Raw genomic sequence first — 113562 nt, 5'->3', positions numbered from 1 at the left:
CGGGCGACCGAGGTGCAGAACCAGCTGTTCACGGTGGTCGCCGAAGGCCCCGCCGAGCTGAAGGACCCGGCCGGTCAGCTCGTCGACTACCTCGACGACCCCGAGGCCTACGTCGAGGCGGGCGACCTGGACCCACTGGTGACCGAAGCCGCCGTGGAGATCAAGAAGACCTGCGAGGGCTGACGGCCCACGCTGACACCACGGCGGCTATCGCTCCCAGTGCGCCGGCCGGACCAGTCGGTCGGGGATCACCGACCGGGCGTCACCGGTCGCGGCGTTGACCTGCACCTGGGTCAGGAACAGCGCCCCGGCGAGGTCGGCGCCGTGCAGCTTGGCGTCCCGCAGGTCTGCCCCGATGAGGTCGGCGGTGCGCAGGTCGGCCTCGCGCAGGTCGGCGGCGATCAGCAGCGCGCCGCGCAGGTTGGCGCCGCGCAGGTCGGCACGTCGCAGCCGCGCGCCCAGCAGGTCGGCACCACGACGCTCCGGCCCGGGGTGCGCTGCACGCACGTGACGGCTCACCTGCTGGAGCACCGGATCGACCCGAGCCCGGTGGGCAGTGAGGTCGATCGACGACAGGTCGTCGGCCGACGAACGGGTCAGGGCCTCGGTCTCGGCGAGGGCGTCGGCCACCTGGTCACGCACCACCTCAGCCTCGGGACGCTCGACGGCCTCCAGGAGATACCAGAGCATCTCGTGCAGCTGGCGCATGACCGGCAGCGCGGCGAACATCGACGCCGACGTCGCGGGGTCGTCACGCCAGCTCACACCGGCATAGGTCAGCTGCGACACCTTCTGGCCGGCGCCGAAGCAGTCGTAGACCGTGCAGCCCCGATAGCCCTCGTCACGCAGGTGCGCGTGGATGCCGCAGCCGAAGCCGTCGTCGAGGTTGACGCACGGATCGCCCGCCGCCTTGTCGACCGGGAAGTCGGCCGACCGCTCGAACGCCAGGGCGACGCAGCACAGGCCGAAGCAGCTGCCGCAGTCGGCGACCAGATCCAGTGACTCCACGCCTGAACCCTACGTCGACGCGTTGACGATCAGGCGTGTCCGGGGTCTCGTCTAGGCTGGTGGGGCGGGCTCTAAAATTCGACATTCTGACTGCGATTGCAGACAAATAGTTGTTGCCAGGCGTTGCGTCCGGCCGGCCACGAGAGGTATGATCGAACATATGTTCTAGCTCTTTCCGGAGTCCGCATGATCATCGAGCAGCTGTCGTCCCTGTCCGTGGACGCCGCTGCGCTCGAGCCCTGGTCCCTGACCGGAGCCGAGGTCCGCGAGATCGTCAAGGCCGCCCAGCAGGCCCGGACGTCGCTGGATGCGTTGCTGTCGCGCCTGGCCGGGTGCGCCGACGACATGGGCCTGCCCCACGACGACGCTGCGACGTCGACCACGGCGTGGATGGCCAACCTGACCGGCATGTCCAAGGGCGAGGCCGCGAAGCTGGTCGGACTGGCCACGGTGACCAACGGATGCACCGAGGCCGCCCGTGCCGCCTGGGCGGCAGGTGAGATCTCCACCGACCAGGCCGGGGTGATCATGAGGGCGATCGATGCCCTGCCCGACTGGGTCGACGACGCGCCCCGCGCCGACGCAGAGGCCCATCTGATCAAGCTGGCCGGTGAGCACAATCTCGATGACCTCAAGCGCCTCGCCAACCGCGTGCTCGAGGTCATCGACCCCGACGGTGCCGACGAAGAGCTGGGGAAGAAGGTCCTCGCCGAGGAGCAGAAGGCGTTCGAGGCGACCCGCCTGTCGATGCGACGCCGCGGCGACGGCACCACCCGGATCTCCGCCGTGGTCGCCGACGCTGACGGTGACACGTTGCGCGCTGCGGTCGAGGGGATCATCGCGCCGCGTCGCAACGCCAACGCGGCCGAGGCGTTCGGGTTCGACCTCGACGGGTGGAGGGCCTTGCCCCGGGACCAGAAGATGGGCCACGCCTTCGTTGAGCTCATCGCCCACCTGCCCACCGGCGCACTCCCCCAGCACGGCGGGCTCGCAGCCACCGTGGCCGTCACGGTCGACGTCGACAACCTCCGCACCGGCAACGGCACCGCCACCAACACCTCGGGTACCACGACCTCCGCCGCCAAGGCGCAGCGCATGGCGTGCAACGCTCAGCTCGTCGCCCTCTACCTCGACGCCGAGTCGAAGATCCTCGACCTCGGCACGACCCGACGCCTCTACGACAAGCACCAGAGGATCGCCCTCGCCCACCGTGACCGGGGGTGCATCTTCCCCGGCTGCGATCGGCCGCCCGCCTGGTGCGAGGCCCATCACATCACCTGGTGGACGGAGGGCGGCCCGACAGATTTGGCCAACGCAGCGTTGTTGTGCCACTTCCACCACTTCCTCGTCCACGAGGGCGAGTGGGGCATCGTCATGGCCAACGATGGCATCCCCGAGGTCATCCCACCCCCGCGCATCGACCCCGACCGAGTTCGGCGACGACACGCCAGATTCACCCGGCAAGAACCCCGCGCCGCGTGAGTCAGGGAGCGGGACGAGGGCCGGTCAGAAGCCGAGCTTGCGCAGCTGCTTGGGGTCGCGCTGCCAGTCCTTGGCGACCTTGACGTGCAGGTCGAGGAAGACCGGCGTGCCGAGCAGCTTCTCGATCTGCGAGCGCGAGTCGCTGCCGATCTGGCGAAGCCGCGTGCCCTGCTTGCCGATGATGATGCCCTTCTGGCTGTCGCGCTCGACGTAGACGTTGACCCGGACGTCGATCAGCGGCTTGTCCTCGGGGCGGTCGGCGCGCGGCACCATCTCCTCGACCACGACGGCCAGGGAGTGCGGCAACTCGTCGCGGACGCCCTCGAGCGCCGACTCGCGGATGATCTCCGCGATGAGGGTCTCCTCGGGCTCGTCGGTCAGCTGTCCCTCGGGATAGAGCGCGGGCCCGTCGGGCAGCGTGCCGATCAGGAGGTCGGCCAGCAGGTCGACCTGGTCGTCCGCGACGGCCGAGACCGGGATGATCTCCTGCCACTGCAGGCCCGCGTCGGCGCCGGCCTGCTGGATCGCGAGCAGGTGGTCGCGGAGCCGGTCGGGCTTGACCAGGTCGATCTTGGTCGCGATCGCGAAGATCGGCTTCTTCCGGATCTGGGCGAGCTCCTTGATCAGGAACTTGTCGCCCTCGCCGACGCTCTCGTTGGCCGGCAGGCACATGCCGATCGTGTCGACCTCGGACCACGTCGAGCGCACGAGGGCGTTGAGCCGCTCACCCAGCAGGGTGTGCGGCTTGTGCAGCCCGGGGGTGTCGATGAGGATCAGCTGCGCGTCGTCACGGTTGACCAGTCCGCGGATCGCGTGGCGCGTGGTCTGCGGCTTGGACGACGTGATCGCGATCTTGCCGCCGACCAGGGCATTGGTCAGCGTGGACTTGCCGGCGTTGGGACGACCGACGAAGCAGGCGAAGCCCGAACGGTGCTCGCTCATGTGGTCTTCACCCGCACGACCTCGCCGGCCGGATCGGCCAGGTAGACGTTGATGCCGTGACCGGACACGTCACGGACCGCGGTGCCGTTGACGATGGGCTCGGGGACCATCTCACCGACGAGCGCAGCCGCCTCGATGCCGGTAGCACCCGACGAGACGGCCATGGCGACCGCGAGGTCGAGGGCGTCGACCCGGATCGACGCCAGCACCACGGTCGAGGCGACATAGGTGCGACCATCCTGGTCGCGCACCGCCGCACCGTGCTCGGCGTTCGTCCGCGCGCGGGACGCCCGTGCGAGCGTCACCAGCTTGGCGTCCTCAGGACTGAGATCCATGGTCGGAACCTTTCGCTTCGTCCAGCACGGGGGTCAGACGACTCACGAGGACGTGGCCGATGCGGTTGCGTCGGCCCGACGGACCCTCGGCCTCGAAACGTAGTCCCTCGACCTCGACGACGCTCCCCCGGATCGGCACCTTGCCCAGGTGCTTGGCCATCAGGCCGCCGACGGAGTCGACGTCCTCGTCGTCGATCGGGATGTCGAAGAGATCTTCGAGGTCGTCGACCTCGAAGCGCGAGCTGACCCGCCAGGAGCCGTCGGCCAGCTGCTCGCTCTCCTCGGGCTCGGTGTCGTACTCGTCGGTGATCTCGCCGACGATCTCCTCGAGGATGTCCTCGATCGTGATCATGCCGGACGTGCCGCCGAACTCGTCGACCACGATCGCGACGTGCGTGCGCTGGGCCTGCATCTCCTTCAGCAGGTCGTCGGCCGGCTTGGTGTCCGGCACGAAGAGGCACGGCCGGGCGATCGACTCGATGCGCTCGGTGGTCTCGGCGACGTGGTTGTCGAAGACGCGCTTGGTGATGTCCTTGAGGTAGGCCATGCCGACGACGTCGTCGAGGTTCTCGTCGATGACCGGCATGCGCGAGTAGCCGCTGCGCAGGGCCAGCGACATCGCCTGGCGCAGCGTCTTGTGCTTCTCGACGAAGACCAGGTCGGTGCGGGGCACCATGACCTCGCGCACGATCGTGTCGCCGAGCTCGAAGACCGACTGGAGCATCTTGCCCTCGTCGGTCTCGATGACCGAGCTCGCGGCGGCGAGGTCGACGAGCTCACGCACCTCGACCTCGGAGGCGAACGGCCCCTCACGGAACCCCTTGCCGGGAGTCACGGCGTTGCCGAGCAGGATCAGCAGCTGCGGGATGGGCCCGAGCAGCCGGGTCATGCCGACGACGGGCAGGGCGGAGGCCAGCGCGATCGACTCCGCGTGCTGGCGGCCCAGCGTGCGGGGCCCGACGCCGATCAGCACGAAGCTGACGACGACCATGATCGCGACGGCGACGCCGAAGCGTGGCCACAGTCCGTCGAGCTCGTCGGCGACGACCAGCGCGACCAGCACGACGCTCGCGGTCTCGGCGAGCACCCGCAGGAGCAGCACCGAGTTGAGGTAGGCCGCGGGATCCTCGAGGATGCGCGCCAGACGAGCGGCGCCGGAGCGTCCCTCGTCCTCGAGCTCCTCGGCGCGTGCCTTGGAGAACGCAGAGATCGCGGCGTCGACGCTCGCGAGCATGCCTGCCACGACCGCGAGTCCGACCGACAGGACGACGGGGAGCCAGTTCATCGGGCGCGCCTCACTGCTGCTCGGGGTCGACGCCCTCGGCGGCCTGCTGCCACTCGAGGAGCAGACGACCCTGGATGCCGAACATCTCCTGGTGCTCCTGCGGCTCGGCGTGGTCGTAGCCGAGCAGGTGCAGGATGCCGTGCACCGTCAGGAGGTCGACCTCGTCGCGGGTGGAGTGGCCCGCCGCGGGCGCCTGCTGCTCGGCGACCTGCGGGCAGAGCGCGATGTCACCGAGATAGCCCTCGGGGCTCTCGGCGTCGTCGTGGCCGGGCGTCAGCTCGTCCATCGGGAACGACAGCACGTCGGTCGGGCCCTTCTTGCCCATCCACTGCTCGTTGAGCACCGCGATCGTGTCGGGGTCGACGAGGCGGACGGTCAGCTCGGTGGCCGGGTGGAGGCGCATGCGCCGCATCGTGAAGCGGCAGAGCCGGGTGAGGGCGACGACGTCGACCTCGGCCCCTGACTCATTGAGTACGTCGACGTTCACGGGCGTCCGTGCCCTCCTCGCTCCACTTGCTCGGGGCGCGTCGCGTGCTCCTCGTACTCGCCGTAGGCGGCGACGATCTGACCGACCAGCTTGTGGCGGACGACGTCGGAGGCGGTGAGGTTGGCGAAGTGGATGTCGCGGACGTCGTCGAGGATGTCCTGGACCACCCGCAGCCCGCTCTTGTTGCCGCTCGGCAGGTCGACCTGCGTGACGTCGCCGGTGACGACCATCTTGGAGCCGAAGCCCAGGCGCGTCAGGAACATCTTCATCTGCTCGGGCGTGGTGTTCTGTGCCTCGTCGAGGATGACGAACGCGTCGTTGAGGCTGCGCCCGCGCATGAACGCCAGCGGCGCGACCTCGACGACACCGCTCGCGAGGAGCTTGGGGATCGTGTCGGGGTCGACCATGTCGTGCAGCGCGTCGTAGAGCGGACGCAGGTAGGGGTCGATCTTCTCGCTGAGCGATCCGGGCAGGAAGCCCAGTCGCTCGCCCGCCTCGACGGCAGGACGGGTCAAGATGATGCGGTTGACCTCCTTGGCCTGCAGCGCCTGGACGGCCTTGGCCATCGCGAGATAGGTCTTGCCGGTGCCCGCCGGGCCGATGCCGAAGACGATCGTGTGCTTGTCGATCGCGTCGACGTAACGCTTCTGGTTGACCGTCTTGGGCCGGATCGTGCGGCCGCGGTTGGACAAGATGTTGAGGCTCAGCACCTCGGCCGGCTTCTCGCGGGTCTCGGTGCGCAGCATCGACACGCTGCGCTCGACGGTCTCGCGGGAGAGGTTCTGGCCTGTGCGCAGGATCGTCACGAGCTCGTCGAGGAGCCGCTCGACGAGGGCGGCCTCCGAGGGCGCTCCCGTCACCGTGATCGTGTTGCCGCGGGCGTGGATGCGCGCCTCGAAGGAGTCCTCGATCAGGCGGAGGAACTCGTCAGCGGGGCCGAGCAGGGCGACGGCCGCGACGCTCGACGGGATCGTGAACGTGTGGGTGGGCAGCGGTGCCGATGAGGTGTCGTCAGTCATGTGGGATCAATCGTACGCAACGCCTGCGGCAGCGCACTAATTTCCTCAGCCCGGCAGCGGCACGTGGATCTCGCCGCCCAGCACGTGGGCGTGCGCGTGGAACACCGTCTGACCCGCGGCTGACCCGGTGTTGAAGACGAGCCGGTACTGGCCACCGACCTCGACCTCGGCGATGCGACGGGCCTCGGCCAGCAGCGCGACCGTCACCTCGGGGTCGGCCGCGGCCAGGCTGCCGATGTCGGGCTCGTGGACGCGCGGAACGACCAGCACGTGCACGTCGGCCTGCGGGAAGATGTCGCGGAACGCGACGGTGTGCTCGGTCTCGGCCACGATCTCGGCCGGGATGTCACCTGCGACGATCCTGCAGAACAGGCAGTCGGGATCGGGCGTGCTGCTCACTTGCATCTCCTTCGCTTCACGTTCGCAAGCTCACTTGAAGGCATCCTTGATCTTGCCGAAGACGCCCTTGTGGTTGCTGCCCATGAGGGCCTCGGGCCGCTCCTCGTTGCGGAGCTGGGCGAGCTGCTCGAGCAGGGCCTTCTGCTGCTCGTCGAGGCGCGACGGCGTCTCGACGACGACCTGCACCTTGAGGTCGCCGCGACCCGACCCGCGCAGGCGGGGCACGCCCTGGCCCTTGATCGTCAGGGTGTCACCGGACTGCGTGCCCGCCACCACGTCGACCTCGACGGTGCGCGACGCCTCGTCGGAGTCGGGGACGTCGGCCTCGAGCGTCGGCAGGTCCAGGTGGGTGCCGAGCGCAGCAGCCGTCATCGGCACCGTGATCTGGCAGAAGAGCTGGTCGCCCTTGCGCTGGAACACGGGGTGCCGCGCGACGTTGACCTCGAGATAGAGGTCACCGGCAGGCCCGCCACCGGGGCCGACCTCGCCCTCGCCGCTGAGCTGGATGCGGGTGCCCTGGTCGACACCGGCCGGGATCGTCACCGAGATCGAGCGACGCGAACGCACCCGACCCTCACCGGCGCACTCGGGGCACGGGTCGGGGATGACGGTGCCGAAGCCGTGGCACGTGGGGCACGGGCGGGACGTGCGGATGTCGCCGAGCAGCGACCGCTGGACGTGCTGGACGTCGCCGTGCCCGTGGCACGTGCGGCAGGTCTCGGGCTGCGAGCCGTTGGCCGCGCCGCTGCCCTCGCACGTCGTGCAGGTGACGGCCGTGTCGACCTTGATCTCGTGCGTGACGCCGAACGCCGCCTCGGCGAGGTCGACGTTGAGCCGCAGCAGCGCGTCCTGGCCGCGCTGCTGGCGCGGACGCGGGCCGCGCTGGGCGTTCTGGCCGAAGAACGCGTCCATGATGTCGTCGAAGTTGAAGCCCTGGGCACCGCCGCCGAAGCCTCCGCCGCCGCTGCTCATGGGGTCGCCACCGCGGTCGAACGTGGCCCGCTTCTGCGGGTCGGACAGCACCTCGTAGGCGATCGTCACCTCCTTGAACTTGTCGGAGGCGTCGGGCGCGTCGTTGACGTCGGGGTGGAACTGACGGGCGAGCTTGCGGTACGCCTTCTTCAGCTCGTCGGCGGTCGCATCACGTCCGACGCCGAGTGTTGCGTAGTAGTCCTGTGCCATGAGTCCTCTGCGTTTCAGTTGTCCGCCAGCGTGCGGCCGACGTAGCGGGCGACGGCGCCGACAGCAGCCATCGTTGCGGGATAGTCCATGCGGGTGGGGCCGACCGTGCCCAGGGTCGCGAGCGCCAGGTCGTCGGCGCCGTAGGCCGACGAGATGACCGCGGTGCTCGAGAGGCTCTCGTGGCCTGTCTCGCTGCCGATGCGCACCGAGAGGCCGCTCGTCGCCTCGCCCAGCAGCTTGAGCAGGACGACCTGCTCCTCGATGGCCTCGAGCACCGGCTTGATCGAGGTGTCGAAGTCGCTGCCGAACCGGGCGAGGTTGGCCGTGCCGCCGACGGCGATGCGCTCGTCGCTGCGCTCGTTGGAGAACGTCTGCGTGAGCGTCGTGACGATAGAGGTGACGATCGGGCGGTCGTTGACCCCGAACGTCTCGATCATGTCGGCGAGCTTGAGCGACGCCTCGGGGAGGCGCTCGCCCACGGTGGCGCGGGTGATGCGCGACCGCAGGTCGGCGATGAGGTCGTCGGTGGGTGTCTCGACCAGCTCGACGATGCGCTGCTCGACCCGGCCGCTGCTCGTGATGACGACCAGCAGCACGCGGGAGCCCTCGAGCGCCACGAGCTCGATGTGACGGACCGTCGAGCGGGTCAGCGACGGGTACTGGACGATCGCGACCTGGTTGGTCAGCTGCGCCAGCACCTTGACGCTGCGCTGCACGACGTCGTCGACGTCGACCGCACCGGTCAGGAACGTCTCGATCGCCCGGCGCTCGGCCGGCGACAGCGCCTTGACCGTCGAGAGACGGTCGACGAACATCCGGTAGCCCTTGTCGGTCGGGATGCGACCGGCGCTGGTGTGGGGCTGGGTGATGTAGCCCTCGTCCTCGAGCGCGGCCATGTCGTTGCGGATCGTGGCCGGCGAGACGCCGAGCTGGTGGCGGTCGAGCAGCGAGCGCGAGCCGACCGGCTCCTGCGTCGCGACGTAGTCCTCGACGATGGCGCGGAGGACGTCGAGCCGGCGGTCGTCAGACATCACACGCTCCTCTCCGCGAGCCTGTTGGCACTCTCCGTGGTCAAGTGCCAGTCTAGCGAGGTGAGCAGCATCTCGGAGAACGGCGAGGGGCACCTGGTCGTCCAGGGCGACGAGAGATCCCTCACGATCACCCCCTACGAGGTCGTGCTCGACGACGGCACGACCGTCGCGCACGAGTCGCGCGGCGGCTCACTGTCGTCGGTGTGGGTCACCCAGCTCGACCGCATCACCGTCGAGGTCATGCACCTCGGCGACGGCCCCGCCGGCGGCGAGCTCGTCGCGAGCCTCTCGGTGGTCGAGGACGACGGCAGCATCGTCGCGTCCTACGTCACGGTGGGTGCGCTGTGGACCGCCGACGCGCCGGGCGACGTCCCGCCGAGCTGGCCCGTCGCGGTCGACCTGGCGCTCGGGCTCATCGGCCCCGAGACCCAGCTGCTCGGCCCCGACATCGAGAAGGACGATCTCGAGACTCTGCACCAGCGACTCCTGGGAGCCCTGCATGGTTGACCGCTACGGCACCGACGTCCTGTCCGGCGACTGGAAGAAGCCGCCCCGAGGTCGCTCCGAGGAGGTCGTGGTCGAGCGCGGCATGGTCATCGAGGATGCCTCGACGGGCTTCTGCGGCGAGGTCATGGCCGTCGAGAAGGACCTCGGGATGATGATCCTGGAGGACCGGCGGCTCGTCCGCCGATCGTTCCCGCTCGGCCCCGGCTACCTGCTCGAGGGCAAGCCGATCATCGCTCGTCCACCGTCGGCCGCGACCAAGGCGACTGCCACGCGTACGGCGTCGGGCTCCCGAGCCGTCCACGGCGCCAAGGCCCGCGTGGCCCTGCCGAGCCGCATCTACGTCGAGGGACGCCACGACGCCGAGCTCGTCGAACGCGTCTGGGGCGACGACCTGCGCATCGAGGGCGTGGCCGTGGAGTACCTCGGCGGCATCGACGACCTCGTCGGCATCGTCGACGACTTCGCCCCCTCCGCCGACCGCCGCCTCGGCGTGCTGGTCGACCACCTCGTGCCCGGGTCCAAGGAGACCCGTCTGGCCGAGCAGGTCTCCGGACGTCCGCACGTGCTGGTCGTCGGCCACCCCTACATCGACGTCTGGCAGTCGGTGAAGCCCGCCCGCCTCGGCATCGAGGCGTGGCCCGTGATCCCCCGCGGCGAGGACTGGAAGCACGGCATCTGCCGCGAGCTCGGCTGGTCCCACACCGACCAGGCCGACATCGCCCGGGCGTGGAAGCACATCCTTGGACGCGTCGACTCCTACGCCGACCTCGAGCCGGAGTTCCTGGGCCGGGTCGAGGAGCTCATCGACTTCGTCACCGCGCCGACCGACTGAGCGATCGTCCGACGCGTCTCACCGCACCCGCAGCACGACCGAGGTCGAGCTGCGCGCGTGGTACTTCGACCCGCGATAGACGACCGTCAGCCTCGCCCGGCCCTTGGGCTGGCGGGGCAGGGTGACCGTGCGGCGGCTCGGCGAGGAGATCGTGACCCGGCCGATCCGCTTCGACCCGCGGAGCACGTCGACCACTCCACGCGCCTCTCCGGGCCCCACCCGCACGCGGACCTGCGGACGACGAGCACGGCTGATCGACGAGTCGACGAGGCGGGCCGACACCGCAGTGGGCGTCTTGACCCGGAACGTCCGGACGCCGAGCAGGCGGTCCTCGCCGGCCGTGCCGGGTGCGTTGAGCGCGTACAGGTACATCGTGGACGGTGTCTTCGTGCGCAGCGTCTTGATCCAGTGGAACCGGAAGTAGCCGCTCGAGAACGTGAACGTCTCGACACCGGCCTGGTCGCGCGGCCCGCCGATCGACACGAGGTAGTCACGCTTGCCCGGCGCAGCGTCAGGATCGCTCGAGGCCCCCCAGAAGTCGATGACACCGGCACTCGGCGACTCGACCGAGATCAGCTTGCCTGACGGACGGCCGTCCGACTCGGGGAACCGGATGAAGCCCGACGGCCACGAGGACGATCCGCGGGGCATGATGCGCCAGGCGAACGAGTCGTCGAAGTTGTCCTCCGACACCACGATCCGACCGTCCTTGCGGACTGACTCGACGTACGCGACGTGACCCGCCGCCGAGGCGCCGTGATAGTTGGCCTTCCACCAGGCGATGTCGCCCGGACGTGGCGTCGACGTCACCGGGATGCCCTCCCTGCGTGCCGCTGGTCCCCAGGTCGCCGCGTCCACGGCTCCCGTCGGGCGGGCGACCACCCTGCCCTTCGACAGGCGGTAGGCGACGTAGTTGGTGCAGCTGTGCCCGGGCGCCATGTTCCAGTGCGAGTCACGGAACACCAAGCGGTATCCGGCGCTGCCGAGACCTTCGGTCAGGCAGCCCACGAACCCGCGGCACAGCAGTGACGAGGACGCCGCTTGAGCAGGCGTCATTCCCATGATCATGATGACCGCGACGAGTGCTCCCACCACTCGCGCAGGTCCGCGCAAAAAGCGCATCTCTCCCTCTGCGTTCTCCCCCGAAACCGTGTTGCTGGGTCCACTCCCATAGACCCACTCCCTGCTTCGAGGTTAAGCAGTAACTCGCAGTGACATGTGCGGTTCGCCAGAAAGAGCACGAAGCTTCTAGTCGACGAGCTCACGGACGACGGCATCGGCGAGCAGTCGACCCGGCCGGGTCAGCACCAGGCGATCGCCGTTGCGCGTCGCCAGACCGCGCTCGACGACCCCGTCGACGGCCGTGCGCGCCCCGTGGCTCAGCGCGTCCAGGTCGAGCCCGCTGCGCAACCGGGTCTCGAGCATGATGCGCTCGACCTGCGCCGTCGCGGCGTCGATCGCCTCACCGTCGTGGCGCGGTGACGCGTCGGCGGCCAGCCGCTGCGCATAGGCGGCGGGGTGCTTGACGTTCCACCAGCGCTCCGCGACGGCGTCGGCCTCCGTGTCGACGCCAGGTGCGCGCAGGTGCGAGTGGGCTCCCGGGCCGATGCCCCACCAGTCGTCGCTGCGCCAGTAGAGCACGTTGTGACGGCACTGCGCGGCCTCGTCGCGGGCCCAGTTGGACAGCTCGTACCAGCCGAGCCCTGCTGCGGTGAGCAGCTCGTCGGCGAGCACGTACTTGTCGGCCGTCTCGTCGTCGTCGGGCATGACGACCTCGCCGCGCCTCACCTTCCGGGCGAACGCCGTGCCCTGCTCGACGATCAGCGCGTACGCGCTCACGTGGTTCGGCTCCAGGGCGACGGCCTGCTCCACGCTGTCGCGCCAGTCGTCCATCGACTCCCCCGGGGTGCCATAGATGAGGTCGACGCTGACCTGCTCGAAGCCGGCCTCGCGGGCCCAGCGCACGGCCTGCGGGACGTTGGCGGGGTCGTGCGTGCGCTCGAGGGTCGCCAGCACGTGCGGGACCGCCGACTGCACGCCGAAGGAGATCCGGGTGAAGCCGCCCTCCCGGAGCGTCGCGAGCGACTGCGGGGTGACCGAGTCGGGATTGGCCTCGGTCGTGACCTCGACCCCCTCGGCCAGGCCGAGACGCTCGTCGATCGCCCGCAGCACCCGCACCAGGTCGGCGGACGGCAGCTGCGTCGGGGTACCCCCGCCGAAGAACACCGTCTCGACGGTTCGACGCCCCACCTCGGCCGCGGCGCGGTGGATCTCGCTGATCGCGGTGTCGGCGTAGGAGGCCCGCGTCGCACCCTCGCCGAGCTCGTCGGCCGTGTAGGTGTTGAAGTCGCAGTAGCCGCAGCGGACCGTGCAGAACGGGACGTGGACGTACATGCCGAACGGCCGCTCCCCCGGGTGGGAGAGCGGCCGTTCGATCGAGTTCACCGACTAAGCGTAGAAGCCGTCGAGGATCGCCTTGTTGTTGGCTTCGACGACATTACGCTTGACCTTCATGCTGGGCGTGATCTCGCCGTTCTCGATCGACAGGTCGTGATCGAGGATCGCGAACTTCTTGATGGTCTCCCAGCGGTTGATCTTGGCATTGAGCTCGTCGATCTGGCTCTGGATGTGGGCGTACATCTCGGGCGACGAGACGACCTCGGTGTAGGTCTTGCCGGCCATGCCGTGGCCGGCAGCCCACTCCGTGACGGCGTCGGGATCGAGCGTGATGAGCGCCGAGCAGAAGTTGCGCTCGTTGCCGTGCACGACGATCTGGCTCGTCAGGGCGCTGATGCCCTTGAAGATGCCCTCGATGTGCGGCGGCGCGACGTACTTGCCGCCCGATGTCTTGAAGAGCTCCTTCTTGCGACCCGTGATGAACAGGAAGCCGTCCTCGTCGATGCGGCCCTCGTCACCGGTGTGCAGCCAGCCGTCCTCGGTGAGCGACGACGCGCTCTCGGTGTCGAGGTTGTGGTAGCCGCGCATGATGTGCGGGCCCTTGATGAGCACCTCGCCGTCAGCCGCGATCTTGGCCTCGCTGCCGGGGAACGGCAGACCGACCGAGCCGAGCTTGAAGTTGTCGGGCTGGTTGACGAACGCGCCGGCCGACGTCTCGGTGAGGCCGTAGCCCTCGAGGATCAGGACGCCCGCGGCGTGGAACCACTCGGCGATGTCGGGCGAGAGCGCCGCGGCACCGGAGATGAAGAACCGCACGCGGCCGCCGAAGCGGGCCCGGACCTTGGAGAAGACCAGCTTGTCGGCGACGGCGAACTTGGCCTTGAGGACCGGCGAGACGCTCTTGCCCGACCGGATCGCCTTGGAGTACTCGCTGCCGACGCCCTCGGCCCACTGGAAGATCTTGAGCTTGGCGCCACCCTCGGCCTCGGTCATGCCGACGATGCGGCCATAGGCCTTCTCGAAGATGCGCGGTGCGGCACCCATGAAGGTCGGCTGGACGATCGCGAGGTTGTCGACGATGCGCGGCACGCGACCGTCGATCGCGGTCGGGAAGCCGATCGCGAGCTGCGTCGTGAGGAGCACCTTGCCGAACGAGTGGGCCATCGGCAGCCACAGGAACTGCAGGTCGTCGATGCTCAGGAAGCCACCGGCCACCATGACGGCGCCCTCGTAGGACCAGCCGTCGTGGCTGAGGCGGACGCCCTTGGGGCGCCCCGTGGTGCCCGAGGTGTAGATCAGCGTGGCGAGCGAGTCACCCGTGATGCCGGCGACGCGATCCTCGATGACGGTCGGGTGGTCGGCGAGGTAGCCCTCACCGAGCTTCTCGAGGTCGTCGAAGCTGATGACCCAGTCGCCGTCGGAGGTGCCGTCGATGACGACGACCTTGACGATCGACGGCAGCTCGGAGTGCTTCTCGCGCAGCTTGGCGACCTGCTCGTCGTCCTCGGCGAACACGACACGGCTGTCGGAGTCGGCCAGGATGTAGGCGACGTCGTCGGCCATCGTCGTCGGGTAGACGGTCGTCGTCGCGGCGCCCGCGGCGTTGATCGCCAGGTCGGACAGGATCCACTCGAGCCGGGTGCCGGACGCGATCGCGACCCGCTCCTCGGACTGGATGCCCAGCGCCACCAGGCCCGCTGCCAGCCGGGTGACCTTGTCACCGGTCTCGGCCCACGTCAGCGACTGCCACACTTCGTTGGCATCGGGATAACGGTAGGCCTCGCGGGAGCCGGACTCCTTGACGCGGGAGTAGAACATGCCCGCCACCGTGGCGGCCCTGTTCTTGACGATCTCGAGCTGGGCGGGGGTGGGCGTGACAACTGGCATGTGGGGGTCCCTCTGCGCGGCGTACGGTCAGTATGTGGTGCGTGTCACCCTAACCTACTGGGCGGTCACTTCTCGGGGATCGTTGCGCCTTTCACCCAGTCGCCGGGCCACGAAGGAATTGATGCGCGGCTCGGCCGTCAGACGAGGGATCAGACCCCGTTCGGTCGTCAGGGCGCGAAAGACGAAGTCGACCGTCACCTCGTGCTCGCGGCTCTCCACGACCTCGATCGTGTCGCCGGCCTCGATCGTCCCCTCCTCGAGCACCCGCAGGTAGGGCCCGGGCAGCCGGCCCTGGGTGAACTTCTTGACCCACTGCCGTTCGTCGAGGAATCCCTGGAAGACCGAGCACGGGATGCGGACGCCCGCGATCTCGAGCAGCGCTCCCCCGACGCGCCACCTGTCACCTGCGTGAGCACCGGTCAGGTCGATGCCCACCGTCGTCAGGTTCTCGCCGAACTGCCCGGCGTGGAACGTCCGCCCGAGCTGGCCGCCCCAGGCCTCGAGGTCCTCCCGGGCATAGGCGTAGACGGCCTGGTCGGGACCGCCGTGGTTGACCAGGTCGGCGATCTGGTCACCTTCCAGGCCGGCGCGGTTGACGTGCACCGGCCCGTCGACCGGCCGCTTGTCGATCGCGCTGCGACGCAGCTGTCCCCACGGGACGTCGACCGTCCGACCGACGTTGACGGACTCGAGCGCTCCAGCCATGCCGCAACCCTATCGACGCGGCGGGCTACTTCTTGTCGGCGTCGCCCGTGGAGAGCGCGGCGATGAACGCCTCCTGGGGGACCTCGACGCGGCCGACCATCTTCATCCGCTTCTTGCCCTCCTTCTGCTTCTCCAGCAGCTTGCGCTTGCGGCTGATGTCGCCGCCGTAGCACTTGGCGAGCACGTCCTTGCGGATCGCGCGGATGTTCTCGCGGGCGATGACGCGGGCGCCGATGGCGGCCTGGATCGGCACCTCGAACTGCTGGCGCGGGATGAGCTCCTTGAGCTTGCCGGCCAGCGAGACGCCGTAGGCGTAGGCGTTGTCGCGGTGGACGATCGCGCTGAACGCGTCGACGACCTCGCCCTGCAGGAGCACGTCGACCTTGACCAGGTCGGACGCCTCCTCGCCGGTCGGCTCGTAGTCGAGAGAGGCGTAGCCCTTGGTGCGGCTCTTGAGGGCGTCGAAGAAGTCGAACATGATCTCGCCCATGGGCAGCGTGTACTTGATCTCGACGCGGTCCTCGGAGAGGTAGTCCATGCCGATGAGCTGGCCACGGCGTGCCTGGCAGAGCTCCATGATGACGCCGATGTAGTCGGACGGGCTCAGCACCGTGGCGCGCACGACGGGCTCGTAGACCTTGTCGATCTTGCCGTCGGGATACTCCGACGGGTTGGTGACCGTGATCTCCTTGCCGTCCTCCATCTCGACCCGGTAGACGACGTTGGGCGCCGTCGAGATGAGCTCGAGGTTGAACTCGCGCTCGAGGCGCTCGCGGACGATCTCCAGGTGCAGCAGGCCGAGGAAGCCGATGCGGAAGCCGAAGCCCAGGGCGCCCGACGACTCCGGCTCGTAGACCAGCGCGGCGTCGTTGAGCTGCAGCTTCTCGAGGGCGTCGCGCAGCGTCGGGTAGTCGTCGCCGTCCATCGGGTAGAGACCGGCGAAGACCATGGGGTTGGGGTTCTTGTAGCCGCCGAGCGGCTCGGTCGCGCCGCGGATGTTGGAGGTGACGGTGTCACCCACGCGCGACTGGCGGACCTCCTTCACGCCGGTGATGAGGTAGCCCACCTCGCCGACGCCGAGGTCGCCGGCCTTGACCGGCTCCGGCGAGATGACGCCGACCTCGAGCATCTCGTGGACCGCACCGGTCGACATCATCTTGATCTTGTCGCGGTGCGAGAGCTTGCCGTCGACGACGCGGACGTAGGTCACGACCCCGCGATAGGTGTCGTAGACCGAGTCGAAGATCAGGGCGCGCGGCGGTGCGTCGGGGTCGCCCTGGGGCGGCGGGACCTCGTCGACGATGAGGTTGAGCAGCTCCTCGACGCCCTGGCCCGTCTTGGCCGAGACCCGCAGGACGTCGTCGGGGTTGCCGCCGATGATGCCGGCGATCTCCTCGGCGTACTTCTCCGGCTGGGCGCCGGGCAGGTCGATCTTGTTGAGCACGGGGATGATGTCGAGGTCGGCGTCGATCGCGAGGTAGAGGTTCGCGAGCGTCTGCGCCTCGATGCCCTGGGCCGCGTCGACCAGCAGGACGGCACCCTCGCACGCCTCGAGGCTGCGGCTGACCTCGTAGGTGAAGTCGACGTGACCGGGGGTGTCGATCATGTTGAGCACGTAGATCGTGCCGGCGTCGTCGCCGCTCGACTTGGTGAACGGCATGCGCACGGCCTGGCTCTTGATCGTGATGCCGCGCTCGCGCTCGATGTCCATGCGATCGAGGTACTGCGCCTTCATGTCACGGCCGTCGACGACGCCGGTGTGCTGCAGCATGCGGTCGGCCAGCGTCGACTTGCCGTGATCGATGTGCGCGATGATGCAGAAGTTGCGCAGGATCTGCGGGTCGGTGGCCCCGGGCTGGGGTACGGGGCGGTTGCTCATGATGAGCCATTCTCCCACCTCCTCGGGCATGCTCGCGCCCCGCGGTGCGCGCCGCCGGTCCGGGTGCTCTCCAGCCCGTCGCGGCAGACCGCGACATGGTCGCGCGTCGAACCTGAGCCGATCGAAGCGGCGGACCATCGATTTGAGACCACGGCCTGCTGGCTGATAGAGTTGGCGGTCGCGTGCCCCGGCACGTCCACTCACTTTTCATCATCGAGTTCCATCCGAGAGAAACAGGTTTGCCCCGTGGCGAATATCAAGTCGCAGATCAAGCGCAACCGGCAGAACGAGCTGGCCCGTGAGCGCAACAAGTCCGTGCGCTCCGCGCTGAAGACGGCTGTCCGCCGCTTCGAGGAGGCTATCGCGGCCGGCAACACCGACGAGGCCAAGTTGCTCGCCGGCGAGGCCAACAAGAAGCTCGACAAGGCTGCCTCGAAGAAGGTCATCCACAAGAACCAGGCGGCCAACCGCAAGTCGGCCATCGCCAAGAAGGCCGCGTCGCTCTGACGTCAGCCCACTGAATCAACGCCTCGGTCATCGACCGGGGCGTTTTTTCGTGACCTGCGGGCCGACCGCGGCACCGTCAGCAGGCGCACGACCGACTCGAGCGGACCCCGACCCACCCACCGCTGCCAGGCGGCCGCGAGCGCGCACAGCACGACCACCTGCAGCAGCCAGTCGCCGTAGCTGCCCAGACGCGGGCCGCCCGCCTCGTCGCTCCCCTCCACGATCCGCCAAAACCACAGGACGTGGACCGTGTAGAGGGTCAGGGTCATCGCGCCGGCCGAGCGCAGCGGCGTCAGCAGCAGTCGCGACCACGGCAGTCGGACGGCCAGGGCGCACAGGCCTATGACGAGCAGCGCCGAGCCGATCGCGCTGACGAGGTTGAGCGGCGTCGACGTGTGCTCCCCCACCTGCAGGAGGTCGTTCCACTCCGCCCGGCGGTAGCGACCGCCGAACAGCATGCGCCAGCCGAGCCCGTAGGGGTCGTCGACGACCTCGGTGCGGATCAGCGCCCAGCCGGCCGCCGTCGTCGTGCCGAGCAGGCCCGCGCCGACAGCGGCGAGCCGCCATGCGACGGCGAGGTTGCGCAGGTCGAGCCGCCCCACGACCAGACCGACCAGCACGTAGGAGAACCACGCGACGGCCGGATAGGCGCCGAACACGAGCAGCTCGCCGAGCAGCGCCACGGGGTGGGCCACCTCCGAGACCTCGGCCTGACCGGCGTCGACGGGCGGCTGCACCACCTGCAGGCCGACCACCACGACGCCGGACACCAGCGTCCAGAAGATCGTCATCGGCACCAGCACGGCCGTGGGCAGCTGTCTGAACGGGAGCGCCGCGACGATCAGCAGCCCGTAGAACGCCAGGATGATCAGCACCGGCATGCCGTCGATCGATCCGAGCGAGAGGCCCAGGGCGATCAGGAGCAGGGCCCGCGCCAGCGTGGCCCGCACCGAGCCCACGCCGCCGGGGTCGCGGCGGTGGACCAGCGTCAGGGCCACGCCCGCCAGCATCGCGAAGAGCGGGGCGGCACGGCCACCCACGACCATCTGGCCGATCGGCGGGTCGCCGTCGAGCCAGACCGGCCCCAGGTGCGCCAGCATCATGCCGATCAGCGCCACGCCCCGCGCGACGTCGACCGCATCGACCCGCGACGGCGCGACGCGCACCTCAGCGCCTGCGCTGGGCGGCGACCTGCAGAACCATGCGTTCGACGGCGAAGGCCGGGTCGGCCGCGCCGCCCTTGACGTCGAGGTCGGCCTGCGCGACGGCCGAGATCGCGGCCGCGAGGCCCGCCTGGTCCCAGCTGCGCAGCTGTGAGCGCATCACCCGGATCTTGAACGGCGGCGCGCCGATGTGACCGGCGAGGTCGTTGTCACGCATGCCGTCGGGAGCGCCCGCGAGCTTGGCCAGCGACCGCAGACCGGTGGCGAGCGCGCTGGTGATGAGGACCGGAGCGACCTTGGCCGCCTCGGCCCAGCGGGCCTGCTCCAGGGCGATGCTGATCTGTCCGTTGATCGTCGCGTCGGCGATCTCGTAGCCCCGGACGTCGGCCCGCCCGCCGAAGTACTGCCGCACGAGGGACGCGGAGATCTGGGCACCCTTCTCCAGGTTGGCGACCAGCTGGTCGGCCGCGCCCGCGAGGGCGCGCAGGTCCTGACCGATCGAGGCGACCAGCAGCGTGGCTGCCTCCTCGTCGATGCGGGCGCCGAGGTCGCGGACCTCGGTGAAGACCCACTGCGCGAAGTCGCGCTCGTACTTGGGCTGGGCGACCTTGACCTCGGAGACGATCGGCGCCTTGCGGAGCTTGTCGAGCAGGCCCTTGCCCTTCTGCCCGCCGCTGTGCACGAGGATCACCGCGATGTCGGGCGAGGGCTCGGCGACGTAGGCCAGCAGCTCGTTTTGCGCCGCGTCAGGCAGGTCCTGCAGCTCGGTCAGCACCAGGGCGCTCGCGTCGCTGAACAGCGACGGGCTGGTCAGCCCGGCGAGCTCGCCGGGCTGCAGGCCGGACGCGGTCGACGTCGCGACCTCGACCTCGGGCTGCTCGCCCGTGACGACCTTGACGGCCTTGGCGCGGGTGCGGTCGGCGAGGAACTCGGCATTGCCGGTGATGAGCAGGATCTTGCCGAATGCCGTGGCCACGGTGCTCAGACTAGTACGGACAGCGTGGAGGACCCGTCGTCGCGACGTCGGATCTCGATGCGGTCGGCAACCCGCTGCTTGAGGTCCTCGACGTGGCTGACGATGCCGACCACGCGCCCACCGCGGGCCAGCCCCGTGAGCTCGGCCATGACGTCGTCGAGCGTCGCCGGATCGAGGCTGCCGAAGCCCTCGTCGACGAACAGGGTGCCCAGCTCGACACCGCCTGCCTCGGCCATGACGACGTCGGCCAGCCCGAGCGCCAGGCACAGGGATGCATAGAACGTCTCGCCGCCCGACAGCGTGCGGGGCTCGCGCTCCTGGCCCGTCTCGGTGTCGATGACGGCCAGGGACAGCCCGGTCTTGGTGCTGCGGCCGCTGCGTTCGCGCTCGTCGGTGGCGCGCAGCTGGTAGCGCCCGCTCGACATCGGACCGAGACGGCTGTTGGCCGCCGCGACGACGTCCTCGAAGCGACGCATCAGCACGTAGGTGCCGAGCGTGAGCTTCTTGAGGTTGGCGGCCGCAGACCCCTCGGCGACGTCGGCCACCCGGATGACGGCCGCGGCGTCGGCGGCTGCCTCGGCCAGATCGCCGCTGGCCGTCTCGAGCGCCGCCCACCGGGTCGTCACCTCGTCGCGTCGGTGTGCCGCGGTGGCGGCAGCACCGGCGCACGCCTCGTGGTCGGCGGCAGCGGCTTCGTGCCGCTGGCGAGCCGCCGGGAGGTCGGGCTCCTCGCGACCGGTGAGGACGGCGATCTCGGGAGCCGCCAGCCCCTCGGCCACGACGCGCGTCTGCTGACCGTGCTCGGTGACCAACCGATCGAGCCGGTCGATCTCGTCCGCCGGGAGCACCGCGGCGAGCGCCGCGTCGCGATCGTCGAACTGCTGCTCGGCCAGCCGGCGGTCGACCGTCTCGGTGGTGTCGCTGACCTGCTGGTCGGCGAGGGTCAGCGACGCGGAGGTGCGTGCGTAGGCGCGCACGCGATCTCGGTGGGCACCGACGCGTGCGGTCAGGTCGACGAGCGTGCCATCGGCCCCGTCGAGGGCACGCTCGACGGCGGACCGGTCGTCGTCGAGCTCGCGCTGCAGCCCCGCGACCTCGGTCCGCAGGGCCACAGCGGTGTCGCCGCACTCCTGGCGATGACGGGCATCGTCGGCGGCGCCGGTGTCGAAGGTGTCGAGTGCTGCCTGCAGCTCGTCGCGGCGCGCGGCCGCCTCGGCTGCCGCGTCACGATCGGCGACGAGCGTCGTCAGCGCGGTGGTCGCGTCGTCGACCGAGAGGCCTGCAGCCTGCTCGAGCAGCGCGGCCCGCTCGGCGTCGAGCCTGACCACCTGGGCCCGGGCATCGTCGGCGACCCGCTCGGCTGACACCGCAGCCGACTCCGCAGCAGCGATCGCGTCCTCGTGCGGGTGGTCGTCGGCCTGGGTGGCGGGCCGGGGATGCTCGACCGCTCCGCAGACAGCGCAGGCATCGCCGGGCACGAGCGCCGCCGCGAGCTCGCCCGCCATGCCCTGGATGCGACGCAGACGCAGATCGGCGTGGCGACCGACGGCCGCCGCCGCGGCACCGGCCGCCGCCTCGAGGGCCTCGCGGGCGACGCCGAGCCGATCGTCGTGACCCTCGACCCCGCGCGCGGCGGTGAGCACTCGTTGGGCCTGGTCGACCGCAGCCTGGGCCGCGGGCAGCGCGTCAGCCGCCTCGCGGCTGGTGCTGAGGCCGGCGACGATCTCGGCCCGTCGGGCCGGACGCTCGGCGATGCGGCTCTCGGCCGCCACCACCTCGGCCTCGGCGGCCTCGAGATCGCGACGCAGGCCCGCCAGCTGCGTCTCGCGGGCGACGAAGCCGTGCTCCAGCTTTGTGACGGTCGACAGCTCGGCGAGCCGCTGGGAGAGCTCGTCGTCCAGCTCCGCGCACTCCTCGGCCGTCAGCGGCTGCCCGGGAGCGAGGTCGGTGGCCGCCCGCTCGTGCGCGGCCGCCGCAGCCTCACGCCGCTGCGCCGCTCCGGCCGCGTCGGCGATCGCCTGCTGGACCAGCGCGGCCCGTCGGCCGGAGCGCATCCGCTCGCCGGCAGCCGCCACCGCCTCGTCGTCGTCGCGCAGGCCCTGCTGGCGGGCGAGCAGGTCGGTGCGACGGGCCAGTGCTGCCGTCAGCGCCTCGGCTGCCGAGACGGCGGCGGTCGCCTCGACGAGCCGCGCGCGGGCCGCCTCCGCGGCCTCGGCTGCTGCGGCCGAGGCAGACGAGGCCGCCTCGACGAGGGCCTCGCACGCCGGCACCTCGAGGACCCCGTCGGCGTCGAGCAGGGTGACGGGCTCGACCCCGCCGGCCCGGGCCAGGACCTGGGTCGCGACGTCGACGGCCTGGCGCGCGTCGCGGGTGCGGGCATAGGCCTCCTTGCGCCGCTCGATGAGCGCTCGGGTGATCCGCTCATAGACGTCGGTGCGGAAGATCGTCTCGAGCAGCTTCTTGCGCTCCTCGCCGCTCGATCGCAGGAAGCGGGCGAACTCGCCCTGGGGCAGCACGACGGTCTGCAGGAACTGCTCGCGCTGCAGGCCGATCAGGCGGGTGATCTCGGGGCCGACCTCCTGGGCGCGCGTCGACACGACCTCGCCCGCGTCAGGCGCGTCGACGTCGTGCAGCCGGGTCAGGGTGACGGTCTCGTTCTGGGTCGTCGTGCCCTCGCCCCGTCGCTTGGCGCGCTGGTGGGCCGGCGACCGCCGCACACGGTAGATGCCCGACTCGACCTCGAACACGAGGTCGACGTAGGGCTCGAGCCCCTCCGGGGCGTGGTGCGAGTGCAGACGCTCGCGGCTGGCCGACTCGCCCGCGAGCTGGCCGTAGAGGGCGAACACGATCGCGTCGATGATCGTCGACTTGCCGGCCCCGGTCGGACCTTCGAGCAGGAACAGGCCCGAGCGTCCGAGCGCAGCGAAGTCGATCTCGTGGACGCCGGCGAACGGGCCGATCGCCTGCAGCCTGAGGTGGTAGAGGCGCATCAGGCGCTGTGCTCCTTGGCACGCACGACGTCGTAGGCCCGATCGACCACCGTGAGCTCGTCGTCGGTGGGCGCCTGCGCCGTGACGAACTCCAGGAAGTCGGCCGTGACCTCGGGCGGCGTGCGGGAGTCGTCGACCACCGGCGCGCGACGGGTGACGCCGCCGCCGACCGGCTCGTGGGTCAGGTGCAGCAGGTGGCCGAAGCGGGCGCGGACCCGCGCGGGCATGTCGGCCGGGTAGGCAGCGTCGGTGACGACGATCTTGACCCAGTCGTCGACGTGGGCATCGGTCGCCGACGACAGGACGTGCGCGAGGTCGCCCCGGATCTCGGTGAGTCGGCGTGGGACCGGCGCGTCGAGCAGGGAGACGGTCGGTGGCCCGTCGGCACCGATGTCGAGCAGGACGGTCGACTTGTGGTGCGAGCGCTCGGAGAACGAGTAGGCCAGCGGGGAGCCCGAGTAGCGCGCGAGCGTCGTCGCGCCCGGCACCGTCACCTGCTGCGGGCCGTGCAGGTGGCCGAGGGCGACGTAGTCGACCCCGGCGAAGACGGCGGACGGCACCGACTGGACCCCGCCGACCGAGAGGTCGCGCTCGCTGTCGGACGGCTCGCCCCCCACGACGAAGGCGTGCGCCATGACCACGGACCTGACGCCGGACCGGGTCGCCAGGTCGGCGTGGATGCGTCGCATGGCAGCGCCGATGACACCCTCGTGGCTGCGGGCGGGCGGCACGTCCGGATCGGTCGTGAGCGCGGCCCGTGCCGTCTCGGGATCGAGGTAGGGCAGGCCGTAGACCGCGACCTGCACGCTGCCGTCGTCGAGCAGGACGGGCTGGTGCAGATCGGCGACGGCGGCGAGGATGCGCACGCTGTCGCGCATCAGCGTCGCGCCGAAGCCCAGGCGGACCGCTGAGTCGTGGTTGCCGGGCGTGATGATCACCGTGGTCAGGGCGCTCAGCCGGGCGAGCGCGTCCTCGAGCACCCGGACGGTCTCGACGGCTGGAATGGCGCGGTCGTAGACATCGCCGCTGACGAGCACGGCAGCCACGTCGTGCTCGCCGACGAGCTCGACCAGGTGGTCGACGAACGCACGCTGGTGGTCGTGCAGGTCGACACCGTGCAGGGTGCGGCCGAGGTGCCAGTCGGAGGTGTGGAGGATCTTCACCTCGACCACCGTAGTGCCCGGCACCGACAGGGCCGGGCGGTTGCTCAGCGTGTCACGACGACCAGGCGTCCGTCGCGGACCACCACGGCGATGTCGCCGTCGACGTCGGTGCGCCACCACGCCACCCCCAGCCCCCTGAGCAGGGCGAGCGCGGCGGCAGCCGGGTGCCCGTAGTCGTTGTCCGCCCCGGCGCTGATGGTCGCGACCCGCGCCCCGACCGCCTCGAAGAAGGCGGCTGACTGCCGGCCGCTGCCGTGGTGCGGCATCTTCAGCACGTCGGCCGCGAGGTCGTCGCCACCCCGCAGGAGCCGCGCCTGCGCGTCGGGCTCGACGTCGCCCGTCAGCATGATCCTGACGCCGCGCACGGTCGCCACCAGCACGACGCTCGTGTCGTTGACCGCCGATCCGTCCGCCTCACCTCGGCTCGTCCTGCCACCGCCCGGTGGTCCGTCGTCGGGCGGCCAGAGCACGCGGGCGGTGACGGAGCCGGACACGAAGGACTCCCCCGGCACGACGACGTGCACCGGCACCCGTCCTGCTGCCGGCCCGCCGGACGTCCCGACCGCGACCTGGTCGACGGTCCGACCGGCCCGCACGCCCGGCCAGCCGTCGACGTGGTCGGCGTGCGCGTGGGTGAAGACCATCAGCCGGACCCGCCGGACGCCCAGGCGATCGAGGCACCGCTCGACGAGCGAGGCGTCGGGCCCGGCGTCGACGACCACGGCCGACCCGTCGCCCGCGTCGAGGACGGTGGCGTCGCCCTGGCCGACGTCGCACGCGACCATGACCCACCCCGGTGGCGGCCAGCCCGTCTGCGGCGGTCGCCAGATGCCGATGACCAGCCCCAGGGCGAGCCCGACGAAGACGGCCGGCCGTGACGACAGCCGCACGACGGCCCACGTCACGAGCGGCACCACGACGAGCAGCACCTGCCACGGGGCGTGCCACTCCAGCGACGCCGCGTCGAGGCCGGCCGCGCGATGGCCGACCGTGAGGATCCAGCTCGCGCACGCCCCGGCCACCGTGCCACAGACCTGACCGAGCGGGGTCCAGACGACCGCCAGCAGTCCTCCCGCCAGGCCCGCCACCGTCGCCGGAGCCACGGCTGGTCCCGCCAGCAGGTTGGCGAAGACCGCGACGAGCGACACCTCCCCCGACAGCGCCGCGATCGCCGGCGTGCACGCGAGCTGCGCGGCCAGGGGCACCGCCACCGCGAGCGCGCACCACCGCGGCATCCACCGCTCGAGCCGCCGCGCGATCACCGGCGCGAGCAGCAGGATGCCACCGGTCGCGACCGCAGACAGGACGAAGCCGGGAGTCCGGGCGAGCCACGGATCGACGAACAGCAGAACGACCACGGCCCAGCAGAGGGCACGGACTCCCCCGCGCGACCCGAAGCCGAGGGCAGCGACACCGACCGCGCCCATCGCGGCCGCCCTGACGACGCTGGGGTCGGGCCGCGCCAGCAGGACGAACGCGACGATCGACAGCGCCCCGGCGATCCACAGCCCTCGCCGTCGCAGCCCCATCGACCGGGCGATCACCATGACGACGGCCAGGACGATCGTCAGGTTGGTGCCCGACACCGCCATGAGGTGCGTGAGGCCGCTGCGACGGAAGTCCTCCGCGATCTCGTCGCTGACCCGGCTGTCGTCGCCGTCGACGAGCGCCGGCACGAGGGCCCGCGGCTCGTCGGCCAGGTGGGACACCGATCGCCGTACCCCTGCACGGACGTGCTCCGAGCCCTCCCACCACCACGCCGCCCGATCGGCCTCGCCGCGGCGGAGCACGTCGATGACCGCGGCCTGCTGCGAGGCGTCTGCCGGCGACAACCGGCCCACCAGCACGAGCCGCCGTCCCACCACGAGGTCGTCGCCCCGCCCGTCGACGAATGCGGTCGCGCGGTCGCGCAGGCGGACGTCGACGTCGCGGGTGACGACCCGCCGCACCCTGACCTCGACCACGACCGAGGGCTCACCGTGGTGCACGAAGACGCGGGCGTCGCGGACGACCTCGACGTCCAGCGTGGCGAGCCGGTGCTGGCCCGCCAGCTCGGTGAGCGGCGAGTGCTCGACCGCGGTCAGCCGCCACGAGCACGAGGCGGCCACCGCGGCGAGGCACACCGCTGCGAGCACGACGAAGCGCGCCACCCTCGCCCCGGCCAGGGCTGCCGCGAGCACCACCGCGACGACCGTCGTGACGAGTGCAGCCGTCGACCCGGCCGTGACGAGCCAGGCCGCAGCACCCCAGGCGACGACCGCCGCCGGGAGCATCCGCAGGTCGTGGTTCACACGACGACGAGGTCACGCAGCTCGGCGAGCGTCGCGTCACCGATGCCCTTGACGTCGAGCAGGTCGTCGACCGACGTGAACCGTCCGTTGTCGTCGCGCCACGCGAGGATGGCCTGCGCCGTCACCGGCCCGACCCCGGGCAGCGTGTCGAGCTGCTCGAGGGTCGCGGTGTTGAGGTTGACCTTGGCACCTGTCGTCCCGGTCGCCGAGCCCGACGACGGGGCAGTTTGCGCTCCGCCGGCGGCAGCTCCGCTCGCGTCGACCGGCTCGAGGCCCACCAGGATCTGCTCGCCGTCGGTCAGCTCGCGCGCCAGGTTGAGCGACGTCGTGTCGACCCGCCCCTTGACGCCGCCTGCCGCTGCGATGGCCTCGTAGACGCGCGAGCCGCGCGGCACCGTCACGATGCCGGGGCGCCGCACCTTGCCGACGACGTCGATGACGAGGTCTCCCGAGGGCGCGGCGGAGCTGCCCGCTGCCGGAGAGCCCTGCGCACCCGCCGGAGCGTCGGTCGAGGCGAAGGCCAACGGGGCCACCGGGTCGCTGCTCTCAGGTCGTCCCGAGAGCAGCCACCACACCAGCAGCACCGATGCAGCGACGCCCACGGTGGCGACCGCGCGGATGTGACGGACCTCGACCCGCGGCCGCGACCGCTCGTGCTCGACGTCGGCGGGCGGGAGCTCGGCGTCGAACGATGCGGCCAGCTGCGCGAGCCGGCGTCGCGCGATCTCGGCCCTGGTCTCGTCGGGCTCGTCCCGATGTGTCGCCTTCACGTCTCGACCGTAGGCACGGCGACGGCACGTCGTCAGGGGCCGGGACGAGCACCTGTGGACGAAGCCGACACGTCGGGGGACGGTGGACAACCGTCCCGCCGGGCCGGCATCAGCCCGGTGACGAGCCGGTCAGCGAGGCGTGATCGTCACGCCGACCATGCCCGGGCCGACGTGAGCACCGATCGCGGCGCCCACCTCGTCGACCGGGATGGAGTCGCGTCCCAGGGCGGTGGCCAGCCGTCCTGCGACGGCCGTGGCGGTCGTGACGCTGGCCAGGTGCTGCACGCCGATGTCGAAGCCGTCGTCGCAGGCCTGTGCGGCCTCGACGGCGAGGGCCTCGAGCCGCGCCAGGGCCTTGGCCTGGGTGCGGACGCGCTCGAGCGGCGAGACGAGGCCGTCGGCGATCGTGAGGATCGGCTTGACCGCGAGGGCCGAGCCGATCAGGGCCGCCGCCGAGCCGACGCGGCCGCCGCGCTTGAGGTACTCCAGCGTGTCGACGTAGAGCAGCGTCGTGGACGACTCGCCCGCCCGACGTGCGGCGTCGGCGACCCCGACGGCGTCCTCCCCCGCGTCTCGCGCCTGCGCGGCTCGTCCGGCCGCGAACCCCGTCGCGATGCCGACCTGCGTCGAGTCGACGACCGTGACCGGCACCGAGGCCTGCTTGGCCGCCAGCTGTGCCGAGTCGAGCGTGCCCGACATCCGGCTGCTCAGGTGCACCGAGACGATGGCATCGGCCCCGTCGGCCGCGAGGCGCTCGTAGACCGCCAGGAAGTCGTCGGGGGTGGGGCGCGAGGTGCTGACCGGGACGAACGACGCCAGCGCCGAGGCGATCATGTCGGACGTGACGTCCTGACCCTCGGTGAAGACCTCGGCGCCGATGATGACCTGCAGCGGCACGACCGTGATGTGCTCGCGCTCGGCATCGGCCGGCGACAGCGAGGACGTCGAGTCCGTGACGATGCCGATCATGCGACCAGCCTATCGGTGCGTGTCACACGTCACAGCGGGGCGCTCATACGACGATCGACACCAGCTTGGGCGCCTTGACGATGACCTTGCGGACCTCACGCCCGTCGATCGACCTGACCACGTTGGGCTCGGCCAGCGCCAGCGCCGTCAGCTCGTCGTCGCCGATCGAGGGGTCGACCTCGATCTTGCCGCGCACCTTGCCCAGCACCTGGATGACGCAGGTGACCGACGAGGCCGCCAGGTGGGCCGGGTCGGCCACGGGGAAGGCCGTCCGGATCAACGACTCCTCGTGACCCAGGCGCGACCACAGCTCCTCGCCGAGGTGGGGCGCCAGCGGCGCCAGCATCAGGACGAGCGGCTCGACGGCCGCACGGCTGCTGACGCCGACCTTGGTGAGGTGGTTGGTCAGCTCGATGAGCTTGGCGACGGCGGTGTTGAAGCGCATGTGCTCCATGTCGCCGCGCACGCCGTCGATCGTCGTGTGCAGGACGTGCAGGGTCGCGGCGTCGAGCTCGGCGTCGTCGACCTGCAGCTCTCCGGAGTCCTCGTCGACCAGCAGGCGCCACACGCGCTGCAGGAACCGCTGCGACCCCACAACGGCCCTGGTCTCCCAGGGACGGGACACGTCGAGCGGACCCATCGACATCTCGTAGACCCGGAACGTGTCGGCCCCGTAGGCGTCGTACATCTCGTCGGGCGTGACGACGTTCTTGAGGCTCTTGCCCATCTTGCCGTACTCACGGTTGACGACCTTGTTACCGAGGAAGAACTGCCCGTCGCGCTCCTCGACCTCGTCGGCCGGGACGTAGGTGCCACGCTCGTCGGTGTAGGCGTAGGCCTGGATGTAGCCCTGGTTGAACAACCGGTGGAACGGCTCCTCGCCAGAGACGTGCCCCAGGTCGAACAGCACCTTGTGCCAGAAGCGGGCGTAGAGCAGGTGCAGCACCGCGTGCTCGACACCGCCGACGTAGAGGTCGACGCCGCCGGTCTCGCCGGGGTTGCGGGGGCCGAGCCAGTAGCGCTCGTTCTCGGGGCCGGCCATCTGCTCGGCGTTGTGCGGGTCGGTGTAGCGCAGCTCGTACCACGACGAGCCGGCCCAGTTGGGCATCGTGTTGGTCTCACGACGGTACGACCGCGGCCCGTCGCCGAGGTCGAGCGTCACGTGGACCCAGTCGTCGGCGCGCGCCAGCGGCGGCTCCGGGGTGCTCTCGGCGTCCTCGGGCTCGTAGGTGCGCGGCGAGTAGTCGGGCACGTCGGGCAGGTCGACCGGCAGCATCGACTCCGGCACCGCGATCGGCTGGTCGGACTCGTCGTAGACGATCGGGAACGGCTCGCCCCAGTAGCGCTGCCGGCTGAACAACCAGTCGCGCAGCCGGTAGGTCGTGGTGCCCTCGCCGGCGCCGTGCTGCTGCAGCCAGGTGATGACCGCGGTCTTGGCGTCGTCGACGCCCAGCCCGTTGATGTCGAGGCCGGAGCCGTCGTCGGTCACGTGGGCGGAGTTCACCGCGGGGCCCTCGCCCGGGTAGGCGCCCTCGACGCCCTCGGGCGGCTCGACGGTGTGGATGATCGGCAGACCATAGGCCTCGGCGAACTCCCAGTCGCGCTGGTCGCCGCCGGGGACGGCCATGATCGCCCCGGTGCCGTAGCCGGTCAGGACGTAGTCGGCGATGAAGACCGGGATCTCCTCGCCGTTGACGGGGTTGACCGCGTAGGAGCCGGTGAAGACGCCGGTCTTGTCCTTGCCCCCCTCAGATGATCCAGCCTGACGCTCGACGTCGGTCTTGGCCGCTGCCACCGCGCGATAGGCCGCGACGGCCTCGGCAGGCGTCTCGAGACCCGTCGTCCAGGCGCGCGGGGTGCCCTCGGGCCAGGCCTCGGCGGTCAGCGTGTCGACGAGCTCGTGCTCGGGTGCCAGCACGGCGTAGGTCGCGCCGAACAGCGTGTCAGGACGCGTCGTGAAGACGTCGAACGACGTCTGCGCCGACTCGACCCGGAACGTCACCCGGGCGCCGTGCGAGCGACCGATCCAGTTGCGCTGCATGTTCTTGACCGACTCGGGCCAGTCGACGCGCTCGAGGTCGTCGATCAGCCGGTCGGAGTAGGCCGTGATGCGCATCTTCCACTGGCGCAGGTTGCGGGTGAACACCGGGAAGTTGCCGCGCTCGCTGCGCCCCTCCGCCGTGACCTCCTCGTTGGCCAGCACGGTGCCCAGGCCCGGGCACCAGTTGACCGGGGACTCGTCGACGTACGCCAGGCGGACCGAGTCGATGAGCATGCGGCGCTCGAGCGGAGCGAGGTCGGCCCACACCGCGCCGTCGGGAGCCGTGCGCAGGCCTGCCTCGTACTCGGCCCGCAGCTCGCTGATCGGACGGGCCCGGCCCTTCTCCTCGTCGTACCAGGACTCGAAGATCTGGATGAAGATCCACTGCGTCCACTTCACGAAGTCCGGGTCGATCGTGGCGAAGCTGCGGCGCGGGTCGTGCGCCAGCCCCAGGCGACGCAGCTGGCGCCGCATGTTGGCGATGTTGGCGACCGTGTTGGTGCGCGGGTGCTCGCCCGTCTGCACCGCGTGGATCTCGGCCGGCAGGCCGAACGCGTCGTAGCCGAGGGCGTGCAGCACGTTGTCGCCGCGCATCCGGCGGTAGCGCCCGACGACGTCGGTGGCGATGTAGCCCAGCGGGTGGCCGACGTGCAGGCCCGCACCCGAGGGGTACGGGAACATGTCCATGATGAAGTACTTGTCACCCGACACGTCGCCGGCGAGATCGCCCGTGGGGTTGGGCGCCTCGAACGTCCCCTCGGCGTCCCACCGGTCCTGCCAGCGGCGCTCGATGTCACCGGCCAGCGCACTGGTGTAGCGGTGGGAGGTGTTCGTGTCTTCAGGCGTGCTCACTGACGGCATGTTACCGGGCGGGCCCGGTCGCCCCTGCGTCAGTCGTCGTGGTCGGGCAGGTCCTTGACCGGCACGACGAGCGGGCGCCACCGGGCCCATGCGACGAAGGCCGCGGCGGCCACGATCATGCCGATGCCGCTCCAGAGGTTGACGTTGAACCCGTCACCCCGGGCGAGCTCCTCCTCGGAGGCGTTGAAGATGCCCAGGAGCGTCAGGATGACGCCGTAGACACCGATGAGGCCGCCGATGACGAACCGGATGTCGAAGCCGCCGACCTTCTTGACCGGCTCGTCGTCGTTCGGGTGCTGAGTGCTCATGCGGGTCTCCTAGCGGAACAGGACGTTCAGGACGATGACGATGGCCAGGCCGATGCCGGCGAGCTTCGTCGGGGACTGGAACCACGGGAGCGACTTCTCCTCGGGGTCGACGAGCGACTCCTTGGGCGTCAACGAGTAGACGAGGCCCGCGAGCTCCTTCTCGGCCCGTGGTCGGGTGAACATCGTGACGACGACGCTGACGACGATGTCGACCACGAACGCCGCACCGGCCGCGACGAAGCTCGCGCCCTGCCCGCTGAGCCCGATCACGCCGAGGCTCGCGCTGCCGAAGGCGTCCTCGCTGAGGAAGGCGACCGCCACGGCCGCGGCGGTGCCGGCCACGAGGCCGGTCCAGCCGGCGCTCGCGGACATCCGCTTCCAGAACATGCCGAGGATGAACGTGGCGAACAGCGGCGCGTTGAAGAAGCCGAACAGCGTCTGCAGGTAGTTCATGAGGTTGTCGTAGTTGGACGCGAAGAACGCTGTGCCGATCGCGATGACCGTGGCCGCGATCGTCGCGATGCGTCCGACGAGCGTGTAGTAGCCGTCGGGCTTGTCCTTCTTGACGTACTGCTGCCAGATGTCATAGCTGAAGACCGTGTTGAACGCCGAGATGTTGGCGGCCATGCCGGCCATGAACGACGCGAGCAGGCCAGCGATCGCGACGCCGAGCATGCCGTTGGGCAGCAGGTCGCGCATCAGCAGCAGGATCGCGTCGTTGTAGGTCGCTCCCCCGGTGTCGCCGCTGCCGGACTTGTAGTTGGCGATCTCCGGGACGATGATCGCCGCTGCCATGCCCGGGATGATGACGATGAACGGGATGAACATCTTGGGGAAGGCACCGATGATCGGGGCGCGGCGGGCCGACGAGAGCGAGTCGGACGCCATGGCGCGCTGCACCTCGACGAAGTTGGTCGTCCAGTAGCCGAACGACAGCACGAAGCCGAGGCCGAACACCAGGCCGATGACCGAGAGCACGGGGTTGTCGATGCCGGTCAGGTCGGTGCCGGGCCACGACGAGAGCTGCTCACTGTTGGGCGTGCCCCCGACACCGACGACCTTGTCCTTGATGCCCTGCCAGCCGCCGACCTTGTGCAGGGCGATGATCGTCAGCGGCAGCAGCGCCGCGACGATGACGAAGAACTGGAGCACCTCGTTGTAGATCGCCGCCGACAGGCCGCCGAGGGTGATGTAGCTCAGCACGACGATCGCCGCGGCGATGAGCGAGACCCACAGGGCCCATCCCAGCAGCCGGTTGACGATCGTGGCGAGCAGGTAGAGGTTGATGCCCGCGATGAGCAGCTGCGCGATGGCGAAGCTGATCGCGTTGACCAGGTGCGCACCGGTGCCGAAGCGGCGCCGCATGAACTCGGGCACGCTGCGGACGCCGGAGCCGTAGTAGAACGGCATCATCACGACGCCGAGGAACAGCATCGCGGGCACGGCGCCGATCCAGAAGTAGTGGAACGTCGCGACGCCGAACTGGGCGCCGTTGGCCGACATGCCCATGATCTCGACGGCGCCGAGGTTGGCCGAGATGAAGGCGAGGCCCGTGACCCACGCGGGCAGCGACCGCCCCGACAGGAAGAAGTCGATGCTGCTCGACACCTGTCTGCGAGCGAGGAGACCGATCCCGATCACCACGATGAAGTAGATCGCGACGATCGAGTAGTCGAAGAAGTCGGCATTCAGCCGGAATGTGTCGTCAGACGCCTGGAGCACGTCAGGGACCTCCTGTTTGACTCGGAGGCACGACCCCCCGGCCGGCTCCGTCGAGCGACGTTACTCCCCGACATTCACCGACGCATGTCGGGCGTGCCGGCGGCCTCCATCGAGGCCCCCGTCTTGCGCAGCAGCGCCCCCAGCTGCTCGCGCTCCTCGGCCGTGAGGCCGGCGAGCAGGCGCTCCTCGTTGCGCAGGTGCACCGGATAGAGCGCGTCCATCAGCTCCTTGCCCCGGGACGTCAGACGCACGTGCCGCCCCCGTCCGTCGGCGTCGCTGACCCGCCGCTCGACGAGGCCGGCTCCCACGAGCCGGTCGACCCGCTTGGTGACGGCGCCGGAGGTGACCATGGTCCGCTCCCCCAGCTCACCGGGCGTCAGCTCGTACGGGGCCCCGTTGCGCCGCAGCGTCGCCAGCACGTCGAAGTCGCCGTTGCCGAGCCCTTCGGAGGCGAAGACCGGGCGCAGCAGCTCGTCGATCAGGTCGGCCAGGCGCGAGATCCGTCCGATGACGTGCAGGGGCGAGCTGTCGAGATCGGGGCGCTCGGCGGCCCACTGGCTGACGATGACGTCGACATGGTCGTGGCTGGTCATCCTTGCACTCTACCTTCCGCGGAAGATATAGTCTCTTCCATGGAAACTATCTCCGCAGGATGGCGGACACCGCTGGTCACGGTCGTCGCACCGGTCGCCTGGGCGACCACCTACACCGTCACGGCCGAGCTGCTTCCGCCCGACCGCCCGCTGTTCTCGGCCGTCGTGCGAGCGCTGCCGGTCGGGCTGGTCATCCTCCTGGCCCGCAGGTCGCTCCCCCACGGCTCGTGGTGGTGGCGGTCGCTCGTGCTCGGCGTCTGCAACATGGGCCTGTTCTTCGTGCTGCTCTTCACCGCGGCCTACCGCCTGCCCGGCGGACTGGCGTCGACCGTCACGGCGTTGTCGCCACTGGCGGTGATGGCCCTCGCGGCCGTCCTGATCCGTGAGCGTCCGACCGTCGGCGGCGTCGTGGGCGGCGCGGTTGGCATCGTCGGCGTGGGCCTGCTGGTCCTGCGCGCCGGGGCCACGGTCGACGTGGTCGGCCTGCTCGCCGCGATGGGTGCCGTCGCATGCTCGGCCCTGGGCTTCGTGCTGCTGAAGAAGTGGGAGCGGCCCACCGACCTGCTCACCCTCACCGGCTGGCAGCTCACCGCAGCCGGGCTGGTGCTGCTGCCGGTCGCAGCCCTCGTCGAGGGCGCGCCGCCACAGATCAGCGCCCGCAACGTGGCGGGCTACCTGTGGCTGGGCGTCGTCGGGACCGGCCTGGCCTATGTCTGCTGGTTCCACGGGCTCAGCCGCATGGCGGCCGGGGCCACAGCCCTCATCGGCCTGGTCAACCCCGTCGTCGGGACCGTGCTCGGCGTCGTGGTGATGCACGAGGTGTTCGGTCCGGCGCAGGCGCTGGGCGTCGCGCTCGTGCTGGGCGGGGTGCTGGCAGGCCAACCGGCCGTGACGTCAGCAGTGCGCCGACTGGTGGCGTCGCCCCTGTCGCACCGGCGCCGGCCGCGTCACGACAACGCGCAGAACGCCTCGACCTTGGACGTGGGACCCGACACGATCAGCTCGTCCCCCTCGTGCACCGGCGTGGTGGCCTGCGCGTAGGTGAAGTCGGAGCCGCGCGACTTGATGGCGACGATCGTCACGCCGAAGTCGGCGCGCAGGGCGGCCTCCTGCAGCGTCTTGCCGGTCGCCCGCTCCGGTGACCGCGTGCGTGCGATCGCGAAGCCCTCGTCGAACTCGATGAAGTCGGTCATCGTGCCGGTGACCATGTGGGCGACCCGCTTGCCCATCTGCGACTCCGGACGGATGACGTGCGTCGCGCCGACGCGCTCGAGGATCGCCGCGTGCTTGCCGCTGATCGCCTTGGCCCACACCTCCTTGACGCCGAGGTCGAGCAGGCCGAGCACCGTCAGCACGCTGGCCTCGATGTCGGTGCCGATGCCGACGACGGCGACCTGGAACTGCTCGGCACCGATCTGACGCAGCGCCTCGGTGTCGGTCGTGTCGGCGGCGACGACGTGCGTGAAGTCGCTGGCGTACTTCTGCACGATGTCGGCACGCTCGTCGACGGCCAGCACCTCGTGGCCCAGCTGCACCAGCGATCGGGCGACGGCCGTGCCGAAGCGCCCGAGACCCAGGACGATGACGGGGGTGGTCGCGGAGTTGTTGCGGTCCTTAGCCAATGATCGGTTGCTCCTCGGGAAGGTGGTACCGCGGCATCCTACGCCGCAGCACGAGTGCTCCGGCCGCGGCGATCGTGCCGACGCGTCCCAGGAACATCAGGACGATGATGACGCCCTGTGCGTCGTGCGGCAGGTCGGGGGTGATCCCCGTGCTCAGACCGACGGTCGCAAAGGCCGACGTGCACTCGAACAGCACCTGGTCGAACGTGAAGTCGGTCATCAGCATCACGATGAAGGTCGTCGTCGTCACGAGCATCACCGCGAGCAGCGCGATCGTGATCGCGGTGCGGACGACGCGCGGGCCGATCGACCTCGTGCCGATCGTGACGTCCGGGTCGCCCCGCAGCTCGGCCCAGATGACGTAGGCCAGGAGCAGGAAGGTCGTGATCTTGATGCCGCCGGCCGTGCTGGCGCTGCCACCGCCGATGAACATCAAGATGATGCCGACGTTGAGGGTCTCGGGCCGCACCTGGCCCCAGTCGAAGCTGTTGAGGCCGCCCGATCGGGGCATGATGCCGCCCTCGATGCCCGTGACCACCTTGTGCCAGAACCCGTTGCCGCCCAGGGTGCTCGGGTTGTTCCACTCCAGCAGCAGGAAGGCTGCCGCGCCGACGATCAGCAGGCCGATCGAGCCCCACACCGTCAGGCGCGTGTGGATCGTCCACCGCGCCGGCGTGCGCCATCCGCTGAACAGCTCGGCCAGCACCGGGAAGCCGATCGCGCCGACGAACACCGCGAGCGCGATGGGGATGATGATCAGCCCGTCGCCCGCATAGCCGACCAGGCTGTCGCTGTTGAGCGAGAAGCCCGCGTTGTTGAAGGCCATGACGGCGTCGAAGACCCCGTGCCACAGGGCCGTGGGCAGGTCGTCGAAATAGGCAGACCGGTAGCGGATCGTGAGCACCAGCGCTGTCACCGACTGGAAGAACAGCATCGTGATCGCGACGCGGCGAAACAGCGGGCGCACCTCGCCGATGTTGACGACGTGCATGTCCGCCTGGGCGACGAGGCGGGTGCGCAGCCCCAGCCGGCCACCGATGAACAGGCCCAGCACGGTGGCCAGCGCGACGATGCCGAGTCCGCCGATCTCGACCAGCACGAGCATGATCCCCTGGCCGGCCGGCGACCAGTACGTCGACGTGTCGACCGTCGCGAGGCCCGTGACCGTGACCGCGGACGTCGACGTGAAGAGGGCCGGCATGAAGCCGGGCGACGACTCCCCCGACCGCGCGAAGGGCAGCAGGAGCAGCAGGGTGCCGACCAGGATGAGGGCGAGGAACGTCAGCGGCAGCAGGCGGACCGGATGCGCGATCGAGGCCGGAATCCGCAGCCTCAGAGGGCGGGGCACGCCACGACGTTACCGCAGGTCGACAGCGGCGTCCGCGTGATAATTTCGTGCATATGGTCTCGCCCGTCCGCGCTGCTCAGGCGGCCTTCTCCCGACTGGGCCGCAGCCAGGAGCTTCCCGGCCTCGCCGCCGCCGTCGGCGCCCTGTTCCTCGCCGTCCTCTGCACCGCCGTCGGCCTCGAGACGGTCGCGCTGGTCCTGGTGCTCGTCTCCGTCGTCGGCGAGCTCGTCTTCGAGAAGCGGGGCTCCAGCTCGTCGCAGCTGCTCGAGCAGGGCTCGCTCGGCATCCCGATGCGGTTCGCGCTGCGGGTGATCGTGGCGCTCGTCGTCGCCGGCGACCGCATCGACAGCATCGCCGCCTGGCGCATGCTGATCGTCATCAGCGTCGCGTTCGCCCTGCTGCTGTGCGGCCGGGCCCTGCACCAGGAGTATCGCCGCGTCGGCCCGCTCAAGCCGCTGGAGACCCGCAACATCACCGGCTCGCCCCGCATCCACGTCGCTCCGCCGCGCCGCATCGTCGTCGTGGTGCTCGCCCAGCTGTTCGTGCTGGTGCCGGCGCCGGTCGGCGCGCCGTGGTGGCTCGTGCTGGCCCTCGGCCTCGTGGGCATCGTCGGCCTGGCCTGGTTCACGATCCCCGATGTCCGCACCTCGTGGCGCATGCGTCAGGCCAAGCGGGCGACGGGCTTCACCGGCCCCCTGCGCCAGATCCAGGACTTCCTCGACGGCTACCGCCCCGAGGTCGTCGTCCACCTCAGCGGCCCCGAGACCGCGGCCTACCAGATCAACACCTGGCTCGAGAGCCTCGAGGCGCTCGACCGCCGGGTCTTCATCGTGGTGCGAGACCACCCGCTGTTCACCAAGGTCGCCTCGACCTCGATCCCGGTGCTGGAGCTGCGTGACGCCGGCGAGCTGCTGATGCTCGACTTCTCGTCGGCCCGCATCGCGCTCTATCCCTCCAACACCGGCAACAACATCCACCTGCTGCGCCTGCCGACGCTGATGAGCGCGTTCATCGGCCACGGCGACAGCGACAAGAGCGCGTCCAACAACCCGTTCTCACGGGCGTACGACGAGCTGTGGGTCGCCGGCGAGGCCGGCGCCGACCGCTACCGCCGGTCCGGGCTCGGCGTCCACGAGGACCAGTACCGCTACGTCGGTCGCCCGCAGGTGCACGCGATCCGCCGCGAGCCGCTGCTCGGCGACGAGGACGTCCCGACCGTCCTCTACGCGCCCACGTGGGAGGGCGTCAACCTCGACCAGGAGTACTCGTCGGTCTCCGCGGTGGGCGTCACGGTCGTCCAGGCGCTCCTGGCCGCGAGCCCGCCCGTCCGTGTCGTCTTCAAGGCGCACCCGTTCACCGGCCAGCGCGACGCGAAGTACCGCGCCGTCCTCACCCGCATCGCCGGGCTGCTCGACGACGCTGCGGCGGCGAGCGGCATCGACCACCGCGTCGTCAAGGGCGGGTCGATCAACGAGTGGTTCAACCGGTCCTCGGCCCTCGTGACCGACATCTCGAGCGTCGTCAGCGACTTCCTCGCGAGCGAGAAGCCCTACGCGGTGTTCAACCACACCGACCTCGACGACGCCGCGTTCCGCGCCGACTACCCGTCCACGGGAGCCGGCACGACGATCGGTCGCGACGGACGGGGCATCGCGGAGTTCATCGCCGTGGTGACCGGCCGGGCCGCCGACGAGCAGGCCTCTGCCCGCGCCCGCCTCGCGACCTATCTGCTGGGCCCGCCGGAGGCGCGCACGCTCGAGTCGTTCCAGGCCGCGATCGATGCCATGATCGCCCGCTCCGAGGCCGACCGCCGCGCCTACCGCGACGGTTCGTCCACCAGCGAGATCCCCGTCACCGACGAGGCCGACCTCCTCTAGGCCCTGCTGGGGCACCCGTCGGGAGATCCCGGTCACGACTGACGCAGTCGTTGACCAGAACGTCGCGACGCCCACGGTAGGGTTGCCGGGTGAATTCGGCTGCCGGGAAGATCGCCATCGCGATCGTGACGTACAACCGATCGACCTTCCTGAAGGAGCTCCTCGCGAGCGCGGCCGTCATGCAGACGTCGCCGTTCAGGATCGTGGTCGTCGACAACGCGAGCACCGACGACACGCAGGACGTCATCGCCGCTGCCACGGGCGACTTCCCTGCCGGCGTGCTCGTCAACCACCGCCTCGACACCAACACGGGCGGGTCGGGCGGCTTCAGCGAGGGCACCAAGGTCGCCCTCGAGCTCGGCGCCGACTGGGTCTGGCTGATGGACGACGACGTCGAGATCCTGCCCGACGCGATCGAGCAGTTCACGCCCTGGATGGACCGCTTCCACGTCATCCACGGCCGGCGCTACGACTTCGACGGCTCGCCCTTCTACTGGCAGGCCAAGTTCAACGAGTTCCTCGGCGTCCCGCTGCCCTACAGCGGCAAGCAGTTCGGCCGCGAGGGCTTCGCGATCACCAACTCCGGCACGTTCGAGGGCATGCTGATCCACGCCGACGTGGTGCGCCGGATCGGCCTGCCGGACCCCCGCTTCTTCATCTCCTGGGACGACGCCGCCTATGCCTGGCTCGCCGCCCAGCACACCGAGGTGGCCTACGTCGACGCGTTCGTGCTCAAGCGCAAGCGTGAGCAGAAGCAGGTCAACCTCGGCATCCGCCACCTCAACGACGGCAGCCCCCTGTTCCGCTTCCACGTCATCCGCAACCGCGCCTACGTCGGCAAGTACTTCCGCGAGTACGGCAAGCTCAACCGCGTCGGCTTCGGCCTCGGCACGGCGCTGACCCTCGCCAAGGAGGTCTTCCGCCTGGTGGTCGTCCAGCACACCCTCAAGGGCCTCGGCGACCTCGCCCGCGGGTTCCGCGCCAACCGTGCCCTCTGGCGCGACGACACGTGGCGTCCGATGGACCCGGCCGACGTGCCGGCGGCCTCCCTCCCGGGGGGCGAGTCGTGACCGCCGACCTGCTCATCGTGGGCTCGGGGTTCTTCGGGCTGACGATCGCCGACCGGTGTGCGCGTGAGCTGGGCCTGAAGGTCCAGATCATCGATCGGCGCGACCACATCGGTGGCAACGCCTACAGCGAGGCCGAGCCCGAGACGGGCATCGAGGTCCATCGCTACGGTGCGCACCTGTTCCACACGTCCAACGAGCGGGTGTGGGAGTACGTCAACCGGTTCACGTCGTTCACGCCCTACCAGCACCGCGTCTACACGACGTACCGCGGCGAGGTGTTCCCGATGCCGATCAACCTCGGCACGATCAACCAGTTCAACCGGTCGGCGTTCTCCCCGGCCGAGGCCCGGGCGTGGGTGACCGAGCAGGCCGCCATGCTGACCCACGAGCCGACCAACCTGGAGGAGAAGGCGATCTCCCTGATCGGCCAGCCCCTCTACGAGGCGTTCATCAAGGGCTACACCGCCAAGCAGTGGCAGACCGACCCGCGTGAGCTCGGCGCCGACATCATCAGCCGCCTGCCGGTGCGCTACACCTACGACAACCGCTACTTCTCCGACACCCACGAGGGGCTGCCGACCGACGGCTACACCGCGTGGCTGGAGCGGATGGCCGACCACCCCAACATCACCGTGACCCTCGAGGCCGACTTCTTCGACGAGTCGCAGCCGTTCCACCAGGCCGCGACGGTCGGGCAGGTCCCGATCGTCTACACCGGCCCGGTCGACCGCTACTTCGCCGGCGCCCACGGCAGCCTGTCGTGGCGCACCCTCGACTTCGAGACCGAGGTCCTGCCGGTCGGTGACTACCAGGGCACCACGGTCATGAACTACGCCGACACCAACATCGACTTCACCCGCATCCACGAGTTCCGTCACTTCCACCCCGAGCGTGACTACCCCAGCGACAAGACCGTGATCATGCGCGAGTTCAGTCGCGCCGCCGAGGCCACCGACGAGCCGTACTACCCGATCAACACCCCCCAGGACCGCGAGCGCCTGCTGGCCTATCGCGAGCTCGCCAAGGGCGAGTCGAACGTGCTGTTCGGCGGCCGCCTCGGCACCTACCAGTACCTCGACATGCACATGGCCATCGGCAGCGCGCTCAGCATGTACGACAACAAGCTCGCCCCCCACTTCCGCGACGGCACCCCCCTCGACGACCATGGCCTCTGACGCACGCGTCGGCCTCGTCCACCGGCTGCGGCTGTGGGCGATCGGTCGCCTGCGGCGGTCGCGATTCCTGCCGTCCGGCATGCCCGACAAGCTCACCGACGAGGACCGCCTCGGCCGGGCGTTCGAGCAGCAGGTCATGCTGTACTTCCCGACGATGCGCGACAGCCTCTACCAGCTGCGCCCCTGGTACCACGCGCTGAAGGCCCTCGACCAGGTCCACCCGCTGGTCTGCGTCTTCAAGGACTCGCGCACGGCTCGCCTCGTCCGCGACGAGACAGGTCTCGACTGCGTGACGCTGGCCCGCTACGGCCAGCTCGACGAGATCCTGTCGCTGTCGCAGGTCAAGCTCGCGCTCTACGTCAACCACGACCCGATCAACTTCGAGAGCCTGCGGTTCACGTCGCTCGTGCACGTCTATCTCGGGCACGGCGACAGCGACAAGGGCGTCTCGGTCTCCAACCAGGTCAAGGCCTACGACTTCTGCTTCCTCGCGGGCCAGGCCGCCGCCGACCGCACGGCGGCCGCCGTGATGCTCTACGACGCGGCTGCGCGCAGCGTCCTGATCGGCCAGCCGCAGCTCGACGGGGTCGCCCCCGTCGCCCCCTCGCCGTCGGCCGACGGACGCCGGACCGTGCTCTACGCGCCGACGTGGGAGGCCTCCCAGCCCTCGGTGTCCTACGGCTCCCTCGAGACCCACGGCGTCGCGCTGGTCCGGGCCCTGTCGGGCACCCACCGCGTGGTCTACCGGCCCCACCCGCTCAACGGCGTCATCCGGGCGTCCTACGCCGCGGCCGACGCCGCCGTGCGCGCGCTCGCCGACCGGGTCGACACCACCGTGCCCCTCGAGCAGTCCTTCGCCGACGCCGACCTGCTGGTCACCGACGTGTCCGCCGTGACGCTCAACTGGCTGCCCACCGGCAAGCCGTTGCTCGTCACGACACCGACCGTGCCCTACCCGCCCAGCGCCCTGATGGACGTCGTGCCCCAGCTCGGCCCCGGCGACGACGTCGCCGCGATCGTCGCCGAGCACCTCACCACCGACCCGACCCGTGACGCCCGTCAGTCCCTGGTCGAGCACTACCTCGGCGACCCGGCTCCCGGCGTGGCGACCACGCGCTTCATCGCCGCGTGCGACGACGCCATGGCCCTGCGCGACCGCGAGTGGGCAGCACGACGCGCCGCCGGCGCCACCGGCCCCTAGGACGTCCGGGGGTGACGATCATGCAGGGGGCACGCTCGATGATGCGTCTGCGCGTCTTCCTGCCCCTGGTCGTCCTCGCCATGGTCGGCGTCCGCCTGCTCTACCTGGGTGAGCCCGCCGGCCGCGACGAGGCAGGGTTCCTCATCGTCGGCCAGGGCTGGAGCCACGGCGACTCGCTCTACGGCGCGTACTGGGTCGACCGGCCACCGCTGCTGATCTGGATCATGGAGCTCGCCGGGTCCCTCACGACGCTGCGGCTGCTGGGCCTGCTCGCCTGCGTGGTCATGGTGCTCGGCGTGGCCCGCGCCGCCCATCTCGCCGGGGGCGACAGCGCGGCGCGGTGGGCCGGTGCGGCAGCGGCACTCTTCAGCACCGCGCACTGGTTCGGCGTGCCCCGCACCAACGGCGAGATGCTCGCCGCACCATTCGTCGCCTGGGGGTTCGCCCTGGCCGCCCAGGCCATGCTGCGCCCCGGCCGACGCGCCTGGGTGCCGGCGCTGGGCGCCGGGGTCCTCGCCGGGTGCGCCGGGCTGATCAAGCAGACGATCGTCGACGGTCTGGTCTTCGCGGTCGTGCTCGCTGTCGCCGTCGGGTGGCAGGAGCCGAGGCTTCGCCGCCGGGCCGCGACCGTCCTCGCCGCCGGATCCTCCGCTGTCGTCGTGACGCTGGGCATCGGGTTGGCCGCGGCCGCCTCCCGCGGCACCGGCGCGGGCGAGCTGTTCGACGCCCTCGTGACGTTCCGCGCCGACGCCGGTGAGGTCATCCGCACCTCGGCCAGCAGCGCGACGACCGATCGGCTGGTCGTCCTGCTCGCGACCTGGGCCGCCAGCGGACTGGCGTTCATCGCCGCCCTCACGGCGTGGCACGCGCTGCGCCGCCGCGAGCCCGTGGTCCTCGCCACCGTGGCCGTGATCGCCTTCGTCTCCGCAGCGGCGATCCTGGGCGGCAGCTACTGGGCCCACTACCTGTTCCAGCTGGTGCCGGCGTCCGCGCTGGCGGTCGGGCTGCTCGCCGACCGGGTCCGCCCGCGCCTGCGCACGGCGGTCGCGACGTTCACGATCGTCGCCGCGGTCGGCAACCTCGTCTACACGCTGGTGGTGCCGCCCCGCGACGGCACCACGGCCGAGGCGGTCGGAGGGTGGTTGAGACAATCAGGTCAACCGTCCGACACGGCCGTCGTCGCCTACGGCCAGCCCAACGTGCTGAGCAACGCCGAGATGTCGAGCCCCTATCCCTACCTGTGGAGCCTCCCCGTGCGCACCCTCGATCCTGAGCTCAGCGTCCTGTCCGACGTGCTCGCCGGCGCCGACCGGCCGACCTGGTTCGTCGACTGGTCCGGCATCGACTCGTGGGGCATCGCCGATCCCGCGCGCCTGCAGGTCCAGCTGCGGCAGCATTACCGCGAGGTGGCCACGGTGTGCGGGCGCACGATCTGGCTCGACCGCGACGAGCGGCGTGCTCCGGCAGGTCCGGTGGACTGCCCATGACGACCGAGATCGATCGGGACCGCACCACGACACCGTGGAGCTGGCGCGGCCCGGCCCTGCTCGCCTATGCCGTCGCCTTCGGCGCGGGCGTCGTGCTGATCGGTGTGCCGACCGACCCGTTCCAGCTGTTCTTCTGGCTGTGGCTCGCGACCATCGCGTTCAACGTCCGTGCGCCCTGGCGTGCCCACCTGGCCTTCCCGCGCGACTGGTGGCCGGCGTTCGCCCTGCTGGTGCTCTATCTCTACAGCCGCGGGCTGTCCGACGAGATCATCGCGATGCCGGTGCACTGGACCATGCCGATCCGGGTCGACGAGTGGCTCGGCGGCGGCACCCTGCCGACGCAGCGCCTCCAGGACGCCCTGTGCGCGTCGCCGTGCTCCGGCGACACCCCGCCGCGGTGGTACGACGAGGTGCTCACGACGATCTACTTCACGCACTTCGTCGCCGGGCTCACGCTCGCGGTGGTGCTCTGGCTGCGCAGCCGTGCCGCCTGGGTGCCGTGGATGCGTCGCTACGTCGTGATCAACTTCTCCGCGCTCGTGATCTACGTGCTCTACCCGATGGCTCCGCCCTGGCTCGCCGCCCGCGAGGGGTTCATCGCCGGCGCACTCCCCCGCCTGACCGGGCGCGGCTGGGACGATCTCGGCCTCGGCGGGTTCCACGTCGCCCTGGCCAAGGTCGGCAACCCGGTCGCCGCGATGCCCTCGCTGCACGGCGGCCTCGCGATGCTCATCGCGCTCTACGGCATCGCCAGGCTGCGCAGCGCGTGGCGCTGGCTCCTGCTGCTCTATCCCCTGCTGATGGCCGTCGCGCTGGTCTACTACGCCGAGCACTACGTCATCGACATCCTGGCCGGCTGGGCCCTCGCCGGCGCCGTCATGGCCGGGTGCCGCTGGTGGGAGCTCAGGCACCCCGCACCCGACGACGCCACCGCATGACGGCCCAGCGTCGTCGGTGCTCCCAGAAGCCGACGACCAGGAAGGCGCGGTGCCACGCATCGGCCTCCGCGCCCTCGCGGACGAAGGCCAGCCGGCCGTAGACCGCGGCTCGAAAGGCCGACACGACGGTGCGCGGCTCACGGTCGAGCGGGGGCAGCCCGGTGGCCCGTCGGACGTCGACCAGCTCCTCGACGGCCGGCACCCACGAGTTGACGTCGGCCGGGTGGAAGTAGTTGTCGTCGAGCCACTCGGGCGCCGGCGAGCGGAACTCCCCACGGACCAGGTGGTCCGTCGAGGCCAGCAGGCCGCTGCCGACGAGCACCAGGTTGATCTGCTCCCGCCCGACGCCGAAGTCGTCGATCGCCAGGCAGGGCACGTCGGCGGCGACCGCCTCGAGCAGAGCCGTCGAGCTGATCGAGGCCAGGCCCACGGCTCGCCGCAGGTGCCACGCCATCGCACCGCTCTCGACGGCGAGGTTCGGCGGGATCGGCTCCCCCGCCTCGACGAGGTCGTACATGAGGTCCTCGTAGGGCCACTGCTCGACGTGTGTCTGCGGCTCACCCTCCCTGGCGCGCACCTTGATCACGACGCGGAGCTCGGGGTGGGCCCGTGCCGTCTCGATCAGGCGGCGCAGCATCGTGACGCGGTCGGCCCGCGAGGCGGGCACCATGGCCTGCGCCGCGAAGACGATCCGGTCGCGCACGGGGGCCCGGTCAGAGCGTGACCGCACGGCGTCGGTCGCGACGGTGCGCGGCGCCGTGGCGAGGAACGGGATCGTCGCCAGCTCGTAGCGGTGTGGGAGACCCGCGTCAGCGAACTCCCGCAGCTCACGCCGGCTGTGCACCACGAAGACGTCCGCTCCGCGGCGCATGCGCAGGCCCGGCGTGAGCACGGGGATCGACATCCCCGCCAGACCGCTGACGACGACCGGCCGGCTCGGCCCGTCCGGGATCATGCGCAGGACCGTGTCGACGGTGAGGCCGCGCGCTGCCGCCAGCACGACGTCAGGCGCCCACCCCGCGAGGATCTCGGCGAGATCGCCGCGACCGACCACGGCGGCGTCGTCGGGCTCGAAGCGGGTGCCGGCCAGCGCCTCGGCCACCTGGCGCCGGCTCGGCAGCGCGTTGCCCCGCACGACCACGAGCCGCAGCGACCAGTCCTTGGGCATCTGCCCCGCGAGGGCCGCCCCCCACTTGACGTAGGAGTCGGAGTCGGTGACGACGAGCGCCCGCGGCGCCTCGGTCACACCGCGGCCGGGGTGACGTCCGGGACGCGCCTCAAGCGCTTGAGCTGGGCGTGCTCGCCCGGCATGACGCGCTTGACCCCGTCGCCCAGCGCCTTCTCGATGATGCGGATGTCGCGCACCAGGTCGATCAGCGCGTACGGCTCGAGGCTCGAGGCCTGGTCCGATCCCCACATCGACCGGTCGAGCGTGATGTGGCGCTCGACGGCCGTCGCACCGAGGGTCACCGCGGCGACCGAGATCTGCAGGCCACGCTCGTGGCCCGAGTAGCCGATCGGCACCCGGTAGCGGGCCGACAGCACGGGGATCATGTGCAGGTTCGCCTCCTCCGGCGGCAGCGGATAGGTGGAGGTCGCGTGCATGATCACGAGGTTGTCGGTGCCGAGGATCTCGACGGCGCGGTCGATCTGCTCGATCGTGCTCATGCCGGTCGACAGGATGATCGGCTTGCCGGTCTCGGCGAGGGCCTCCAGCAGCGGGAGGTCGGTGACGGACGCCGAGGCGACCTTGTGGGTCGAGACGCCCATGTCCTCGAGGAACTCGACCGAGGGCACGTCCCACGGCGACGCGAACCAGTCGACGCCCTGCGCGTGGGCGTGTGCCGCGATCTCGGCGTACTGCTCGCGCTCGAACTCGACCCGGTAGCGGTAGTCGAGGTAGCTCATCTCGCCCCACGGGGTCTCGCGGCGGGTCGACTTCATGTCCGACGGCGTCGAGATCGCCGGCGTCCGCTTCTGGAACTTCACCGCCTGCGCTCCCGCGATCGCCGCGACGTCGATCAGCTTCTTGGCGACGTCGACATCTCCGTTGTGGTTGATGCCGATCTCGCCGATGACGTAGGTGGGGCGGCCGTGTCCGACGATCTCGTCGCCGATCTGAACCCATTCACTCATGGTCATGCCCTTCTGTGGTGGTGCGGTGGCTGACGGTGGGTGCTGCATGGTGGCCGGCGAGCACGCGGTCGGCGAGCTCCCGGACCGCTCCGTCGCCACCTCGGCGACGAAGCACGATGAGGGACGCCCGCCGGGCGTCGGAGTGGGCATCGGCGACGACGACGGGCCAGCCGACCGCCCGCAGGCACGCGACGTCGTTGACGTCGTTGCCCAGGAACGCGATGTCGGCCAGCGCCACCCCCTGCGCCTCGGCCCAGGAGGTCAGGACCCGCAGCTTGTCGTCGCAGCCCGACACGACGTCGACGCCGAGCTTCGCGGCACGGGCGCGGACGACGTCGTTGGTCTCGGACGACAGGATCAGGAACGGGATGCCTGCCCGACGCAGCCGGGCCACGCCCATGCCGTCCGACCGGTTGACCTCGACCGACTCGACGCCGTGCTGGTCGACCGTGACCCGGTCGTCGGTGTGGACGCCGTCGAAGTCGGTGACGACCGCCCGCGCGGGGATCGCCGATGCCGGTGGCCGCAGGATGCTCTCGCGTCGGGCGTGGATCATCTCGGCCAGGGCGAGGTCCGCCTCGCTGTCGATCTCGAGCGCGTCGGACGGGTCGACCTCGACGACGCGCAGGCGTCCGAAGAAGCGGTGACCGTGGGCGACGAACCCGCTCGTCCGCATCACGTAGAACGCGCCGGTCTCGGCCAGCTCGGGCTCGCGGTCCTGGCGCCGCTCGCGTCGAGCGGCCCGGTGGTTGACGCCTTCGAGTCCCTCGGGCCCGTGGCGCCACAGGTGGACGTGCGACGCGACGGCGCTGAAGGCGACGTCGCACTCCCCCGAGCGCACCATCGCGACGGCCCGGTCGATGTCACCGGGTCGGATGAACGGGCTGGTGGCCTGCACGAACACCGTGACCTCCGGGACGACGCCGTGCGAGGCGAGGTGGGCCAGGGCGTGCTCGACGGCCGACTCCGACGACGCCTCGTCGCCCGACAGCCGTGCCGGTCGGTCGATCGTGAGGGCGCCGGCCCGGCAGGCGGCCGCGGCGATCTCCGGGTCGTCGGTGGAGACGAACACCGCGCCCACCGTCGCCGACTCCAGGAGCGTCCGGACCGCCCGGGCGACGAGCGGCTGGTCGCCGAGGGGCCGCAGGTTCTTGCGGTGCACCCCCTTCGAGCCGCCGCGGGCGGGGATCACCGCGCAGACCGTCGTCGAGGTCGAGACCACCGGCACGGGGCGGGTGGGGGCCAGGTCCTGGCTCACGATCTCCTCCAGGTGGTCATCGACGGGTGGGGCGCTGTTCGATCGACGCTAGGAAGGGTCGACGACCCCCGGGTGAACGTGCACCCTCGGATCCGCGAACGTCACCGGACGTCCGGGGGCCTCCGGCGTCGTGCGCGACCGTGCCGCGACACCGTGACGAACCGGTGGCCAACAGTCCGTGAACCGTGCTGCCGGGCGGGCCCGGCCGCCGTCACGCGGGGCTACCGTGCCAAGCGTGTCCCCTCGCTCCGCCCTGCTCATCGCTGCGTTCGACTCCCAGCTCAAGTGGTGCGCCGGGATCCGCGACGAGCTGGAGTCGCGCGGCTTCTCCTGCCGGGTCGTCGTGCCTGACACCCGCTCGGCGTTGTCCGCGCGACAGATCCGCGACGCGGGGTTCGACGGCGTCGAGCACGTCGACTGGAGCACCCTCGTGGCCTCGGCGATCGACAGCGACGTCGTCGTGTGCTCGCTGGCCGGGCCCATGACCCATCGCCTGAGCGTCGACCTGGCTCGTGCACTGCCCGACGGGGCCGTAGGTCCGGTGCTCGTCTCCGGCTGGGTCGGCATCATCATCGAGAAGATCACCGCGGGCTACCTCGACCGTTCCGGGACCGACGTCGTCGCGGTCAACTCGTCCACCGACCTCGAGCACTTCCGCCGCACGGCCGACGCGCTCGGCATGCCCGCCGACAACCTGGTCCTCAGCGGGCTCCCCTTCCTCTCAGCCGATCCCGCGCCGCAGCGCGAGGGACCCATCGTGTCGGTGCTGTTCGCCGACCAGCCGACCGTCCCGCGCGAGCCTGCCGAGCGGCTGCACGTCTATCGCCGGCTCATCGCCTACGCGCGCCGCCACCCCGAGCGCAACGTCGTCCTGAAGCCACGCCACCGACCGGGCGAGGACACGTTCCACCGCATGGCGCACCACCCCGAGGACCTCCTCGCCGGGGAGGACCGCCCGGCCGGCTTCCGGATCGACTACACGCCGATCGCCGAGGTGCTGCCCCGCACCGACCTGATGCTCACGATGTCGTCGACCGCGTGCCTCGAGGCCGTCGACCACGGCTGCCGCGTGGCCCTCGTGCTCGACCTCGGGGTGCACGAGCGCTACGGCAACCACGTCTTCCTCGACAGCGGTCTCCTGCGCAGCTTCGACCAGATCGACGCAGACGACATCGGGACGCCCGCGCCGGCCTGGCACGACAGCTACTTCGGCGATCGGGACCGTCCGTCGAAGCGGGTCGTCGTCGACCGCGTCGAGGCCCTGCTCGCGTCGGGCGAGCGACCCTCGAGGAGGGTCTGGGAGAGCGCACCCTTCCGCGCGTCGATCGACCTCGCCGACGCCCGCAAGGCCGACCAGCACCCGTGGATGTCAGCCGCGTGGAGCCGTCGGGTGCGACGCCACGGACCCCTCGCCGGAACGGCTGCGTACGGGGCGAGCCTGGCCCTGCCTCCGGCCGTCACGATCACGGCGCGGCGACTGGCGCGGACGTGGCGTACCTGACATGCCGTCTCCAACGGATCAACGATAATCTTCTCGCACCTCGTCAGGTGACGGGCGACGTTCGGGGAAGGAACCCACCCATGGCATCTGAAGATCTGATCCGCGAAGCGCAGGACCCGTCCACCTCAGCCGCGCGCCTCGCGGAGCTGGCGCAGGTCGACCGAGGCCTCTGGCCCGCGATCGTCGTCCACCCCGCGGCCTACCCCGGCCTGCTCGACTGGCTCGGCCAGCAGGGCGACGCCACCGTCAATGCCGTGCTCGCCCTCCGCTCGGGCTCGGCCGCCACACCCACCCCCACCGAGGTCATCCCGACCATCTCGCCCGCAGCCACTGAGCAGCCGACGGCGCAGCAGCCTGCCGCCGAGCCGGTGGCCGAGACTCCCGTTGCCGAGCCGGTTGCAGAGACACCCGTCGCTGAGACCCCTGTCGCTGAAACCCCTGTCGCCTCCCCCGTGGCCGAGCCCGTCGCGCAGCCGGTGACCGAGACCCAGCCGATCCAGCCCGTCGAGCCGGCGCAGCCCCAGCCGGTGCAGCCGGTCTACCCGACCGTCGAGGCCCCCGCCGCCGCTGCCCCCGTGGCTGCTGCAGCGGCCGCACCCACCTACGGCGCCGTCCCCCCGACCGGCGAGCAGCCGGCAGCGCTGGCCACGCCCGGTGGCGAGGGAGGCGACGGCAGCAAGAAGAACTTCTGGGTCCTGGCCGGCATGGTCGCGGTCGTCCTGGTCCTGATCGGCGGAGCGGCGTTCGGCGCCACGAAGGTCTTCGGCGGAGACGACGACGGCGACAAGGACGAGGCCTCGTCCTCGCAGACCACCGACGCCGAGGACGAGCCCAGCGACCTGCCCACCGAGGAGCCCACCGAGGACGTTCCCGACCTCGGCTCGGGCTCGGGCAGCGAGTTCTGCGACGAGTTCCAGGACCTGCAGACCGAGACCCTCGACTCGATGGGCGACATCGGCGCGGGCAGCGACCTGGGCGAGCTGTCCGACTCCCTCGGCAAGCTCGCATCGGCCTACGACGACCTCGAGGGCAAGGCCCCCAGCGAGATCAAGTCGGAGGTCGGCGTCATGGCCGAATACTTCGACACCTTCAAGGACCCGACCAAGGTCGACCCGTCCGACATCAGCGGCAAGATCACCGAGTTCAGCGATGCCGCCCAGAAGGTGTCGCAGTACTACGTCTCCAGCTGCCTGTAGATCCCACCCCGGGCCCCCGCTGTCGACGAGTCGTCGGCCGCGGGGGCCCGGTCATGTTCGGGCTGGCAGGATGGACCGATGAGCAGCGAGCCATCTTCCTCCGCCGGCACGGGCCGACGCCCCGGCCGCCTGTCACGTGACCTGATCGCTGAGACGACCCTGGAGATCATCGACGAGCAGGGCGTCGGCGCGGCCTCGATGCGCGCGATCGCCTCGCGCCTGGGCGTCGAGGCGATGTCGCTCTACAAGCACTTCTCGACCCGCGACGTGCTGCTCGACGCCGTCGTCGACCGGATCGTGCAGGAGCTCGACCAGGACCCTGAGGTCCACCGCGACGCGACCGACGGCTGGCGCGACTACCTGGCCCGCCTCGCGCGTGGCGTCCGCCGCTACGCCCTGGCCCACCCCCATGCCTTTCCCCTCGTGACGACCCGGCCGGCCGAGGCGCCCTGGGTCAACCCCCCGCTGCGGTCGCTCGCGTGGATCGAGTCGATGCTGTCGACCCTCAGCTCGGAGGGGTTCGACGACGACGAGGTCCTGTTCGCCTACCGCTCGTTCAACAGCTTCCTGCTGGGCTACCTGCTGATGGAGTCGGGCGCCCACACCCTGCGCGACCCCCAGGAGGGCGACGGCTCGTTCGCCCCGTCCGGCAGCAACGACCCGGTGCCCGGCGGCCTCAGCCCCACCCGCACCGACGAGGAGGCCGCCGAGATCGCCGATGCGGAGACGACCGCCGAGAAGATCGACCCGCAGGACGACATCGAGGTCGCCGACTACCCCACGATCCACCGCCTGGCCGCGGGCCTCGCCGAGGACCACTTCGGCGAGGAGTTCGACCGTGCCCTCGACGAGATGCTCGACGGCATCGCCGGCCGACTGGCCTGAGAGGCAGATCACAGCGGCTCGACGTGCATCTCGCGGCTTACAGCGTAATCTCGTAGTAGGGCTTACGCCGTAAGCCAACCGACGGGAGTCGGTCGTCATCACCGAGAGGATCCATCATGGGAATCGTCGACAAGGCCAAGAACGCTGCTGAGAAGGTCGTCGGAGAGGTCAAGGAGGCCGTGGGTGACGCCACGGACAACAAGGACCTGCAGGCCGAGGGCAAGAAGGACCAGACCAAGGCTGACGTCAAGAACGTCGGCGAGGACGTCAAGGACGTCTTCAAGAAGTAGTCTCTTTTCGCCCGTGTCACCGACGACTCGGTGACACGGGCGACGTCGAGGCCATCCCCCACCATCTGAGACCGCTGACAGGAAACCGCATGAGCACGCCCGATCCGCACGTTCCCCCCGCCGAGCCGACCGTGACCGCGCCGCAGGCCGACCCCGACGCGTCCGACGCCGCTCCGGAGCAGCACGATGCGGCGACGCGCCCGCATGCCGGTCTGACGAGTCGCGGGCGGGTCAAGCGCACCCGTGCCAGCGGCCTGTGGGTCGGGCTGGTGAGCGCGGCAGTGCTCGCGATCATCTTCCTCGTCTTCATCGCGCAGAACTCCGAGAAGGTGACGATCCACTTCCTGACCTTCGACGGCGAGCTGTCGCTCGCGATTGCCCTGCTGCTCTCGGCGGTCATCGGTGCGATCGTGGTCGCGGTGCCCGGCATCGTCCGGATCGGCCAGCTCCGCCGCGCGCTGCGCAAGAACGCCAAGGGCTGACTGCCCCCGGCCGACCTGAGCTGAGCTCCGAGCGCCTCGATCTCTCGCGAGATCGAGGCGCTCGACTGTTGTGGAAACTGCTGTGATCGCAGAAGGTTCGTGTCAGTGGTGGCCCCTAGAGTTGAAGCATGTTCGAAGCAGTGCCGACTGGTCGCCTCCTCGACGAGGTGCGCGCGCACGACTTCGCCGGTGAGCCGACTCTGGAGGTCGACGCGGTCCGGGTCGATGCGATCCGTGAGCTCGACCGCACCATCCGTGCCGCGCAGGCCGAGCAGGTCCGCCAGGTCGCGGAGCTGCACCGCGAACGGGCCCGCAAGATGGGCCTGGGTCACGGTGACCCGACCCTGTCGGTGATCGGTGAGGTGTCGATGGCAAGGACGATCGGGCCGACGGCTGCGGGCACGCAGGTCGAGCTGGCTCTGGGCATGACCCGGTTGCCGAAGGTGTTCGCGCTCTTCGAAGCCGGTCTGATCAGTGAGGCCACCGCACGGGCAGTCGCCCGGGAGACCCAGTCCTTGCACGTCGATGACGACGTGGTCGCTGATGGGGAGATCGCCGCGAAGATCACCGGCATGACCACCGCACAGGCCCGGGACGCCGCAGCCCGGGTCGTGATCGGGATCGATGCTGACGCCGCCCACGAACGCGCCCGCCGCAACCGTGCTGACGCCCGGGTCACCCTGCACCCCGACACCGACGGCATCGCCCACCTGCGGGTCCGGGGACCTGCCGAGCAGATCGTCGCCGCCCACCGGGCCCTCGACGACTGGGCCACCGGACTCAGATCCACCGGAGACCCCCGATCCCGCGGGCAGATCATGACCGGCACCCTCGTCGAACGCGTCACCGGACAAGCATTCGCCGACGACGTCGCCGTCGAGATCAACCTCGTCCTCGACGCCAAGACCCTCGTCGCCGGCGGTGACACACCCGTCGAGCTCGACGGCTACGGACCCATCAGCCCTGACGTCGCCGACGAGATCATTGCCAAAGCCCGCACCGCGTCCATCCGCCGCCTGTTCGTCGACCCAGTCGACGGCACACTCCTCGTCCGCGAACCCCGCCGGCGGCGTTTCACCCGCAGCACCTCAGCCCACATCCGCACCCGCGACCGCCGCTGCCGCCAACCCGGCTGCGACGCCAAGATCCGCCACGACGACCACATCCACGCCCACGAGCACGGCGGCCTCTCCGTCGCCGACAACGGTCAAGGGCTCTGCATCAGGTCCCACACCATCAAGCACCAACCCGGCTGGACCATCACCACCACCGGCAACACCACCACCTGGAACACCCCCACCGGCCACCAATACCCGTCAACCCCACCACCCGTCCTCCCCGGACGAGACCCCGGCCACCAACGCCAATAACGGCGGGCCAACAGCTAGCTGCCGCCACCGATCGCCGCGGGGCCGTCCTCGCGTCGGATGTCGATGATGTGCCCCGTCTGCTGCGACAGGAGCACGTCGAGCGACTGGCGCGCGACCTCCATCGAGCTGAGCAGCGTGCCCTCGGGCTCCTCGCCGAACGCCTTGGTGCGCATCGGCGTGCCCGTGCGCTCGGGGTTGACGCAGTTGACCCGCACCTCGCCGGCCCACTCGTCGGCGAGCGCCTGGGTGAGGTTGACGACGGCTGCCTTGGCCGAGGAGTAGAGCGAGTAGCCGCCGCGCCCGCGGGTGTAGGACGACGACGTGAACAGCAGGAGCGAGCCCGACGCGTTGGCCAGGTGGGGATAGAACTCCTGCGCGATGAAGATCGGCGCGAGGTAGTTGATCTCGGTCGCGGCGAAGATCGTCTCCTCTGACGTGTCGGCCAGGTCCTCGATGACCAGCACACCCGCGGTGTTGACGACGAAGTCGATCGACTCGGTCTCCTTCAGCACCGCCTGGGCGGCGGCCGCGATGTCCTCGCGGCGGTCGACGTGGGTGTTGGTCGACGACCGCGAGAACGTGTGGACGTTGGCACCGAAGCCCCGCGCCAGCTCGGCGATGTCGCCGCCGATGCCGTAGGACCCGCCGAACACCACCATCGTCTTGCCGGCCAGCGCCTGGCGGTACTGGTCGTCGGTGAGTGCCTCCGGCGTGTCGGCGGAGTGCAGCTGGAAGAGCTTGTCGGCGATGTAGACGTCGATCGGCTCGGTGACCTTCATGTTGCGCTCGTGGCCCATGACGACCGCGATCGGCACGTCGGGCAGGTAGCGGAGCACCACGGTGCAGTCGTCGGTCGCGGTGAAGCCGGGATCCTTCCACGCCAGCTCGTAGGCCTGACGGATCACCGAGAGGCGGAACGCCTGCGGGGTCTGACCGCGGCGGAGCAGATGGCGCTGCAGCACGTCCTCGATCGTCTCGGTCTCGCCGGCCGGCGTGTCGTGGACCTGCACGATCGTGTCGGCCGACGGGATGGCGGTGTCGACCGCCTCGTGCGTCGCGAGCGCAGCGACGACGTCGCCGATGATGGTCTGCGACACGAGCGGGCGCACCGCGTCGTGGAAGAGGACGTTGCACTCCTCGGTGCCGAGCGCCTCGAGCGCCCGGCTCGTCGACTCGTTGCGGGTCTGGCCGCCCTCGACGATCTGCGAGACCTTGTCGTAGCCGCCGTTCTGGACGATGGCGCGCACCGGGTCGAGATGACCGGGCGTCATCAGGATGACGATCTCGTCGATCAGCGACGACGCCTGGAAGGCGGCGATCGTGTGCTCGATGATCGTCTTGCCGGCGATCTTGATGAGCTGTTTGGGGATCGACAGGCCGACCCGGGTCCCGGTGCCACCAGCGAGGATGACGGCCACGTTGCGCAGTTCAGTCACCCGACGAGGTTACCGTCCGTACGACCTCAGGACGCCCCCGGTCGCATGACCGCCTCGGTCTGCTGCGACTTCCACACCCGGAAGCCCTCCTCCGTCGCGCCCCGGCGCCAGTAGGCCGACACCGAGAGGTCGCCACGAGCCACCCCGCGCTCGTTCAACGCATAGGGGCGGACGCTCTTGAGCAGCGCCGACTCGCCGTGGATGAACGCCTGGACGCGCCCCTGCGGCCACGACCACGCTCGCACGGCGTCGTCGAGCAGCGTCGTGGTGCCCGGCGCGGCGTCGCCCCGGTGCAGCCAGTGCACGTCGAGGTCGGCATCGGTGCGCAGCGGGATCTCGTCGTCGGGCCCGTGCACCTCGACGAAGGCGACGGCGCGGGCCCCTGCGGGCAACGAGTGGACCGAGGCCGCGATCGCCGGCAGACCGGCCTCGTCGCCGACGAAGAGCACCCAGTCGGCGGACGGATCGGGGCGGTAGCCGCCATTGGGTCCGCGCAGGTGGATCACGTCACCCGGCTGCGCCGCAGCCGCCCACGGGCCGGCGACGCCTTCGTCACCGTGCACCACGAAGTCGATCGCGAGCTGCTGCTCGTCGGTGTCGACCCAGCGGACCGTGTAGGTCCGCAGCACCGGCCACGCCTCCTGCGGCATCGTCTCCTTGACGACGTCGAGGTCGAGCGGGTCCGGATAGTCGAAGCCGTCAGCGAGGAAGACGAGCTTGACGTACTCGTCGGTGAAGGGCTCGCGCATCGCGTCGTGGTTGGCGAGGAAGTCGGCGAAACCATCGCCCCCGAGCACCACCCGGAGCAGCGTCGGAGCGACCGTCTCGGTGCGGACGACGGTCAGTCGGGCGGGAAGATTCTTGCTCATCGGTCTGGCCTCACCTGTGTAGCCTACTGACGTGACCCACGGCATCGACATGTCCCAGTTCGACCCCTCCACCCGCGTCCAGGACGACCTGTTCCGCCACGTGAACGGACCGTGGCTCGACTCCACCGAGATCAAGCCGGACCGCGCGACCGCCGGGTCGTTCGTGACGCTCGTCGACGAGGCCGAGGCCAAGGTCCGCGAGATCATCGAGACCGCGAGCCAGGACCCTCAGGACGACGAGCAGCGCAAGATCGGCGATCTCTACGCCAGCTTCATGGACGAGGACCGCATCGAGGCGCTGGGCGCCGCGCCACTGGGCGCCGAGCTCGCCCAGGTCGACGCCATCAGCGACATCCCGTCCTTCGTCGAGGTGCTGGGCGTGCTCGACCGTCAAGGGGTGGGCAGCGTCTTCGGCATGTACATCGCACCCGACCGCGGCAACCCCGACCGCTACATCACCCACCTCAGCCAGGGCGGGATCGGCCTGCCCGACGAGTCCTACTACCGCGAGGACGAGTCCGCCGCCATCCGCGAGGCGTACGTCGCGCACCTCACGACGCTGCTCGGCCTGGCGGGCCTCGACGACGCCGCCGGTCGCGCGGCCCGCATCATGGACCTCGAGACCCGCCTCGCCACGTTCCACTGGGACCGCGTCGCCTGCCGCGACGCCCAGAAGACCTACAACCTGCTGGCCGTCGACGGCCTGCAGTCGCTGGCCCCGTCGTTCGACTGGGCGTCCTGGTCCGACGGCGCACAGGTGCCGGCGCAGGTCATCGCCGAGGTCGTCGTCTCGCAGCCGTCCTTCCTCGAGGGCCTCGAGACCCTGCTGGTCGAGGCCGAGCTCGACGCGTGGAAGGACTGGCTGCGCTGGCAGGTCGTCCACAGCGCCTCCCCCTACCTGTCGTCTGACTTCGTCAACGCCAACTTCGAGTTCTACGGCCGCACCCTCAGCGGCACCGACGAGCTGCGTCCCCGCTGGAAGCGCGGAGTCGGGTTCGTCGAGGGCGCCATGGGCGAGGCCGTCGGCAAGATCTACGTGCGCACCGAGTTCCCGCCGGCGTCCAAGGAGCGGATGACCGAGCTGATCGACAACCTGCTCGAGGCCTATCGCCAGAGCATCTCGGCGCTGCCGTGGATGAGCGACGACACCAAGAAGCGCGCCCACGACAAGCTCGACTCGTTCAACCCCAAGATCGGCCACCCCGAGGCGTTCAAGGACTACGAGGCCCTCCAGACCGCTCCCGACGACCTGCTCGGCAACGTCCGCCGCGCGATCGCCGTCGCGACCGATCGCGAGCTCGCCAAGATCGGTGCGCCGATCGACCGCGACGAGTGGTACATGACGCCGCAGACCGTCAATGCCTACTACAACCCGACCATGAACGAGATCGTCTTCCCGGCAGCGATCCTGCAGCCCCCCTTCTTCCACGCCGACGCCGACGACGCCGTCAACTACGGCGCGATCGGCGCCGTCATCGGCCACGAGATCGGCCACGGCTTCGACGACCAGGGCTCCCAGTACGACGGCACCGGTGCGCTCAGCAACTGGTGGACCGACGACGACCGCACCTCGTTCGAGCAGCTGACCTCGGCGCTCGTCGCCCAGTACGACGCGCTCTCCCCCGCCGGGGCCGACGGCAAGCCGGTCAACGGATCACTCACGATCGGCGAGAACATCGGCGACCTCGGCGGGCTCGGCATCGCCCACCAGGCGTTCCGCCTGACGCAGCCGGCCGCCGACCCGATCGACGGGCTCACCCCCGACCAGCGGTTCTTCATCTCCTGGGCCCAGGCCTGGCAGTCCAAGGTCCGCCCGGCCGAGACCGTTCGCCGGCTCACCGTCGACCCGCACTCCCCGCCGGAGTTCCGCTGCAACCAGGTCGTGCGCAACATCGATGCGTTCTACGCAGCGTTCGACGTCACGGCCGACGACGACCTGTGGCTGGAGCCGGAGGCGAGAGTCACCATTTGGTAAGCGGGGCGGCTCCGCCGCCTCGCGGCTCCTTCGTCGCCGCTCTCCGCAGCTCGCTGGCGCTCGCTGCGGCCGCTTGTCCATCGCTCGCTGCGCTCGCTCGGACCTGGGGTCACGGCGCGGGGTGCTTGTTCTTTGCTCGCTGCGCTCGCTCGGACCTGGGGTGACGGCGCGGGGTGCCTTCCTTCTCGGTGGTCGAGTGCGCCCGAGGGACGAGGGCGTGTATCGAGACCACTGCACTAGATTGCTCGGGTGACCTCAGCGGCGATCGACCCCGTCCAGCGCAGGATTGTTGCGGTCCTCGTCCTCGTCCAGGTCATCGGGGGCGTCGGCAACGGGGCGGGCCTCGCCGTCGGCGCGCTGCTCATCAAGGACATCACCGGGTCGTCCGGCTGGTCGGGCATGGCCGTCGTCATGCTCACGCTGGGTGCGGCCGCCTTCACGATCCCGCTCTCCTCCATCGCGGCCCGGGCCGGACGTCGCCCCGCCCTCACCCTCGGCTGGCTCGCCGGCGCCGCCGGTGCCGCCGTCTCGGTCGTCGGCGCCGAGCTCGAGTCCCTGCCCGTCACGCTGCTCGGCCTGGTCATGTTCGGCGGCAGCACGGCCGCCAACCTGCAGTCGCGTTTCGCCGCCGTCGACCGGGCCGAGCCGAGCCAGATCGGACGCTCGCTGTCGATCGTCGTGTGGTCCACGACCGTGGGGGCCGTCATCGGCCCCAACCTCACCGGCCCGGGCGCGTCCTTCGCCGATGCCGTCGGCGTGCCCGACCTCGCCGGGCCGATGATCTTCTCCGCGGTGGGCTTCGGCGTCGCAGGGCTGCTGACGCTGGCCCTGTTGCGCCCCGATCCCCTGGTGCACGCGGCCGGTGCAGCACCGGCGCCCCGTGGCATCCGGGCCGCCCTCCCCTACGCCCGCGGACGCACGCTCACCGCGATCTGGGCGATCGCCTCGTCCCACGCAGTGATGGTCGCCGTCATGGCCCTGACGCCCGTCCACATGGAGGACCACGGAGCAGCCCTCAAGGTGATCGGCCTGACGATCAGCCTCCACATTGCGGGGATGTTCGCCCTGTCCCCCGTGATGGGCTGGCTCAGCGACTCCTGGGGGCACGACCGCACGATCCTGCTCGGGCAGTCCGTCCTCGTCCTCGCGGTGTTCGTCGCCGGCACGTCGGGCAGCTCCGAGGTGCAGATCACGATCGGGCTCACCCTGCTGGGCATCGGCTGGTCGGCCTCGGTCATCGCCGGCGCCGCCAAGCTGACCGCCTCGCTCGACGTGGCCACCCGGCCGCTGGTGCAGGGGTTGTCTGACCTCACGATGAACCTCGCCGGTGCCCTCGGCGGCCTGCTGGCCGGTCTGGTGGTCGCCATCAGCGGCTTCGGCACGCTCAACGCCGCAGCCGCCGTCCTGACGATCCCCGTCGTGGTGCTGATCCTCTCGGGGCGCCGGGTCGCCGCCCGGATCGCCTGAGGCCCTACGACACCGACGCGACGGTCGGGGTCGGGGTCGGCCGCGCGACCGGCTTCGACGTCCACTTGAACTGTCCGCCGGCTCCGACGATCTTGACGCTGGCGACGGCGATCCTCTGGCCGTCGCTCTCCCGGCGCACGCTGCACCGGAACGTCGTGCCGATGGCCTCGTCGACCTTCTTCGGGCAGCGAGCCTTCAGCGGGAAGCCGGCCTGGGCCTCGAGACGCCGGTCGATGTTGGCCACGATGCCGCTGGTCGACATCAGGACGACCTTCTCGACCTTCGGCGGTGTGGCTTCCTGCTCCTTCTCGGCCGAGCGCGTCGTGAAGAAGAAGATCACCGCGGCGATGATCGCCACGACCGAGAGTCCGAGCAGGATGTTGATGAGCACCTTCACGGGTGGGAGCCTATCGCCACGTCAGCGCCGGAACACGGTCGCCCGCACCCAGTCGACGGCCGGCCACCACGTCCGGTCGAGCACGGCCGCGATCGCGTCCTGCACGTCGTACGACCGCAGCGCGAGCCAGTCGCCGACCGGCGCGCCGCGCTCGCGCACCCACTCGTCGAGCCGCTCGTAGGTCTCGGTCGACACGAACAGGCCGGCGAGCGCGATGTAGGCCAACGAGCTCCAGGGTAGCGCCAGCAGCACGGCCAGGACGACGTTGACGGCGATCGCGGCCGCGAGGACGATCCGGCGCGTGATCGGGTTGAGCAGCAGTGGCGCGAAGAACAGCTGGGTCAGCAGCACGGCGTAGGTGAGGATCGCGAGCAGCACCGAGCTGGACGACACGGCGTCCGAGAGCCATGGATAGGGACGGAACTCCGGCAGCTGCATCGTGGAGTAGAGCGCCGTGCCCCGCTGCCAGATGTCCTGCGAGACCTTGTCGAGGCCACCGGCGGTGAACAGCAGGACCGTCTGCGTCATGAGGCCGATCAGGCCGACGTGGTGCAGCCCGGACGACAACCACCCCGGCAGCACCTGCTCACCGTCCCACGCCTGCCGCATCGCGCTGGCCGATCCGGACGACGAGGCGACCCGCAGCTCGCGGCGTCGAGCGTCGAGCGACCAGTGCTCCGCGGTGCGCATGAGCAGCAGCCACAGCAGCGTGATGCGCACGAGGTTGTCGCCCTCGTCACCGACCACGGGGTTCTGGGCCACGACGGCGATGAAGCCGATCAGCGTCACGACGTTGGCGGCCTTGGTGTGCCAGCCAAGCGCCAGCGCGACGGTGCTGAGCATCGTGACGACGTAGAAGAGCGTGAGGACGTCACCGCTGACGCCGTCGAGCAGGGCGAGCTCGGGGAACTGGCTCAGGGCGCGGGCCGGCTCGGCCCAGACCGACCCCTGCCCGACCCACACCTCCCGGCTCGTGAAGTTCGAGACGAGCAGCCCCAGGACGGACAGCGCCGTGCCGATGCGGCAGAGCGCAGCGCCGTACAGTGCGCGGGGCTCCGCGAGCAGCCAGTCCTCGGCTGCACCCGTCCACCGCCGCGGAGCCACGGTCAGTCGCTGTGCCAGGTCGATCACGCGCTCACTTCCCCACGTAGTCATCGAATGCGGTCTGTGCTTCGAACGACGCGTCGTAGCCGCGCCGGAAGCCGAACCGGAAGTAGTTGAAGTCCTTGTCACGGACCGTCGTCGTGCCACGATCGGCCGCGGGCGGCACGGTGCGGCGCCCCACGAGGTACTGCACCTTCAGGATGCGCCCGTCGAAGCGGGCCTTGGCATACATCGAGGCAAACCGCGTGGCCATGACGTCGTAGGCGACGTAGGTCTCGACCGCCCCCAGACGGTCGTTGCCGGCACCGAGCAGGCGCGGGCCCAGCTGGGCGATCGGCTCCCGGGTGTAGGACTCACGCACCAGAGCGCGCTGCTTGGCGTTGAGCCCGTACATCGCGCCGTTGAGGTTGGTCGCCAGCTTGCGGGCCATCAGGTGGGCGCGGGCCGGGTCGACGTCGTGACGCAGCGAGTCGTCCTCGACTGCCGTCACGTCGACCCACTCGCTCATCGTGATCTTCCCCGTCTCGTCGTCCTTGACCTGGGCCCGGAGGCTGAACGACTCGTCGACGAACTGCGCGTTGGGCGCCAGTTCGCTCCACGACTGCTCGAAGTACGGGTTGACGTACGTCGTCAGGTTCTTGCTGCCGAACAGGCTACGGACCGGGCTCTGGGGCGACAGCCAGAAGGCGATCACGACCGAGTGGGCGACCGCCGCCAGCGCCAGCAGGACGACGAGACGCCGCTGCCACGGCCGGGGAGCAGACGGCTCCGCGCTGGTCACCGACATGATCTCCATCCTAGACGGGCCCGGGCACACCGCTGCCGGTGACCGAGACGGTCACCGGCAGCGATGGGTGGTGCTGGGTCGATCAGGATGCCAGCTGGCGACGCTTCTCGTTGAGGAGAACCGCTCCACCGAACATCACCAGGGCCAGGCCCAGGAACATGAACGGCATCAGGTTGCGCGGCGCACCGGCGTCCGGCAGGGCCTGCGTCACGTCGGCATCGGACTGCGCGTCGGCGTCGGCCACCGCGTCGGCGTTGGCGTCAGCGTCGGCATCTGCATCTGCGTCAGCGTCGGCATCTGCATCAGCGTCGGCATCCGCGTCGACATCGACGTCGACGTCTGCATCGGCGTCGACATCAGCGTCGGCATCCGCGTCAGCGTTGGTGTCGGCGTCGTCCGCCACGTCGTTGACGCGGTTGGGGCCGACGTGGACACGAGCCAGGTCGAGCGTGTTGGTGCCGAGCAGCGTCAGGCTCAGCGCCGTGACGTCGAGCTCGCCGGCGGCCGGACCCTCGACCTGCTTGTTGACCGTTCCGCTGACGACCGGCTCCAGCAGGTCGGCGACGGCGGTCAGCAGCTGCGGCTCGAGGGCATCGAGCAGCGGGCCCACGAGCTGGGCGTTGAGGCCGTTGAGCAGCGGGTTGAGGCCGCTCAGGGCGCCACCGAGGCTCTGCGTCAGCGTGTCGGTCAGGCCGAGGATGATGCCGTCGACCAGGTCCTGCGGCGCGCCGATCAGGAGGTTGGAGTTGGGCGCGGTGCCGGCGGTGACCGGAACCTTGATCTGCTGTCCACCGAGGTCGACGACGATGTTGATGTCGGCCACGGTGCTGGTGCCCTCGGCGTCGCCGGGGGTGGCGCTGGCCTCTGCGTTGACGGCGCCGATCTCCAGCGACAGCGGCAGAGCGTCGTCAAGGCCGCCGAGGACGCTGTTCAGCGTGTCGTCGAGGATCGTGGTGACCGGCTCGAGGATCGTCAGCAGCAGCTCCTTCAGCACGCCGCCGGCGAGGTCGCCGACCACGCCGTCGAGGATCGTGCCGGTGTCGATCTCGGTGAGGTCGATGACCAGGTCGCTGAGGTCGAGCGTCGACTGCAGGTCGAGAGCGGCGATCGGGGCGACGCTCGCGTCAGCGGCCGAGACGCCGTTGTCGCCGTCGAGGCCAGCGGTCGCGTTCTGCGAGTACGCGTCGATGGAGTTGGTGTTGAGTCCCTCACCGCACGTCCCCGTGGGGGTACCGGTCGGGAACTCTGCCTCGCAGGAGCCTCCGTCGAGGATGCTGAACAGGCCCGTGCCCTTGACGGCGCTGGCCGAGGACTGTGCCACGGGCTCGTCGGCACCATTGGCCGAGAATGACAGGCCGGCGGTGACGATCAACGTCGCCAGGCCGGCTGCCAGGGAGTTCTTGGCAAGTTTGTTCTTCATCGAAGAAGACTCCTTGATGTGTTTGATAGTGGGCACGCAAAAGACATGCACCACTGACGGCGTTCGCAGATGGGAGTCTGCTGCGCGTCAGTCTAACCACATTCTCAGGTTTGCGAGACACACCGTCCGATTCGTGACGTCTGGGGAGGCGTGTTGTGGGTCACACCTTCGAGGCGATGCGCGACGATCTTTTTTCGCGGCGATGCCGGACCCACGCCGCAGCGCGGCGCCACGACTCGTCACTGACGAGGATCATGTCGACCGCGATCATCACGAGCGAGAAGTACAAGATGCCCATGAAGATGCCGATGCCCAGGTGCATGCCCGTGATGAGCACCAGCGCCGCGAGACGGGTGGGGCGGTAGACCAGGAGCACCGGGAAGAACAGCTGCACCACGATCGCGAGGTACGTCGCGCTGCTGATGACCAGGCTCTGGGAGTAGATCGGCTGCAGCCAGTCGTTCCACGGCGAGTAGGCGTCGGTCTGCAGCGGGAAGTAGACCGCGGTGCCGTTCTTCCAGGTCTCGCTCTGCAGCTTCCAGAAGGCCGAGCCGACGTAGACCATCACGACCTGGTGGATGATCAGGATCGTCGCGAGGTTGTGCAGCGTCGCCGACACCCAGATCGGCACGATCGGACGGATCTCGCCGCGGCGGGTGCGCAGACGGGCGTCGACCGACCAGCGGAGCCCCGCATCGGTGAAGCACAGGTAGAGCAGCACCATGCGCAGCACGGCGTCGCCGCCGGACCCCACGAACGGGTTGGCCACGTAGAGCGACATCCAGAGGAAGAGCGTCACGATCGCCGAGGCGCGGCTGCGGTAGCCCACCATCAGCAGCACGCCGAAGACGATGGTCAGCAGGTAGACCAGGTCGAAGGCCATGCCGTCGATCTGGCCGAAGAGCCCGAGGAACGACGGCCAGGCCTTCCCGCCCCGGACCGGCTCGGTCCAACCGGAACCGTCACCCCACGTGTAGTGGCGGTCGACCCAGTTGACGACGAGCTGGCTCGCGACGATGAATCCCAGGATCATCCGGGTCACGGCGAGGCCGTACGTCGAGTGCTTCTCCAGGCTCAGCCACCCGATCGCGCGATCGATCATCGGTGCCTCCGGTCGAACGACGCGACAGCGCGCTGCTCGCGCGCACTTCCGGGGGTCGGGACGCGCCAGCCGCTGTCGCGGAGCGTCGGGTCGGGTCGGGCTGCTTCCCGCTCCGCCTCGGAGCCCGAGCGCGCCGCATAGGGCGTCACGGGCCACGACCGCACGCGGTAGCGCACCGCGGTGACGTCGATGTCGGGCCACCGTGACGCGAGCACGTCGGTCGCCAGACGTGCGGTGGCGCGCTCGTAGAGGAGGTAGGAGCCGACCCGGAATCGGCTCGCTCCCCCCTCCAGCAGCTTCGCCTCGAACGCCGACCAGCTGGGCGGCTTCGCCTCGTCGGTGCCGTCGGCCACGGCGCGCTGGGCGACGCCCAGGCCTCGGTAGCGCTGGCCCAGGGGGCCGTAGAGCTTGTTGGTGACGTATCCCGCGCGTCCACCGACGAGCCGGTGGTGGATCAGGTCGAGCTCGACCGCTGTCCAGTCGACCCACGGGGTCCGGCGCAGGGTGCCGTCGTCGGCGACGTAGGAGCCCTGGAAGAGCATCTCCCGGTCCTGCGACACCGGCGCCGGCGCGAAGAGACGCCAGTTCTGCGCGAAGTAGGGGTCCAGATAGGCGGTCCGCGGGGCCGCCGCGTCGCTGTAGCGATTGGGCGGGAGCGCCGCCAAGGTCACCGCGACGAGCTGCACGGCCGCGATCGCCACGACCACCGCGATGAAGATCGCTCGTATCGACACCCGGGGCACGCCGACACCGTACCAACCGTCGCGTGGGGCGCCCGGCTCGCTGACGGCCCCCACGACGACGAAAGCCCCTCCCGGTCCGGGAGGGGCTTTCGTCGTGCTGCGGTGTGGAGCATAGGAGATTCGAACTCCTGACCTCTTCCATGCCATGGAAGCGCGCTACCAACTGCGCCAATGCCCCGCTTCGGGCCCCATCAACAGGGCCTCGCCAATCTTAGCCGGTCACCATCCCGATGCTCAAACCGGGTCACTCCTCGTCCGACATCACGGGCACCGGGAGGGTGCCTGCGTTCCACTCCGTGAGCCGCCAGCTGGTGTCAGGGCGCCACGGAGTCTCCTCGATGACCGACCACGCGCAGTTGTTGAGCGCGCCGAACGTGCCCCAGTGCGCTCGCGGGATGCCCAGGAAGCTGCAGATCCCTGTGCGCAGCACCGCACCGTGCGCCACGACGACCATGACGCCATCGGCCGGCAGCGACGCCAGCGCTGCCTCGAGCCCCTGGGCGAACCGCTCACCGGCCTGGACGTGGGTCTCGCTGCCGGGGATCTGGGTCTCGTCACCGTCGACCCACGCCTGCATGCCCTCGGGCATCTGGTCCCAGGCCTCGTCCCACGTGAGACCTTCACGCGCACCGAAGTTGAGCTCACGGAACCGCTCGTCGTGCTCGACCTCGACCCCCGTGAAGGCCCCGAGGTAGGCCGCGGTGTCGCGGGCTCGCTGCAGGTCGGAGCTGAGGATGCGCTGCGGCCTGAGCGCTGCGAGACGGCTGGCCGCCTCCCGCGCCTGGGCGTGACCGACCTCGTCGAGGGGGATGTCGCTCTGCCCCTGCACGCGTCCGGCGACGTTCCACTCCGTGCGCCCGTGGCGCCAGAGCACGACCTGGCGCGTCATGCCAGCGACAGGACCGGGCAGTCGCTCCACAGTCGCTCGAGGGCGTAGAAGACACGCTCCTCCTGGTGCTGCACGTGCACGACGATGTCCTGGAAGTCGAGCAGGACCCAGCGGCCCTCCCGCTCCCCCTCACGTCGCACGGCCTTGGCGCCCAGCGAGATCATCCGCTCCTCGACGGCGTCCTGCACGGCCTTGACCTGGCGCGCGCTGGACGCCGAGCAGAGCAGGAACACGTCGGTCAGGGCCAGCTGCTCGGAGACGTCGAACGCGATGACGTCCTGGGCGAGCTTGTCCTCGGCCGCCGCGGCGGCCGCCCGGGTGAGCTCGACGGCGCGATCGGTTGCAGTCATGTGACGGGGCTTTCGCTAGGGCTTGCGGGGGTGGGCGTGTAGAGGCCGTGCTTGCCGATGTACTGGACGACGCCGTCGGGCACGAGGTACCAGACCGGCTCACCCCGCTCGACGCGGTGACGGCAGTCCGTCGACGAGATCGCCAGCGCCGGGATCTCGACAAGGGTGATGCGGTCCCGGGGCAGTCCGGCCAGTGTCGCATCGTCCATCTCGTGACCCGGCCGCGTGCAGCCGACGAACTGGGCGAGCTCGAACAGCTCGTCGTGCTCGCGCCACGTCAGCAGCGCGGCCATGGCGTCGGCGCCGGTGATGAAGTAGAGGTCCGCGTCGGGATGGAGCGCGGCCAGGTCACGCAGCGTGTCGATCGTGTAGGTCGGTCCGTCGCGGTCGATGTCGACCCGGCTCACGGTGAACCGCGGGTTGGCGGCCGTCGCGATGACGGTCATCAGGTAGCGGTCCTCGGGCGGCGAGACGTCGCGGTCGGCCTTCTGCCACGGCTGGCCCGTGGGGACGAACAGCACCTCGTCGAGGTCGAACCACGACTGCACCTCGCTGGCCGCCACCAGGTGCCCGTGGTGGATGGGGTCGAAGGTGCCGCCCATGACGCCGACGCGGCGGCGTCCGGTGCTCATGCGGCTCAGGAGTGCTCGCGACCCTTGCCGAACGACAGCAGCGCGAGCAGCAGCACGATGAGGATGCTCAGGGCGATCAGTCCGATGACCCACGGCTCGACGCCGAGGTCGCGCAGCTGCTCGGTCTCTTCGGACGCGACGATGAACGAATGCATGAGGACAATCTATCCCAGAGCCCTACCGGACGTGGCCGTCACCCGTGACGACGTAGGTCGTGGTGGTCATCTCGGGCAGTCCCATGGGACCGCGGGCGTGCAGCTTCTGGGTCGAGATGCCGATCTCGGCCCCGAAGCCGAGCTCGCCGCCGTCGGTGAAGCGGGTGGAGGCGTTGACCATCACGGCCGCCGAGTCGACCCCGCGGGTGAACCGGGTGGAGGCCGCCAGGGACCGCGTGACGATCGCCTCGGTGTGCCCGGACGAGAACTGCCTGACGTGGGCGATCGCCTCGTCGATGGACTCGACGACCCTGGCCGAGATGTCGAGGGAGAGATACTCCTCGGCGTAGTCGTCGTCGGTCACCGGCACGACGCCGGTGCCGGCCGACCCGAACGTCGCGTCGCCGTGGATCGTGACGCCGGCGTCCTGCAGCGCCGCGACGACCCGGGGCACGAACTCGTCGGCGACGGCCCGGTGCACCAGCAGCGACTCCGCCGCGTTGCAGACGCTGGTGCGGTGGGTCTTGGCGTTGAGGACGATCGCGAGCGCCATGTCGAGATCGGCGTCGGCGTCGACGTAGACGTGGCAGTTGCCGACCCCGGTCTCGATGACGGGCACCGTCGACTCCTCGACGACGGCCCGGATCAGGCCCGCTCCCCCGCGCGGGATCACCAGGTCGACGAGCCCGCGTGCCTGCATGAGGTGCGTGGCCGACGAACGGTCGTCGGCCGGCACCAGGATGATGGCGTCGGCCGGAAGGTCGGACGCCGTGAGGGCGGCTCGCATGATCTCGACGATCGCGGCGTTGGACCGGGCGGCCGACGACGAGCCGCGCAGCAGGACGGCACTGCCGGCCTTGAGGCAGATCGCTGCGGCGTCGGCGGTGACGTTGGGCCGGCCCTCGTAGATCATGCCGATCACGCCCATTGGCACGCGGATCTGCTGCATCCGCAGCCCGTTGGGCAGGGTCGACCCCCGTACGACCTCACCGACCGGATCGGGCAGCGCCGCGACGTCACGCACGCCGGCCGCGAAGGCCGCCACCCGGTCGGCGTCGAGCCGCAGCCGGTCGAGCACGTTGTCGGGCGTGCCGCCGGCCCGAGCCGTCTCGACGTCGACCGCGTTGGCCTGCAGGATCGCCGGCGTGCCGGCGACCAGCGCATCGGCCATCGCGTGCAGCGCGACGTCCTTGGCGGCACGGTGGGTGAGCGCGAGGATCCCGGCGGCGACGCGGGCTCGGCGGGCTGCGTCGTGCACCTGCTGCTTCATGCCACCGATCCTAGTGCGGCGACTCCGACGTGCTCTGGGCCCCACGGACGCGCGCAGCGATGGCCGCCCGCGTCCGGACCCCGAGCCGCTCGAACAGGCCGGCCACGTGCTTCTCCACGGTCTTCTCGCTGATCCCCAGGGTCACCGAGATCTCGCTGTTGGACTGTCCCTGTGCCACCAGGACCGCGACCTCCCGCTGCCGCGCGGTCAGGGCGCTGTCGAGGACCGGCGGCACCTCCCCCACCAGCTCACGACCGATCCCGACCCGGTTGGTGGTGCCCAGCGCCGCGAGCACGGCGGCCACGTGGCTCTCGACGGTCTTCTCCGAGATCCACAGCGCGGCGGCGATCTCGCGGTTGCGCAGTCCTGCCGCGGCCAGACGGGCGATGGCCTGCTGGGTCGTCGACAGCGAGTCCCAGCCGATGCCGGGTGCGTTGCGCAGGCGACGGCCGTGGGCATGGAGCTCACGCTCGGCCCAGTCCTTGACCGCAGCCGCCCCCGCGGCGTCGGCTCGTCGCGCGACCTCCTCGAGCTCCTCGATGCCACGGATGCGGTCACCCCCTGCGGCGCGCGCCGACGCCTCGATGATCCGGGCGCGGATGACCTCGAGGTCGCTGCCGACGATGGCGGCGAGCACACCGGAGTCGGCGGACTCCCGGATGCCCGCCTCGGTGTCCTTGAGCGCGACCGACACTCGCGCGCGGATACGTCCCAGCGTCGCGGTCGCCATGATGTGACCGTGGATCGGCAGGCCGGCGCCGTGCTCGGCCCACCATCGGGCACCCTCGATGTCGCCCCGGGCGAGAGCCTCCTCGACGAGGATCTCGTAGCCGTAGAGGCGGTCGACGATCTGCAGGTTCTGCAGGTACGGCCCGCCTCCCCCGCGCAGGACCAGCGCCGACGCCTCAGCGAGCCGCCCGACCGCGGTGGCCCCGAAGGCGGCCAGCACGTGCGCACCCGCCCGGATGTAGTCGTGCTCGACCTCTTCGGGGCACCGGCGGTGCAGGGCACGCAGCCCGTGGTCGACCGCGTCCTGACGGCCCAGGTGGCCGTCGACGAAGATCCGGACGCCGCTGGCCAGCAGGTGCATCTGCGGCCAGTCATCGATGTCGTCGGCGGTGAGAACCCGCTCGACCAGCTGGTCGGCGTCGGCGAACCGTCCCTCGAAGCACCACGCGCGGGCCAGGGCGAGTGCGCTCCAGGCGGAGGTCACCGTCGTGATGGGCCCGCCGGCCACCACCTGCCCCGCGATGTCGGCGGCGGTCGAGATGAGGCCCGACGACATCGCCGCCTCCACCTCGAGCATCGCGGTGAGGTCGTCGAACGGGCAGTCGGCCCGCGCCCCACCGGGATCGTTGGTCACCTCGCCGGCACACACCGCGACCGCCATCTCGCGGGCCGCCTTGGCGAGGCGCGACGGCCGCTCCTCGGCCGCCAGGAGCACGGTGGTGTCGAGGGCTCGTCGAACCGGCAGGCCAGCACCCGCAGGAAGACCGCGGCGGCGCGGACCGCCTCGTCGTCACCACTGGCAGGCGACCGCAGGAGGTCCTCGAGGGCTCGGTCGGCATCGTGGGTCAACCCGAACAACACCACGTCCACGATGTCGACCGGATCCATGACCGGCACGTTACTCGTCGCCTGCCCCGATGCACCCTGAAGTGGCAGGTCAGATCAGCATCAGGTCGTCGCGGTGCACGACCTCGCGCTCGTACTCGGCACCGAGCGTCTCGGCGAGCTCGTGCGTCGAGCGGCCCATGAGGGCGGGCAGCTCCTCGGCGTCGTAGTTGACGATGCCACGGGCGATCACGACGTCGTCGGGGCCGATCAGGTCGACCGGGTCGCCGGCGCTGAAGGTGCCGGTGACGCCCGTGATGCCGGCCGGCAGCAGTGACGCCTTGCGGAGGGTCAAGGCCCGCACCGCCCCGGCGTCGAGCTGCACGCCGCCCTTGGTGTCGCTCGCGTGGGCGAGCCACAGCAGTCGTGTGGGGCGGCGGCGCCCCGTCGGGTGGAACCGGGTGCCGACCTCGGCACCCGAGAGCGCCTCGTCGGCGTGAGGGGCCGAGGTGAGCAGCACGGGGATGCCGGCACCCGTGGCGATGCGGGCCGCCTCGACCTTGGTGACCATGCCGCCCGTGCCGATCGACGACGCACTGGGACGCACGATGTCGAGCGCCGCGAGATCGTCCTCGCCACGCACGTCGGTGACGATGCGCGCCCCCTCGCGCGACGGGTCGCCGTCGTAGAGCCCGTCGACGTCGGACAGCAGCACGAGCCGGTCGGCGTGCACGAGGTGCGACACCAGGGCCGCCAGACGGTCGTTGTCGCCGAACCGGATCTCGCTCGTGGCGACGGTGTCGTTCTCGTTGACGATCGGGACGACGCCGAGCTCGAGCAGCCGCGCGAAGGTCTGGTAGGCGTTGCGGTAGTGGCTGCGGCGGGTCACGTCGTCAGCGGTGAGGAGCACCTGCCCGACCACGAGGCCGTGGCTCGCGAACCGCTCGGCGTAGCGGGCGATCAGCGCGCCCTGGCCCACGCTCGCCGCGGCCTGCTGGGTCGCGAGGTCGCGCGGGCGTCGACCCAGCCCCAGCGGGGCCAGTCCGGCAGCGATCGCACCGGAGCTGACCAACACGATCTCGTCACCGCGCGAGCGGGCCCCGGCCAGCGCGTCGACGAGGCCGTCGACCCGGTCGCCGTCGAGCCCGCCACCGGCCGAGCTCAGCGACGACGAGCCGACCTTGACGACGACGCGAGCCATCTAGACCTCGTCTCCCTCACCGTCCAGAGCAGGATCGTCCTCGGGGAAGCTCCAGTCGGGCTCACGCACGTCGCCCCGGGCCTCGCGTCGCTCGGCCTCGTAAGCGCGTCGTGCGGCCAGCTCCTCGCGGCGCTGGACGTTGGTGCGGCGGTCGGACTGGTCGATGCGCAGGTCCTCGCCACGTCGGCCGAGCACCTCGGCGCCGGCGGGGATCTGCGGGTCGAAGTCGAACATGACCGCGTCGTCCTCGTCACCGATGACGACGTCGTCGCCGGCCGTCGCGCCGAGCTTGAGCAGCTCGTCCTCGACACCGAGCCGGTTGAGCCGGTCGGCGAGGAAGCCGACGGCCTCGTCGTTGCTGAAGTCGGTCTGGCGGACCCAGCGCTTGGGCTTCTCGCCCCGCACGATCCACTGCCCGTTGACCTGGGTGATCGTGAACTCCTTGCCGACCCCGGCCTCGGCCTTGGGCCGCAGCACGATGCGCGTGACCTCGGCGACCGGCGTCGCCGCCCGCCTCGACGCCACGACCTCGGCCATCGCGAACGACAGCTCGCGCAGGCCAGCATGGCTCGCGGCGGAGACGTCGAACACGTCGAGCCCGCGCGCCTCGAGCTCGTCGCGCACGAAGCCGGCGATCTCCTTGGCGTCGGGCACGTCGGTCTTGTTGAGCGCCACCAGGCGGGGACGGTCGAGCAGGTCGCTGCCCGTGGCCTCGGCGTAGGCCCGCAGCTCGGCCTCGATGACGTCGAGATCGGTCAGCGGATCACGGCCTGGGTCGACCGTCGCGCAGTCGATGACGTGCACCAGCGCGGCGCAGCGCTCGACGTGGCGCAGGAAGTCGTGACCGAGGCCGCGTCCCTCGCTGGCGCCCTCGATCAGACCGGGGACGTCGGCGACCGTGAAGGTCGTGGATCCGGCCGTGACGACGCCCAGGTTGGGCACCAGCGTCGTGAACGGGTAGTCGGCGATCTTGGGCCGCGCGCGCGACAGCGAGGCGATGAGGCTCGACTTGCCGGCGCTCGGGAATCCGATCAGGCCCACGTCGGCGACGACCTTGAGCTCGAGCGTGATCGTCAGCTCGTCACCGGGCTCGCCCTTGAGCGCGAAGCCCGGCGCCTTGCGCTTGGACGACGCGAGCGCCGCGTTGCCGAGGCCACCGCGGCCACCGGCGGCGATGACCAGCTCGGTGCCCGGGCCGATCAGGTCGGCGAGCACCTCGCCCGATGCGTCGCGCACGACGGTGCCCTCGGGCACGCGCAGCACGAGGTCGTCGCCGTTGCTGCCACTGCGATTGCTGCCGGCACCGGGAGCACCGTTGGTGCCGCGGCGGTGCGGCTCGTGGTGGTAGTCGATCAGGGTCGTGACGTCGGCGCCGACGGCGAGGATGACGTCACCACCGTGACCACCGTTGCCGCCGTCGGGGCCACCGAGGGGCTTGAACTTCTCGCGGTGGACCGAGGCGACACCATCGCCACCGGACCCGCCCGCGACGTGGAGCGTCACCTTGTCGACGAAGCTGGGGACAGCCACAGGCCGCTCCTTTCGTGCTGGCCCCACGAAGGGGGCACCAAATGGAACGAAGGGGCCAGCCCGCAGCGGCGGACGGCCCCTTCGAAGAGAGTGTTCGCGGTACTACTCGGCCGCAACGCCCGGGACGATGTTGACGACCTTGCGTCCACGACGACGGCCGAACTCGACCGAGCCCGCCGACAGCGCGAAGAGAGTGTCGTCGCCGCCACGGCCGACGTTGGTGCCGGGGTGGAAGTGCGTTCCACGCTGGCGGACGATGATCTCGCCGGCGTTGACGAGCTGGCCGCCGAAACGCTTCACGCCGAGGCGCTGAGCATTGGAGTCGCGGCCGTTCTTGGTGGACGCTGCGCCCTTTTTGTGTGCCATCTGTCCAGTCCTCTACTTGATCCCGGTGATCTTCACCTGGGTGTACTTCTGACGGTGACCCTGACGCTTCTTGTAGCCGGTCTTGTTCTTGTACTTCTGGATGACGATCTTGGGGCCCTTGGCATCGCCGACGACCTCAGCCGTCACGGTGATCTTGGCCAGTGAGTCGGCGTCAGCCGTCACCTTGTCGCCATCGACGAAGAGCACGGCGGGAAGCGAGAGGGTCTCGCCCTCGGCCTGCACGACCTTGTCGATCTGGATGACGTCGCCGACAGCAACCTTCTGCTGGTTGCCACCACTGCGCACGATTGCGTACACCACGGAATCCTCACTCATTTCAGCTCTGGGGCGTGTCCCGAACGGATGCGGGAGACACGCGAGAACGGCGCGCAGAGCGCACCGAAGGACTAGTTTACGGAGCCTGACCCTCGCTGGTCAAAACGGGGCCCTCTCCGCCGTCGTTCCCGCCGGTTGCGGAAGGCGACTCGGGCGCTGCCGGAGGCCCGGCAGGCTTGGATGCCGAGCCGCGCTTGCGGCTCGACCTCTTGGCCGGAGCAGCGGTCTCGACAGGTGCCGGAGCATCCGTCGGGGCCGCGACGCCGGCGTCGGTCACGGGTGCCTGCGCCACCGGCGGTGCCGGCGGCGGAGGCGGCGGCGGGCCGTCGACCACCGGGGTGCTCGGCGTGGCCACGTCTGTGACCGGAGCATCGGTGGACGGCGCTTCGGCGACAGGACCATCGGCCTGGGGCACCGGTGCCTTGGCCTCGTCGCGACGGCCTCCGCCCCTGCCACCGTTGTTCTGGTTGCCACCGTTGCTCTGGTTGCCGCCGTTGCTCTGGTTGCCACCGTTGTTCTGGTTGCCACCACGACCGCCCCCACCGCCGCCGCGACCACCTCGGCCGCCGCGACGCTGCTCGTCCTTCTTGGGCTCGACCGGGGCGTCCTGGATCATGACGCCGCGACCGTGACAGTGGTCGCACTCGTGGCTGAACGACTCCAGCAGACCGGTGCCGATGCGCTTGCGCGTCATCTGCACCAGGCCGAGCGACGTCACCTCGGCGACCTGGTGGCGCGTACGGTCACGGCCCAGGCACTCGACGAGACGCCGCAGCACGAGGTCGCGGTTGCTCTCGAGCACCATGTCGATGAAGTCGACGACGATGATGCCGCCGATGTCGCGCAGCCGCAGCTGGCGCACGACCTCCTCGGCCGCCTCGAGGTTGTTCTTGGTGACGGTCTCCTCGAGGTTGCCGCCCGAGCCGGTGTACTTGCCAGTGTTGACGTCGACGACCGTCATGGCCTCGGTGCGGTCGATCACGAGCGAGCCGCCCGACGGCAGGAAGACCTTGCGGTCGAGCGCCTTGTGGATCTGCTCGTCGAGGCGGTAGGACGTGAACGCGTCGGTCTCGGCGTCCTCCCAGCGCTGGACGCGCTCGGCGAGGTCGGGAGCGACGTGGTCGATGTAGCCCTTGATCATGTCCCAGGCGTCGTCGCCCTCGACGACGAGCGCGTGGAAGTCCTCGTTGAACAGGTCGCGGACGACCTTGATCATCAGGTCGGGCTCGGAGTAGAGCAGCTCGGGAGCCTTGCCGGCCTTGACCTTGCCCTCGATGACCTCCCAGCGCGCCGACAGCGCGGTGACGTCGCGGGTCAGCTGCTCCTCGGTCGCGCCCTCGGCCGCCGTGCGCACGATGACGCCGGTGTTGTCGGGCAGGACCTCCTTGAGGAGGGTCTTGAGCCGCGCGCGCTCGTTCTCGGGCAGCTTGCGGGAGATGCCGGACGTCTGACCGCCGGGCACCAGCACGAGGAACCGGCCGGGCAGGCTGATCTGGCTCGTGAGCCGGGCACCCTTCTGGCCGATCGGGTCCTTGGAGACCTGCACCAGGATCGTCTGACCCGGGGAGAGCGCGTCCTCGATCTTGCGGGCCTTGCCGTTGCCGAGCGTCGTCCAGTCGACCTCGCCGGCGTAGAGCACGGCGTTGCGGCCGGCGCCGATGTCGACGAAGGCGGCCTCCATGCTCGGCAGGACGTTCTGGACCTTGCCGAGGTAGACGTTGCCGATGATCGACGTCTGCGACTCGCGCGCGACGTAGTGCTCGACGAGGACCTTGTCCTCGATGACCGCGATCTGCGTGTAGTCGTCGCGCTGGCGCACGACCATCTCGCGGTTGACCGACTCGCGGCGGGCCAGGAACTCCGCCTCCGAGACGATCGGCGCGCGGCGACGTCCGGCCTCGCGGCCCTCGCGGCGCCGCTGCTTCTTGGCCTCCAGACGGGTCGAGCCGGCGACGCCGGTGATCTCGTCCTCGGCGCTGCGGCCGCTGCGGACCCGCACGACGGTGTTCTCCGGGTCGTCGGGCTGCACGTCGGCGCCCTCACCGGCACGGGCTCGGCGGCGGCGACGACGGGTGCCGCCGTTGCCGTCGTCCTCGGTGTCGTCGTCTCCGCTGCTGTCGGACGACTCGTCGCCGTCGGACTCGCCCTTGCGGCGGCGTCGTCCACCACGGCTGCGACGACGCCGACGCGGCGCGTCGGGATCGTCGTCGTCGGTGTCGTCGTCGGACTCGTCGGAGCTCTCGGGCTCGGCCTGCTGCGGGCGGGCCGGCGCGAGACCCGGCTCAGGCGCCTGGAACATCGCGACGACGGCCGGCACGGGCGCAGGCGCCGCGTCGGTCGACTCGTCGTCGGCCTCGTCCACAGCGGTCTCGTCGGTCGACTCGTCGTCGGCTGCGGCAACCTCGGCCGCAGGTGCTGCGGCCTTCTTGGCGGTGCGCCTGGCGGCAGCCTTCTTGGCCGGCGCCTTCGTGGCGGGGGCCTCGGCGACGTCGGGCTCGGTGTCGGCCTCGGCCTTCGGCTCGGGCTTCGCGACCTTCTTGGCCGGCGGCGCGACCGGTGCGGAGAAGCTCACCGCGGCCGGCGGGCCCGCAGGACGACCTGCAGCGCGTCGCCGCGTGGTCGGTGCCTCGGTGGTCGGCTCGGTGGGGGTGTCGTTGTCGTCGAGCATGCGCTCTCCTTCGCCCTGCACCGATCTGGATCGGCCCGGGGCACGTATGCGGTCCGGCACTGCGGACCTGAAGCTTCGGTCAACCCCTGCGCCACGCGCCGGGGAGTGACGGCGAACTACGGTCTGTCACATCGACTTCCCCACCTGCCGCCGCGGTCGGCACCCGATCAGGATGCGTCGCGGTCGAAGGCAAGTGGATCGCCTACCGTGCCATTGTCCGTGTCCAGAGGACCTTGGGCCAAGCGAGTCGCGATGGGCGTCTGCTCGAGCTCGAGGCCCCCGCTGGAACGGAGTCCGGCAAGAACGTCGTCTGGTCGTATCGACGGTGTGTCGTGTCGCACGACCACCGCCAGTATCGCACACGGCCCGGTCGAGGTCTCGGCAGAACGCGCGGAGAGGCTCAGCACCGCGGCCCGGCAGTCGAGCGTACGGAGCCCCCGCTTCATCATCCGCTCGACCAGCACCTCGTCGGCTGCGAGGAACCCCTCGACCGCCGACCGGGCGTGATCACCCGTGACGCCCGGCAGCGCGATCTCCCACGAGCTGCCCTCCAGCCGGTCGGCCAGGGCACCCGGCCGAGCCACGACGACGTCCACGATGTCGAGCCCGTCGGGCAGGGCGGAGTCGAGCGCCTCGCGCACCTGGTCGGCGTCGCAGGGGCGCGTCATCCCGATCTCGAGGTACTCCGCCTCGCTGGCCGCGCCGGTCGGCGACGCGTTAGCGTACGAGATCTTGGGGTGGGGCGTGAAGCCTGACGAGAAGCCGATGGGGATGCCCGCGCGCCGCACCGCCCGCTCGAACGCCCGGGCGAAGTCGCGGTGGCTCGTGAACCGCAGCCGGCCGCGCTTGGCGTAGCGGATCCGCAGCTTCTGGACGATCGGCAGCTGCGGGTTCGGTGCTTCGGGATTGGGGGTTCCCTCGAGGGTCGTCACCCGTCGAGGTTACCCGCGCCGGGCACGGGACAATGGACCGGTGACGTCGACCTCCCCTGCCCCGACCACCGGCGGCAGGTGGCTCGTCGGCGCGGCGATCGTCCTGCTCGCGCTCAACCTGCGGGTCGCGGTCGGCAGCATCGGCGTGGTGCTGGAGTCCGTGCGCGACGACCTCGGCATGACCACGACGGTCGGCGGTGTGCTCACGACCCTCCCGGTCATCTGCTTCGCCGTCTTCGGCGTCGGATCGGCCGGTTCGGTGCGCCGGATCGGCCTGCACCGCGCTGCCGCGCTCGTCCTCGTGCTGATCGCGGTCGGTCTGGCCCTGCGGTCGGTCGTCGACGACGGTGGCCTGTTCCTGCTGTGCAGCGTCGTCGCGCTGGCCGGGGCTGCGGTCGGCAACGTCATCCTCCCGCCGCTGGTCAAGGCCCACTTCCCCGACAAGATCCCGCTGATGAGCTCGCTCTACGGTGCGTCGCTGATGGCCGGCGCGTCGACGGCCTCGATCACGACCGTCCCTTTGTCCGACGCGTTCGGCGGCTGGCGGGCCGGCATCGGCCTGTGGGCGGCCCTCGCCGCCGTCGCCCTCGTGCCGTGGCTCGTGATGCTGCGGCGCGACGTGCACGAGGGGCCCGTCGACTCCGAGCGTCTGTCGATGCGTGCGGTCTCTCGCTCGCCCGTCGCCTGGGCGATGCTGCTGGTCTTCGCGGCGCAGTCCGCCGGGGCCTACGCCCAGTTCGGGTGGTTCGCCGAGATCCTCGGCGACGCCGGGGTGTCGAGCGCGTACGCCGGCGCGCTGCTGGGGCTGCTGAGCGGCGTCGGCATCCCGCTGACGCTGGGCCTTCCCTGGCTCATCGCCCGCGTCGGCGACCGGCCCTACCTGCCGTGGGCCTTCTCGGCGGTCACCATCGCCGGCTGGCTCGGCCTGCTGGTGGCACCGGCGACGACACCGTGGATGTGGGCGCTGCTGCTCGGCCTCGGCGGCGGCTCGTTCACGTGGACGCTGACGATGATCGCGCGGCGCACGCGCACGACGGCCGGCACGGCGACCCTGTCGGTCACGACCCAGGGCATCGGCTATCTCATCGCGGGCATCGGGCCGTTCGGCGTGGGTGCCCTGCACGACCTCACGGGGTCGTGGACCGTCCCGCTCGTCGCACTGATCGTGGTGTCGGCCTTCATCGCGGTGTTCGGGACGATCGTCGCGCGGCCCGTGATGCTCGAGGACACGCTCGGGCCGCGCGACTGACGGTCAGCAACCGGCCGGCCGTGCCGTGGCGGTTCGGGGCGCCCGCGCCTGGCGGGCCAGCCGGGCCATGACGGCGAGACGCTCCCCGCCGTTCTGCTCGACCATGCGCTGCGCTGCCGCGCGGCGGCGCTCGAGGCGTTCGGTGAGCTCGCGCTCCTGCTGCTGGATGGTCACCTGGGCGGTGAAGTCGGTGTACATGATGTCTCCTCTCGACATCACCTACGGTCGTCGCTGAGGTGCCACCGCCACATCGGACGAAGACCCTAGCTTTGCCCGCACCGCTGCCTCAGAGAGCCTCTGAGGTACCTCAGGTCCCTCAGACGACGCTGAGCGGGATCAGGTTGCGACCCGTGGGGCCGATCTGGATCTCGGTGTCCATCTGCGGGCACACGCCGCAGTCGAAGCACGGCGTCCAGCGGCAGTCCTCGACCTCGAGCGCACCGTCGGGGTTGAGCGCGTCCTGCCAGTCCTCCCACAGCCAGTCACGGTCGAGACCGGCATCGAGGTGGTCCCAGGGCAGGACCTCGGCGTACTCGCGCTCACGGACGGTGTACCAGTCGAGGTCGACCGGCTCGTCGGCCAGCGCCTCCTCGGCCTGCTGGGCCCAGCGGTCGTAGGAGAAGTGCTCGCTCCAGCCGTCGAAACGGCCGCCGTCACGCCACACCGCCTCGATGACGCGACCCACCCGACGGTCGCCACGGGACAGCAGTCCCTCGACGATCCCGGGCTTTCCGTCGTGGTAGCGGAAGCCGATCGCCTTGCCGTACCGGCGGTCGGCCCGGACGAAGTCGCGCAGCTTCTGCAGGCGCGCGTCGGTCGTCTCGTGGTCGAGCTGGGAGGCCCACTGGAACGGGGTGTGCGGCTTGGGCACGAAGCCGCCGATCGACACCGTGCAGCGGATGTCGTTGCGACCCGAGACCTCGCGGCCGGTCTGGATGACGCGCTTGGCGAGCTCGCCGATCTGCATGACGTCGTCGTCGGTCTCGGTCGGGAGACCGCACATGAAGTAGAGCTTGACCTGGCGCCAGCCGTGCGAGTATGCCGCGGCGACCGTCGCGATGAGGTCGTCCTCCGACACCATCTTGTTGATGACCTTGCGCATCCGGTCGCTGCCGCCCTCGGGGGCGAACGTCAGGCCCGAGCGTCGTCCGTTGCGGCTGAACTCGTTGGCCAGGGTGATGTTGAAGGCGTCGACGCGGGTCGACGGCAGCGACAGCGACGTGTTGGTGCCCTCGTAGCGGTCGCCGAGCTGCTTGGCGACCTCGCCGATCTCGGTGTGGTCGGCGCTGCTGAGCGACAGCAGTCCGACCTCCTCGAAGCCGGTCTTGTCGAGGCCGTTCTGCACCATCTGGCCGATGCCCTCGATGGAGCGCTCGCGGACCGGGCGGGTGATCATCCCGGCCTGGCAGAAGCGGCAGCCGCGCGTGCAGCCGCGAAAGATCTCGACGCTGAAGCGTTCGTGCACCGTCTCGGCGAGCGGGACCAGCGGATTCTTCGGGTAGGGCCAGGCGTCGAGGTCCATCAGGGTGTGCTTGGCGACGCGCCACGGGACGCCCGGCCGGTTGGGCACCACGCGCTGGATGCGTCCGTCGGGCAGGTAGGTGACGTCGTAGAACTTCGGGACGTAGACGCCTCCGGAGGCGGCCAGGCGCATCAGCACCTCGTCGCGGCCTCCGGGACGGCCCTCGGCCTTCCACTCGCGCACGACCTCGCTGATGGCCAGCACGATCTCCTCGCCGTCGCCGAGCACCGCAGCGTCGAGGAAGTCGGCGATCGGCTCGGGGTTGAACGCCGAGTGGCCGCCGGCCAGGACGATCGGGTCGTCGTCTCCGCGGTCGACCGCGTGCAGCGGGATGCCGGCCAGGTCGAGGGCGGTCAGGAAGTTGGTGTAGCCGAGCTCGGTCGAGAACGACATGCCCAGCAGGTCGAAGGCCTTGACCGGGCGGTGCGCGTCGACCGTGAACTGCGGGATGTCGTGGGCCCGCATGACCTTCTCCATGTCGGCGAACACCGCATAGGTGCGCTCGGCCAGGATCCAGTCGCGCTCGTTGAGCACCTCGTAGAGGATCTGGACGCCCTGGTTGGGCAGGCCGACCTCGTAGGCGTCGGGGTACATCAGGGCCCAGCGGACCTCGGCCGCGTCCCAGTCCTTGCTCGTCGCGTTCAGCTCGCCACCGACGTACTGGATCGGCTTGCTGATCGTCGGCAGGAGGGGCTCCAGGCGGGGGAAGACAGACTCGACGGACATGACGTCAAGGGTAACAACGCGACGGCGGTCCGCCGACCGTCACAGCAGGCGCTCTAGGCTCGATCCGTGAAGCGACGCGAGCGCAAGCCCCCACCGTTCAACGTGCAGTACACCCCCGTGGCGACCGACGGCTCGCTCGACCAGGTCCTGACGATCAAGAACAACACCGAGGTCTCGGTGCAGCCGACCCTCCGGTTCACGCCCTACGACGTCTACGGCCGCGAGCTGCCGCACGTCACGACGCAGGGGGTCAACGGCTCCCACGTCGGCGGGCCGGTGCTGCCCGCGGGCGGCACGCTGCTCGACGTCCTGCGGTTCGACGGCCAGGGCTCCCACCTCGTCCGCGGGGTTCGGGTCGAGCTGGCCGCCGTCGAGGAGGTCGACCATCCCGCGCTCGAGCAGGACGTCAAGACCGTCATGATCGACCTGGACCAGAAGGCGACTGCCGACCCGGAGGACTTCTGGGGCATCGGCGTCGTCAACCCCAACCCGTTCGGGGTCACGATGCGCGTCTCGCTGGTCGAGCTCGAGGACCGTGTGCGCGACCAGCCGCGTCAGGTCAGCGACGTCGTGACGCTGACCGACGACGTCGACATGGCGTCGATGTCGAACCACGTCATCTGGCTGCCCGAGGACGTCCGCGGGCAGTTCCACGAGGTCGTCCACCACCTGCGCATGCCGAGCTACGCCTGACCGGCCCACCCGCGCGCCGAGTGGCGCAAACCCGCACGCGAGTGGCGCAGAACGGCGCGACTCGCCGTCTCAAAACCTTCGAACTGCGCCACTCGCGGTGCGGTGCGGTGCGGGTGGGGGGTTAGAGGTGGGGGAACCAGAGAGCGATCTCGCGGGCGGCGGACTCCTCGGAGTCCGAGGCGTGCACGAGGTTCTCGCGGTTCGAGAGCGAGAAGTCTCCACGGATCGTGCCGGGCGCAGCGGCCCGGCCGTCGGTGACGCCGTTGAGGAGCCGGACGACAGCGATGGCCTCGTCACCCTCCAGCACCAGCGCGACGAGCGGTCCGGAGATCGCGAACTCGCGCAGCGGCGGGTACCACGGCTGCTCGGTGTGCTCGGCGTAGTGCGCGTCGGCCTGGGCGGCGTCGATCGTGCGCTGCTCGAGGGCGACGAGCGTCAGTCCCTTGGACTCGAAGCGGGACAGGATCTCACCGACGAGTCCGCGGCGGACCGCGTCGGGCTTGATCAGGACCAGGGTGCGTTGTGCCATGGCCAAAACCTATCCTGCGGGGCCCGCGCCCGGCGTGCACGCCTCCTCGACCTCTGCGTACGTTGGTCGTCGTGGGCCCGTCGGGTGCCCGGAGGGAGCGACATGGCGGGCACGGGCAAGCAGTGGTGGCGCGACGCGGTGATCTACCAGGTCTACCCCCGGTCGTGGGCCGACTCCGACGGTGACGGCATCGGTGACCTGCCGGGCATCACCGCACGGCTGCCCCACCTCGCCGAGCTCGGCGTCGACGCCGTGTGGCTCTCGCCGTTCTACACCTCGCCCCAGCACGATGCCGGCTACGACGTCGCCGACTACCGCGACGTCGACCCGCTGTTCGGCCACCTCGACGCGTTCGACGCCCTGACGGCCCGCGCGCACGAGCTCGGCCTGCGGGTCGTCGTCGACGTGGTGCCCAACCACTCGTCCGACGAGCACGTGTGGTTCCGGGCCGCCCTCGCCTCGGCGCCCGGCAGCCTCGAGCGGGCCCGCTATGTCTTTCGCGACGGCAGCGGCCCCGATGGTGACGAGCCGCCCAACAACTGGACCAGCATGTTCGGGGGTCCCGCCTGGACCCGGGTCACGGAGGCCGACGGCACGCCCGGGCAGTGGTTCCTTCACCTCTTCGACAGCACGCAGCCCGACTTCGACTGGACCAACCCCGAGGTCCGCGACGAGCTCGAGGGCGTCCTGCGGTTCTGGCTCGACCGCGGGGTCGACGGGTTCCGGATCGACGTCGCCCACGGGCTGGTCAAGGCCGAGGGCCTGCCCGACACCGACCTCTCCCTCGACCCCAACGTCGACGCGACGTCGCTCTCCCCCATGTGGGACCAGCCCGGCGTCCACGAGATCTATCGCAGCTGGCGTCTCCTGGCCGACTCCTACGCCGTCGAGGGCGACGACGCCGACCGCATCCTGTGCGCGGAAGCATGGGTGCTGCCCGGCGAGTCGCTCGCGAAGTACGTCCGCCCGGACGAGCTGCACCAGTCGTTCAACTTCGAGTACCTGATGACGCCGTGGCGGGCGGACGACCAGCGCAGCACGATCACCCGCTCGCTCGCCCAGGCCGAGGCCGTCGGGGCTCCCCAGACGTGGGTGCTGTCGAACCACGACGTCGTCCGCCACGCGACCCGTCTCGGCTATCCCCAGCACGCCGGCCTGCAACGGATCGAGGGCATCGGCGCCGACGACCCGCAGCCCGACGCCGCGCTGGGCCTGCGGCGAGCCCGCGCCGCGACCGCCGTGATGCTCGCCCTGCCCGGGTCCGCCTATCTCTTCCAGGGCGAGGAGCTGGGCCTTCCCGAGGCGACCCGGCTGCCGGACGAGGTGCGCCAGGACCCGACGTTCGCCCGCACCGGCGGCAGCTCGAAGGGACGCGACGGGTGCCGGGTGCCCGTGCCGTGGGAGGCCGCCGCCCCGTCCTTCGGCTTCGGCCCCGGTGAGGCCTCGTGGCTCCCCCAGCCTGCGGAGTACGGCGCGCTCGCGGTCGACTGCCAGCGCGACGACCCGACCTCGACCCTGACGCTGTATCGCGACCTCCTGCGACTGCGCCGCGAGCTGCGACTCGGTCGCGGCCGGCTGACGTGGCTCGACGGACACCCCGCCGACGTGCTGGCGTTCACCATCTCGTCCGACGAGGCGGCGGTGACGGTGCTCGCCAACCTGGGCGTCGAGCCGCTCCCCCTGCCTGACGGCGCCACGGTCGTCGCGGCGAGCGGGGAGCGTGAGCACGGAGCGCCGGTCGACACCGACGAGACAGTCTGGCTCCGCGCCTGACCTCCCGCTGTTGCGCTGCCCGAGCCACAGGGATACGTTCGAGTCCGCCCCTGTGACCCGCGTCACCACGTGGTCCCACCCCTGGGGGCGTGGTTGGGGGAGCAATGACCGTACGTCCGTCTCGACGCATCGCCGCAGGTGTCGCCACTGCCCTGTCGATGAGCGTTCTCGCCGCGTGCGGCGGTGACAGCGGCACGCCGACGCTCAACTGGTACATCAACCCCGATGGCCAGACCACGCTCAACCAGCTGGCCAAGGACTGCAGCACCGACGACTACACGATCAAGATCCAGCTGCTCCCCGCCAGCGCGACCGACCAGCGCACCCAGCTCGCGCGGCGCCTCGCGGCCAAGGACAGCTCGACCGACCTGATGAGCCTCGACCCGGTGTTCGTCCCGGAGTTCGCCAACGCCAAGTGGCTCCTGCCGTTCGAGGGCGACCTCGCCGACCAGGTCCTCGACGACGACGTGCTCAAGGGCGCCGGCGAGACGGTCACGTGGGACGACAAGGTCGTCGCCGCTCCGCAGTGGGCCAACACGCAGGTCGTCTGGTATCGCAAGTCGCTCGCCGAGGCAGCGGGTCTCGACATGACGAAGCCTGTCACGTGGGACCAGGTCATCGACGCCGCCGCCGACAACGACGGCACGGTCGGCGTCCAGGCCAACAAGTACGAGGCCTACGTCGTGTGGATCAACGCCCTCATCCAGGGTGCGGGCGGCAACATCCTCGACCCGTCCACGGTCGAGGACGGCCGTGACGCGAAGGTGACGATCGCTTCCCAGGCCGGCGAGGACGCCGCGGCGGTCATCCGCAAGCTGGCGAGGTCCGGCGCGGCCCAGCCCGACTTCTCGACGTCCAACGAGGGCACCAGCCTCGGGCAGATGTATCCCTCGTCCGGCGCCGGGGAGTTCATGACCAACTGGACCTTCGTCTACAAGAACTACGAAGGCCTGATCGGCAAGCCCGGAGGGCCCAAGGACAAGGCCGAGCTCGACGACCTCGGCTTCGCCCGCTATCCGCAGACCATCGCCGGCGAGGAGTCCAAGCCGCCCATCGGCGGCATCGACATAGGTGTCGGGGCCTACTCCCAGCACCCCGAGCTCGCCCAGGCAGCCGCGATCTGCGTGAGCGACGCGAAGGCGCAGACGGCCCTCGCGGTCAACGAGGGACTCATGCCGTCACGGCAGTCGGTCTATGACTCCGACGAGCTGAAGAAGGCCTACCCGGCCGACCTGCTGACCCTGTGGCGCGAGAGCGTCGACTCCGGCGGCCCGCGGCCCAAGAGCGCGTTCTACAGCCAGATCTCGAGCGCCGTGCAGTCCCGGTGGCACTCCCCGACCTCGGTCGGCCCGGGCACGCCCGGCAGGTCAGCGGCATTCCTCAAGGACATCCTGAGCGGAAAGGCACTCCTGTGACCACCACCGCAACCGCGCCGAAGGCCGGCAAGGCGCCGAAGGCACCCAAGGCGCCGTCGTCCGACCGGTCCCGCGCCGAGAACCGGCTGGCGTTCAAGCTCGTCGCCCCGGCCATCGCCCTGATGCTGCTCGTCACGGCGTTCCCGATGCTGCGGGCGCTCTACCTCTCGCTGTTCAGCTACTCCCTCACCTCGCCCGACGACCGTGAGTTCGTGGGCCTGGCCAACTACGCCACCGCCCTCAGCGACGGGCTCTTCTGGCGCGACACCGGCAACACCGTGATGATCATGATCGTCACGGTGATCTTCGAGCTGGTCATCGGCTTCGCGTTCGCGATGGTCATGCACAAGGTGATCTTCGCCCGCGGCGTGATCCGCACGTCGATCCTGATCCCCTACGGCGTCATCACCGTGGTCTCGGGATTCGCGTGGCAGTTCGCGTTCTCCAACACCAACGGCTTCGTCAACAGCTGGCTGCCGTTCGTGGGCGACGACTTCAACTGGTTCGCCGAGCGCAACTCCTCACTCATCGCGATCATGGCCTCGGAGATCTGGAAGACGACGCCCTTCATGTCGCTGCTGCTCCTGGCAGGGCTGGCCCAGGTCTCCGAGGACATGCTCGAGGCGGCGAAGGTCGACGGCGCGACGTGGTGGCAGCGCCTCTACAAGGTGATCCTGCCCAACATGCGGGCCGCCATCATGGTGGCCGTCCTGTTCCGCGCCCTCGACGCCTACCGGATCTTCGACAACATCTTCGTCATGACGGCGGGCGCCAACGGCACCGAGTCGATCTCGTTCCTGACCTACCGCCAGGTCATCGAGCAGTTCCAGCTCGGCATCGGGTCGGCGCTCTCGGTGCTGCTGTTCCTGTCCGTCCTGGTCGTGGCGTTCGTGATCGTCAAGCTGTTCAAGGTCAATCTCGCCGACGCACGGCAGGAGGGCTGACATGAAGACCGATGTGAAGAGCCGGATCGGCACCGCCATCGGCTGCGCGCTGATCCTCATCTGGTGCCTGCTGCCCGTCGCGTGGATCATCTCGCTGTCGTTCAAGAGCCAGGAGGCCGTGACGGTCGGCTCCCCCGGCTTCTTCCCCTCCAAGGGCGGCGGCGCCGGGTGGCAGAACTACCAGGACGTCCTGGCCGACGACCAGTTCCGCCGCGCGATCTTCAACTCGATCGGCATCTCGCTCATCGCGACGCTGCTGTCGGTCATCCTGGCCACGCTCGCGGCGTACGCGATCGCCCGCCTGGAGTTCTCCGGCAAGAAGTTCGTGCTGACCACAGCCCTGGTGATCGCGATGTTCCCCGTCGTCTCGCTGGTCGGGCCCCTGTTCGACATGTGGCGCACGTTCGGCATCTACGACACGTGGCCGGGCCTGATCATCCCCTACATGTCCTTCACGCTGCCGCTGGCGATCTGGACCCTGTCCGCGTTCTTCCGCGAGATCCCGTGGGAGATGGAGCAGGCCGCCCAGGTCGACGGCGCCACCTCGTGGCAGGCCTTCCGCAAGGTCATCGTGCCCCTGGCCGCGCCCGGCGTCTTCACCGCCGCGATCCTCACCTTCTTCTTCGCGTGGAACGACTTCGTCTTCGGCATCTCGCTGACGTCGACGGAGAACGCCCGCCCGATCCCCGCAGCCCTGTCGTTCTTCGTCGGGGCCGATCCGTTCAACCGGCCGGCATCGCTGCTGGCCGCCGGTGCCGTGGTCGCCACGGTGCCGATCGTCGTCCTCGTCCTGTTCTTCCAGCGCAAGATCGTCGCCGGCCTCACCGCCGGCGCAGTGAAGGGTTGATCACATGGCCACCATCGAGATGAAGAACATCGTCAAGAAGTACGGCGACGGCTTCCCGGCGGTCAACGACGTCAGCATCGACGTCGCCGACGGCGAGTTCCTGATCCTGGTCGGTCCGTCCGGCTGCGGGAAGTCGACCCTCCTGCGCATGATCGTGGGCCTCGAGGACATCACGTCCGGCGACATGCTCATCGGCGGCGAGCGGGTCAACGACCTCGCGCCGCGCGACCGCAACCTGTCGATGGTGTTCCAGAACTACGCGCTCTACCCCCACCTCACGGTCTACGAGAACATCGCGTTTCCCCTCCGCCTGGCCAAGAAGAGCGAGAAGGAGATCGACGAGAAGGTCCGCGAGGCGAGCAAGACGCTCGACCTCGACGAGCACCTCCAGCGCAAGCCGGCCAACCTGTCGGGCGGCCAGCGCCAGCGCGTCGCGATGGGCCGCGCGATCGTCCGCGAGGCCAAGGCCTTCCTGTTCGACGAGCCGCTGTCCAACCTCGACGCCAAGCTGCGCGGCCAGATGCGGACCGAGATCGCCCGGCTGCAGAAGAAACTCGGCATCACGACGGTCTACGTGACCCACGACCAGACCGAGGCCATGACGCTGGGCGATCGCGTCGCCGTGATGAAGCGCGGCATCCTGCAGCAGTTGGCCAGCCCGCGCGAGCTGTACGAGCAGCCCGTCAACCTCTTCGTCGCCGGCTTCATCGGCTCACCGCCGATGAACTTTCTGCCCGCGACCGTCGAGGGCGGCAAGGTCACCCTGCCGTTCGGCACGTTCCCCCTGCCCGCCGACAAGGCAGCCAAGACCGAGGGCAAGGGCCTGCTGATGGCCGGCATCCGTCCCGAGCACTTCGAGGACGTCTCGGTGATCGAGGAGGGACACGTCGACACCTCGCGCACGTTCGAGGCCCACATCGACGTCCGCGAGTGGCTCGGCGACCAGCAGTACGCCTACGTGCCCTACGAGGCCGAGGCCAAGGTCCAGGACCAGCTCAAGGAGCTCGCCCGCGAGTCCGACAGCGACTCCCTGCGCACCCAGCTCGTGGTCTCGCTCGACGCAGCCAGCAAGGTCTCCGAGGACGACGACGCCACGCTGTTCATCGACACCGACAAGATGCACCTGTTCGACCCGACGAGCGGCGACAACCTGACGGTCGGCCTCTGACCCAGGGCGGTGCACCGGGTCAGCGCTTCTTGCTGCCCTTCTTGACCGCCTGCATGACCTCGGCGTTCCACTCGTGCTCGCGGATCAGGCGGTAGCGCTCGCAGGCCACGCGCAGGAACGCCGCGGCCGGACGCTCGTCCTTGCCACGCACGCCGGCCTCCTCGATCATCGCGACGACGGGCGAGAACTCCTCGGCGTACCACCGGGCGGCCATGGTCCCGGGATCCATGTAGGCGCCCTCGGCGTGCATCGTGCGGGCCGCCCAGGCCTCGACGGCCTCGGCGATCTCGCCGTAGTCGGCCGGGTCGTCGACCGCGACCGCGGCACGGGCCTCCCCCACGAACGGGACGCGCTGCAGCATGAGCCGGCGCCAGAACTTGAGCTCCAGGGCGGAGCGGGAGTCGATGCCGACCGGTGTGAGGAGCGTGTCGATCGCGGTGATCCGGGCCTCGATCAGCGTGACTCCGAGGCTGCGGGCGACCGAGACCCGGTGATGACCGTCGCGGACGAAGTAGTAGTCGCCGATCTGGTAGACGTCGATCGGGGGGATGACCTCGCCCGTCCTGCTGGCCCGCGCCAGCCGCTCCCAGCGCTGCCGGCTGACGGCCGACGTCGGACGGAAGCGCCGGTCGAAGTCTCGCACCTTGTCGACCGACCCGACGATCGCGTCGAGCGGGATGACCTTGGTGCCGACGTAGTGCTCGGCCCGCCGGCCCAGCGCGTCGACGACCTCGTCGAACGACATCGCCTGGACGACGTCCTCGGTGTCGCCCGTCAGCCGCGCCGCGAGGCTCGACAGCACCTGGTGGCGCCGCGCGCGCATGAAGTCGCTCTCGGCGTCGACCCGTGAGGAGCCGGAACTGCTGACCACGTCAGGCCCGTCGTCCGGAGCCGGCTGCGACCGACGAGGCGGCCTGGGGCTCGATCTCGAGGACGTGCCACGGAATCACGTTGCGGATCGTGGTCGGACCGAGCACCCGGTCAGGCTTGTGCATGCCGTAGGGATGGATGTGGCCGTGCAGGTGCCACGAGGGGCGCAGCACCTCGATGACGCCGGGCAGCGCCGCGATGCCGACGTGGCTCGGGTCGGGCTCGTCACCGAGGCCGAGGGGCGGTGCGTGGGTCAGCAGGACGTCGACAGGCCGCGCCCCCGCGCCGTCGGCAGCCCGGAGCAGCCGGCGGGCGCGCACGTCGTACTCGTCCTGGGTGTACTGGTGACCGCCCGCGTTGTAGCGGACGCAGCCCCCGAGTCCGGCGACGCGCAGCCCGCCCACGTCGAGGACCTGACCGTCGAGGTTGACGAAGCCGTCCGGCGCCGGCGACCGGCGCGTGACCTCGGGGTCGTGGTTGCCGGGCACGAAGGCGGCCGGCACGTCGAGCAGAGTGGCCAGCGTCTCGAGGTAGTCCCACGGCAGGTCGCCGGCGCCGAGCACGAGGTCGACCCGCAGGTCACGCACCCGCGACCGCATCGCGGGGACCTCCTCGTCGGCGACTGCCAGGACCCTGACCATGACCCGAGCCTACTGCGGCATGACCACGGTCACACCTGTGCGCGCGGGGGCTACCCTCAGATCCATGCTGCGCATCCTGCTCGTCGAGGACGACGACGCCATCCGCGCCGCGCTCACCCGGGCCCTGACCCAGCAGGGCGTGACCGTCGCAGCCGTCGCCCGCGGCGGTGACGCACTCGGCCGCCTGACGGAGTTCGCACCCGACGCCGTGATCCTCGACCTGGGGCTGCCCGACCTCGACGGCGCCGACGTGCTCGCGATGATCCGCTCCCTCGGCGACGTCCCGATCCTTGTCGCCACGGCCCGCGACGACGAGCGCGAGATCGTCCGCCTGCTCGACGCGGGCGCCGACGACTACATCGTCAAGCCCTACTCGGCGGTCCAGGTGCTGGCACGCGTCCGCGCGGTGCTGCGTCGCGGCAAGGCCGACGTGCCCGTCGAGAGCCCCACCGTCACGCTCGCCGACCTCGTGATCGACCCCCAGGGCCGGGAGGCCCGTCTGGCCGGCGAGCCGCTGGTGCTGACCCGCAAGGAGTTCGACCTGCTGCTCTACCTCGCGCAGCGGCCCGGTCAGGTGGTCTCCAAGAACGACCTGCTCGCCGACGTCTGGAACCTCCCGTGGGGCGGCGGTGACCGGACCGTCGACGTCCACGTGTCCTGGCTGCGCCGCAAGCTCGGTGAGTCGGCTGCCGAGCCCCGGTTCCTGCACAGCGTCCGCGGCGTCGGCATCAAGATGGTCGATCCCTCGTGACGCTGCGCCGACGCATCCTGCTGCTCGCCACGGGACTGACCGCCCTGGTCCTCGTCGCGTTCGCGGTGCCGCTCGCGATCGCCCTGCGTCAGTCGGCGTCCGACCGCGTCGTCCGCGAGACCGAGTACGTCGCGCAGGGCGTGGCCGACTACCTCACCACCAACGCCTACACGGCCAACCAGGCCACGCAGTACGTCGAGCGGGTCAACGCCCGCACCGACACGGCGATCACGGTGCTGCTGCCCGACGGCACCAGCGTCGGCGCGCCGCTGCCCGACGACGCACCCCGCGTCCCTGACGGTCCCGCAGCCGACGACGGGGACGGGGACGGGGACCGTGGTGACGACCTCGGCAAGGTGTCCGCCCCGCGCACGACGCATCTCGGTGACGGCTGGCTCGTCGACATCCGGGCCAACAGCGCCTCGGGGCGTGCGCTGGTGCGCGCCTTCGTCGGTGACTCGTCGGTCGAGGATGAGGTGCACGAGCGGTGGGCCGTGGTCGGTGGGGGCGCCATCGCCCTGCTCGTGCTGTCGGCCGTCGGCGCAGAGGTCGTGTCGCGCCGGCTCACCCGTCCCCTCGTCGCGACCGCCGCGACCGCCGAGGAGCTGAGCGCCGGGCACCTCGAGGCGCGGGCCCCCGTCACCGGCGCGCCCGAGGTCGCCCAGGTGTCGTCAGCGCTCAACGAGCTGGCCGAGCGGATCGAGGAGCTGCTCGCCTCGGAGCGTGAGACGATCGCCGACCTCTCCCACCGCCTGCGCACCCCCATGACGGCGATCCGCCTCGACGTCGAGGCACTGCCCGACTCCGAGCGGTCCCGCGACCTGGCCCGGCACGTCGCCGTGCTGGAACGCACGTTGACCGCGGTCATCGAGCACGCCCGCCAGCCTCGCACCGACCGCGAGCCCCGCGCTGCCGACGCGCGCACCGTGCTGCTCGACCGCATCGCGTTCTGGGCGCCCCTCGCCGAGGACCAGGACCGGGTCGTCGAGATCGACGTCCCCGACGCGACCGCCCCGGTCGGCTGCACCGACGACGCGCTCTCGGCGGCGGTCGACGCCCTGCTCGAGAACGTCGTCGCGCACACGCCGGAGGGCACACCGCTGAGGGTGGTCCTCCGCCCGACCGAGGCCGGGTGCGACATCGACGTGATCGACCACGGTCCCGGCATCCCGCTCGGGGCGACCCGTCGCGGACGCAGCGACCGCGGCTCCTCCGGGCTCGGGCTCGACATCGCCCGCAGCTGCGCCGAGTCGACCGGCGGCCGCCTCGACGTCCTCTCGAACGACGACGGGACCCACACCGTGCGGCTCACCCTCCAGCGTCCCCACAGACAGATTTGAACTGCATTTGACGGTGGACTGAGGCGCGCCTGATGCGCGAGCCGCGAGGCTCGAAGCATGACCACTTCACCCATCAGCCCCCGTGCCAACCTCGTGGCGAGGTCCCGCAAGCACTTCGCCGCCATCGCCGCGACGAGCATCCTCATGACCGGCGCGCTCACCGCGTGCGCCGCCATCGACGACGACTCGTCCGACTCCACGTCGACCTCGACCGGAACGACCTCGTCCGACACCAGCACGTCGTCCGACACGACGTCCGCCGACTCGGGCACCACCGACACCAGCAGCACCGACACCGGGTCGAGCTCGTCCTCCGGCAGCGGCATCACGAGCTCGGACTCCAGCAGCTCGTCCGACGGATCGAGCAACGCGTCATGAGCGCGTCCGCGATCTGGAACGACTGGTCGTGCCGGGTGCGGCTCACCGTCACCCGCCCCCAGGCGCTAGCGCCGGCCAAGCAGCACCTCGTCGCGCTGATGGCCGACGTCGCCCTGGCAGCCGACCGCTTCTCGTCCCACTCGGACGTCTCCCGCGTCAACGACGCCGCCGGCCGGCTCATCCCCGTCGGCCGGCGCACGATCGCTCTCGTCGACATCGCCCTCGACGCCGCGGCAGAGACCGGCGGGGCGGTCGACCCGACGATCGGCGCTCACCTGGTCCGCGCCGGCTACACCACCGACATCGAGGACGTCCGCGACCGGATGGTCGCCCCTGCGGACGACGACACGATCCGGCGGTCGCCCCTCCCCCAGGCCGACTGGACCCAGGTCCGCGTCGACCACGAGCTGGGCCGCATCGGCATCCCCGCCGGTCTGCGCCTCGACCTCGGTGCCACTGCCAAGGCCTGGACCGCCGACGTCGCGGCGCACGCGATCGCGTCGAGCCTCGGCACCGGCGTGCTCGTCGAGATCGGTGGCGACGTGGCCGTGGCCGGCACCAAGAAGACCCCGTGGCAGGTGCACGTCAGCGAGCGGTCCGGCGAGCCCGGTCAGCCGGTTGGCCTGGAGCGGGGCGGCCTGGCCACGTCGTCGACGATCGCCCGGCGCTGGCGCACCGCGTCCGGCGACGCGCACCACCTGATCGACCCGCGCACGGGTCTGCCGGCCGTCGGGCCGTGGCGCACCGTCACGGCGTGGGCCCCCAGCGCCGTGCAGGCCAACACCGCGACCACCGCGGCGCTGGTCCTCGGCGACGAGGCGGTCGCCTACCTCACCGAGCTCGACGTCGCCGCTCGCCTGGTGGACCACGGCGGGCGCGTCCTGACCGTGGGCGCCTGGCCCACGCAGGCCGAGGCCGCAGCATGACGATCTGGTATCTCGCCCGGGCGACGGGCATGGTGGCGCTGATCGCGTTCACCGCAGCGACCGTCATGGGCGCCCTCGCCTCGCGCAGCACCGCGCCGTCCGAGCGCTCCCTCGATCGGCGCTACCTCACCCAGATGGCGCACCGGTCGGCCGCGGTGCTCGGTCTGGTCGCCCTGGTGGCCCACGCGGTGCTGATCATCGTCGACGTCTACGTCGACGTGTCCGTCACGTCGACGCTCCTGCCCTTCACGGCGGGCTACCGGCCCCTCGCGCTGGGCCTCGGCACCCTGTCGGTCTACGCGTTCGTGCTCGTCGCCGTCTCCGGAGCGATGCGTGGACGCCTCGCGACGTCCGCCCGCGCGACCCGGGCCTGGCGCGGCATCCACCTGAGCGCCTACGCGGGCTGGGTCATGGCCATGACGCACGGCATCCTCGCCGGCACCGACACGGGAGCGACCTGGTCGACCGCGATCTATGCCGCGTGCGGTCTCGCCGTCGCAGCAGCGGTCGCCCTCCGGCTCCGCGCCCGCTCCACCGAGCTGCACCGCCCCCTTCCCACCGCCCGCACCCTCGTCAGGAGCGCATCATGACCGTCCTCGCCGACCACCCCACCGCCTCCGTCGCCTCCATCGGCGAGCCGCGCCTCCTGGCCGGCGTGGCCGAGCACGGTCGCGTCGACCACACGCAGCACCTGCGCCTGCACGGCACACCCGTCCTGCGCCGGCGCAGCTGGCTCGCGACAGCGCTGGAGGACGTCAACCTCCTGGGGCGCGGCGGCGCCGCCTTCCCCGTCGCCGCGAAGCTCGCGGCCATGCCCGCCGGCTCCCACGTCTCGGTGCTGCTCAACGGCAGCGAGGGCGAGCCGGCCAGCCGCAAGGACCGCACCCTCATGACGTACGCACCCCACCTCGTCATCGACGGAGCGATCGTCGCGGCCCACGCCCTCGACACCCGCCGCATCACGATCGTCGTCCACGACGCGACGGCCCACGACTCCCTGGTCCGCGCGTGCGACGAGCGCACCGACGCCGGGGACGTGCGCGTCGTCCGCACCCACGACGGCTTCGTCGGCGGTGAGATCAGGGCCGTCGTCAACGGGCTCAACGGCGACCGCGCCGTGCCGCCGGGGCGGCGGGTGCTGCCCCACGAGCACGGCGTCGACCGCCGACCGACCTTCGCCTCCAACGTCGAGACCTTCGCGCACGTGGCGCTCCTGGCCCGTCTGGGCACCTCCGGCTACGCCCGCGTGGGTGCCACCACGGAGCCCGGGACCAGCCTGCTGACCCTGATCGGTGACACGTCGCACCACGGTGTCTTCGAGGTGCCCAACGGCACTCCCCTGTCGGTGCTGCTTCCGCCGTCGCCCGCACCGGTCCTGATCGGCGGCTACCACGGCGTGTGGGTGCGGTCGGCGGGCCAGCTGGTGCTCGATCGTGCGGCGCTGCGGGCCGCGGGCAGCCCGCTGGGTGCCGGCGTGATCGCGCGGCCCCACGCCGGCACGTGCGTCGTCTCCGAGGTGGTGCGGGTCGCCCAGTGGCTCGCATCGGAGTCGGCCGGCCAGTGCGGTCCCTGCTTCTTCGGCCTGCCTGCCCTCGCCGACGACCTCGCCGCGCTCGCCGCCGGCGCCGGTCCCGAGCGCGCGGACGCCGCCCTGCGCCGCCTCGCGCTCGTCCGTGGGCGCGGTGCGTGCTCGCACCCCGACGGATCCGCCCTGTTCATCGGCTCGGCCCTGGAGACCCTGGCGCCCGAGCTGGCGATCCACCAGCACCACGGCACGTGCGGGCTGCCCCCGTCGACCGTGCTGCCCCTGCCGAAAGGACTGTCATGACCACGATCGACGTCGACTGGACCCGCTGCGACGCGCACGGGCTGTGCTCACGCCTGCTGCCCGAGAAGGTGTCGCTCGACGAGTGGGGCTTCCCGGTCGTCGACGGCCGCGAGGTCGAGCCGGGGCTGGTGAAGGCCGCCCGGCAGGCCGCGCTGGCCTGCCCCGCCCTGGCGCTTCGGGTTCAGTCGTCCTGAGCGGCCTCGCGGGCCCAGCGCGCCTTGTCGTCCTCGATCCGGCGGCCGAGGAAGTAGGCGCCGAACCACAGGGCCGCGAACATCAGTCCGACGAAGAACATGATCGGGACGAGGAACCCCATCGCGATCGCGCCGACCTGGATCACGTGCCCGACCAGATAGGCCTGCGGCCTGCGCAGCGACCCGGCCACCAGGATGCACAGCACCGCCAGCCCGAGCCCGACGACCAGCGCCGCGACCTTGTTGACGTCCTCGACGGAGATCATGACCGGCACGCTGAGGCCGAGGACGATTGCCTCGAGCGTCAGCATCGCCGCGCACATGCCCCTCATGCGGTCGCCTCCGAGACGAGCGCGCTCACGCGACGTCACCGCCGAACAGCATCCGGGCCTCGCCGACCGTGACGACCGAGCCGGTCACGAGCACGCCACCGCTGCCGATCGCGTCGTCGTAGCCTTCGGCAGCGTCGGCCTTGAGCACGGCACGCTCGAGCGCCTCGTCGAGGCGGGACGCGATGGTGACCCGCTCCTCACCGAAGATGTCGGCCGCCAGCTCGGCCAGCTCGACGGCCGGCATCGCCCGGTCGGTGCTGTTCTGCGTGCAGACGATCTCGGCCATGACCGGCTCGAACACGCGGAGCATCTCCTCGACGTCCTTGTCGCCCATGACACCGACGACACCGATCAGGGGGCTGAACGAGAACGCGTCCTGCACGGCCTCGATCGTGGCCTGCGCGCCGTGCGGGTTGTGGGCCGCGTCGAGCAGCACCGTGGGGCTGCGGCGCACGACCTCGAGCCGTCCGGGCGACGTGACCTGCGCGAACGCGTCGCGGACCAGGTCGGCATCGAGCTGCTTGCTGCCCGTGAAGGCCTCGACGGCCGCGAGCGCGTACGCCGCGTTGTGGGCCTGGTGCGCGCCGTGCAGCGGCAGGAAGATGTCGTCATAGGCACCCGAGAGGCCCTGCAGGCCGATCTGCTGGCCGCCCAGCGCCGTCACGCGGGAGTTGACCCCGAAGTCGGTGCCCTCGCGCAGCGCGATCGAGCCGACGTCGAGCACACGACGCATCAGCACGTCCATGACCTCGGGCTCCTGCTCGGCGAGGATCGTGTGCGAGCCCGCCTTGATGATGCCGGCCTTCTCGACCGCGATGATCTCGGGCCGGTCGCCGAGGTAGGACGCGTGGTCGACGCCGATCGGGGTGATGACGGCGACCTGGCCGTCAGCGACGTTGGTCGCGTCCCACGAGCCGCCCATGCCGACCTCGACCACGGCCACGTCAACCGGGGCGTCGGCGAACGCGGCGAAGGCCATCGCGACCATCATCTCGAAGTACGACAGCGGGTGGGCCGACGAGTCGTCGACGATCTGCGCATAGGCCGCCACGTCGGCGAACGCGTCGACGAACAGGGCCTCGCTGAGCGGTGACCCGTCGAGGCTGATGCGCTCGGTCATCGACTGCAGGTGCGGGCTCGTGAACCGACCCGTGCGCAGGTCGAGGGCCCGCAGGAGGGTGTCGATCATCCGGCTCGTCGAGGTCTTGCCGTTGGTGCCCGTCAGGTGGATGACCGGATAGGCCGCCTGGGGGTCGCCGAGGAGGCGGCAGATGGCCGCGATGCGATCGAGGGAGGGCTCGAGACGGGTCTCGGGCCAACGGCCGAGGAGCGCGCGCTCGACCTCCGCGTACGTAGGTGTCATCGGGTCCAGTATCGCAGCACCTCGGGGACGGCTCAGGGTTGCCACCGATGTTCAAAATGTCCTCTGTTTCCGCCATGATGGACGCACCTGAGATTTTGCTGTGCCACCCCCTGAGGAGAAGACGCCATGCACCGATCCGTCGCCGGCTGGATCACCCACTCCAAGGTGAAGTACGTCGTCATCTTGTTCTGGGTCGCTCTTCTTGTCGGGCTCGGACCGCTTGCCGCCAAGCTCGGCGACGTCCAGAAGAACGACCAGAAGTCGTTCCTCCCCGGCAACGCCGAGTCGACCAAGGTGCTCGACATCCAGGCGAAGTTCGGCTCCGCGAACACGATCCCGGCGATCGTCCTCTACGAGAGTGACGGCAAGCTCACCAAGGCAGAGCTTGCCAAGATCGCCAGTGATGCCCAGAAGATCTCTGCCCGCGACGATCTCGACACAGGTGAGCTGGCCAAGTTCGACGGACAGGTGCCGGTCATTCCGTCCGAGGACGGAATGGCAGCTCAGCTGTATGTGCCCCTTGACCTGGGAGTCGACGGATTCGACAAGGTCTCACCCGCCATCGAGAGTCTGAAGAAGATCGCCGATGCCGACGCAGGAGGTCTCGCGACCTACATCACTGGGCCTGCCGGTCAGGCCGATGACTTCTCCAAGGCGTTCGAGGGGATCGACACGACTCTGCTGTTCGCAGCCGGAGGCGTCGTCATCGTCATGCTGCTGCTGACCTACCGAAGCCCCATCCTGTGGCTGCTTCCGGTCATCAGTGCAGGTGTGGCCCTCGGCCTGGCGCAATCGGCTGTGTATCTGCTGGCCAAGTACGCGGACTTGACCGTCAATGGTCAGAGTGCCGGCATCCTGACCGTTCTTGTCTTCGGAGCTGGCACAGATTACGCATTGTTGATCGTGGCTCGCTATCGAGAAGAGCTGCGACGTCACGAGAACCGGCACGAGGCGATGGGCAAGGCACTGCACCGAGCGTCTCCAGCGGTCATCGCGAGCGGCGCAACAGTCATCGTCGGGCTGCTGTGCCTGTTGCTCGCCCAGATCAACTCCACCCGCGGACTCGGTCCCGTGACAGCCGTTGGCATCGCCGTCGGTCTACTCGTCATGCTCACCCTCCTGCCTGCCCTGCTCGTGCTGGTCGGCCGGTGGATCTTCTGGCCACGTATCCCGCACTTCGGTGACACCGAGCCCAATGACACGGGCATCTGGTCGCGTGTGGGCGTCGCCATCTCGAAGGCGCCCCGTGCAACATGGGTTGTCACGACCGTGATCCTCGCGGCGCTCACGGTGGGCATCGTCTCCCTGGATGCAACGGGGCTGACCAACAAGGAGCAGTTCACCAAGACCCAGCCTTCGGTGGAAGGCGAAGAAGCACTCGGACGTCACTTCAACAGCGACGAGAGCACCCCCGTCGTGATCGCAACGACGGAGAACACGTCGCAGGACATCTTGACCGTCCTCCAAGACGTCGAGGGTCTCGAGGCGTCGAGGGCTGTCGTCTCACCTGAGCCAAAGGATGGCTACTCGCTCATCCAGGTTCCCTTGACCGGTGCCGCTGACTCGTCCGAGGCAGCTGACACTGTCGAGCGAACACGTGAGGCAGTCGGGAAGGTCGACGGAGCAGATGCCTTGGTCGGCGGCACGACAGCGATCAACGCCGACGTTCAGAGGCTCTCAGGCGAAGACAACCGACTCATCATCCCGATCATCCTCATTGCTGTCTTCCTCATCCTCGGGCTGCTGCTCCGAGCAATCGCCGCGCCGGTCATCCTCATCGTGACAGTGGTGCTGTCTTTCGGTGCCGCGTTGGGCGTCAGTGGGCTGGTCTTCGATCACGTCCTCGGGTTCGGCGGCGCCGACACGTCGTTCCCACTCTTCGCGTTCGTCTTCCTCGTGGCGCTCGGCATCGACTACAACATCTTCCTCATGACCCGTGTGCGCGAGGAAGCACTGGAGGTGGGCACTCGCAGGGGCGCCCTGATCGGACTGTCTGCCACGGGAGGCGTCATCACCTCAGCCGGTCTTGTGCTTGCCGGGACATTTGCCGTGCTCGCCACGCTTCCGCTGGTGTTCCTGGCCGAGCTCGGCTTCGTCGTCGCCTTCGGCGTCTTGCTCGACACGATCATTGTCCGGTCGGTGCTCGTGACGGCGCTCAACCTCGACATCGGTCGATGGATGTGGTGGCCGAGCTCGCTGTGGAAGACCGATGGACCTGACCACCTGGCAGACAATGCACACCCGGCCGAGCCGGTGGACACGACCGGCCCCCCCATGCACAAGGCCTGATCCACGCCGCAGGACCGAGACTAGGTGGGAGCACGGGGCGGCTCCCGCCTAGACTTGTCTGTCGTGACCAGCGAACTCGAACAGACCAGCTCTGGATCAGGCGTCCCGGAGAAGCCCGTCCTCGAAGGACTCGAGGCGACGTGGTCTGCCCGGTGGGCGGATCAGGGCACCTACACCTTCGACCGGTCCAAGAGCCGGGAGCAGATCTTCTCGATAGACACGCCCCCGCCGACGGTCTCGGGATCGCTGCACGTCGGGCACGTGTTCTCCTACACCCACACCGACCTCGTCGCGCGCTACCAGCGCATGCGCGGCAAGGAAGTGTTCTACCCGATGGGCTGGGACGACAACGGTCTGCCGACCGAGCGCCGGGTCCAGAACTACTTCGGTGTCCGCTGCGACCCGACCCTGCCCTACGAGGCCGACTACACGCCGCCGGCCGAGCCCGACCCCAAGCGCCAGGTCCCGATCAGCCGCCGCAACTTCATCGAGCTGTGCAACCAGCTCGTCGAGGAGGACGAGAAGGTCTTCGAGCAGCTGTGGCGCACCCTCGGCCTGAGCGTCGACTGGTCGCAGCAGTACACGACGATCGGCGACGAGTCGCAGGTCGTGTCGCAGCGAGCGTTCCTGCGCAACGTCGCCCGCGGCGAGGCCTACCAGCAGGACGCCCCGACGCTCTGGGACGTCACCTACCAGACGGCCGTCGCCCAGGCCGAGCTCGAGGCTCGCGAGTATCCCGGCGCCTATCACCGCGTCGCGTTCCACGGCGCAGACGGCCCCATCCACATCGAGACCACCCGGCCCGAGCTCATCGGCGCATGCGTCGCGCTCATCGCGCACCCCGACGACGAGCGCTACCAGGGCCTGTTCGGCTCCACGGTGACCTCGCCGCTGTTCGGCGTCGAGGTCCCGGTCGTCGCCCACCCGTCCGCCGAGCCCGACAAGGGCTCGGGCATCGTCATGTGCTGCACGTTCGGTGACCTGACCGACGTCATCTGGTGGCGCGAGCTGCAGCTGCCCAACCGCACGATCATCGGTCGTGACGGACGCATCCTGTCCGACGCCCCGGCCTGGATCGAGTCCGAGACCGGTCGCGAGCTGTACGCCACGCTCGCCGGCAAGACGACGTTCACCGCGCGCGAGCTCACCGTCGCTGCACTCAAGGAGTCGGGCGACCTCGACGGCGACCCCAAGCCGACCCAGCGCATGGCCAACTTCTACGAGCGTGGCGACAAGCCGCTCGAGATCGTGTCGACCCGCCAGTGGTACATCGCCAACGGCGGTCGCTCGGCCGACCTGCGCGCCGACCTCATCGCCCGCGGCGACGAGATCGACTGGGTCCCGGCCTACATGCAGTCGCGGCTGACCAACTGGATCGGCGGGCTCAACGGTGACTGGCTCATCTCGCGTCAGCGCTTCTTCGGCATCCCGTTCCCGGTCTGGTACCGCCTCGACGCCGACGGCGAGCCCGACTACGACGACCCGATCCTCGCCGACGAGGCCAGCCTGCCGGTCGACCCGGCGTCCCAGGCTCCTCCCGGCTTCGACGACTCCCAGCGCGGCGAGCCCGGCGGCTTCATGGCCGACCCCGACGTCCTCGACACCTGGGCCACGAGCTCGCTGACGCCGCAGATCGTTTGCGGCTGGGAGCGCGACCCCGAGCTGTTCGCCAAGACGTTCCCGATGGACCTGCGCCCGCAGGGCCACGACATTATCCGCACCTGGCTGTTCTCGACGGTCGTCCGTTCCCACCTCGAGCACGGCAGCATCCCGTGGACGCACACCGCCCTGTCGGGCTTCGTCGTCGACCCGGACCGCAAGAAGATGAGCAAGTCCAAGGGCAATGTCGTCGTCCCCGACGAGATCCTCGACAAGTACGGCGCCGACGCCGTCCGCTGGCGGGCAGCCGGCGCACGTCCGGGCGCCGACTCGCCGTTCGACGAGGCCCAGATGAAGGTCGGGCGCCGTCTGTCGATGAAGGTGCTCAACGCCAGCAAGTTCGTCCTCGCCCCCGAGGAGCAGTACGGCCTGGGCGCCGGCGCCGACCAGCTCGATCCGGCCCTCGTGACCGAGCCGATCGACCTGGCGATGCTCGCGGGCCTGCGTGAGGTCGTCACGTCGGCCACGGCATACTTCGAGGCCTATGACTACGCCTCGGCCCTCGAGGTCACCGAGAAGTTCTTCTGGGACTTCTGCGACGACTACCTCGAGCTCGTCAAGGAGCGCGCCCGGCGCACCGACGCCGGCGGCCAGTCGGCCAAGAGCGCCTTCGTGCTCGCGCTGTCGGTGCAGCTGCGGCTTCTCGCCCCGTTCCTGCCCTACGTCACCGAAGAGGTCTGGTCGTGGTGGCAGGAGGGGTCGATCCACCGCGCCGTCTGGCCCGACAACGCGACCGACCTGACCACCGGCGACCAGGACCCGGGCGTGCTCAGCGCGGCCGCGGCTGTGCTGGCCGACGTCCGAGGTGCCAAGTCCGTGGCCAAGGTCAGCCAGAAGACCGAGATCGGCAGCCTGACGGTGACCGCGACGGCGGCCAACCTCGAGCTGCTCTCGCTCGCGATCGCCGACGTCCTGGCGGCCGGACGGGTCACCGCCCAGCCGACTCTCTCCCCCGACGAGTCGGCCGACGGATTCACGGTCGAGGCCGTCCCGACCCTCGCGGAGTAGACCCGAGAATCTGGGTTCGTCCGCGCGGGCGCGGACGAACCCAGATTCTCCTGTCCTACAACGTCTGGAACGTGATGCCGGCGTGCTGCAGCCGCTGGATCAGGGCGTCGCCCATGGCCACCGCGGTCGTGGTCTGACCCGAGACCTGCGGGAGGTCGTCGAACGCCAGGCACAGCGCCGACTCGCTCAGCATCTTGGCCGTCTCGGTGTAGCCCGGGTCGCCGCCGCTGACCTGCGTCGTGACGGTCGTGCCGCCACCGGTCGCGACCAGGCGCAGCTTGAACCACGACGTGGCGCGCTTCTCCTCGTCGGGCCCGTCGCCCTGTGACTTGAGCTTGAGCAGGAGAGCCCGGGTCGGCTTGAGCTGCGAGCCCGCCAGCAGCACGGCTCCCCCGGCGATCGTGCCGGCAAGCATCGGCAGCTTCGCGAACTGCGCGAAGTGCGAGTAGGTGAACGCCGGTCCGTAGCGGTCGAGCGAGCGGGCCGACCGCAGCACGATCTGCGGGTCGATGGTCGGCAGCGGGAGGGCCCACCCCTTGCCGCCGGCGCCACGGCCGAGCTTGCCGCCGCCGCGAATCGTGCGGCCCTCGGGACGTGGCTCGGACTTCTTGCGCTCGGCTGCCGTCCGACCGGCCTGGCGGATGCGCGAGAACGCGCCGATCGCGGAGTGGTAGGTGCCGCCCGATGCCGTTCCCCCGGCGCGGATGTAGCCCTTGACGTCGAGCGGGACGCCCTGCGGCATCTGCTCGACGGTGTAGAGCACCCCGAGGTCGTACGGGATCGAGTCGAAGCCACAGGCATGGACCAGTCGGGCGCCGGTGCGCTGGGCGGTCTCGTGGTACTTCAGCCACATCTGGTCGACGAACTCCGGCTCACCCGTGAGGTCGACGTAGGCGATGCCCGCCTCGGCGGCTGCCTTGACGGCCGGCTCGCCGTGCTGGACGTAGGGGCCGACCGTCGTGATGAGCACCCGCGTGCTCTTGGCCAGGGCCGCCATGGAGTCGGCGTTGGCCACGTCGGCCGAGATGATCTCGGGACGCACTCCGCCGAGCGAGTCGATGCGGTCGGCGACCTGCTCGAGCTTGGCCTGGTTGCGCCCCGCGATAGCCCACGTGGCGCCGGGCGGCAGATGGGTGCTGAGATAGTCGGCGGTCAGGGCACCGGTGAAGCCGGTGGCACCGAACAGGGCGATGTCGACAGTGGTCATGTCGCCAACCTACCGGCAGGTAACCCGCCTGGCACGGGCAAGGCTGGGGCTAGGACGCCTTCTTGGCGGCCTCGGCGTGCGTGAGGATCTGCGGGCCCTCGTCGCCGGCGACGGTCGCGGCGGTGACGATCACCTTGGCGACGTCGTCACGGCTCGGGATCTCGTACATGACCGGCTCGAGGACGGCCTCGATGATCGACCGGAGGCCACGGGCGCCCGTGCCCCGCTCGAGCGCGAGCTCGGCCATCGCCTCGCTCGCCTCCTGGCTGAACTCCAGCTCGACTCCGTCGATCTCGAACAGGCGCTCGTACTGCTTGGTCAACGCGTTGCGCGGCTGCGTGAGGATGGCGACGAGCGCCTCCTTGTCGAGGTTGTCGACCGCAGCGATGACCGGCAGACGCCCGATGAACTCGGGGATCAGGCCGAACTTGAGGAGATCCTCGGGCAGGACCTTGGAGTAGAGCTTGTGGGGCTCGACCGCCGCACCGATGTCCTGCTTGGCGGTGTTGAAGCCCAGGCTCATCTTGCCGCTGCGACCCTCGATGATCTGGTCGAGCCCGGCGAACGCGCCACCCACGATGAACAGCACGTTGGTGGTGTCGATCTGGATGAACTCTTGGTGCGGGTGCTTGCGGCCGCCCTGCGGCGGCACCGACGCGGTCGTGCCCTCGAGGATCTTGAGAAGCGCCTGCTGCACGCCCTCGCCCGAGACGTCGCGCGTGATCGACGGGTTCTCGCTCTTGCGCGAGATCTTGTCGACCTCGTCGATGTAGATGATGCCGGTCTCGGCCTTCTTGACGTCGTAGTCGGCAGCCTGGATGAGCTTGAGGAGGATGTTCTCGACGTCCTCGCCGACGTAGCCGGCCTCGGTCAGGGCCGTCGCGTCGGCGATCGCGAACGGGACGTTGAGCATGCGGGCGAGCGTCTGGGCCAGGTAGGTCTTGCCACAGCCGGTCGGTCCGACGAGCAGGATGTTGGACTTGGCCAGCTCGACCTGGTCGTCCTTGCTGCGGGTGCCGGCGGCCTGCGCCTGGACACGCTTGTAGTGGTTGTAGACGGCCACGGCCAGCGACTTCTTCGCGCCGTCCTGACCGATGACGTAGCCGTTGAGGAAGTCGAAGATCTCCTGGGGCTTGGGCAGCTCTCCGAGGCTCAGCTCAGCGCCTTCGGCGAGCTCCTCCTCGATGATCTCGTTGCACAGATCGATGCACTCGTCGCAGATGTAGACGCCCGGCCCGGCGATGAGCTTCTTGACCTGCTTCTGGCTCTTGCCACAGAACGAGCACTTCAGCAGATCAGCGGTTTCACCAATGCGTGCCATGGGGTGGAGTCCCTTCCTACGGTGTGCGCTGCATGCCCGGCGCTGTCGGCCGGGGTGTGACCGAGACGACGTGGTTTCCACCGTAGCGGCGAATGGCCCCGTCGTCTCGATCACCGCACCGGATGTCGATGCGTGTTGTCGTGCTGGGTCTAGATCGCGGGGACCTTGAGGGTGTCGAGGACCTCGTCGACCAGTCCGTACTCGACGGCCTGCTGGGCGGTGAGGATCTTGTCGCGATCGACGTCCTTGCTGATCTCCTCGATCGGCTTGCCGGTCGCGTCGGACAGCATCTTCTCCATGAGCTCACGCATGCGGAAGATCTCGTTGGCCTGGATCTCCAGGTCGGAGATCTGTCCGCCGGTGCCCTCGGTGTAGGGCTGGTGGATCAGGATGCGGCTGTTGGGCAGGGCGAGTCGCTTGCCCGGCGTGCCGGCGGCCAGCAGGATCGCAGCAGCCGAGGCCGCCTGACCCAGGCAGAGCGTCTGCACGTCCGGCTTGATGTAGCGGATCGTGTCGTAGATCGCCGTCAGCGCGGTGAACGAGCCACCGGGGCTGTTGATGTAGATGCTGATGTCACGATCGGGGTCCATCGCCTGCAGCGACATGAGCTGGGCCATGACCGCGTTGGCGACGTCGTCGCTGATCGGGGTGCCCAGCATGATGATGCGGTCCTCGAACAGCTTGGTGTAGGGATCGATGCGACGGAACCCGTACGAGGTCCGCTCTTCCCACTGCGGGATGTAGTAGCTCATCGGACAACCTCTCCTGCGCTGCGGACGACGTGGTCGATGAGGCCGTACTCCTTGGCCTGGTCGGGCGTGAACCACCGGTCGCGGTCGGAGTCGAGCTCGATCTGCTCGACCGTCTGGCCGCTGTGGTGGGACTGCAGCTCGTTGAGCTGCTTCTTGAGCAGGACGCTCTGCTCGGCCTGGATCTTGATGTCCGAGGCTGATCCACCGATGCCGCCCGACGGCTGGTGCATCATGATGCGCGCGTGGGGCAGGGCGTAGCGCTTGCCGGCGGTGCCGGCGGCGAGCAGGAACTGGCCCATCGAGGCAGCCAGGCCCATGCCGAACGTCGCGACGTCGTTCGAGATGAACTGCATCGTGTCGTAGATCGCCATGCCGGCGTCGACCGATCCGCCGGGCGAGTTGATGTAGAGGAAGATGTCGGCCTGCGGGTCCTCGGCGTTGAGGAGCAGCATCTGGGCGGCGATCGCGTTGGAGTTGGCGTCGCGCACCTCGGAGCCGAGGAACACGATGCGTTCCTTCAGCAGGCGCTGGTAGATGTGGCCGTCGAGATCCGAGGGACCGGCCTCGCCGGCCATCCTCGGCGACTGTGGGCTGGAGCTGGCAGATAGGTTCACGTCCCCCAACCTAGACGGCCGCCTGCGCGAACACACGCGAAAACACGGCTGTTCGCTGACAGCGTGACGGCGCGGTCAGTCCTGGCCGCCGACGACCTGCTGGTCCCAGTCGATGACCGAGCCGGTGACCACCCCGCTGCGGTCCGAGAGGAGCAGCACGACCAGTGCGGCCGCATCGTCAACCTGGCCGAGCTGCCCCATGGGCTGCGAGGCGTTGGCCTTCTGCAGCCACGTGTCGTCCGCGCCGTGGAACTCGCGCTGGACCGCGTCCTCGCCCTCGGTCTGGGTCCAGCCGATGTTGACGCCGTTGATGCGTACGCGGTCCCAGCGGTGGGCGTGGGCCGCGTTGCGGGTCAGGCCCGCGAGCCCGGCCTTGGCCGCCACGTAGGGCGCGAGGTAGGGCTGTCCCCCGTGAGCCGACATCGTCAGGACGTTGACGATCGTCCCAGGCTCGCCGCGCCGCACCATGTCGGCAACGGCTGCCTGCATGAGGAAGAACGGGGCCCGCAGGTTGACTGCGACGTGGGCGTCGAACAGCGCGGGGGTGGTGTCGAGCAACGTGCCCCGGCTGGTGAGCCCGGCGGCATTGACCAGCGAGTCGATGCGTCCGTGGCGCTCGATCGTCGTGGCGACCACGCCCTGGGCCTGGGAGACGTCCGCGACGTCGCAGGCCAGGAAGGTCGCGGCCTCGCCGAGGGACTCGGCGAAGGCCTCCCCCACGTCGGTACGGCGGCCGGTGACGACGACGGTCGCCCCCTCGGCGACCGCCGCGCGGGCGATCCCGCCGCCCACCCCCTGGGTGCCGCCGCTGACCAGCAGGACCCGTCCGGACAGGAGCGGCTCAGACATCGGTGCGCCGGCGGCCGAGGTACGCGTCGATCGCCGTGTCGAGCCGGTCCGGTGACCACCTCTCGTCGAGCGCCTGGCGCACGACGTCAGCCTGCGAGAGCGGGGTCAGCCCACCGATCGGCTGGTCGAGGTCGAGGTTCGTGGGGAACGGGTATCCCTCGGCGGACGCGGCCACCGCGTTCGCGATCGCGTCCTCGGACGTCCCCGACGCGCACCGTGCCAGCAGCTCGGGGTAGACCGCCTTCGTCACCCTGCCACGGTCCACGGTCTCCATCGCGCGCCCGAAGGCCGACGACACCTGCAGCAGGTTGGCCATGCGCTGCACGTCGGTCGACACGTTGTTGCCCGCGCCGTGGAACAGCGCAGGGTTGAAGAACGCGGCGTCCCCCGCGGCGAGCGGGAGCTGCACGTGGTGCTCCGCGAAGTGCTCCCGAAACGCGGGCAGGTGCCACGCCAGGTAGCCGGGAACGTACTTGTGCGAGTGCGGGAGGTACATCGTCGGTCCACTCTCGACCGGCATGTCGGAGTGAGCGACGGCGCCCTGCAGCGTCAGCACGGGCGACAGCACGTGGACGTGCGCCGGGTAGCGCTCGACGACCTCGTTCGACAAGAAGCCGAGATGGTAGTCGCGGTGGGGGTCCTGGGCGACGCCGCCGGGTCGTACGACGTTGACCTGCGACGTCACCTGGTAGGCGGGGCCGAGCCAGGCGCGCGAGATCAGCGCGAGGACGTCGTTCGCGTAGTAGTCGACGAAGGCGCCCGGATCACGGACCGCCAGCTTCTCCAGCGCGTTCCAGACCCGGCTGTTGGCGCCCGGCTTGGCGAAGTGGTCGCCCGGCGCAGTGCCGGCCCGGCGCTCGTCCTCGATCACCTCGTCGAAGACCGCCGTGACACGGCTGACGACGTCGAGGTCGGTGAAGGCGCCCTTGAGCACGACGATGCCCGGACCGTCGCTGAGCGCTCGGGCGAGCTCGCCCTCCACCTCGACGAGCCCGTCGGGGGTCGAGACCGCCGCACGCAGGACAGCCGACTCGTAGACCAGGACGTCCTGCTCGACGTGATGGGCGTGCGGGTAGTCGGCGAGGTCGGTCGTCGCGGCCAGGACGCCGACGAAGTCGGCGATGTCGCAGTCGGACTCGCTCAGGCGGGGCGTGCGGGTCGGCACGCCGTTCAGCATCGCGCTCATGGGGGCTCCTCGGCTCGGTGGGTACGGGTCAACGCTAGGCCGCGGCGTAGGCTGTGCCGAGGGTGAAAACACCTCAAGAACACCTCAGAGTGACGGAGGCCACGTGTCACACCCCTACCGCCTGCGTGAGATCGCCCAACAGTCCGGACTGAGCCTGGCCACCGTCGACCGCGTGCTGAACCGCCGCCCCGGAGTCCGCCCCAGCACCGTGGCCGAGGTCGAGCAGGCGATCGCCGAGCTCGACCGGCAGGCGACCCAGCTGCGCATCGGCGGGCGGACCTTCCTCGTCGATCTCGTGATGCAGACCCCGACGCGGTTCTCCTCGGCCGTGAGGGCCGCTCTGGAGGCCGAGCTGCCCCACCTGCGACCGGCCGTCGTGCGGTCCCGGTTCCACCTGCAGGAGCCGAGCTCCCCCCGCGACGTCGTGCGGACCTTGGCGGAGATCGCGCGGAGGGGATCCCACGGCGTCGTCCTCAAGGCTCCAGACGCGCCCGAGGTGGTCGAGGCCGTGGCCGATCTGGTCGACGCCGGTGTTCCCGTGGTGACCCTGGTGACCGATGTACCGGCGAGCCGCCGGATCGCCTACGTCGGCATCGACAACCGGGCGGCCGGGGCCACGGCGGCGTACCTCGTGGCGCAGTGGACCCCCGGGGCCGTGGGCACGGTGCTCATGACCCTGAGCAATGCCGACTTCCGTGGCGAGGACGACCGGTCGGCCGGCTTCGAGGAGACGCTGCGCGACCTCGCGCCGGGGCGTGGCTGCCGGGCGCTCACCGGCACCGACGGACTCGACGCGACGGTGCTGGACGCCGTCGGCGCGGCGCTCGAAGCGGACCCGTCAATCGACGCGGTCTACTCGATCGGCGGCGGCAACACCGCGACTCTCGAGGCATTTCGGCGGGCGGGCCGCGGGGTCAACGTGTTCGTCGCGCACGACCTCGATGGCGACAACGCGGTGCTGCTGCGGCAGCGGCGGCTGTCGGCCGTGCTGCACCACGACCTGCGCGACGACATGCGCCGCGTGTGCCGGATCATCATGCAGACGCACGGCGCCCTGCCCGGCCCGATCCACTCCCTGCCGTCCCCGGTCCAGGTCGTGACCCCCTACAACACCCCGGGCGCCTTCCTCCCCCGCCACTGAGGTCAGACGGTGAAGGCTTCGCGGAAGGCCTCGAGCGCGCGATCGCAGCCGACCACCGACGGATCGATCGCGAAGGCCTCCATCGCCACGACGCCGTCATAGCCGGCGTCGGCGAGAGCCTGTGCGACGAACGACCAGCGCACCTCGCCGGTGCCGGGCTCGCAGCGCCCGGGGACGTCGGCGACCTGCACCTCACCGATGTGCGGTGCCGCGCGGCGGATGAGCTCCACGAGGTTCCCCTCGCCGATCTGCGCGTGGTAGAGGTCGAGGTTCATCTTCAGGTGCGGGCTGCCCACCGCGGCCACGAGCGCCAAGGTGTCAGCAGCCTTCGCGAACGGTGTCCCGGGATGGTCGACCTCGGTGTTGAGGTTCTCCAGGACGAACGTCACGCCATGGGTCTCGCCGAGCTCGGCGATGCGTGACAGCGTCCGCTCCGCGGCGAGCCACATGTCACCCGTCACGACCTCGACGGGGCGGACGGGGATGCCGCCGTCGCCGAGCCCCGTGCCGTGCAAGTTGAGCGACGGGCACCGGATCGCCTGCGCGAACGGGATCGACTGCTCGGCGGTGCGCAGCAGCTCGTCGGCTCCCCCGGACGTGACCAGGTCGCCTGCGACGTAGCCCGTCATGGAGGTGAACTGCGCACCCGTGGCGACCAGCGCCGCGGCGTCCTTCTGGGTCCAGTCCCAGATCTCCGCGGCGAAGCCGGCGGCGTGGATGCGCTCGACGCGCTCGAGGTGGGGCAGCTCGGTGTAGACCATCTCCGAGCAGATCGCGAGGGTGAACGCCATGTCAGGCCCCCTGCGGGACGACGGCGCGAGCGCCTGACGTCATCGAGTCGATGCAGGCCTGCGCGATGGCGAAGGCGGCGAACGCGTCGTCACCGGTGACGGACGGCTGGCGGCCCGCGGCGACCGCCTGGGCGAACTCGGCGAGCTCACCGGTGTACGCGTCGATCAGCAGCTCGGTGTCGCTGTGCGACGTCGCGGCGACCCGGCCGTCGGCGTTGTGCAGGCGCATCGACGACCGCGCGCCCTCGCCCATCGTGACCATGCCCTCGGAGCCCAGCACCTCGCCGCGCACGTCGTATCCGTAGGTCGCTGCGAAGCTGGCCTCTGCCGTGGCGATCGCGCCGTTGTCGTAGCGGATGACGACGGTCGCGTGGTCAAGCAGCGTCGGGTGACCGGGAGCAGTCAACGAGTCAGCCGTCGCGACGACGTCGACCGCCCGGGCGCCCGGATTGAGCCAGTTGAGCGTGTCGAAGTCGTGGATCAGCGTCTGGGTGAAGATCGTCCACTCGGGGACGGCGTCCGGGTCAACAGGACCGCGGCCCGGGTCACGCGTCAACGACCGCAGCTGGCGCACGGTGCCCAGCCGACCGGACGCGATGGCGTCGTGCGCCGCGACGAACTCGCGGGCGAAGCGGCGGTTGAAGCCGACCTGGAACGCCACCCCTGCCGAGGAGGTGGCGGTCCGCGCCGCGTGGATCTCGTCGAGCGACATGCCGGCGGGCTTCTCGCTGAACACGTGCTTGCCGGCCTCGGCCGCGGCGACGATGAGCTCGGCGTGCGCGACTGACGACGCGGCGATGACGACGGCGTCGACGTCGTCGGCCGTGAGGACGGCCTCGACGGACGTGTCGCCTCGTGCGCCGAGCGGCTCGGCGATCGCTGCGGCCACGCCGGGACGGGGGTCGGCCACCGCGACGAGGATCGCCTCGGGGACACGGCGGGCGACGACCGAGGCGTGCGACGCGCCGATGCGACCGGCACCGATCAGGCCGATGCGGACGGGGGTGAGCGACATGGTGCTTCCTTTGGACTAGAACGTTCTAGGTCAGGAACGATAGACTGCGCGCGACAGCCCGGTCAACCACGGCCGGGACCCCCTGCAGCATGATGAGGAGACCGCGTGACGGACGCGCCGGCACGACGCCCAGCCGCGTCCCGTCCGACCCTCGCCGACGTCGCTCGCGCGGCCGGCGTGTCGACGGCGCTGGTCTCGATCGTCATGCGCGACGTGCCCGGCGCCAGCGACGCGACCCGCGAGCGCGTGCGATCGATCGCCGACGAGATGGGCTACGTCCGCGACGAGCGCGCCCGCAAGCTCCGCCAGTCGAGCTCGCGCCTGATCGGCGTGACGTTCGACCTCCAGCAGGCCTTCCACGGCGACCTCGTCGAGCACCTCTACACCGCAGCCGCGGCCCACGGCTACGACCTGGCGATCAGCGCGGTGGCGCCCAGCCGTAGCGAGGACGTCGCCGTCCAGGCACTGCTCCGCGAGCGGTGCGAGGTCGCGGTGCTGCTCGGCTCCGCCCTGTCCGACGATGAGCTGCGGGCGACGGCCACCCGCGTGCCGCTGCTGCTGGTGGCACGACGCAGCGAGGTCGATGACGTCTCGTCAGTGCACAGCGACGACGTCGAGGGCGTCGGCCTGGCCGTCGACCACCTCGTGTCGCTCGGCCACCGCCGGCTCGTGCACGTCGACGGCGGCACCGCACCGGGAGCCGACGACCGCCGGCGCGGGTTCGTCCTCGCTGCGGGCCGGCACGACGTCGAGCCGTGGGTCGTCCCCGGTGGCCCGACCGAGCACGACGGAGCCCGGGCCATGGCTGGCCTGGTGGACTCCCCCGCCCCGCCGACCGCCGTCGTCGCCTTCAACGACAGGTGCGCGGCCGGCGTGCTCGACGCGCTCGTCCGACGCCGCATCGACGTCCCGACCGACGTCTCGGTCATCGGCTACGACGACTCACGCCTCGCCGTCGGCCCCCACGCCCAGATGTCGACGATCTCGCAGAATGCCGCCGAGATGGCCGAGTGCGCCGTCACCGGAGCCCTCGACCTGCTGGCCGGTGGCGAGCCCCACGAGGTGGTGCTCACGCCCCACCTCGTGGCCCGCAGCACCACCGGACCGCCACCTCAGGCGTAGAACGCCGGCTTCTCCCGCAGGCTGACGGCCTCTCGCACGCCCGACGCCAGCGAGGCGACGCCCGCCTCGGCCACGGCGTTGGCCACGTAGCCGTCCCAGGCGCTCGGCCCGGTCGTGTCGCCGGTCAGCGCCTCGCCGGCCCAGGTGGAGAGCTCGATGCGGTAGGCATCGGCGAAGTGCGCGACGAAGTCGTCCCGCACCGGGACACCGTCGACCCCGGCCACCCGCGTGCTCACCTGCTCCGAGGGCACCAGCGACGCCGTGCCCCTCGAGCCCACGACCTCGCACCGGACGTCGTAGCCGTAGCCGGCGTTGACGAAGACCTCGGCCGTCACCATGACGCCGCCGCGGGTCCAGATCGTCGCGAGCTGCGGGTCGCGGAAGCCGTCGACGACGGGCGACTCGACGCGGATGCCGACGATCTCGTCGTCGAGCAGCCACGGGATCGTGTCGAGCTCGTGGATCATCGACCCCGTGATGAGGCCCGCGTCGTCGGTGCTGGTGCTGCTCGAGGCGTTGCGATGGATCGCGTGCACCAGGCGGACGTCGCCCACGGTGCCGTCGGTGATCGTGCGCCGCAGCGCCACGAAGCCGGGATCGTAGCGGCGCATGAAGCCGACCTGCAGCAGCCGGCGCCCGCCGACCACCTCGGCCTCGACGACGCCGTACGCCTCGTCGGCCGTCACGGCGAGGGGCTTCTCGCACAGGACGTGCTTGCCCGCGGCCAAGCACGTGCGGACGAGCTCGGCGTGCGTGCGGTCGGGCGACGCGATGATGATCGCGTCGACCGAGGACGACTCGATCAGGGCCTCCGCGGACCCGACGACGTCGGCGCCGACCGGCGAGGCCGCCGCGTAGGCCGTGTCACGGTTGAAGTCGTAGACCGCCGACACCCGTGCCGACGGGACGCTCGATGCGATCGTACGGATGTGGTCCGCACCCATCGCGCCCGCTCCGATGACTCCCACACGAAGGCTCACAGCGATACCCCCGTCGAGGAGAAGCGATGATACGGGCCCATCGCTGTGATGATGCCCTGTTGGTTCGTTCGCTGGCGCTCACTCACAGCTTGACCCACTTTCGTTCGTCGGACGACTGGATCATCGCATCGACGACCCGAGCCGCTGTCAGCGCGTCGTGGATCGTCGCGCCGACCGGCTTGCCGGTGGCGATCGACTCCACGAGTCGCCGGGCCTCGACGACCTTGAGGTCGTCGAAGCCGATGGGGTTGTTGGTGCCGGGCTGGAAGACGCTGAGGTCGCCGTCGCCGGGCCCCGCGTACTCCGTGGCGTAGAAGGCGTTGAGGTGCTCCTGCCCGGATGCCACGCGCAGCTCGTTCATGCGGCGGAAGTCCCACGCCACGGCACCCTCGGTGCCGTGCACCTCGAAGCCGTAGGTGTTCTGCTCCCCCACGGCCGTGCGGCTCGACTCCAGGATGCCCCGCGAGCCGTCCGTGAGGCGGAGCAGTGCGTTGACGTAGTCCTCGTTCTCGACGTCCCCGAGCTCGCCCGCACCCTTCTCGTAGTGCATCGCGCCGGGCAGGGCCTGACGCCGCTGCGAGATGAACGTCGCCCGGTCGACCACGAGCTCGTCGATCGGAGCGACCACGTGCTGCACGAGGTCGGCCGCGTGGCTGACCAGGTCGCCGAGCACGCCGCTGCCGGAGTACTCGTTCTGGAAGCGCCACGACAGCGCTGCATCCGGATCGGCCGAGTAGTCGGCGAGGAACCGCACGATGGTGTGCTCGACCGTGCCGATGCGGCCCGACGCGATGATCTCGCGGGCACGCTGGACCGCCGGGACGTTGCGGTAGTTGAAGCCGGCAGCCGCCTGGACGCCGGCAGCCTCGACGGCCGCGACGATCTCGGCGGTCTCGGCGGAGTCGCGACCGGCGGGCTTCTCGACCCAGAGGTGCTTGCCCGCCTCGGCCGCCGCGACGGCGACGTCACGGTGGATGAAGTTGGGCCCGGTCACGCAGACCAGGTCGACCTCGTCGTGCGTGACCAGCTCGCGCCAGTCGGTCAGCAGGTGCTCGAAGCCGTATGCTGCGGCGGCCCGCTCGGTGCGGTCGTCGGGCGCGTTGTCGGCCACCGCCACCAGGCGGGGGCGCAGCGGCGCGTCAGGATAGTGCTGGAGCAGACGGGACAGGGCACGTGCGTGCACCTGTCCCATCCAGCCGAACCCGACGATGCCGACGCGGAGGTCGTCCGTCACGTGGCCTCTGCCTTCATCTCCTGGGCGATCGCCGAGTCGGCGCCCATGGTCTTCTCCAGCTCGTGCGCCAACGACTCCAGCTCGGCGCCGCCGGCCATCATCGACGTCAGCTCCTCGAGGGTCATCTCGCTCTTGGGGAAGTCGCCCATGCTCTT

The 113562-nt window shown here is 70.3% G+C and carries 106 protein-coding genes and 1 tRNA gene (2 of these 107 running past the window's edge); 38 read left to right on the top strand and 69 right to left on the bottom strand.

Translation table 11 applies throughout. The annotated features are described in order from the left end of the window. Positions 1-183, top strand: partial view of a hypothetical protein gene (locus HQK15_RS15800; protein ID WP_173492462.1) — the 3' portion only. It extends 258 nt beyond the left edge of the window; 183 of the gene's 441 nt are visible here — the last part of the coding sequence; the start codon falls outside the window, past its left edge; it ends in the stop codon at positions 181-183. A gap of 24 nt (positions 184-207) precedes the next feature. On the opposite strand, the gene HQK15_RS15795 is transcribed toward HQK15_RS15800, so the two are convergent. Beyond that, entirely contained in the window at positions 208-1008 is an 801-nt protein-coding gene (locus tag HQK15_RS15795) for a pentapeptide repeat-containing protein (RefSeq protein ID WP_173492461.1), read from the bottom strand. Positions 1009-1194: 186 nt separating this feature from the next. Between HQK15_RS15795 and HQK15_RS15790 the strand changes: the two genes are divergently transcribed. After that, positions 1195-2490 (top strand): HNH endonuclease signature motif containing protein, encoded by a 1296-nt coding sequence (locus HQK15_RS15790; protein WP_173492460.1) that lies wholly within the window; start codon positions 1195-1197, stop codon positions 2488-2490. A 24-nt stretch (positions 2491-2514) separates the two neighbouring features. Here the strand turns inward: HQK15_RS15790 and era are convergent, their stop codons facing one another. Genes era through hrcA form a run of 8 tightly spaced genes read right to left on the bottom strand, consistent with a single transcriptional unit; the run spans position 2515 to position 9170 of the window. Beyond that, positions 2515-3432, bottom strand: coding sequence for a GTPase Era (gene era, locus HQK15_RS15785; RefSeq protein ID WP_173492459.1), 918 nt, complete (start codon positions 3430-3432; stop codon positions 2515-2517). Then, positions 3429-3767, bottom strand: a complete 339-nt coding sequence (locus HQK15_RS15780; RefSeq protein ID WP_173492458.1) for a cytidine deaminase-like protein — start codon at positions 3765-3767, stop codon at positions 3429-3431. Before HQK15_RS15780 ends, era begins: the two co-directional genes overlap by 4 nt. Further along, complete coding sequence (locus tag HQK15_RS15775; RefSeq protein ID WP_173492457.1) at positions 3751-5052, bottom strand: hemolysin family protein; 1302 nt, start codon at positions 5050-5052, stop codon at positions 3751-3753. Before HQK15_RS15775 ends, HQK15_RS15780 begins: the two co-directional genes overlap by 17 nt. Positions 5053-5062: 10 nt before the next feature. Continuing rightward, positions 5063-5539, bottom strand: a complete 477-nt coding sequence (ybeY, locus tag HQK15_RS15770) for an rRNA maturation RNase YbeY (protein ID WP_173492456.1) — start codon at positions 5537-5539, stop codon at positions 5063-5065. Further along, positions 5536-6558 (bottom strand): PhoH family protein, encoded by a 1023-nt coding sequence (locus tag HQK15_RS15765; RefSeq protein ID WP_173492455.1) that lies wholly within the window; start codon positions 6556-6558, stop codon positions 5536-5538. Before HQK15_RS15765 ends, ybeY begins: the two co-directional genes overlap by 4 nt. A gap of 45 nt (positions 6559-6603) precedes the next feature. Continuing rightward, positions 6604-6957 (bottom strand): HIT domain-containing protein, encoded by a 354-nt coding sequence (locus HQK15_RS15760; RefSeq protein WP_367649217.1) that lies wholly within the window; start codon positions 6955-6957, stop codon positions 6604-6606. 30 nt (positions 6958-6987) lie between these two features. Beyond that, positions 6988-8139: a molecular chaperone DnaJ gene (gene dnaJ, locus HQK15_RS15755; RefSeq protein ID WP_173492453.1), complete on the bottom strand. Its 1152-nt coding sequence runs from the start codon at positions 8137-8139 to the stop codon at positions 6988-6990. Between the two features lie 14 nt (positions 8140-8153). Then, entirely contained in the window at positions 8154-9170 is a 1017-nt protein-coding gene (gene hrcA, locus HQK15_RS15750) for a heat-inducible transcriptional repressor HrcA (protein ID WP_173492452.1), read from the bottom strand. 60 nt (positions 9171-9230) lie between these two features. On the opposite strand from hrcA, the gene HQK15_RS15745 reads away from it, so the two are divergent. Together HQK15_RS15745 and HQK15_RS15740 are read left to right on the top strand one after the other, a co-directional pair. Further along, positions 9231-9677 (top strand): hypothetical protein, encoded by a 447-nt coding sequence (locus tag HQK15_RS15745; RefSeq protein ID WP_173492451.1) that lies wholly within the window; start codon positions 9231-9233, stop codon positions 9675-9677. Beyond that, the gene (locus HQK15_RS15740) at positions 9670-10509 is read left to right on the top strand and encodes a DUF3097 domain-containing protein (RefSeq protein ID WP_173492450.1); all 840 of its coding nucleotides are present in this window, start codon (positions 9670-9672) and stop codon (positions 10507-10509) included. Before HQK15_RS15745 ends, HQK15_RS15740 begins: the two co-directional genes overlap by 8 nt. Positions 10510-10527: 18 nt before the next feature. Here the strand turns inward: HQK15_RS15740 and HQK15_RS15735 are convergent, their stop codons facing one another. The 5 genes from HQK15_RS15735 to lepA form a co-directional block, all read right to left on the bottom strand. After that, on the bottom strand, positions 10528-11565 hold the full coding sequence (locus HQK15_RS15735; RefSeq protein WP_173492449.1) for a CHAP domain-containing protein: 1038 nt from the start codon (positions 11563-11565) through the stop codon (positions 10528-10530). A 192-nt stretch (positions 11566-11757) separates the two neighbouring features. Next, positions 11758-12954, bottom strand: a complete 1197-nt coding sequence (hemW, locus tag HQK15_RS15730) for a radical SAM family heme chaperone HemW (RefSeq protein ID WP_173492448.1) — start codon at positions 12952-12954, stop codon at positions 11758-11760. Between the two features lie 3 nt (positions 12955-12957). Next, on the bottom strand, positions 12958-14793 hold the full coding sequence (locus HQK15_RS15725) for an AMP-dependent synthetase/ligase (protein ID WP_173492447.1): 1836 nt from the start codon (positions 14791-14793) through the stop codon (positions 12958-12960). Between the two features lie 54 nt (positions 14794-14847). After that, the gene (locus HQK15_RS15720; RefSeq protein WP_173492446.1) at positions 14848-15498 is read right to left on the bottom strand and encodes an MOSC domain-containing protein; all 651 of its coding nucleotides are present in this window, start codon (positions 15496-15498) and stop codon (positions 14848-14850) included. Between the two features lie 25 nt (positions 15499-15523). Next, positions 15524-17377 carry a translation elongation factor 4 gene (gene lepA / locus HQK15_RS15715; RefSeq protein WP_173492445.1) on the bottom strand — a complete coding sequence of 618 codons (1854 nt, stop codon included), beginning with the start codon at positions 17375-17377 and terminating at the stop codon, positions 15524-15526. A gap of 246 nt (positions 17378-17623) precedes the next feature. Here lepA and rpsT point away from each other — a divergent pair, with 246 nt between their 5' ends. After that, on the top strand, positions 17624-17884 hold the full coding sequence (rpsT, locus tag HQK15_RS18680) for a 30S ribosomal protein S20 (protein WP_173492444.1): 261 nt from the start codon (positions 17624-17626) through the stop codon (positions 17882-17884). 2 nt (positions 17885-17886) lie between these two features. Here rpsT and HQK15_RS19175 read toward each other — a convergent pair whose 3' ends face one another. The 11 genes from HQK15_RS19175 to HQK15_RS15655 form a co-directional block, all read right to left on the bottom strand. Then, positions 17887-19050: a DUF418 domain-containing protein gene (locus HQK15_RS19175; RefSeq protein WP_173492443.1), complete on the bottom strand. Its 1164-nt coding sequence runs from the start codon at positions 19048-19050 to the stop codon at positions 17887-17889. A 1-nt stretch (position 19051) separates the two neighbouring features. Beyond that, positions 19052-20023 carry a DNA polymerase III subunit delta gene (holA, locus tag HQK15_RS15700; protein WP_367649216.1) on the bottom strand — a complete coding sequence of 324 codons (972 nt, stop codon included), beginning with the start codon at positions 20021-20023 and terminating at the stop codon, positions 19052-19054. 5 nt (positions 20024-20028) lie between these two features. Then, complete coding sequence (locus tag HQK15_RS15695) at positions 20029-23013, bottom strand: AAA family ATPase (protein WP_173492442.1); 2985 nt, start codon at positions 23011-23013, stop codon at positions 20029-20031. Continuing rightward, on the bottom strand, positions 23013-24176 hold the full coding sequence (locus HQK15_RS15690) for an exonuclease SbcCD subunit D (RefSeq protein ID WP_173492441.1): 1164 nt from the start codon (positions 24174-24176) through the stop codon (positions 23013-23015). The genes HQK15_RS15695 and HQK15_RS15690 overlap by 1 nt, the downstream gene beginning before the upstream one ends. Before the next feature lie 44 nt (positions 24177-24220). Next, positions 24221-26467 (bottom strand): ComEC/Rec2 family competence protein, encoded by a 2247-nt coding sequence (locus tag HQK15_RS15685; RefSeq protein ID WP_173492440.1) that lies wholly within the window; start codon positions 26465-26467, stop codon positions 24221-24223. Beyond that, positions 26464-27237: a ComEA family DNA-binding protein gene (locus HQK15_RS15680; RefSeq protein WP_217361753.1), complete on the bottom strand. Its 774-nt coding sequence runs from the start codon at positions 27235-27237 to the stop codon at positions 26464-26466. Before HQK15_RS15680 ends, HQK15_RS15685 begins: the two co-directional genes overlap by 4 nt. Positions 27238-27366: 129 nt before the next feature. After that, positions 27367-28206, bottom strand: coding sequence for a DegV family protein (locus HQK15_RS15675; protein ID WP_173492438.1), 840 nt, complete (start codon positions 28204-28206; stop codon positions 27367-27369). 43 nt (positions 28207-28249) lie between these two features. Continuing rightward, positions 28250-31108: a leucine--tRNA ligase gene (gene leuS, locus HQK15_RS15670; RefSeq protein WP_173492437.1), complete on the bottom strand. Its 2859-nt coding sequence runs from the start codon at positions 31106-31108 to the stop codon at positions 28250-28252. 29 nt (positions 31109-31137) lie between these two features. Then, a complete protein-coding gene (locus tag HQK15_RS15665; RefSeq protein ID WP_173492436.1) occupies positions 31138-31416 on the bottom strand; it encodes a hypothetical protein in 279 nt (92 codons plus the stop codon). A gap of 9 nt (positions 31417-31425) precedes the next feature. Beyond that, entirely contained in the window at positions 31426-33138 is a 1713-nt protein-coding gene (locus HQK15_RS15660; RefSeq protein WP_173492435.1) for a sodium:solute symporter family protein, read from the bottom strand. Positions 33139-33212: 74 nt separating this feature from the next. Further along, on the bottom strand, positions 33213-33731 hold the full coding sequence (locus HQK15_RS15655; protein WP_173492434.1) for a MarR family winged helix-turn-helix transcriptional regulator: 519 nt from the start codon (positions 33729-33731) through the stop codon (positions 33213-33215). 39 nt (positions 33732-33770) lie between these two features. Here HQK15_RS15655 and HQK15_RS15650 point away from each other — a divergent pair, with 39 nt between their 5' ends. Then, on the top strand, positions 33771-34772 hold the full coding sequence (locus tag HQK15_RS15650; RefSeq protein ID WP_173492433.1) for an EamA family transporter: 1002 nt from the start codon (positions 33771-33773) through the stop codon (positions 34770-34772). Here the strand turns inward: HQK15_RS15650 and HQK15_RS15645 are convergent. Then, positions 34679-35353: a potassium channel family protein gene (locus tag HQK15_RS15645; protein WP_173492432.1), complete on the bottom strand. Its 675-nt coding sequence runs from the start codon at positions 35351-35353 to the stop codon at positions 34679-34681. The two genes, HQK15_RS15650 and HQK15_RS15645, sit on opposite strands and share 94 nt — an antisense overlap. Next, on the bottom strand, positions 35346-36701 hold the full coding sequence (locus tag HQK15_RS15640) for a TrkH family potassium uptake protein (protein ID WP_367649214.1): 1356 nt from the start codon (positions 36699-36701) through the stop codon (positions 35346-35348). The genes HQK15_RS15645 and HQK15_RS15640 overlap by 8 nt, the downstream gene beginning before the upstream one ends. 53 nt (positions 36702-36754) lie before the next feature. On the opposite strand from HQK15_RS15640, the gene HQK15_RS15635 reads away from it, so the two are divergent. From HQK15_RS15635 to HQK15_RS15610, 6 genes are all read left to right on the top strand, one after another. Beyond that, a complete protein-coding gene (locus HQK15_RS15635) occupies positions 36755-38578 on the top strand; it encodes a CDP-glycerol glycerophosphotransferase family protein (RefSeq protein WP_173492431.1) in 1824 nt (607 codons plus the stop codon). 89 nt (positions 38579-38667) lie between these two features. Then, positions 38668-39648, top strand: a complete 981-nt coding sequence (locus HQK15_RS15630) for a glycosyltransferase (protein WP_173492430.1) — start codon at positions 38668-38670, stop codon at positions 39646-39648. Then, on the top strand, positions 39645-40823 hold the full coding sequence (glf, locus tag HQK15_RS15625; protein WP_173492429.1) for a UDP-galactopyranose mutase: 1179 nt from the start codon (positions 39645-39647) through the stop codon (positions 40821-40823). Before HQK15_RS15630 ends, glf begins: the two co-directional genes overlap by 4 nt. Then, positions 40813-42024, top strand: coding sequence for a CDP-glycerol glycerophosphotransferase family protein (locus HQK15_RS15620; RefSeq protein ID WP_173492428.1), 1212 nt, complete (start codon positions 40813-40815; stop codon positions 42022-42024). Before glf ends, HQK15_RS15620 begins: the two co-directional genes overlap by 11 nt. Positions 42025-42035: 11 nt before the next feature. Next, the gene (locus HQK15_RS15615) at positions 42036-43511 is read left to right on the top strand and encodes a glycosyltransferase family protein (protein ID WP_173492427.1); all 1476 of its coding nucleotides are present in this window, start codon (positions 42036-42038) and stop codon (positions 43509-43511) included. Next, positions 43508-44449: a phosphatase PAP2 family protein gene (locus HQK15_RS15610; protein WP_173492426.1), complete on the top strand. Its 942-nt coding sequence runs from the start codon at positions 43508-43510 to the stop codon at positions 44447-44449. Before HQK15_RS15615 ends, HQK15_RS15610 begins: the two co-directional genes overlap by 4 nt. Here the strand turns inward: HQK15_RS15610 and HQK15_RS15605 are convergent. Genes HQK15_RS15605 through HQK15_RS15595 form a run of 3 tightly spaced genes read right to left on the bottom strand, consistent with a single transcriptional unit; the run spans position 44415 to position 47843 of the window. Then, on the bottom strand, positions 44415-45695 hold the full coding sequence (locus HQK15_RS15605) for a DUF6716 putative glycosyltransferase (RefSeq protein WP_173492425.1): 1281 nt from the start codon (positions 45693-45695) through the stop codon (positions 44415-44417). The two genes, HQK15_RS15610 and HQK15_RS15605, sit on opposite strands and share 35 nt — an antisense overlap. Then, a complete protein-coding gene (locus HQK15_RS15600; RefSeq protein ID WP_173492424.1) occupies positions 45692-46585 on the bottom strand; it encodes an N-acetylneuraminate synthase family protein in 894 nt (297 codons plus the stop codon). Before HQK15_RS15600 ends, HQK15_RS15605 begins: the two co-directional genes overlap by 4 nt. Next, on the bottom strand, positions 46578-47843 hold the full coding sequence (locus tag HQK15_RS15595) for a cytidylyltransferase domain-containing protein (RefSeq protein WP_367649213.1): 1266 nt from the start codon (positions 47841-47843) through the stop codon (positions 46578-46580). The genes HQK15_RS15600 and HQK15_RS15595 overlap by 8 nt, the downstream gene beginning before the upstream one ends. A 235-nt stretch (positions 47844-48078) precedes the next feature. On the opposite strand from HQK15_RS15595, the gene HQK15_RS15590 reads away from it, so the two are divergent. From HQK15_RS15590 to HQK15_RS15565, 6 genes are all read left to right on the top strand, one after another. Next, a complete protein-coding gene (locus HQK15_RS15590) occupies positions 48079-49344 on the top strand; it encodes a DUF6716 putative glycosyltransferase (protein ID WP_217361752.1) in 1266 nt (421 codons plus the stop codon). 80 nt (positions 49345-49424) lie between these two features. Further along, positions 49425-50540 carry a variant leucine-rich repeat-containing protein gene (locus tag HQK15_RS15585; RefSeq protein WP_173492423.1) on the top strand — a complete coding sequence of 372 codons (1116 nt, stop codon included), beginning with the start codon at positions 49425-49427 and terminating at the stop codon, positions 50538-50540. Positions 50541-50618: 78 nt separating this feature from the next. Then, entirely contained in the window at positions 50619-51425 is an 807-nt protein-coding gene (locus HQK15_RS15580) for a TetR/AcrR family transcriptional regulator (RefSeq protein WP_173492422.1), read from the top strand. A gap of 116 nt (positions 51426-51541) precedes the next feature. Then, positions 51542-51715 (top strand): CsbD family protein, encoded by a 174-nt coding sequence (locus HQK15_RS15575; RefSeq protein WP_173492421.1) that lies wholly within the window; start codon positions 51542-51544, stop codon positions 51713-51715. Positions 51716-51804: 89 nt separating this feature from the next. Continuing rightward, positions 51805-52197 (top strand): LapA family protein, encoded by a 393-nt coding sequence (locus HQK15_RS15570; RefSeq protein ID WP_173492420.1) that lies wholly within the window; start codon positions 51805-51807, stop codon positions 52195-52197. Between the two features lie 128 nt (positions 52198-52325). After that, complete coding sequence (locus HQK15_RS15565; RefSeq protein ID WP_173492419.1) at positions 52326-53567, top strand: HNH endonuclease signature motif containing protein; 1242 nt, start codon at positions 52326-52328, stop codon at positions 53565-53567. 14 nt (positions 53568-53581) lie between these two features. Here HQK15_RS15565 and HQK15_RS15560 read toward each other — a convergent pair whose 3' ends face one another. Next, positions 53582-55003, bottom strand: a complete 1422-nt coding sequence (locus tag HQK15_RS15560; RefSeq protein WP_173492418.1) for an SDR family NAD(P)-dependent oxidoreductase — start codon at positions 55001-55003, stop codon at positions 53582-53584. Between the two features lie 26 nt (positions 55004-55029). After that, positions 55030-55872: a siderophore-interacting protein gene (locus tag HQK15_RS15555; RefSeq protein ID WP_173492417.1), complete on the bottom strand. Its 843-nt coding sequence runs from the start codon at positions 55870-55872 to the stop codon at positions 55030-55032. A gap of 49 nt (positions 55873-55921) precedes the next feature. Here HQK15_RS15555 and HQK15_RS15550 point away from each other — a divergent pair, with 49 nt between their 5' ends. Both HQK15_RS15550 and HQK15_RS19170 read left to right on the top strand, forming a co-directional pair. Next, a complete protein-coding gene (locus tag HQK15_RS15550; protein ID WP_173492585.1) occupies positions 55922-57847 on the top strand; it encodes a M13 family metallopeptidase in 1926 nt (641 codons plus the stop codon). Between the two features lie 249 nt (positions 57848-58096). After that, entirely contained in the window at positions 58097-59314 is a 1218-nt protein-coding gene (locus HQK15_RS19170; RefSeq protein ID WP_173492416.1) for an MFS transporter, read from the top strand. A gap of 4 nt (positions 59315-59318) precedes the next feature. Here HQK15_RS19170 and HQK15_RS15540 read toward each other — a convergent pair whose 3' ends face one another. From HQK15_RS15540 to HQK15_RS15450, 19 genes are all read right to left on the bottom strand, one after another. After that, positions 59319-59711 (bottom strand): hypothetical protein, encoded by a 393-nt coding sequence (locus HQK15_RS15540; RefSeq protein WP_173492415.1) that lies wholly within the window; start codon positions 59709-59711, stop codon positions 59319-59321. 21 nt (positions 59712-59732) lie between these two features. After that, positions 59733-60842 carry an HTTM domain-containing protein gene (locus HQK15_RS15535; protein ID WP_173492414.1) on the bottom strand — a complete coding sequence of 370 codons (1110 nt, stop codon included), beginning with the start codon at positions 60840-60842 and terminating at the stop codon, positions 59733-59735. A 4-nt stretch (positions 60843-60846) separates the two neighbouring features. Further along, on the bottom strand, positions 60847-61602 hold the full coding sequence (locus tag HQK15_RS15530; RefSeq protein ID WP_173492413.1) for a DUF5819 family protein: 756 nt from the start codon (positions 61600-61602) through the stop codon (positions 60847-60849). 82 nt (positions 61603-61684) lie between these two features. Continuing rightward, entirely contained in the window at positions 61685-63022 is a 1338-nt protein-coding gene (locus HQK15_RS18315) for a hypothetical protein (protein ID WP_217361751.1), read from the bottom strand. Between the two features lie 160 nt (positions 63023-63182). Beyond that, the gene (locus HQK15_RS15520) at positions 63183-64124 is read right to left on the bottom strand and encodes an HTTM domain-containing protein (RefSeq protein WP_173492412.1); all 942 of its coding nucleotides are present in this window, start codon (positions 64122-64124) and stop codon (positions 63183-63185) included. Beyond that, positions 64121-64867 (bottom strand): DUF5819 family protein, encoded by a 747-nt coding sequence (locus tag HQK15_RS15515; protein ID WP_173492411.1) that lies wholly within the window; start codon positions 64865-64867, stop codon positions 64121-64123. Before HQK15_RS15515 ends, HQK15_RS15520 begins: the two co-directional genes overlap by 4 nt. Before the next feature lie 105 nt (positions 64868-64972). Then, positions 64973-65045: transfer RNA gene (locus tag HQK15_RS15510), tRNA-Ala, on the bottom strand. Between the two features lie 66 nt (positions 65046-65111). After that, positions 65112-65756 carry a histidine phosphatase family protein gene (locus HQK15_RS15505; protein ID WP_173492410.1) on the bottom strand — a complete coding sequence of 215 codons (645 nt, stop codon included), beginning with the start codon at positions 65754-65756 and terminating at the stop codon, positions 65112-65114. Then, on the bottom strand, positions 65753-66106 hold the full coding sequence (gene rsfS, locus HQK15_RS15500; RefSeq protein WP_173492409.1) for a ribosome silencing factor: 354 nt from the start codon (positions 66104-66106) through the stop codon (positions 65753-65755). The genes HQK15_RS15505 and rsfS overlap by 4 nt, the downstream gene beginning before the upstream one ends. Continuing rightward, positions 66103-66708 (bottom strand): nicotinate-nucleotide adenylyltransferase, encoded by a 606-nt coding sequence (gene nadD, locus HQK15_RS15495; protein ID WP_254451105.1) that lies wholly within the window; start codon positions 66706-66708, stop codon positions 66103-66105. The genes rsfS and nadD overlap by 4 nt, the downstream gene beginning before the upstream one ends. Before the next feature lie 35 nt (positions 66709-66743). Beyond that, on the bottom strand, positions 66744-66893 hold the full coding sequence (locus tag HQK15_RS15490) for a hypothetical protein (RefSeq protein WP_173492407.1): 150 nt from the start codon (positions 66891-66893) through the stop codon (positions 66744-66746). 22 nt (positions 66894-66915) lie between these two features. After that, the gene (locus HQK15_RS15485) at positions 66916-68163 is read right to left on the bottom strand and encodes a glutamate-5-semialdehyde dehydrogenase (RefSeq protein WP_173492406.1); all 1248 of its coding nucleotides are present in this window, start codon (positions 68161-68163) and stop codon (positions 66916-66918) included. Between the two features lie 10 nt (positions 68164-68173). Continuing rightward, a complete protein-coding gene (locus HQK15_RS15480; RefSeq protein ID WP_173492405.1) occupies positions 68174-69607 on the bottom strand; it encodes a helix-turn-helix transcriptional regulator in 1434 nt (477 codons plus the stop codon). Positions 69608-69829: 222 nt separating this feature from the next. Beyond that, positions 69830-70918 carry a glutamate 5-kinase gene (gene proB, locus HQK15_RS15475; protein WP_173492404.1) on the bottom strand — a complete coding sequence of 363 codons (1089 nt, stop codon included), beginning with the start codon at positions 70916-70918 and terminating at the stop codon, positions 69830-69832. Continuing rightward, positions 70919-72448: a GTPase ObgE gene (gene obgE / locus HQK15_RS15470; protein ID WP_173492403.1), complete on the bottom strand. Its 1530-nt coding sequence runs from the start codon at positions 72446-72448 to the stop codon at positions 70919-70921. A 102-nt stretch (positions 72449-72550) separates the two neighbouring features. Then, the gene (gene rpmA / locus HQK15_RS15465) at positions 72551-72814 is read right to left on the bottom strand and encodes a 50S ribosomal protein L27 (RefSeq protein WP_173492402.1); all 264 of its coding nucleotides are present in this window, start codon (positions 72812-72814) and stop codon (positions 72551-72553) included. A 12-nt stretch (positions 72815-72826) separates the two neighbouring features. Next, positions 72827-73132, bottom strand: a complete 306-nt coding sequence (gene rplU / locus HQK15_RS15460; RefSeq protein WP_367649212.1) for a 50S ribosomal protein L21 — start codon at positions 73130-73132, stop codon at positions 72827-72829. Positions 73133-73226: 94 nt separating this feature from the next. Further along, positions 73227-75818 carry an Rne/Rng family ribonuclease gene (locus HQK15_RS15455; RefSeq protein ID WP_173492400.1) on the bottom strand — a complete coding sequence of 864 codons (2592 nt, stop codon included), beginning with the start codon at positions 75816-75818 and terminating at the stop codon, positions 73227-73229. 167 nt (positions 75819-75985) lie between these two features. Beyond that, positions 75986-76750 carry a TIGR03936 family radical SAM-associated protein gene (locus tag HQK15_RS15450; protein WP_173492399.1) on the bottom strand — a complete coding sequence of 255 codons (765 nt, stop codon included), beginning with the start codon at positions 76748-76750 and terminating at the stop codon, positions 75986-75988. 40 nt (positions 76751-76790) lie between these two features. Between HQK15_RS15450 and HQK15_RS15445 the strand changes: the two genes are divergently transcribed. Further along, positions 76791-77999 (top strand): MFS transporter, encoded by a 1209-nt coding sequence (locus HQK15_RS15445; RefSeq protein WP_173492398.1) that lies wholly within the window; start codon positions 76791-76793, stop codon positions 77997-77999. A gap of 3 nt (positions 78000-78002) precedes the next feature. On the opposite strand, the gene HQK15_RS15440 is transcribed toward HQK15_RS15445, so the two are convergent. Both HQK15_RS15440 and HQK15_RS15435 read right to left on the bottom strand, forming a co-directional pair. Further along, entirely contained in the window at positions 78003-78197 is a 195-nt protein-coding gene (locus HQK15_RS15440; RefSeq protein WP_173492397.1) for a hypothetical protein, read from the bottom strand. Positions 78198-78315: 118 nt separating this feature from the next. Further along, a complete protein-coding gene (locus HQK15_RS15435; RefSeq protein WP_173492396.1) occupies positions 78316-80247 on the bottom strand; it encodes a TIGR03960 family B12-binding radical SAM protein in 1932 nt (643 codons plus the stop codon). Positions 80248-80313: 66 nt separating this feature from the next. Here HQK15_RS15435 and HQK15_RS15430 point away from each other — a divergent pair, with 66 nt between their 5' ends. Then, positions 80314-80940, top strand: a complete 627-nt coding sequence (locus HQK15_RS15430) for a hypothetical protein (RefSeq protein ID WP_173492395.1) — start codon at positions 80314-80316, stop codon at positions 80938-80940. A gap of 121 nt (positions 80941-81061) precedes the next feature. Here HQK15_RS15430 and ndk read toward each other — a convergent pair whose 3' ends face one another. After that, positions 81062-81469: a nucleoside-diphosphate kinase gene (gene ndk, locus HQK15_RS15425; RefSeq protein WP_173492394.1), complete on the bottom strand. Its 408-nt coding sequence runs from the start codon at positions 81467-81469 to the stop codon at positions 81062-81064. A gap of 102 nt (positions 81470-81571) precedes the next feature. Here ndk and HQK15_RS15420 point away from each other — a divergent pair, with 102 nt between their 5' ends. The 5 genes from HQK15_RS15420 (at position 81572) to HQK15_RS15400 (ending at position 87616) form a co-directional block, all read left to right on the top strand. Beyond that, the gene (locus HQK15_RS15420; RefSeq protein WP_173492393.1) at positions 81572-83242 is read left to right on the top strand and encodes a glycoside hydrolase family 13 protein; all 1671 of its coding nucleotides are present in this window, start codon (positions 81572-81574) and stop codon (positions 83240-83242) included. 104 nt (positions 83243-83346) lie between these two features. Next, positions 83347-84657: an extracellular solute-binding protein gene (locus tag HQK15_RS15415; protein ID WP_173492392.1), complete on the top strand. Its 1311-nt coding sequence runs from the start codon at positions 83347-83349 to the stop codon at positions 84655-84657. Beyond that, positions 84654-85601, top strand: coding sequence for a carbohydrate ABC transporter permease (locus HQK15_RS15410; RefSeq protein ID WP_367649210.1), 948 nt, complete (start codon positions 84654-84656; stop codon positions 85599-85601). The genes HQK15_RS15415 and HQK15_RS15410 overlap by 4 nt, the downstream gene beginning before the upstream one ends. A gap of 1 nt (position 85602) precedes the next feature. Continuing rightward, a complete protein-coding gene (locus HQK15_RS15405) occupies positions 85603-86448 on the top strand; it encodes a carbohydrate ABC transporter permease (protein ID WP_173492391.1) in 846 nt (281 codons plus the stop codon). Between the two features lie 4 nt (positions 86449-86452). Further along, complete coding sequence (locus tag HQK15_RS15400) at positions 86453-87616, top strand: ABC transporter ATP-binding protein (protein ID WP_173492390.1); 1164 nt, start codon at positions 86453-86455, stop codon at positions 87614-87616. A 19-nt stretch (positions 87617-87635) separates the two neighbouring features. On the opposite strand, the gene HQK15_RS15395 is transcribed toward HQK15_RS15400, so the two are convergent. Together HQK15_RS15395 and HQK15_RS15390 are read right to left on the bottom strand one after the other, a co-directional pair. Further along, complete coding sequence (locus tag HQK15_RS15395; protein WP_217361749.1) at positions 87636-88487, bottom strand: ParB N-terminal domain-containing protein; 852 nt, start codon at positions 88485-88487, stop codon at positions 87636-87638. A 1-nt stretch (position 88488) separates the two neighbouring features. Beyond that, a complete protein-coding gene (locus tag HQK15_RS15390; protein WP_173492389.1) occupies positions 88489-89127 on the bottom strand; it encodes a metallophosphoesterase family protein in 639 nt (212 codons plus the stop codon). A gap of 64 nt (positions 89128-89191) precedes the next feature. Here HQK15_RS15390 and HQK15_RS15385 point away from each other — a divergent pair, with 64 nt between their 5' ends. From HQK15_RS15385 to HQK15_RS15355, 7 genes are read left to right on the top strand one after another with little or no spacing between them, the layout of a single operon-like run. Beyond that, positions 89192-89878, top strand: a complete 687-nt coding sequence (locus tag HQK15_RS15385) for a response regulator transcription factor (protein WP_173492388.1) — start codon at positions 89192-89194, stop codon at positions 89876-89878. Next, on the top strand, positions 89875-91218 hold the full coding sequence (locus HQK15_RS15380) for a HAMP domain-containing sensor histidine kinase (RefSeq protein ID WP_173492387.1): 1344 nt from the start codon (positions 89875-89877) through the stop codon (positions 91216-91218). The genes HQK15_RS15385 and HQK15_RS15380 overlap by 4 nt, the downstream gene beginning before the upstream one ends. Positions 91219-91275: 57 nt before the next feature. Further along, complete coding sequence (locus HQK15_RS15375; RefSeq protein ID WP_173492386.1) at positions 91276-91596, top strand: hypothetical protein; 321 nt, start codon at positions 91276-91278, stop codon at positions 91594-91596. Further along, a complete protein-coding gene (locus HQK15_RS15370; protein ID WP_173492385.1) occupies positions 91593-92522 on the top strand; it encodes an FAD:protein FMN transferase in 930 nt (309 codons plus the stop codon). The genes HQK15_RS15375 and HQK15_RS15370 overlap by 4 nt, the downstream gene beginning before the upstream one ends. Continuing rightward, on the top strand, positions 92519-93112 hold the full coding sequence (locus HQK15_RS15365; RefSeq protein WP_173492384.1) for a ferric reductase: 594 nt from the start codon (positions 92519-92521) through the stop codon (positions 93110-93112). The genes HQK15_RS15370 and HQK15_RS15365 overlap by 4 nt, the downstream gene beginning before the upstream one ends. Beyond that, positions 93109-94350, top strand: coding sequence for an NADH-ubiquinone oxidoreductase-F iron-sulfur binding region domain-containing protein (locus HQK15_RS15360; RefSeq protein WP_173492383.1), 1242 nt, complete (start codon positions 93109-93111; stop codon positions 94348-94350). The genes HQK15_RS15365 and HQK15_RS15360 overlap by 4 nt, the downstream gene beginning before the upstream one ends. Further along, positions 94347-94544 (top strand): ferredoxin, encoded by a 198-nt coding sequence (locus tag HQK15_RS15355; RefSeq protein WP_173492382.1) that lies wholly within the window; start codon positions 94347-94349, stop codon positions 94542-94544. The genes HQK15_RS15360 and HQK15_RS15355 overlap by 4 nt, the downstream gene beginning before the upstream one ends. Here HQK15_RS15355 and HQK15_RS15350 read toward each other — a convergent pair. Further along, positions 94532-94876 carry a DUF4233 domain-containing protein gene (locus HQK15_RS15350; RefSeq protein ID WP_254451080.1) on the bottom strand — a complete coding sequence of 115 codons (345 nt, stop codon included), beginning with the start codon at positions 94874-94876 and terminating at the stop codon, positions 94532-94534. The genes HQK15_RS15355 and HQK15_RS15350 overlap by 13 nt on opposite strands. Positions 94877-94901: 25 nt before the next feature. Next, on the bottom strand, positions 94902-96239 hold the full coding sequence (locus tag HQK15_RS15345) for a bifunctional folylpolyglutamate synthase/dihydrofolate synthase (RefSeq protein WP_173492381.1): 1338 nt from the start codon (positions 96237-96239) through the stop codon (positions 94902-94904). 126 nt (positions 96240-96365) lie between these two features. On the opposite strand from HQK15_RS15345, the gene HQK15_RS15340 reads away from it, so the two are divergent. Both HQK15_RS15340 and valS read left to right on the top strand, forming a co-directional pair. Then, complete coding sequence (locus HQK15_RS15340) at positions 96366-98528, top strand: MMPL family transporter (RefSeq protein ID WP_173492380.1); 2163 nt, start codon at positions 96366-96368, stop codon at positions 98526-98528. A 63-nt stretch (positions 98529-98591) separates the two neighbouring features. Continuing rightward, the gene (gene valS / locus HQK15_RS15335) at positions 98592-101195 is read left to right on the top strand and encodes a valine--tRNA ligase (RefSeq protein WP_367649209.1); all 2604 of its coding nucleotides are present in this window, start codon (positions 98592-98594) and stop codon (positions 101193-101195) included. Between the two features lie 55 nt (positions 101196-101250). On the opposite strand, the gene HQK15_RS15330 is transcribed toward valS, so the two are convergent. The 6 genes from HQK15_RS15330 to HQK15_RS15305 form a co-directional block, all read right to left on the bottom strand. After that, positions 101251-102402, bottom strand: a complete 1152-nt coding sequence (locus HQK15_RS15330; RefSeq protein WP_173492378.1) for a saccharopine dehydrogenase family protein — start codon at positions 102400-102402, stop codon at positions 101251-101253. Between the two features lie 49 nt (positions 102403-102451). Further along, entirely contained in the window at positions 102452-103723 is a 1272-nt protein-coding gene (clpX, locus tag HQK15_RS15325; protein WP_173492377.1) for an ATP-dependent Clp protease ATP-binding subunit ClpX, read from the bottom strand. A gap of 149 nt (positions 103724-103872) precedes the next feature. After that, positions 103873-104475 (bottom strand): ATP-dependent Clp protease proteolytic subunit, encoded by a 603-nt coding sequence (locus HQK15_RS15320; protein ID WP_173492376.1) that lies wholly within the window; start codon positions 104473-104475, stop codon positions 103873-103875. Next, a complete protein-coding gene (locus HQK15_RS15315; protein WP_173492581.1) occupies positions 104472-105050 on the bottom strand; it encodes an ATP-dependent Clp protease proteolytic subunit in 579 nt (192 codons plus the stop codon). Before HQK15_RS15315 ends, HQK15_RS15320 begins: the two co-directional genes overlap by 4 nt. A gap of 114 nt (positions 105051-105164) precedes the next feature. Continuing rightward, complete coding sequence (locus HQK15_RS15310) at positions 105165-105938, bottom strand: SDR family oxidoreductase (protein ID WP_173492375.1); 774 nt, start codon at positions 105936-105938, stop codon at positions 105165-105167. Beyond that, positions 105931-107124 carry a phytanoyl-CoA dioxygenase family protein gene (locus HQK15_RS15305; protein ID WP_173492374.1) on the bottom strand — a complete coding sequence of 398 codons (1194 nt, stop codon included), beginning with the start codon at positions 107122-107124 and terminating at the stop codon, positions 105931-105933. Before HQK15_RS15305 ends, HQK15_RS15310 begins: the two co-directional genes overlap by 8 nt. A gap of 103 nt (positions 107125-107227) precedes the next feature. Here HQK15_RS15305 and HQK15_RS15300 point away from each other — a divergent pair, with 103 nt between their 5' ends. Next, positions 107228-108265, top strand: a complete 1038-nt coding sequence (locus tag HQK15_RS15300; protein WP_173492373.1) for a LacI family DNA-binding transcriptional regulator — start codon at positions 107228-107230, stop codon at positions 108263-108265. 2 nt (positions 108266-108267) lie between these two features. On the opposite strand, the gene HQK15_RS15295 is transcribed toward HQK15_RS15300, so the two are convergent. After that, positions 108268-109056: a TIM barrel protein gene (locus tag HQK15_RS15295; RefSeq protein ID WP_173492372.1), complete on the bottom strand. Its 789-nt coding sequence runs from the start codon at positions 109054-109056 to the stop codon at positions 108268-108270. A gap of 1 nt (position 109057) precedes the next feature. Then, positions 109058-110071: a Gfo/Idh/MocA family oxidoreductase gene (locus HQK15_RS15290; RefSeq protein ID WP_173492371.1), complete on the bottom strand. Its 1014-nt coding sequence runs from the start codon at positions 110069-110071 to the stop codon at positions 109058-109060. Between the two features lie 105 nt (positions 110072-110176). Here HQK15_RS15290 and HQK15_RS15285 point away from each other — a divergent pair, with 105 nt between their 5' ends. Continuing rightward, the gene (locus HQK15_RS15285; RefSeq protein ID WP_217361747.1) at positions 110177-111193 is read left to right on the top strand and encodes a LacI family DNA-binding transcriptional regulator; all 1017 of its coding nucleotides are present in this window, start codon (positions 110177-110179) and stop codon (positions 111191-111193) included. Here the strand turns inward: HQK15_RS15285 and HQK15_RS19165 are convergent. From HQK15_RS19165 to HQK15_RS15270, 3 genes are all read right to left on the bottom strand, one after another. Next, on the bottom strand, positions 111184-112173 hold the full coding sequence (locus HQK15_RS19165) for a Gfo/Idh/MocA family oxidoreductase (RefSeq protein ID WP_173492370.1): 990 nt from the start codon (positions 112171-112173) through the stop codon (positions 111184-111186). The genes HQK15_RS15285 and HQK15_RS19165 overlap by 10 nt on opposite strands. Before the next feature lie 82 nt (positions 112174-112255). Then, the gene (locus tag HQK15_RS15275; RefSeq protein WP_173492369.1) at positions 112256-113407 is read right to left on the bottom strand and encodes a Gfo/Idh/MocA family protein; all 1152 of its coding nucleotides are present in this window, start codon (positions 113405-113407) and stop codon (positions 112256-112258) included. After that, positions 113404-113562, bottom strand: the 3' portion of a protein-coding gene (locus HQK15_RS15270) for an ATP-binding cassette domain-containing protein (RefSeq protein ID WP_367649208.1). It continues 678 nt past the right edge of the window; the window shows 159 of its 837 coding nt (coding positions 679-837); its start codon lies beyond the right edge, outside the window; it ends in the stop codon at positions 113404-113406. Before HQK15_RS15270 ends, HQK15_RS15275 begins: the two co-directional genes overlap by 4 nt.

This window comes from Aeromicrobium stalagmiti (assembly GCF_013283745.1).
Taxonomy (GTDB): Bacteria; Actinomycetota; Actinomycetes; order Propionibacteriales; family Nocardioidaceae; genus Aeromicrobium; species Aeromicrobium stalagmiti.
Note: the sequence above shows the minus strand (reverse complement) of the source record. Positions and strands in the feature narration are given on the sequence as shown.

What these genes read in the sequence shown, in the direction of transcription:
- HQK15_RS15490 (WP_173492407.1), bottom strand. Translation starts at nt 66,893, where the DNA reads ATGCATTCGTTCATCGTCGCGTCCGAAGAGACCGAGCAGCTGCGCGAC.
- HQK15_RS15350 (WP_254451080.1), bottom strand. Translation starts at nt 94,876, where the DNA reads ATGAGGGGCATGTGCGCGGCGATGCTGACGCTCGAGGCAATCGTCCTC.
- HQK15_RS15555 (WP_173492417.1), bottom strand. Translation starts at nt 55,872, where the DNA reads ATGAGCAAGAATCTTCCCGCCCGACTGACCGTCGTCCGCACCGAGACG.
- HQK15_RS15585 (WP_173492423.1), top strand. Translation starts at nt 49,425, where the DNA reads ATGGCATCTGAAGATCTGATCCGCGAAGCGCAGGACCCGTCCACCTCA.
- HQK15_RS15610 (WP_173492426.1), top strand. Translation starts at nt 43,508, where the DNA reads ATGACGACCGAGATCGATCGGGACCGCACCACGACACCGTGGAGCTGG.
- era (WP_173492459.1), bottom strand. Translation starts at nt 3,432, where the DNA reads ATGAGCGAGCACCGTTCGGGCTTCGCCTGCTTCGTCGGTCGTCCCAAC.
- HQK15_RS15600 (WP_173492424.1), bottom strand. Translation starts at nt 46,585, where the DNA reads ATGAGTGAATGGGTTCAGATCGGCGACGAGATCGTCGGACACGGCCGC.
- HQK15_RS15665 (WP_173492436.1), bottom strand. Translation starts at nt 31,416, where the DNA reads ATGAGCACTCAGCACCCGAACGACGACGAGCCGGTCAAGAAGGTCGGC.
- HQK15_RS15655 (WP_173492434.1), bottom strand. Translation starts at nt 33,731, where the DNA reads ATGACCAGCCACGACCATGTCGACGTCATCGTCAGCCAGTGGGCCGCC.
- HQK15_RS15360 (WP_173492383.1), top strand. Translation starts at nt 93,109, where the DNA reads ATGACCGTCCTCGCCGACCACCCCACCGCCTCCGTCGCCTCCATCGGC.
- HQK15_RS15580 (WP_173492422.1), top strand. Translation starts at nt 50,619, where the DNA reads ATGAGCAGCGAGCCATCTTCCTCCGCCGGCACGGGCCGACGCCCCGGC.
- HQK15_RS15345 (WP_173492381.1), bottom strand. Translation starts at nt 96,239, where the DNA reads ATGACACCTACGTACGCGGAGGTCGAGCGCGCGCTCCTCGGCCGTTGG.
- HQK15_RS15635 (WP_173492431.1), top strand. Translation starts at nt 36,755, where the DNA reads ATGGTCTCGCCCGTCCGCGCTGCTCAGGCGGCCTTCTCCCGACTGGGC.
- HQK15_RS15485 (WP_173492406.1), bottom strand. Translation starts at nt 68,163, where the DNA reads ATGAAGCAGCAGGTGCACGACGCAGCCCGCCGAGCCCGCGTCGCCGCC.
- HQK15_RS15455 (WP_173492400.1), bottom strand. Translation starts at nt 75,818, where the DNA reads ATGCTCGACGACAACGACACCCCCACCGAGCCGACCACCGAGGCACCG.
- HQK15_RS15355 (WP_173492382.1), top strand. Translation starts at nt 94,347, where the DNA reads ATGACCACGATCGACGTCGACTGGACCCGCTGCGACGCGCACGGGCTG.
- HQK15_RS15620 (WP_173492428.1), top strand. Translation starts at nt 40,813, where the DNA reads ATGGCCTCTGACGCACGCGTCGGCCTCGTCCACCGGCTGCGGCTGTGG.
- HQK15_RS15520 (WP_173492412.1), bottom strand. Translation starts at nt 64,124, where the DNA reads ATGATCGATCGCGCGATCGGGTGGCTGAGCCTGGAGAAGCACTCGACG.
- HQK15_RS15780 (WP_173492458.1), bottom strand. Translation starts at nt 3,767, where the DNA reads ATGGATCTCAGTCCTGAGGACGCCAAGCTGGTGACGCTCGCACGGGCG.
- HQK15_RS15405 (WP_173492391.1), top strand. Translation starts at nt 85,603, where the DNA reads ATGAAGACCGATGTGAAGAGCCGGATCGGCACCGCCATCGGCTGCGCG.
- rsfS (WP_173492409.1), bottom strand. Translation starts at nt 66,106, where the DNA reads ATGACTGCAACCGATCGCGCCGTCGAGCTCACCCGGGCGGCCGCCGCG.
- dnaJ (WP_173492453.1), bottom strand. Translation starts at nt 8,139, where the DNA reads ATGGCACAGGACTACTACGCAACACTCGGCGTCGGACGTGATGCGACC.
- HQK15_RS15570 (WP_173492420.1), top strand. Translation starts at nt 51,805, where the DNA reads ATGAGCACGCCCGATCCGCACGTTCCCCCCGCCGAGCCGACCGTGACC.
- HQK15_RS15365 (WP_173492384.1), top strand. Translation starts at nt 92,519, where the DNA reads ATGACGATCTGGTATCTCGCCCGGGCGACGGGCATGGTGGCGCTGATC.
- HQK15_RS15370 (WP_173492385.1), top strand. Translation starts at nt 91,593, where the DNA reads ATGAGCGCGTCCGCGATCTGGAACGACTGGTCGTGCCGGGTGCGGCTC.
- HQK15_RS15565 (WP_173492419.1), top strand. Translation starts at nt 52,326, where the DNA reads ATGTTCGAAGCAGTGCCGACTGGTCGCCTCCTCGACGAGGTGCGCGCG.
- HQK15_RS15735 (WP_173492449.1), bottom strand. Translation starts at nt 11,565, where the DNA reads ATGACGCCTGCTCAAGCGGCGTCCTCGTCACTGCTGTGCCGCGGGTTC.
- HQK15_RS15790 (WP_173492460.1), top strand. Translation starts at nt 1,195, where the DNA reads ATGATCATCGAGCAGCTGTCGTCCCTGTCCGTGGACGCCGCTGCGCTC.
- hrcA (WP_173492452.1), bottom strand. Translation starts at nt 9,170, where the DNA reads ATGTCTGACGACCGCCGGCTCGACGTCCTCCGCGCCATCGTCGAGGAC.
- HQK15_RS15415 (WP_173492392.1), top strand. Translation starts at nt 83,347, where the DNA reads ATGACCGTACGTCCGTCTCGACGCATCGCCGCAGGTGTCGCCACTGCC.
- HQK15_RS15650 (WP_173492433.1), top strand. Translation starts at nt 33,771, where the DNA reads ATGGAAACTATCTCCGCAGGATGGCGGACACCGCTGGTCACGGTCGTC.
- proB (WP_173492404.1), bottom strand. Translation starts at nt 70,918, where the DNA reads ATGGCTCGCGTCGTCGTCAAGGTCGGCTCGTCGTCGCTGAGCTCGGCC.
- HQK15_RS15340 (WP_173492380.1), top strand. Translation starts at nt 96,366, where the DNA reads ATGCACCGATCCGTCGCCGGCTGGATCACCCACTCCAAGGTGAAGTAC.
- HQK15_RS15385 (WP_173492388.1), top strand. Translation starts at nt 89,192, where the DNA reads ATGCTGCGCATCCTGCTCGTCGAGGACGACGACGCCATCCGCGCCGCG.
- HQK15_RS15765 (WP_173492455.1), bottom strand. Translation starts at nt 6,558, where the DNA reads ATGACTGACGACACCTCATCGGCACCGCTGCCCACCCACACGTTCACG.
- HQK15_RS15740 (WP_173492450.1), top strand. Translation starts at nt 9,670, where the DNA reads ATGGTTGACCGCTACGGCACCGACGTCCTGTCCGGCGACTGGAAGAAG.
- rpmA (WP_173492402.1), bottom strand. Translation starts at nt 72,814, where the DNA reads ATGGCACACAAAAAGGGCGCAGCGTCCACCAAGAACGGCCGCGACTCC.
- HQK15_RS15305 (WP_173492374.1), bottom strand. Translation starts at nt 107,124, where the DNA reads ATGAGCGCGATGCTGAACGGCGTGCCGACCCGCACGCCCCGCCTGAGC.
- nadD (WP_254451105.1), bottom strand. Translation starts at nt 66,708, where the DNA reads ATGGGCGGCACCTTCGACCCCATCCACCACGGGCACCTGGTGGCGGCC.
- HQK15_RS15550 (WP_173492585.1), top strand. Translation starts at nt 55,922, where the DNA reads ATGTCCCAGTTCGACCCCTCCACCCGCGTCCAGGACGACCTGTTCCGC.
- HQK15_RS15390 (WP_173492389.1), bottom strand. Translation starts at nt 89,127, where the DNA reads ATGGTCAGGGTCCTGGCAGTCGCCGACGAGGAGGTCCCCGCGATGCGG.
- leuS (WP_173492437.1), bottom strand. Translation starts at nt 31,108, where the DNA reads ATGCCGTCAGTGAGCACGCCTGAAGACACGAACACCTCCCACCGCTAC.
- HQK15_RS15575 (WP_173492421.1), top strand. Translation starts at nt 51,542, where the DNA reads ATGGGAATCGTCGACAAGGCCAAGAACGCTGCTGAGAAGGTCGTCGGA.
- HQK15_RS15315 (WP_173492581.1), bottom strand. Translation starts at nt 105,050, where the DNA reads ATGGCCGGCGAGGCCGGTCCCTCGGATCTCGACGGCCACATCTACCAG.
- HQK15_RS15720 (WP_173492446.1), bottom strand. Translation starts at nt 15,498, where the DNA reads ATGGCTGGAGCGCTCGAGTCCGTCAACGTCGGTCGGACGGTCGACGTC.
- HQK15_RS15725 (WP_173492447.1), bottom strand. Translation starts at nt 14,793, where the DNA reads ATGCCAGTTGTCACGCCCACCCCCGCCCAGCTCGAGATCGTCAAGAAC.
- HQK15_RS15400 (WP_173492390.1), top strand. Translation starts at nt 86,453, where the DNA reads ATGGCCACCATCGAGATGAAGAACATCGTCAAGAAGTACGGCGACGGC.
- HQK15_RS15530 (WP_173492413.1), bottom strand. Translation starts at nt 61,602, where the DNA reads ATGTCGGTGACCAGCGCGGAGCCGTCTGCTCCCCGGCCGTGGCAGCGG.
- HQK15_RS15420 (WP_173492393.1), top strand. Translation starts at nt 81,572, where the DNA reads ATGGCGGGCACGGGCAAGCAGTGGTGGCGCGACGCGGTGATCTACCAG.
- HQK15_RS15330 (WP_173492378.1), bottom strand. Translation starts at nt 102,402, where the DNA reads ATGACCACTGTCGACATCGCCCTGTTCGGTGCCACCGGCTTCACCGGT.
- HQK15_RS15310 (WP_173492375.1), bottom strand. Translation starts at nt 105,938, where the DNA reads ATGTCTGAGCCGCTCCTGTCCGGACGGGTCCTGCTGGTCAGCGGCGGC.
- HQK15_RS15295 (WP_173492372.1), bottom strand. Translation starts at nt 109,056, where the DNA reads ATGGCGTTCACCCTCGCGATCTGCTCGGAGATGGTCTACACCGAGCTG.
- ndk (WP_173492394.1), bottom strand. Translation starts at nt 81,469, where the DNA reads ATGGCACAACGCACCCTGGTCCTGATCAAGCCCGACGCGGTCCGCCGC.
- clpX (WP_173492377.1), bottom strand. Translation starts at nt 103,723, where the DNA reads ATGGCACGCATTGGTGAAACCGCTGATCTGCTGAAGTGCTCGTTCTGT.
- HQK15_RS15695 (WP_173492442.1), bottom strand. Translation starts at nt 23,013, where the DNA reads ATGCGCCTCTACCACCTCAGGCTGCAGGCGATCGGCCCGTTCGCCGGC.
- HQK15_RS15505 (WP_173492410.1), bottom strand. Translation starts at nt 65,756, where the DNA reads ATGACGCGCCAGGTCGTGCTCTGGCGCCACGGGCGCACGGAGTGGAAC.
- HQK15_RS15290 (WP_173492371.1), bottom strand. Translation starts at nt 110,071, where the DNA reads ATGTCGCTCACCCCCGTCCGCATCGGCCTGATCGGTGCCGGTCGCATC.
- HQK15_RS15775 (WP_173492457.1), bottom strand. Translation starts at nt 5,052, where the DNA reads ATGAACTGGCTCCCCGTCGTCCTGTCGGTCGGACTCGCGGTCGTGGCA.
- HQK15_RS15675 (WP_173492438.1), bottom strand. Translation starts at nt 28,206, where the DNA reads ATGATCGGCATCGTCACGGACTCGACGTCCTCGCTGTCGCCGGCCGAT.
- HQK15_RS18315 (WP_217361751.1), bottom strand. Translation starts at nt 63,022, where the DNA reads ATGAAGAACAAACTTGCCAAGAACTCCCTGGCAGCCGGCCTGGCGACG.
- HQK15_RS15440 (WP_173492397.1), bottom strand. Translation starts at nt 78,197, where the DNA reads ATGTACACCGACTTCACCGCCCAGGTGACCATCCAGCAGCAGGAGCGC.
- HQK15_RS15375 (WP_173492386.1), top strand. Translation starts at nt 91,276, where the DNA reads ATGACCACTTCACCCATCAGCCCCCGTGCCAACCTCGTGGCGAGGTCC.
- HQK15_RS15320 (WP_173492376.1), bottom strand. Translation starts at nt 104,475, where the DNA reads ATGAGCTACTACATCCCGCAGTGGGAAGAGCGGACCTCGTACGGGTTC.
- lepA (WP_173492445.1), bottom strand. Translation starts at nt 17,377, where the DNA reads ATGAGCAACCGCCCCGTACCCCAGCCCGGGGCCACCGACCCGCAGATC.
- HQK15_RS15435 (WP_173492396.1), bottom strand. Translation starts at nt 80,247, where the DNA reads ATGTCCGTCGAGTCTGTCTTCCCCCGCCTGGAGCCCCTCCTGCCGACG.